This window comes from Pantoea vagans (assembly GCF_004792415.1).
Classification (GTDB): Bacteria; Pseudomonadota; Gammaproteobacteria; order Enterobacterales; family Enterobacteriaceae; genus Pantoea; species Pantoea vagans.
In genome coordinates, this window is sequence record NZ_CP038853.1 from 2,067,463 (window position 1) to 2,180,172 (window position 112,710).

At 56.8% G+C, this 112,710-nt stretch carries 108 protein-coding genes and 2 pseudogenes (2 of these 110 cut by a window edge); 45 read left to right on the top strand and 65 right to left on the bottom strand.

Features of this window, described 5'->3' with window-relative positions; translation table 11 throughout:
- Together EGO56_RS09600 and EGO56_RS09605 are read left to right on the top strand one after the other, a co-directional pair.
- Positions 1-191 carry the end of an ABC transporter ATP-binding protein gene (locus EGO56_RS09600; protein ID WP_135908758.1) on the top strand. It extends 871 nt beyond the left edge of the window, so 191 of the gene's 1,062 nt are visible here — the last part of the coding sequence; the start codon falls outside the window, past its left edge; its stop codon occupies positions 189-191.
- 23 nt (positions 192-214) lie between these two features.
- Positions 215-1,006, top strand: a complete 792-nt coding sequence (locus tag EGO56_RS09605; RefSeq protein WP_135908760.1) for an inositol monophosphatase family protein — start codon at positions 215-217, stop codon at positions 1,004-1,006.
- A 33-nt stretch (positions 1,007-1,039) separates the two neighbouring features.
- Here the strand turns inward: EGO56_RS09605 and EGO56_RS09610 are convergent, their stop codons facing one another.
- Positions 1,040-1,477: a GNAT family N-acetyltransferase gene (locus EGO56_RS09610; RefSeq protein ID WP_135908762.1), complete on the bottom strand. Its 438-nt coding sequence runs from the start codon at positions 1,475-1,477 to the stop codon at positions 1,040-1,042.
- Between the two features lie 180 nt (positions 1,478-1,657).
- Between EGO56_RS09610 and hipB the strand changes: the two genes are divergently transcribed.
- The 6 genes from hipB to EGO56_RS09640 all read left to right on the top strand — a co-directional run bounded on the left by hipB (position 1,658) and on the right by EGO56_RS09640 (position 8,060).
- Entirely contained in the window at positions 1,658-1,906 is a 249-nt protein-coding gene (gene hipB, locus EGO56_RS09615) for a type II toxin-antitoxin system antitoxin HipB (protein WP_135908764.1), read from the top strand.
- Positions 1,906-3,219 (top strand): type II toxin-antitoxin system HipA family toxin, encoded by a 1,314-nt coding sequence (locus EGO56_RS09620; protein ID WP_135908766.1) that lies wholly within the window; start codon positions 1,906-1,908, stop codon positions 3,217-3,219. The genes hipB and EGO56_RS09620 overlap by 1 nt, the downstream gene beginning before the upstream one ends.
- 104 nt (positions 3,220-3,323) lie before the next feature.
- Complete coding sequence (locus EGO56_RS09625) at positions 3,324-3,530, top strand: type II toxin-antitoxin system MqsA family antitoxin (protein WP_013357880.1); 207 nt, start codon at positions 3,324-3,326, stop codon at positions 3,528-3,530.
- Between the two features lie 227 nt (positions 3,531-3,757).
- On the top strand, positions 3,758-5,140 hold the full coding sequence (locus tag EGO56_RS09630; protein ID WP_135908768.1) for a M24 family metallopeptidase: 1,383 nt from the start codon (positions 3,758-3,760) through the stop codon (positions 5,138-5,140).
- 80 nt (positions 5,141-5,220) lie between these two features.
- Positions 5,221-5,865: a LysE family translocator gene (locus EGO56_RS09635; RefSeq protein ID WP_135908770.1), complete on the top strand. Its 645-nt coding sequence runs from the start codon at positions 5,221-5,223 to the stop codon at positions 5,863-5,865.
- 149 nt (positions 5,866-6,014) lie between these two features.
- Positions 6,015-8,060, top strand: a complete 2,046-nt coding sequence (locus tag EGO56_RS09640; protein WP_135908772.1) for an FUSC family protein — start codon at positions 6,015-6,017, stop codon at positions 8,058-8,060.
- Positions 8,061-8,394: 334 nt separating this feature from the next.
- Here the strand turns inward: EGO56_RS09640 and EGO56_RS09645 are convergent, their stop codons facing one another.
- The 9 genes from EGO56_RS09645 to EGO56_RS09685 form a co-directional block, all read right to left on the bottom strand.
- Positions 8,395-8,730, bottom strand: a complete 336-nt coding sequence (locus EGO56_RS09645; protein WP_135908773.1) for a gamma-glutamylcyclotransferase family protein — start codon at positions 8,728-8,730, stop codon at positions 8,395-8,397.
- Between the two features lie 974 nt (positions 8,731-9,704).
- Positions 9,705-10,265 (bottom strand): fimbrial protein, encoded by a 561-nt coding sequence (locus EGO56_RS09650; RefSeq protein ID WP_167493428.1) that lies wholly within the window; start codon positions 10,263-10,265, stop codon positions 9,705-9,707.
- A gap of 18 nt (positions 10,266-10,283) precedes the next feature.
- Entirely contained in the window at positions 10,284-11,348 is a 1,065-nt protein-coding gene (locus EGO56_RS09655) for a fimbrial protein (RefSeq protein ID WP_135908777.1), read from the bottom strand.
- Positions 11,345-13,957: an outer membrane usher protein FimD gene (gene fimD, locus EGO56_RS09660; protein WP_167493429.1), complete on the bottom strand. Its 2,613-nt coding sequence runs from the start codon at positions 13,955-13,957 to the stop codon at positions 11,345-11,347. The genes EGO56_RS09655 and fimD overlap by 4 nt, the downstream gene beginning before the upstream one ends.
- Positions 13,958-14,041: 84 nt before the next feature.
- Positions 14,042-14,728: a fimbria/pilus periplasmic chaperone gene (locus EGO56_RS09665; protein WP_135908781.1), complete on the bottom strand. Its 687-nt coding sequence runs from the start codon at positions 14,726-14,728 to the stop codon at positions 14,042-14,044.
- Positions 14,729-14,757: 29 nt separating this feature from the next.
- Positions 14,758-15,444: a fimbrial protein gene (locus EGO56_RS09670; protein ID WP_135908783.1), complete on the bottom strand. Its 687-nt coding sequence runs from the start codon at positions 15,442-15,444 to the stop codon at positions 14,758-14,760.
- Positions 15,404-15,964, bottom strand: a complete 561-nt coding sequence (gene fimA / locus EGO56_RS09675) for a type 1 fimbrial major subunit FimA (protein WP_135908785.1) — start codon at positions 15,962-15,964, stop codon at positions 15,404-15,406. Before fimA ends, EGO56_RS09670 begins: the two co-directional genes overlap by 41 nt.
- 759 nt (positions 15,965-16,723) lie before the next feature.
- Complete coding sequence (locus EGO56_RS09680; protein ID WP_238348959.1) at positions 16,724-18,082, bottom strand: thioredoxin domain-containing protein; 1,359 nt, start codon at positions 18,080-18,082, stop codon at positions 16,724-16,726.
- Complete coding sequence (locus EGO56_RS09685; protein ID WP_135908786.1) at positions 18,069-18,272, bottom strand: hypothetical protein; 204 nt, start codon at positions 18,270-18,272, stop codon at positions 18,069-18,071. The genes EGO56_RS09680 and EGO56_RS09685 overlap by 14 nt, the downstream gene beginning before the upstream one ends.
- Positions 18,273-18,574: 302 nt before the next feature.
- Here EGO56_RS09685 and uraH point away from each other — a divergent pair, with 302 nt between their 5' ends.
- Entirely contained in the window at positions 18,575-18,997 is a 423-nt protein-coding gene (gene uraH, locus EGO56_RS09690; RefSeq protein WP_033732693.1) for a hydroxyisourate hydrolase, read from the top strand.
- Here the strand turns inward: uraH and EGO56_RS09695 are convergent.
- On the bottom strand, positions 18,915-19,934 hold the full coding sequence (locus EGO56_RS09695; protein ID WP_238348960.1) for a LysR family transcriptional regulator: 1,020 nt from the start codon (positions 19,932-19,934) through the stop codon (positions 18,915-18,917). The two genes, uraH and EGO56_RS09695, sit on opposite strands and share 83 nt — an antisense overlap.
- A 151-nt stretch (positions 19,935-20,085) precedes the next feature.
- Here EGO56_RS09695 and EGO56_RS09700 point away from each other — a divergent pair, with 151 nt between their 5' ends.
- A complete protein-coding gene (locus EGO56_RS09700; RefSeq protein ID WP_135908789.1) occupies positions 20,086-20,835 on the top strand; it encodes an SDR family oxidoreductase in 750 nt (249 codons plus the stop codon).
- Between the two features lie 180 nt (positions 20,836-21,015).
- A complete protein-coding gene (locus EGO56_RS09705; protein ID WP_135908791.1) occupies positions 21,016-22,116 on the top strand; it encodes an NADH:flavin oxidoreductase/NADH oxidase in 1,101 nt (366 codons plus the stop codon).
- 42 nt (positions 22,117-22,158) lie between these two features.
- Here the strand turns inward: EGO56_RS09705 and EGO56_RS09710 are convergent, their stop codons facing one another.
- Positions 22,159-22,743: an NUDIX domain-containing protein gene (locus EGO56_RS09710; protein ID WP_135908793.1), complete on the bottom strand. Its 585-nt coding sequence runs from the start codon at positions 22,741-22,743 to the stop codon at positions 22,159-22,161.
- Between the two features lie 83 nt (positions 22,744-22,826).
- Here EGO56_RS09710 and EGO56_RS09715 point away from each other — a divergent pair, with 83 nt between their 5' ends.
- Complete coding sequence (locus EGO56_RS09715; RefSeq protein ID WP_135908795.1) at positions 22,827-23,576, top strand: DeoR/GlpR family DNA-binding transcription regulator; 750 nt, start codon at positions 22,827-22,829, stop codon at positions 23,574-23,576.
- Here EGO56_RS09715 and EGO56_RS09720 read toward each other — a convergent pair.
- Positions 23,569-24,237, bottom strand: coding sequence for a glutamate racemase (locus EGO56_RS09720; RefSeq protein WP_238348961.1), 669 nt, complete (start codon positions 24,235-24,237; stop codon positions 23,569-23,571). The genes EGO56_RS09715 and EGO56_RS09720 overlap by 8 nt on opposite strands.
- On the bottom strand, positions 24,219-24,617 hold the full coding sequence (locus EGO56_RS09725) for a VOC family protein (protein WP_135908797.1): 399 nt from the start codon (positions 24,615-24,617) through the stop codon (positions 24,219-24,221). The genes EGO56_RS09720 and EGO56_RS09725 overlap by 19 nt, the downstream gene beginning before the upstream one ends.
- A 231-nt stretch (positions 24,618-24,848) precedes the next feature.
- On the opposite strand from EGO56_RS09725, the gene EGO56_RS09730 reads away from it, so the two are divergent.
- On the top strand, positions 24,849-25,880 hold the full coding sequence (locus tag EGO56_RS09730) for an NADP-dependent oxidoreductase (RefSeq protein WP_135908799.1): 1,032 nt from the start codon (positions 24,849-24,851) through the stop codon (positions 25,878-25,880).
- A 39-nt stretch (positions 25,881-25,919) separates the two neighbouring features.
- On the opposite strand, the gene EGO56_RS09735 is transcribed toward EGO56_RS09730, so the two are convergent.
- The 7 genes from EGO56_RS09735 to EGO56_RS09765 form a co-directional block, all read right to left on the bottom strand.
- A complete protein-coding gene (locus tag EGO56_RS09735) occupies positions 25,920-26,780 on the bottom strand; it encodes a PfkB family carbohydrate kinase (protein ID WP_135908801.1) in 861 nt (286 codons plus the stop codon).
- A 2-nt stretch (positions 26,781-26,782) separates the two neighbouring features.
- The gene (locus tag EGO56_RS09740) at positions 26,783-27,640 is read right to left on the bottom strand and encodes a MurR/RpiR family transcriptional regulator (protein WP_135908803.1); all 858 of its coding nucleotides are present in this window, start codon (positions 27,638-27,640) and stop codon (positions 26,783-26,785) included.
- Positions 27,640-28,611, bottom strand: a complete 972-nt coding sequence (locus tag EGO56_RS09745) for an ABC transporter permease (protein WP_135908805.1) — start codon at positions 28,609-28,611, stop codon at positions 27,640-27,642. Before EGO56_RS09745 ends, EGO56_RS09740 begins: the two co-directional genes overlap by 1 nt.
- Positions 28,612-28,642: 31 nt before the next feature.
- Positions 28,643-30,145, bottom strand: a complete 1,503-nt coding sequence (locus tag EGO56_RS09750) for a sugar ABC transporter ATP-binding protein (RefSeq protein WP_135908807.1) — start codon at positions 30,143-30,145, stop codon at positions 28,643-28,645.
- Positions 30,146-30,161: 16 nt separating this feature from the next.
- Positions 30,162-31,202 (bottom strand): sugar ABC transporter substrate-binding protein, encoded by a 1,041-nt coding sequence (locus tag EGO56_RS09755; protein ID WP_135908809.1) that lies wholly within the window; start codon positions 31,200-31,202, stop codon positions 30,162-30,164.
- A gap of 51 nt (positions 31,203-31,253) precedes the next feature.
- Positions 31,254-32,234 (bottom strand): TIM barrel protein, encoded by a 981-nt coding sequence (locus tag EGO56_RS09760; protein WP_135908811.1) that lies wholly within the window; start codon positions 32,232-32,234, stop codon positions 31,254-31,256.
- Positions 32,235-32,534: 300 nt separating this feature from the next.
- Entirely contained in the window at positions 32,535-34,892 is a 2,358-nt protein-coding gene (locus EGO56_RS09765; protein WP_135908813.1) for a membrane-bound PQQ-dependent dehydrogenase, glucose/quinate/shikimate family, read from the bottom strand.
- A 665-nt stretch (positions 34,893-35,557) separates the two neighbouring features.
- Between EGO56_RS09765 and EGO56_RS09770 the strand changes: the two genes are divergently transcribed.
- Entirely contained in the window at positions 35,558-36,562 is a 1,005-nt protein-coding gene (locus EGO56_RS09770) for a GT-D fold domain-containing glycosyltransferase (protein ID WP_135908815.1), read from the top strand.
- Between the two features lie 190 nt (positions 36,563-36,752).
- Entirely contained in the window at positions 36,753-38,075 is a 1,323-nt protein-coding gene (locus EGO56_RS09775) for an MFS transporter (protein ID WP_135908817.1), read from the top strand.
- Positions 38,076-38,186: 111 nt separating this feature from the next.
- Here the strand turns inward: EGO56_RS09775 and EGO56_RS09780 are convergent, their stop codons facing one another.
- Together EGO56_RS09780 and EGO56_RS09785 are read right to left on the bottom strand one after the other, a co-directional pair.
- The gene (locus EGO56_RS09780) at positions 38,187-39,617 is read right to left on the bottom strand and encodes a purine-cytosine permease family protein (RefSeq protein WP_135908819.1); all 1,431 of its coding nucleotides are present in this window, start codon (positions 39,615-39,617) and stop codon (positions 38,187-38,189) included.
- Between the two features lie 236 nt (positions 39,618-39,853).
- Positions 39,854-40,309: a winged helix-turn-helix transcriptional regulator gene (locus tag EGO56_RS09785; protein ID WP_135908821.1), complete on the bottom strand. Its 456-nt coding sequence runs from the start codon at positions 40,307-40,309 to the stop codon at positions 39,854-39,856.
- A gap of 126 nt (positions 40,310-40,435) precedes the next feature.
- On the opposite strand from EGO56_RS09785, the gene EGO56_RS09790 reads away from it, so the two are divergent.
- Together EGO56_RS09790 and EGO56_RS09795 are read left to right on the top strand one after the other, a co-directional pair.
- The gene (locus EGO56_RS09790) at positions 40,436-41,647 is read left to right on the top strand and encodes an MFS transporter (RefSeq protein WP_135908823.1); all 1,212 of its coding nucleotides are present in this window, start codon (positions 40,436-40,438) and stop codon (positions 41,645-41,647) included.
- A complete protein-coding gene (locus EGO56_RS09795) occupies positions 41,644-42,528 on the top strand; it encodes an EamA family transporter (protein WP_135908825.1) in 885 nt (294 codons plus the stop codon). Before EGO56_RS09790 ends, EGO56_RS09795 begins: the two co-directional genes overlap by 4 nt.
- Before the next feature lie 11 nt (positions 42,529-42,539).
- On the opposite strand, the gene EGO56_RS09800 is transcribed toward EGO56_RS09795, so the two are convergent.
- The 4 genes from EGO56_RS09800 to EGO56_RS09820 all read right to left on the bottom strand — a co-directional run bounded on the left by EGO56_RS09800 (position 42,540) and on the right by EGO56_RS09820 (position 46,807).
- Complete coding sequence (locus tag EGO56_RS09800; RefSeq protein ID WP_135908827.1) at positions 42,540-43,172, bottom strand: DapH/DapD/GlmU-related protein; 633 nt, start codon at positions 43,170-43,172, stop codon at positions 42,540-42,542.
- A 632-nt stretch (positions 43,173-43,804) separates the two neighbouring features.
- Positions 43,805-45,106 (bottom strand): PQQ-dependent sugar dehydrogenase, encoded by a 1,302-nt coding sequence (locus EGO56_RS09810; RefSeq protein ID WP_135908829.1) that lies wholly within the window; start codon positions 45,104-45,106, stop codon positions 43,805-43,807.
- A gap of 12 nt (positions 45,107-45,118) precedes the next feature.
- A complete protein-coding gene (locus tag EGO56_RS09815) occupies positions 45,119-45,526 on the bottom strand; it encodes a DUF2231 domain-containing protein (protein ID WP_013357848.1) in 408 nt (135 codons plus the stop codon).
- A 165-nt stretch (positions 45,527-45,691) separates the two neighbouring features.
- The gene (locus EGO56_RS09820) at positions 45,692-46,807 is read right to left on the bottom strand and encodes an ABC transporter substrate-binding protein (RefSeq protein WP_135908831.1); all 1,116 of its coding nucleotides are present in this window, start codon (positions 46,805-46,807) and stop codon (positions 45,692-45,694) included.
- A gap of 347 nt (positions 46,808-47,154) precedes the next feature.
- Here EGO56_RS09820 and EGO56_RS09825 point away from each other — a divergent pair, with 347 nt between their 5' ends.
- The 6 genes from EGO56_RS09825 (at position 47,155) to EGO56_RS09850 (ending at position 53,559) form a co-directional block, all read left to right on the top strand.
- Positions 47,155-48,309: a mandelate racemase family protein gene (locus EGO56_RS09825; protein WP_135908833.1), complete on the top strand. Its 1,155-nt coding sequence runs from the start codon at positions 47,155-47,157 to the stop codon at positions 48,307-48,309.
- A gap of 90 nt (positions 48,310-48,399) precedes the next feature.
- Positions 48,400-50,028, top strand: a complete 1,629-nt coding sequence (locus EGO56_RS09830; RefSeq protein WP_135908835.1) for an ABC transporter substrate-binding protein — start codon at positions 48,400-48,402, stop codon at positions 50,026-50,028.
- Positions 50,025-51,056: an ABC transporter permease gene (locus tag EGO56_RS09835; protein ID WP_185948856.1), complete on the top strand. Its 1,032-nt coding sequence runs from the start codon at positions 50,025-50,027 to the stop codon at positions 51,054-51,056. The genes EGO56_RS09830 and EGO56_RS09835 overlap by 4 nt, the downstream gene beginning before the upstream one ends.
- Positions 51,053-51,958 carry an ABC transporter permease gene (locus tag EGO56_RS09840; RefSeq protein WP_135908837.1) on the top strand — a complete coding sequence of 302 codons (906 nt, stop codon included), beginning with the start codon at positions 51,053-51,055 and terminating at the stop codon, positions 51,956-51,958. The genes EGO56_RS09835 and EGO56_RS09840 overlap by 4 nt, the downstream gene beginning before the upstream one ends.
- Complete coding sequence (locus tag EGO56_RS09845; RefSeq protein WP_135910555.1) at positions 51,930-52,796, top strand: ABC transporter ATP-binding protein; 867 nt, start codon at positions 51,930-51,932, stop codon at positions 52,794-52,796. The genes EGO56_RS09840 and EGO56_RS09845 overlap by 29 nt, the downstream gene beginning before the upstream one ends.
- A 10-nt stretch (positions 52,797-52,806) precedes the next feature.
- Positions 52,807-53,559 carry an ABC transporter ATP-binding protein gene (locus EGO56_RS09850; RefSeq protein WP_135908839.1) on the top strand — a complete coding sequence of 251 codons (753 nt, stop codon included), beginning with the start codon at positions 52,807-52,809 and terminating at the stop codon, positions 53,557-53,559.
- 68 nt (positions 53,560-53,627) lie between these two features.
- Here the strand turns inward: EGO56_RS09850 and EGO56_RS09855 are convergent, their stop codons facing one another.
- On the bottom strand, positions 53,628-54,266 hold the full coding sequence (locus EGO56_RS09855) for an RpiB/LacA/LacB family sugar-phosphate isomerase (RefSeq protein WP_135908841.1): 639 nt from the start codon (positions 54,264-54,266) through the stop codon (positions 53,628-53,630).
- 139 nt (positions 54,267-54,405) lie between these two features.
- On the opposite strand from EGO56_RS09855, the gene EGO56_RS09860 reads away from it, so the two are divergent.
- The 3 genes from EGO56_RS09860 (at position 54,406) to EGO56_RS09870 (ending at position 56,044) form a co-directional block, all read left to right on the top strand.
- Complete coding sequence (locus EGO56_RS09860; protein WP_135908843.1) at positions 54,406-54,735, top strand: cupin domain-containing protein; 330 nt, start codon at positions 54,406-54,408, stop codon at positions 54,733-54,735.
- 265 nt (positions 54,736-55,000) lie between these two features.
- Complete coding sequence (locus EGO56_RS09865) at positions 55,001-55,240, top strand: hypothetical protein (protein WP_013357838.1); 240 nt, start codon at positions 55,001-55,003, stop codon at positions 55,238-55,240.
- A gap of 315 nt (positions 55,241-55,555) precedes the next feature.
- Positions 55,556-56,044: a P-loop nucleotide/nucleoside kinase family protein gene (locus EGO56_RS09870; RefSeq protein WP_135908845.1), complete on the top strand. Its 489-nt coding sequence runs from the start codon at positions 55,556-55,558 to the stop codon at positions 56,042-56,044.
- A gap of 12 nt (positions 56,045-56,056) precedes the next feature.
- Here the strand turns inward: EGO56_RS09870 and EGO56_RS09875 are convergent, their stop codons facing one another.
- Complete coding sequence (locus EGO56_RS09875; protein WP_135910556.1) at positions 56,057-56,950, bottom strand: dihydrodipicolinate synthase family protein; 894 nt, start codon at positions 56,948-56,950, stop codon at positions 56,057-56,059.
- Positions 56,951-57,094: 144 nt separating this feature from the next.
- Here EGO56_RS09875 and EGO56_RS09880 point away from each other — a divergent pair, with 144 nt between their 5' ends.
- From EGO56_RS09880 to EGO56_RS09900, 5 genes are all read left to right on the top strand, one after another.
- Positions 57,095-57,409, top strand: a complete 315-nt coding sequence (locus tag EGO56_RS09880) for an antibiotic biosynthesis monooxygenase family protein (RefSeq protein WP_135908847.1) — start codon at positions 57,095-57,097, stop codon at positions 57,407-57,409.
- 1 nt (position 57,410) lies between these two features.
- Complete coding sequence (locus EGO56_RS09885; RefSeq protein ID WP_135908849.1) at positions 57,411-57,794, top strand: amino acid-binding protein; 384 nt, start codon at positions 57,411-57,413, stop codon at positions 57,792-57,794.
- Between the two features lie 4 nt (positions 57,795-57,798).
- Positions 57,799-58,509 (top strand): ArsR/SmtB family transcription factor, encoded by a 711-nt coding sequence (locus EGO56_RS09890; RefSeq protein ID WP_135908851.1) that lies wholly within the window; start codon positions 57,799-57,801, stop codon positions 58,507-58,509.
- A 321-nt stretch (positions 58,510-58,830) separates the two neighbouring features.
- Positions 58,831-60,138, top strand: a complete 1,308-nt coding sequence (gene tcuC / locus EGO56_RS09895; protein WP_135910557.1) for an MFS transporter — start codon at positions 58,831-58,833, stop codon at positions 60,136-60,138.
- A 10-nt stretch (positions 60,139-60,148) separates the two neighbouring features.
- Positions 60,149-60,958: a substrate-binding domain-containing protein gene (locus EGO56_RS09900; RefSeq protein ID WP_135908852.1), complete on the top strand. Its 810-nt coding sequence runs from the start codon at positions 60,149-60,151 to the stop codon at positions 60,956-60,958.
- Here the strand turns inward: EGO56_RS09900 and psrA are convergent.
- Entirely contained in the window at positions 60,933-61,832 is a 900-nt protein-coding gene (gene psrA / locus EGO56_RS09905) for an L-proline-binding transcription factor PsrA (RefSeq protein ID WP_135908854.1), read from the bottom strand. The two genes, EGO56_RS09900 and psrA, sit on opposite strands and share 26 nt — an antisense overlap.
- Positions 61,833-61,846: 14 nt before the next feature.
- A complete protein-coding gene (locus EGO56_RS09910) occupies positions 61,847-62,341 on the bottom strand; it encodes a MarR family winged helix-turn-helix transcriptional regulator (protein WP_135908856.1) in 495 nt (164 codons plus the stop codon).
- A 73-nt stretch (positions 62,342-62,414) separates the two neighbouring features.
- Here EGO56_RS09910 and EGO56_RS09915 point away from each other — a divergent pair, with 73 nt between their 5' ends.
- On the top strand, positions 62,415-63,356 hold the full coding sequence (locus EGO56_RS09915) for a quinone oxidoreductase family protein (protein ID WP_135908858.1): 942 nt from the start codon (positions 62,415-62,417) through the stop codon (positions 63,354-63,356).
- Here the strand turns inward: EGO56_RS09915 and EGO56_RS09920 are convergent.
- The 8 genes from EGO56_RS09920 to EGO56_RS09955 all read right to left on the bottom strand — a co-directional run bounded on the left by EGO56_RS09920 (position 63,340) and on the right by EGO56_RS09955 (position 68,686).
- Positions 63,340-63,792, bottom strand: a complete 453-nt coding sequence (locus EGO56_RS09920) for a thiol-disulfide oxidoreductase DCC family protein (protein WP_135908860.1) — start codon at positions 63,790-63,792, stop codon at positions 63,340-63,342. The two genes, EGO56_RS09915 and EGO56_RS09920, sit on opposite strands and share 17 nt — an antisense overlap.
- Positions 63,761-64,384: a P-loop nucleotide/nucleoside kinase family protein gene (locus EGO56_RS09925; RefSeq protein ID WP_135908863.1), complete on the bottom strand. Its 624-nt coding sequence runs from the start codon at positions 64,382-64,384 to the stop codon at positions 63,761-63,763. The genes EGO56_RS09920 and EGO56_RS09925 overlap by 32 nt, the downstream gene beginning before the upstream one ends.
- Positions 64,381-64,818, bottom strand: a complete 438-nt coding sequence (locus EGO56_RS09930; protein ID WP_033783053.1) for a PTS sugar transporter subunit IIA — start codon at positions 64,816-64,818, stop codon at positions 64,381-64,383. The genes EGO56_RS09925 and EGO56_RS09930 overlap by 4 nt, the downstream gene beginning before the upstream one ends.
- Positions 64,819-64,827: 9 nt before the next feature.
- Entirely contained in the window at positions 64,828-65,097 is a 270-nt protein-coding gene (locus EGO56_RS09935; RefSeq protein WP_098050551.1) for a hypothetical protein, read from the bottom strand.
- A gap of 94 nt (positions 65,098-65,191) precedes the next feature.
- Complete coding sequence (locus EGO56_RS09940; RefSeq protein WP_013357822.1) at positions 65,192-66,034, bottom strand: class II fructose-bisphosphate aldolase; 843 nt, start codon at positions 66,032-66,034, stop codon at positions 65,192-65,194.
- A complete protein-coding gene (locus tag EGO56_RS09945) occupies positions 66,021-67,388 on the bottom strand; it encodes a PTS sugar transporter subunit IIC (protein WP_033732644.1) in 1,368 nt (455 codons plus the stop codon). Before EGO56_RS09945 ends, EGO56_RS09940 begins: the two co-directional genes overlap by 14 nt.
- Positions 67,381-67,695: a PTS sugar transporter subunit IIB gene (locus EGO56_RS09950; protein ID WP_013357820.1), complete on the bottom strand. Its 315-nt coding sequence runs from the start codon at positions 67,693-67,695 to the stop codon at positions 67,381-67,383. Before EGO56_RS09950 ends, EGO56_RS09945 begins: the two co-directional genes overlap by 8 nt.
- Before the next feature lie 10 nt (positions 67,696-67,705).
- On the bottom strand, positions 67,706-68,686 hold the full coding sequence (locus EGO56_RS09955; RefSeq protein ID WP_135908865.1) for a 6-phosphofructokinase: 981 nt from the start codon (positions 68,684-68,686) through the stop codon (positions 67,706-67,708).
- A gap of 588 nt (positions 68,687-69,274) precedes the next feature.
- Between EGO56_RS09955 and EGO56_RS09960 the strand changes: the two genes are divergently transcribed.
- Positions 69,275-70,177, top strand: a complete 903-nt coding sequence (locus tag EGO56_RS09960; protein ID WP_135908867.1) for a pyridoxal-phosphate dependent enzyme — start codon at positions 69,275-69,277, stop codon at positions 70,175-70,177.
- Between the two features lie 53 nt (positions 70,178-70,230).
- On the opposite strand, the gene EGO56_RS09965 is transcribed toward EGO56_RS09960, so the two are convergent.
- The 8 genes from EGO56_RS09965 to EGO56_RS10000 all read right to left on the bottom strand — a co-directional run bounded on the left by EGO56_RS09965 (position 70,231) and on the right by EGO56_RS10000 (position 77,575).
- Entirely contained in the window at positions 70,231-70,815 is a 585-nt protein-coding gene (locus EGO56_RS09965; RefSeq protein WP_013357817.1) for a YceI family protein, read from the bottom strand.
- 116 nt (positions 70,816-70,931) lie between these two features.
- The gene (gene pqqF / locus EGO56_RS09970; RefSeq protein WP_135908869.1) at positions 70,932-73,202 is read right to left on the bottom strand and encodes a pyrroloquinoline quinone biosynthesis protein PqqF; all 2,271 of its coding nucleotides are present in this window, start codon (positions 73,200-73,202) and stop codon (positions 70,932-70,934) included.
- Positions 73,202-74,368, bottom strand: coding sequence for a pyrroloquinoline quinone biosynthesis protein PqqE (pqqE, locus tag EGO56_RS09975; RefSeq protein ID WP_167493430.1), 1,167 nt, complete (start codon positions 74,366-74,368; stop codon positions 73,202-73,204). Before pqqE ends, pqqF begins: the two co-directional genes overlap by 1 nt.
- Positions 74,331-74,609, bottom strand: coding sequence for a pyrroloquinoline quinone biosynthesis peptide chaperone PqqD (pqqD, locus tag EGO56_RS09980; protein WP_013357814.1), 279 nt, complete (start codon positions 74,607-74,609; stop codon positions 74,331-74,333). The genes pqqE and pqqD overlap by 38 nt, the downstream gene beginning before the upstream one ends.
- A 3-nt stretch (positions 74,610-74,612) precedes the next feature.
- Positions 74,613-75,368 carry a pyrroloquinoline-quinone synthase PqqC gene (gene pqqC, locus EGO56_RS09985; protein WP_010245074.1) on the bottom strand — a complete coding sequence of 252 codons (756 nt, stop codon included), beginning with the start codon at positions 75,366-75,368 and terminating at the stop codon, positions 74,613-74,615.
- 3 nt (positions 75,369-75,371) lie between these two features.
- Entirely contained in the window at positions 75,372-76,289 is a 918-nt protein-coding gene (gene pqqB / locus EGO56_RS09990; RefSeq protein WP_013357812.1) for a pyrroloquinoline quinone biosynthesis protein PqqB, read from the bottom strand.
- Between the two features lie 54 nt (positions 76,290-76,343).
- Positions 76,344-76,415: a pyrroloquinoline quinone precursor peptide PqqA gene (gene pqqA, locus EGO56_RS09995; protein ID WP_010245082.1), complete on the bottom strand. Its 72-nt coding sequence runs from the start codon at positions 76,413-76,415 to the stop codon at positions 76,344-76,346.
- Between the two features lie 143 nt (positions 76,416-76,558).
- A complete protein-coding gene (locus tag EGO56_RS10000) occupies positions 76,559-77,575 on the bottom strand; it encodes a dipeptidase (RefSeq protein ID WP_135908873.1) in 1,017 nt (338 codons plus the stop codon).
- Positions 77,576-77,742: 167 nt separating this feature from the next.
- Here EGO56_RS10000 and leuA point away from each other — a divergent pair, with 167 nt between their 5' ends.
- Complete coding sequence (gene leuA, locus EGO56_RS10005; RefSeq protein WP_135908875.1) at positions 77,743-79,458, top strand: 2-isopropylmalate synthase; 1,716 nt, start codon at positions 77,743-77,745, stop codon at positions 79,456-79,458.
- Here leuA and EGO56_RS10010 read toward each other — a convergent pair.
- Together EGO56_RS10010 and EGO56_RS10015 are read right to left on the bottom strand one after the other, a co-directional pair.
- Positions 79,379-80,158: pseudogene (locus tag EGO56_RS10010) on the bottom strand (AraC family transcriptional regulator). The gene leuA and the pseudogene EGO56_RS10010 sit on opposite strands and share 80 nt — an antisense overlap.
- Entirely contained in the window at positions 80,155-81,015 is an 861-nt protein-coding gene (locus EGO56_RS10015) for an NAD(P)-dependent oxidoreductase (RefSeq protein WP_238348962.1), read from the bottom strand. Before EGO56_RS10015 ends, EGO56_RS10010 begins: the two are co-directional and overlap by 4 nt.
- Positions 81,016-81,209: 194 nt before the next feature.
- Here EGO56_RS10015 and pqqU point away from each other — a divergent pair, with 194 nt between their 5' ends.
- Positions 81,210-83,330, top strand: coding sequence for a TonB-dependent receptor PqqU (gene pqqU / locus EGO56_RS10020; protein ID WP_185948857.1), 2,121 nt, complete (start codon positions 81,210-81,212; stop codon positions 83,328-83,330).
- A 51-nt stretch (positions 83,331-83,381) separates the two neighbouring features.
- Here the strand turns inward: pqqU and EGO56_RS10025 are convergent, their stop codons facing one another.
- From EGO56_RS10025 to EGO56_RS10035, 3 genes are all read right to left on the bottom strand, one after another.
- The gene (locus EGO56_RS10025; RefSeq protein WP_135908878.1) at positions 83,382-83,942 is read right to left on the bottom strand and encodes an isochorismatase family protein; all 561 of its coding nucleotides are present in this window, start codon (positions 83,940-83,942) and stop codon (positions 83,382-83,384) included.
- A gap of 15 nt (positions 83,943-83,957) precedes the next feature.
- Complete coding sequence (locus tag EGO56_RS10030) at positions 83,958-84,383, bottom strand: MarR family winged helix-turn-helix transcriptional regulator (protein WP_135908880.1); 426 nt, start codon at positions 84,381-84,383, stop codon at positions 83,958-83,960.
- Positions 84,384-84,449: 66 nt separating this feature from the next.
- The gene (locus EGO56_RS10035; RefSeq protein ID WP_135908882.1) at positions 84,450-85,007 is read right to left on the bottom strand and encodes a helix-turn-helix domain-containing protein; all 558 of its coding nucleotides are present in this window, start codon (positions 85,005-85,007) and stop codon (positions 84,450-84,452) included.
- A 123-nt stretch (positions 85,008-85,130) separates the two neighbouring features.
- Here EGO56_RS10035 and EGO56_RS10040 point away from each other — a divergent pair, with 123 nt between their 5' ends.
- From EGO56_RS10040 to EGO56_RS10055, 4 genes are all read left to right on the top strand, one after another.
- Positions 85,131-86,303, top strand: coding sequence for a benzoate/H(+) symporter BenE family transporter (locus EGO56_RS10040; RefSeq protein ID WP_135908884.1), 1,173 nt, complete (start codon positions 85,131-85,133; stop codon positions 86,301-86,303).
- Positions 86,304-86,474: 171 nt separating this feature from the next.
- Positions 86,475-87,875 (top strand): SrfA family protein, encoded by a 1,401-nt coding sequence (locus EGO56_RS10045; protein ID WP_135908886.1) that lies wholly within the window; start codon positions 86,475-86,477, stop codon positions 87,873-87,875.
- 2 nt (positions 87,876-87,877) lie between these two features.
- Positions 87,878-90,841, top strand: coding sequence for a virulence factor SrfB (locus EGO56_RS10050; protein WP_013357800.1), 2,964 nt, complete (start codon positions 87,878-87,880; stop codon positions 90,839-90,841).
- Entirely contained in the window at positions 90,838-93,204 is a 2,367-nt protein-coding gene (locus EGO56_RS10055) for a virulence factor SrfC family protein (RefSeq protein WP_135908888.1), read from the top strand. The genes EGO56_RS10050 and EGO56_RS10055 overlap by 4 nt, the downstream gene beginning before the upstream one ends.
- Here the strand turns inward: EGO56_RS10055 and EGO56_RS10060 are convergent.
- The 3 genes from EGO56_RS10060 to EGO56_RS10070 all read right to left on the bottom strand — a co-directional run bounded on the left by EGO56_RS10060 (position 93,201) and on the right by EGO56_RS10070 (position 94,329).
- Positions 93,201-93,464 (bottom strand): barstar family protein, encoded by a 264-nt coding sequence (locus tag EGO56_RS10060; RefSeq protein ID WP_013357798.1) that lies wholly within the window; start codon positions 93,462-93,464, stop codon positions 93,201-93,203. The two genes, EGO56_RS10055 and EGO56_RS10060, sit on opposite strands and share 4 nt — an antisense overlap.
- A gap of 2 nt (positions 93,465-93,466) precedes the next feature.
- Complete coding sequence (locus EGO56_RS10065) at positions 93,467-93,901, bottom strand: ribonuclease domain-containing protein (RefSeq protein WP_135908890.1); 435 nt, start codon at positions 93,899-93,901, stop codon at positions 93,467-93,469.
- Positions 93,902-93,987: 86 nt separating this feature from the next.
- Complete coding sequence (locus EGO56_RS10070; protein ID WP_013357796.1) at positions 93,988-94,329, bottom strand: helix-turn-helix domain-containing protein; 342 nt, start codon at positions 94,327-94,329, stop codon at positions 93,988-93,990.
- Positions 94,330-94,630: 301 nt separating this feature from the next.
- On the opposite strand from EGO56_RS10070, the gene EGO56_RS10075 reads away from it, so the two are divergent.
- Entirely contained in the window at positions 94,631-95,785 is a 1,155-nt protein-coding gene (locus EGO56_RS10075) for an efflux RND transporter periplasmic adaptor subunit (protein ID WP_033732608.1), read from the top strand.
- Between the two features lie 12 nt (positions 95,786-95,797).
- Positions 95,798-98,950, top strand: a complete 3,153-nt coding sequence (oqxB, locus tag EGO56_RS10080; protein WP_135908892.1) for a multidrug efflux RND transporter permease subunit OqxB — start codon at positions 95,798-95,800, stop codon at positions 98,948-98,950.
- A 69-nt stretch (positions 98,951-99,019) separates the two neighbouring features.
- Here oqxB and EGO56_RS10085 read toward each other — a convergent pair.
- The 5 genes and pseudogenes from EGO56_RS10085 to EGO56_RS10105 form a co-directional block, all read right to left on the bottom strand.
- Positions 99,020-99,374: pseudogene (locus tag EGO56_RS10085) on the bottom strand (type II toxin-antitoxin system HicB family antitoxin).
- Between the two features lie 34 nt (positions 99,375-99,408).
- Positions 99,409-99,834 carry a type II toxin-antitoxin system HicB family antitoxin gene (locus EGO56_RS10090; protein ID WP_135908894.1) on the bottom strand — a complete coding sequence of 142 codons (426 nt, stop codon included), beginning with the start codon at positions 99,832-99,834 and terminating at the stop codon, positions 99,409-99,411.
- A gap of 22 nt (positions 99,835-99,856) precedes the next feature.
- Positions 99,857-100,039 carry a type II toxin-antitoxin system HicA family toxin gene (locus EGO56_RS10095; RefSeq protein WP_135908896.1) on the bottom strand — a complete coding sequence of 61 codons (183 nt, stop codon included), beginning with the start codon at positions 100,037-100,039 and terminating at the stop codon, positions 99,857-99,859.
- Positions 100,040-100,233: 194 nt separating this feature from the next.
- Complete coding sequence (locus EGO56_RS10100) at positions 100,234-100,728, bottom strand: RrF2 family transcriptional regulator (protein ID WP_013357792.1); 495 nt, start codon at positions 100,726-100,728, stop codon at positions 100,234-100,236.
- Positions 100,729-100,941: 213 nt separating this feature from the next.
- Positions 100,942-102,141: an MFS transporter gene (locus EGO56_RS10105; RefSeq protein WP_167493431.1), complete on the bottom strand. Its 1,200-nt coding sequence runs from the start codon at positions 102,139-102,141 to the stop codon at positions 100,942-100,944.
- A 186-nt stretch (positions 102,142-102,327) separates the two neighbouring features.
- Between EGO56_RS10105 and tus the strand changes: the two genes are divergently transcribed.
- Positions 102,328-103,257, top strand: coding sequence for a DNA replication terminus site-binding protein (gene tus / locus EGO56_RS10110; RefSeq protein ID WP_135908900.1), 930 nt, complete (start codon positions 102,328-102,330; stop codon positions 103,255-103,257).
- Between the two features lie 41 nt (positions 103,258-103,298).
- Here tus and fumC read toward each other — a convergent pair whose 3' ends face one another.
- Positions 103,299-104,696, bottom strand: a complete 1,398-nt coding sequence (gene fumC / locus EGO56_RS10115) for a class II fumarate hydratase (RefSeq protein WP_033783020.1) — start codon at positions 104,694-104,696, stop codon at positions 103,299-103,301.
- A 195-nt stretch (positions 104,697-104,891) separates the two neighbouring features.
- Between fumC and manA the strand changes: the two genes are divergently transcribed.
- From manA to add, 3 genes are all read left to right on the top strand, one after another.
- The gene (manA, locus tag EGO56_RS10120; RefSeq protein WP_135908902.1) at positions 104,892-106,067 is read left to right on the top strand and encodes a mannose-6-phosphate isomerase; all 1,176 of its coding nucleotides are present in this window, start codon (positions 104,892-104,894) and stop codon (positions 106,065-106,067) included.
- 132 nt (positions 106,068-106,199) lie between these two features.
- Complete coding sequence (locus EGO56_RS10125; RefSeq protein WP_135908904.1) at positions 106,200-107,699, top strand: YdgA family protein; 1,500 nt, start codon at positions 106,200-106,202, stop codon at positions 107,697-107,699.
- A gap of 180 nt (positions 107,700-107,879) precedes the next feature.
- Positions 107,880-108,875, top strand: coding sequence for an adenosine deaminase (gene add, locus EGO56_RS10130; protein ID WP_135908906.1), 996 nt, complete (start codon positions 107,880-107,882; stop codon positions 108,873-108,875).
- A gap of 255 nt (positions 108,876-109,130) precedes the next feature.
- Here the strand turns inward: add and EGO56_RS10135 are convergent, their stop codons facing one another.
- The 4 genes from EGO56_RS10135 to araG all read right to left on the bottom strand — a co-directional run.
- Complete coding sequence (locus EGO56_RS10135; protein ID WP_033783014.1) at positions 109,131-110,177, bottom strand: oxidoreductase; 1,047 nt, start codon at positions 110,175-110,177, stop codon at positions 109,131-109,133.
- 101 nt (positions 110,178-110,278) lie between these two features.
- On the bottom strand, positions 110,279-111,196 hold the full coding sequence (gene araC / locus EGO56_RS10140; RefSeq protein ID WP_003853440.1) for an arabinose operon transcriptional regulator AraC: 918 nt from the start codon (positions 111,194-111,196) through the stop codon (positions 110,279-110,281).
- A 76-nt stretch (positions 111,197-111,272) separates the two neighbouring features.
- Complete coding sequence (gene araH, locus EGO56_RS10145; RefSeq protein WP_135908908.1) at positions 111,273-112,256, bottom strand: L-arabinose ABC transporter permease AraH; 984 nt, start codon at positions 112,254-112,256, stop codon at positions 111,273-111,275.
- Between the two features lie 12 nt (positions 112,257-112,268).
- Positions 112,269-112,710: the 3' portion of an L-arabinose ABC transporter ATP-binding protein AraG gene (gene araG, locus EGO56_RS10150; RefSeq protein ID WP_033783010.1), read on the bottom strand. Its footprint extends 1,079 nt past the window's final position; 442 of the gene's 1,521 nt are visible here — the last part of the coding sequence; its start codon lies off the right edge, out of view — the gene reads right to left on this strand; its stop codon occupies positions 112,269-112,271.

Genomic DNA, 112,710 nt, shown 5'->3' on the forward strand with positions numbered 1-112,710 from the left:
GCGACGGTCAGGGCGCGTTGCAGGGTGAAGTGATCCACAGCACCTGGCTGGGCGATCATATCGAATATGAAGTCGCTACCGAGGTGGGCGCGCTGTTCATTATCGATCCACAAATGGAACAGCGTCTGCCGCTCGCCGCCACGGTTGGCGTCAACTTTAAGCCGCAGGGTTTAGCCCTGATTGCCCGTTAATCTGATTAATCCGAGGAGTTCGCATGGAATCGCAGGAAATATTGGCGCGACTGGCGTTAGCGGAAGCCGTGGCACGCGAAGGTGGCGCGACCGCGCTATCTTACTTCAACCGCCGCGACACGCTGGTGGTAGAGACTAAGTACGATTTGCAGGATGTGGTGTCGATAGCCGACCGTGACGTCGAGCAGCTGATCGCCAGCCGCATCCGGCATGCGTTTCCCGATGATGGCTTTCTTGGCGAGGAGACGGGACTGCAGGCGGGAACCTCTGATTACACCTGGGTGGTCGATCCCATCGATGGCACCAGCCCGTTTCTCAATGGAATGCCAAACTGGTGTGTTTCTGTTGCGGTGCTGCGTGACGATGTGCCGGTCATCGGGGTGATTTTTGCGCCCACCTATGAGGAGTGCTATGTGGCGGCACTGGGGCAGGGCGCGACGCTGAACGGGCGTCGTCTGCAGGTCGATCCTGCGCGCACGCTGCAAAACCACGTCACGGGTTTTGGTGCTAACAGCTATGTCAGTCCGCAGCAGGTGGGCGAGATTGTGGCGGCGCTGCTGTCGGCGGGTGGTAACTTCATCCGCATCGGCTCCGGCGCGCTGATGCTTGCCTGGGTGGCGGCTGGTCGGGTCGTGGGTTACTACGAACCCTATATGCACGCCTGGGATTGCCTGGCGGGTTACTGCCTGGTGAAAGAGGCAGGCGGCTGGTACCACCCGTTTAACATTGAAGGCGACCGCATCACTAAAGGGGCGCAGGTGCTTGCTGTGGCACCCGGCGCCGAAGCGGACCTCCGGCGCATTGCTGGTTTGTAGCTCAGTGACCCTGTCACGTTGACTGTTCCAGGGTCAGCGTGATTCCGCAGGTCGTAGCGTTTTCGTCAGATAGTGGCGCTGCATTCCGTCCTGCGGAAAATCGGGCAGGGACATCTGCTGCTGATAACCCTGTTTCTGATAAAACGGCAGCGCCTGAAAACTGAAGGTATCCACCAGCGCAAACAGACAGCCCAGTTTAACTGCTTCCTGTTCCGCCGCTTCCGACAGCGCACGACCCAGACCACTGCCACGCAGCGTTTCATCCACCCAGAGATAATCAATGCAGAGCCAGTTTCCTTTGCGCGAGGCGATCAATCCACCCCGTAATATACCTTCTGCATCCCGGTGAGAAACCGACAGCGGGCCCCAGTTCTCCCGACTGATAAATTGCCGGTTGTAAGCCCCTAATCCTGCCAGTAACTCTTCCCAATCGTCGTCGTTTTGCTGATGGGTAAGGGTAAATGTGCTCATCCTGTTCCTCTGCTAGCCATGTATTGTCTTTATCCCTTATAAAGGATAATTACGGCATTATCCTCTATGGGGTATAATTTGCATATTATCCTCTGTAGGGTATAGAATGCGCTTTATACCCTGCCGAGGATAACCCCTCTGCGCTATGCTTACAGCCTGTGATCCTGAAGGAGTCACCCCATGATATACAGCCCGCTACAGCTGGCAAACCGGCTAAAGCTTATCCGCCAGCGCAATGGCTGGACCCAGAGTGAACTGGCAAAAAAGGTGGGCCTGAAACAGGCCACCATCTCTCACTTTGAAAATTCGCCTGACAGTACTTCGCTGGCCACGCTGTTTAAGCTTTTACAGGCGCTGGAAGTGAGTCTGGACGTAGTGGAAAAAGAGGAGGCCAGTGCGTCTCAGTTGCATGATGAGGATGAATGGTAATGCAAAGGCTGAATGCGTGGATGAACGGTGAGCGGGTAGGCGTGCTTACCCGGCAGCGGAATGGCGCTCATGAGTTTCAGTATGACACCGGCTGGCTGAGTAACCCGCTCTCCAGGCCGCTGTCACTTTCTCTGCCGTTGCAGGTTAAGGCGATTACCTCACACGCCGTAATTAACTTCTTCGATAACCTGCTGCCGGATAGCCCGTTGATTCGTGACAGGATCGTGGCGCGTTACCAGATTAAATCCCGTCAGCCGTTTGACCTGTTGCAGGAAGTGGGACGTGACAGCGTCGGGGCGACCATGCTGTTGCCGCCCGATATGCCGCTGCCCGCACTGCAGGCTCGCTATGAGGTGCTGGATGAAGCCCGGCTCGAGAGCGTGCTGTCAGCCTATCAGTCCGATATCCCGCTGGGGATGCTGCGTGAAGAGACCGACTTCCGCATTTCGGTGGCGGGCGCACAGGAGAAAACGGCGCTGCTGCTGACCGAAGAGGGCTGGAGCATTCCTGCCGGCGCCACGCCCACCTCGCACATTATCAAGCTGCCAATCGGTGAGATTAAACAACCAGCCGCGACGCTGGATATGCGTGAAAGCGTAGAGAACGAATATCTTTGTCTGGCGCTGGCCCGCGCACTGGGTATTGATGTGCCGCAGGCGACGATTATCCGGGCCGGTAAGATGCGCGCCCTGGCCGTTGAGCGCTTTGACCGCCGCTGGTCGCGCGACCGGACCCGGCTGATTCGTCTGCCACAGGAGGATTTCTGTCAGGCGCTGGGGCTGCCATCCTCGACTAAATATGAGTCGGACGGCGGGCCGGGCATCGCAGAAATAATGCAGATACTGATGGGATCGAGCAATGCCATCGAGGATCGCTATCGCTTTATGATGTTCCAGGTGTTTCAGTGGCTGACGGGCGCAACCGATGGTCACGCTAAAAACTTCTCGCTGTTTATCGAGCGCGGCGGCAGTTATCGACTGACACCCTTTTATGATGTGATCTCCGCTTATCCGGTGCTGGGTGGTACCGGCCTGAACAGGCGTGCACTCAAACTGGCGATGGGGCTGCGTGCCACTAAGGGAAAGAAGACAGAAATCGACAAAATCTTTCCGCGCCATTTTATCGCCACGGCGAAGCAGGTGAATTTTGATCGTGACAGCCTGCAGCAGATCTTTGACTTCTTCGTCCGTGAGTTTCCAAAGGCGGTAGTCTCAGTGCGCGAGGCCTTACCGGCCGATTTCCCGCAGCACATCGCGGATGCAATCTTCAGCCATTCACTGATTATGCTGGAACGGTTACGGCATAACGATTGATGGCGGGTATGAGCTGGCACTATCCTGAAAAGCCCTTTGACCACTCTCTGGCAAACCGCCTGTCAGCTATGATTATCTGACAGGCTTATCAAGGGAGTAAGGGTATGAAGTGTCCGGGATGTGAAGGAGAGGCGTTTGTTTACGCCACGCGTGACGTCAGTCTTAATACGGGTAATCCCGATGACGTCGTGCCGGATGTGAAGGGCGATCACTGTATTCGCTGTGGCGCGGTGATTATGAACGCCGGAACGTCGGAGTTGTACCCCGAAAAGGCGGAAGCGCTGGAGAATGCAGGCGTGCCTGTTAAATGATACAAAGAGCCCGCTTAATGCGGGCTTTCGTTATGTTGTTCCACGCAGCGGCACGTCACCAATAAAAAAGCCTGCACAAGGCAGGCAAAATCGTTACAAGGGAATGTCCATCTTTTGATAACACGCAACGAGTAAGTTGTGTGATGGTTGCACCGTACAGGAGAAACATTAGGTTTACCCTGGGAACGGAAATCACAATCACATCAATCTGGCTGCTGGAGTGCGTTATGGATGCCAATCGCTATGCCCTGAAAATAATCCCTTCACCGCCGACTTTTCCCGGTGCCGCCAGCCCGATAATGTCTGATGACACACTGCATCGCCGTCTGGCTGCCATTATTCAGCGGATGCAGCAGCAGCAGATTACGCAGCTGATTATCTATGCCGACAAAGAGCACGGCAGTAACTTTGAGTATCTGGCGGGATTTATTCCGCGTTTTGAGGAGGCGCTGCTGGTGGTGAATCAGCAGGGCGGGCTTACCTATATCATGGGCAATGAGAACCTCAAGCTGGTGCCTTTTGCCCGCAATCCGGGACGCTGTCTGCATGCGCCGGTGTTTTCGTTGCCCAATCAGCCAATGCATGGGGATCAGCCGCTGGATCAGCTGTTGACAGAAGCAGGCATTAAGGCGGGTGAACGCACCGGACTGGTGGGCTGGAAGCTGTTTACCGGCAGTCAGCATGAGTTGTTTGATCTCCCGCAGTTCGTTTATACCGCAGCGGCTCAGGCGACGGGTGGCGATGTGCATCTGGTTAACGCCACCGGATTGTTTATCTCGCCAGATCACGGTGCGCGTTGTGTTAACTGCGCCGATGAAGTCGCCTTTTATGAGGCTGGCGCCAATCTGGCGTCAACCGCGATGCTGGCTGCGCTGGATAGCGTTGCGCCGGGCGTCACAGAGAAGGCGTTGGGCGCACGGCTGAATGCAGAAGGGCAGTCAAACAGCGTCGTCACTATCGCCGCAACGGGCGATCGTTTCGCCCATGCCCGGCTCTATCCGTCAGACAAACAGATTTCAACTGGCGACAAACTCTCACTGACGGTCGGCTACAAAGGCGGCCTGACCAGCCGCTCTGCGTATGTCGTCAGCGAGGCCTCTGAGTTACAGTGTAACGTTTCTGACTGGTTAACCCGGCTGGCCATTCCTTATTATCACGCGGTCGTCAGCTGGCTGGAGCAGTTGCGGATCGGGATCACCGGCGGCGAACTCTATACGCTTATCGAAACGGTATTGCCCAAAGCGCAGTATGGCTGGCATCTCAATCCGGGGCATCTGGTGGCTGACGAAGAGTGGCTGAGCTCGCCCATCTATCCCGATTCTGCGGTGACCCTGAAGAGCGGAATGCTGCTGCAGATTGATATCATCCCATCGGTACCGGGTTATGGTGGCTGCAGTATCGAAGATACGGTCGGACTGGCAGATGCGGCATTGCGTAATGAGCTGGCGAGCCGTTTTCCGGAAGTCTGGCAGCGTATGACCCGCCGCAGAGACTATCTGACCGACGTACTGAAAATCCGGTTGCCGGAGGAGGTGATTTTGCTCTCGAACACGGTAGGGTATCTGCGCCCTTTCTTGCTGGATAAGCAGCGTGCGCTGGTGCGGCAGTAAGGTATTGATTCGCTCTGGACAATGCTGTCTGGCCTGATAAGTTAATTAAATCGTAAATCTGCCTGTTCTCAGGAGTATTGATGCTGGATATTGTGCATTTTCCGCTGTTCGTCGCGTCGGTCGTGCTGCTTTGTGTTACGCCTGGTCCTGATCTCGCCTATATCATCGGTCAGAGTATGGTCAGGGGACGACGCGCCGGGATCCTTTCGGCGACCGGCGTGGCATTGGGCAGTTGTACGCATGCTATTGCCAGTGCACTGGGTTTAATAGCGCTCATTGCGGCTTCACCGCTGCTGTTCACGGTCATTAAATATATCGGCGCGGCCTACCTTATCTATCTTGGCGCTAAAATGATGCTATCAACCTTTGGCGTCAGTAACGAGCGCCCGCTGGACGTTCAGAGCAATATGGCTGAGGTCGAAACCCGACGGTTGATGCTGCGCGGTTTCATTACTTCAATAACCAATCCCAAAGTATTGCTGTTTTTCATCGCGTTCTTTCCTCAGTTTGTGGTGATTGAGGGCGACCATCATGTGATCTCATTTCTGGTGCTGGGAATGGTCTATGCGTTGATTGGCGTCATGATTGATGTGTTGTTTGCCATTCTGGCCGGCGGTGCTGCAGGTGCTGTGGCAAAAAATCAAACGCTGCGAAAAATGCTGGATCGCGTCGTGGGTGCCACCTTTATCGGGTTGGGAATTCGCCTTGCATTGACACGGCGCTAAGGCAGTTGCGTGCTTAACAGAATCGCACACTCATCTCTTGTTACCGGCCGCCTCAGGCCGGTAATAATTTGTAAAATTTAACTGAGAGTAAAACGCAGGCGCTTCTGTCAGGATACGCGCCTAAGAAAGTTCCTGGTTGCTCTCATTCGATGAAATGGTTTACCAAAAACGCGGTTTTGTTTGCCTGCAAAACCTCCCTTGCCGCGTTTATCGCACTCTCTGTGGCGCTGTTACTTAACTTCGAAAAACCGGCCTGGGCGCTGACCACCGTGTTTGTCACTTCACAACTCTATGCCGCCTCGACCGTCTCGAAATCGCTGTTTCGTCTGATGGGCACGCTGCTCGGCGGCATCTTTATTCTGCTGATCTATCCTGAAACCGTGCAGTCGCCAGTGCTGTTCAGCCTCTGTGTGTCGCTATGGGTGACGGTCTGCCTGTATCTTTCTCTGCATGACCGCACGCCGAAGAGTTACGTCTTTATGCTGGCGGGTTACAGCGCGGCGATTATGGGCTTTCCTGACGTGGATACGCCGTCGGCGATCATCAATACCGTGATTTCACGTATTGAGGAGATCACGCTGGGGATCCTCTGCAGCACGCTGGTTCACCGGCTGGTGTTCCCGGTGTCGATGCACCATCTGCTGGGGCAGAGCGTCAATCTCTGGTTTCAGAACGCGCGCAAACTCTGTGATGAATTGATCAGCGGGATGGCAAAGAACAAATCGCTGGAGCGGGAAGATATCCTGATTCAGATGGCGGGCTATCCGCTGAACGTTGAAACGCTGCTGACCCACTGCGTCTATGAAGGCGAAGCGGCGCGTAATGTCATTCGTCTGGTCAGCGTGCAGTATCAGCATCTGACCTATCTGCTGCCGACCCTGACCGCGATTGAGTCACGGCTGGGCGTGCTGGCCGAACTGAATATCCGTTTTCCACAGTGCGTCACCGACGTGTTTCAGGAATTTCTGCTGTGGCTGCATCATGACCGGATAAACGATATCGCCGGACTGCGTGAGGCGATTGCCGCCAGTCAGACTACCCTGGAAAATCAATGGCGGGCAGGGCAGCTGGCCACCGAAGAGAGCCTGCTGCTGATTGGCCTGCTCGAGCGGCTGGCCAACTTTGTCCGTATTGCCGATGCCTTTGAGAATGTCAGTGCGCGCGCCGGGGATCTCTATAGCCACGGGGATGGGGCTGCGATCCGCAATATCCGGGAACACCGGCACATCGACAAGGGGCTGCTCAGGCTCTCTGCGCTGACCGCTTTTCTGGCGACCTTTCTCTCCAGTCTGTTCTGGATTGGCAGCGGCTGGGCTGACGGTGCAAATGCGCCTCTGATGGCGGCGATCATCAGTTCATTCTTTGCCGGTGTTGATTCCCCGGTAACCCCCATGAAACTGTTCGTAAAAGGGGTGATGGTTGCGCTGGTGGTCAGTCTGTTCTATATCGCTTTCCTGATCCCGCAGGCCAATACTTTGCAGGCGCTGATGATCTGTCTGCTGCCGGGTCTGATGCTGCTGAGTCTGATCATCGCTAATCCGGCGACCAATATGGTGGGGCTGAGTGTCGCCATTCAGATCCCTGGCTTTATCGGCCTGAGCCATCACTATGTCCCGAATCTGATCGTCACTCTGAATGCAGCCATCTCATCGATGGTGGGGATTATGTTTGCGGTGGTGCTGACGGCGCTGATCCGTAACAAACGACCGTCCTGGATTGCCAGAAGAGCGGTGCAGCGCGGACTGCGCGATCTGTTAGGGTTTATCAAAATGGTGGAGCGCAATTCCGCCACGCTGCTGTCACGCCAGCAGTTTATTGCGCGGATGCTCGACAGGGTGAACGTGATTCTGCCGCGCAAACGGCTCGATCCGGTGCCGGATATTGTGGTGGGGGGCTATCTGATTACTGAAACCTGGCTGGGTGCGAACTGTTATGATTTTTACGCACGTCATCGAGAGGTGCTGGAAGGGCATCGGATTGAGAGTGGACAGATGTTTCACGAGCTGGCGCTCTATCTGAAACGCAAGATGAAGTCGCTACAGCTAACGCCACATCAGGATTTGCTGGATGAACTGGACCTGTTACTGCTGCGGCTGGAGCCGATTGCGCGACAGGAGAGTGTTGCAGTCGCACCGTTAATCCATCTGTTTAATATTCGGGTTTCACTGTTTCCACATCAGCGCTGGCCGGAATGAAGCGTAGAAGAGTCGCTGGTGGCGTAGAGAGAGACGTGAACAGCGACCGGAAGATATAAAGGAAGTGTATTTTAGTTACATCATACAATAGCTCTTTATTTAAAAAAGAGCAGGCATAGTGCCTGTTTATCTGGTCTGTCAGTAGAAAAGGCAGGGCTGAGGGGAAAAGCAGAGATAACGGAGCGGTGAGTTAACCTGGCATTATACCGATTTAAAATCAGTGTGTTGCATACTATTTACTGTCAGACAGCGACAGACACACCCCAGCTCAGACGCGCATCCCGCTGCGCCTGAAGCCAGTAATAAGAACAGGGCGCACGCATCTTTGAGCGGGCTAACTGTTTCCCTGTGGCTGGAGCTGATAAATCCACGCGGTGTAATGCTGATTATCCCCGGCAGAGACGCGAACTTCGACGCGATCATAGCCATCTTCAAACGCATCCAGCATCGGCCAGTGCGCATCCAACTGGTCAGAGACAAACAGATAGCCCGGCACATCGGGGCCATGCTCATCCAGAACGATGCCCGGGAAATCCGCCGCCGCACCCCAGCCACGCTCGTAAAAGGTTCCGTTCACCGAACCGGCCAGCCATTGTCCGCCAATGTTTTCCAGGATATGGGCATTCTCGCGGCCCGGACAGAGCGTGCCGTAAACAAATAAGCGTTTCATTTTCTTTCATCATGGAATCCGTCGAAGCCCGCAACTTTAACGTGCCTGAAATCAGATGTCATGTAGCTGTAGGGATTTCCTGAAATCAGGCGAGAGGCTATGGTTAAGATGATGGGCTGTCGTTAATTCTGCGGTCCATGAGCCACGCGGGCGTCTCAGAATTCACGTAGCGTTGCCATTTTGCGGGCAGTAATCTGTTGATGTGTCCTGAAAGCCAGAGTGCGTAAAAGAAAGGGATGGCGATTGTCGGGGAGCGAGGCTGGAACCAGAAGCGACAGGATAACAACGTTTTCTTTGCCAGACGTTAACGCCAGCAAAGTGCAGCGAGCTGTGAAGATCGTTTTGCCTGGGAATGTGAAGCCATAACTTCATTGTAATAACACAAAGCTCAGGGATGACGTCATCATGGAAACCTGGGGCGCAGACTCAGCAGTGAAATGATCGCCGTATTGACGTTGCGACCGGATAGAGTGGCGATAGTGCTGCGGAGTGATCAGGTGTAGCCCTGAAATAGTCATAATACAAAAAGGGACGTATTGCTTTCAGGACATGAAGGGAAACCTGATAATGACAGCGGCCCATAAACAATCCAGAATGTCAGCCGTGTTTGATGAAAGAGATAAGTTGGGTGGTAAAGCGGATCCAGCCGTCAGAATCCAGCCATTTTCGGGATGTCCGGGCATCATAATCAGGTACGCACTAAAGATCGCATAATGTATATTATGTTAAATAAGGTATTAGGTTATCCGTTTTATCCTCGTTCTTCTGTGTTCTTCTGTTCCCTGCCGGATGTTATTACGATCGTTATAAACCTGAGTGCGTCCACTGATAGCGATGCTCATCACTATCACACTGTTCTGATCAATCACTCTGACTAACATCCGTTACCCTTTTTAATCAGGCCCGACATAAGCGTGTATATCGTCGAGTCAGAACCCGAGCAAACGCCATCCCTGCGGTCTGAAAATTCCGCATCAATAATAAGTCAGCGTAAATTGCGTCGCGGCATTCGCCTCACCCGGCTTTGCGTTATTTTCACCAGTCGAGACATAATCAGCCCAGAAATCCAGCGTGCCATTACCGTTGGTATCAATTACCGCTGACGGTGTATCCGCGCCCATCGGTATACGATTATGCTGGCTGTCCAGAATCTCAATCGCGACACCAGAAGCGGCATTCTCATCTTTGCCATCAACTGCAAGCAGCGTTGAGTCAGTCGTGTCTTTAGTACCGGTGAACGTCAGTTTTGCAGAGTCAGCTGTACATCCGGTCAGATGAATAGTAAACGGCACGGCTTTGGTTGTCTGCCCCGCTTTGACCAGCTGCTTTGTCTGCCATTCGCCAAGGTAAACCGGTTTATTGACGTCAACCGGATCGACCGTACAACCAACCGCGACTACGGTTGCCGAAAGATGAATATTAATCTGTGCCAGCGCATCTGCGGCGACCGTCTGAGAGGGTTGAAAAAAGAACAGTGCAAATGCACTGGCCAGCAGTGTCGCTTTTGGCACTACGCGATGACCTGACTGATTCATGATCATTCCCTTCCCGCCTTAGTCAAAATCGACCCGAAGATAGCCTTCGGAGGTAAACTTTCCTTCAGCCGGTTTATTACCCGTTATGCTGATGGGCCAGGCCGTTATTGGAACGGTTGCTGAGGCATTGCCATCAAGCTGAAAAGGAATTTTACTCTCCGCGTTATTAGGTATTAACGGCTTTTTATCTTTGTCGGCCAGAACGAAACCGAGATCCGGGTTATCTGAAACAATGGCGTTGCTGGCGACATTGCTCGCTTCAAGTCTTAAGGAAAGCATCGCCTGGGCATCAATATTTTTGCACGTAATACCAATATTGCGGGTCTGCGGATTCACTCCTGCAGGCTTATTACCCGCACCTGCAGCAGCAAAAGCAGAGGCACCAATATTACCGAATTCAATGGTAATAATCTTATCTGGGGTGAATTCGCAATTCTGCGGAATGATAATCTGCCCACCAAGGGTTACGCTGGCAATAGCCTCACCGCTCACCTGAATGCCTGGTTGCGTATTTAAATAGGTCTGCAATGCAAGAACGCTGAACTGCGAAAATCCGATAAAAGGTTTACGGATCCGTAACGAGATTTTACCGCTGTTGCCGGTTCCCCAGCCACTGCTCATCTGACTGCGGTTCATCGCAAGCTTATTTGACGCATCGTAAAAGGGTACCTGAGGATAGGTCTGACTGTTTCCTCCGACAAAAACCTGAAAGGAAGCATCAAGATAGTCATTCAGTTTGTACCACTGAGTGTCGCCGATCTTTTCTGAGGGCTGAAGCGGACTCACTGCGGTTGCATAGGCTTCTGCTGTAAAAGGATAAGGTGGCTCGTCGCAATGACCAGTATAGGAGCCCTGCCCCTGAAAATCGGTCGCATCCATAATAATGGTGCCCGCTTTATCCTTATCTTTATCCGAAATATCCTGCTGGATATTGTTGATTACAAAATTGTGCGTTCCACCCTGTGCCGTACAATGGTAACTGTAACCAAAGGCAGGTGCGCTGCCTGCCAGTAACGATAAAGTTAAAAGCGTTAATGCAGAATGGCCTGGCTTTCTGTGCATTATTAACGGGGATGTATTCATTTACTGTTTTTCACCATGGCAATGCAGTTAAGTGTCATGCGTGCGACAGGTAATGTTTCACTTTCTGCGGGTAGCTGATAAGGAATAGTACAGTTATCCGCTGAACCGCTGCCCCATACCACTGAGAGCGTGCCTTTCTGTTTCACGCCAGTCAGATAGGCTTCGCCGCTGTCACCCACAATGCTGGATGCACCTGTTGTTTTCTCTGTCACTGAGGCTCCAAAAGGCACGGGATGGCCGTCGTGTATCAGGCTGAAAATAGCCCTGAGTCCGACATGCGTATTATATTCTGCCCGCACAATGGCCCCTTCAGTCGGCACCACATCACGAACGGTGTCGTCGAGTTCGGTATGCATATCCAGGCTTTTCACATCCAGAGCAACACGATTGCTACGATAAACGGAGGCATAAGGCATCACTGCATAACCACGCCAGTCGGTGGTGACGCCGGTTTCGTTCTCTACCCGCACACCTTTCGCACCCGGTGCTTTGATAAGCACATTGGTATCGCCAAGCGGCTGGCTGAGTGTAATACCGTTGGCATGGGCAATGACGCCGCCTGAAATGTCCCAGTTCATTGCGTGGTCACCATTACTGTAGCTGTAGCCACCGCTTGCCCTGGCATCTGATCCATCCCAGCTGACATTCAAATTGCCACTGTTGCCGTTCCGGTTACTGTGGCCTTGCATGACGCTGTAGCTGAGGTTATTTCCCTGCAGCAGAGTACCGGTTACACCGGTCTGCATTTGAGTAACCCCATTCTGATCGCGGTTAGCCTGGGCTGTCGCATACATACTGTTAAGCGCTTCATGCTCGGCCATGTCATGGCCCAGCCAGCGCCCAAATGGAATTGAAATGTTCAGTGAGATAAGCCGATCTGTTTCTGGCATACCCTTACTGCGGCTGAGCGAATAGGCCAGATTATAATTAATTCCGTGCCAGCCACTGGAGAAGCCAGCCTGATACCATTCATCACTGCCATTACTGTTCCAGTAATCCTGATGTGTGGCGCTCAGGTTTAACGATCCCCAATCACTGATCTGCTGCGAAACACTAAGCTGGAAGCGCCCTTTCTTGCTATTCAGAAGATTGTGGTAACTGACAGGTTCAAACTGCGGACCGCGCCCGTCACCATTATCTTTCCATTCATTCTGATAGCCGTTCATCGCTTCCCATGCGGTTTCACCCAGCGTGTAGAAGCCGCGCGTTGAATAGCGATACCCCAGCAGTTGAAACGTGGTGCCGGTATGATTAAGCGATTTGGCATAAAGGAAACGAACAGACTGGCCGTTGTGTGTGCTTCCATCTGTTAGCTGACTGCGGGCTGCGGTGACATCAACCGATACCGCGCCCCAGTCGCCGAGGTTGCGTCCAATTCCGGTCAGTATTGAGAAATAATTTCTGGCAATCTGGCTGCCGCCATAAAGCGTGGTGCCATTTGTCAGTCCTCTGGCCAGCGTTCCCTGTGCAAATAATGGCGCCTCTTTACCCGCCAGGCCGCTGCGATAGCGACCGGCAACGACATCATATTTAGTGCGTCCCTCACGCTGAAGTAGTGGCACCGTGGAGTATGGCACAACAAATTTCTGTACCGATCCAGCATCATTTTTTATCGTAACTTCAAGATCGCCACTTGAAGACGTTGCATTCAGATCGTTAATCTCAAATGCGCCAGACTGCACCACATTCTGATAAATGACGTAGCCATTTTGCCGCACCGTAATCTGCGATCGTCCGGAAGCGATACCGCGAATCGCTGGCGCATAGCCTTGTTGGCTGTTGGGGTACATCGCATCTGAGGAGTAGAGCCGGACGCCACGAAAACCCAGACTCTCGTAGATATCACCTGAGCTATTACTGTCGCCCAGAACCAGTTCGCTTTTAAATGGAATGATGGTGCGTTCAACAAAGGTAGAGATATTCTGCCACTGACTTTGATGGTAGCCATCAGCATAATCGGCGTAATTCCAGGCACCGTTGTTTCTGAGCCGCCATGCTCCGATATTTAAACCGCTGGTCAGGTTCAGATAATAACTGCTGTTTCTGTCACCTTTGCTGCCGGTCAGCGTGTAATTCAGCAACGCTGCATTGATACCCTCATCCCAATCCTCTGGCGGAATATAACCTTCTGCACTGTTTCTTAGTGCAGCCTGAGGGAACGTCAGCGTCAGGCGCTGCGATGAAAAATCATAATATGAGGTAGCACCCGGAAAGCTTTTAGCGAAATCTATGCACTGATCCTGGTTATCTGTTGCCGTTAACGCCATCAGATTTTCAGTATGAATGCCCAGCCGTTTCAGCCATGCCACTGTCAGGCAAGGCTGCAGCCCTGTACCGTCCGATTTTACGACTGCAGGCGCGGTGCCGGTCTGAGGCTGAGAAGCAATGGCGACAAAGCGCAGTGGACTGGTAGTGACAAATTCGTCGTTGCGCCAGATATCAACGCGATAAACGCCGGGAAGCTGCCCTGAGCCATTTTCGAAGCGAGAAAGATCGGCAACTTCATTGCCTTCTTTCGTCAGAAAGGCCGGGTTAAACCAGTCCTGAGCATGAGCAGAACCAGAGAGCGCGACAAACAGGGCAAGAGCTGAATACCGAAAAAATGGCATTTTCCCCTGAGCCGATCTGCTGAATACCGGGTGGCGCATTATCGTGTCCCTGAGCGTTTAAAAAGAGGAAATCGTGGCAATGGATTAATGGATACCGCTGCTTTGTGGCGCAGTGATAGCACCATAATCATTTATGGTCTGGTAACGAACGTTTCCGGAAACACCCTTTGGCAATGAAAGGGTGAGATGTCCGAAGGGAGAAACCATTGTGTTTTCAAATTTCTTATTCCCCACGCTGATATTCACAAGCGATTGATAATATGGCGTCGGGTTATCAATGGTCAGCTGCCCTGCTCTTTCCTGAAACCCAATCTTTTTGGCCGACTCCATTTCGCTAATCGGTAAGCCATCCGGTCGCATAAAAAGCTTCATTCTGGACAACACAGCCAGCTGCAGAGTATTCCCCTCATTCACTGCGTCTTTATTAACCGCCGGGATCGCTTTCACATTCATCCAGTACACTTTTTCCCGGTCTTTGGGCAGAGCCGCACCGGTATAAACGATACGCAGATTGTTTTCACTTTTAGGTGCAGCGGCAAACAGCGGCGGCGTAACAATGAAATCTTTTACACGTTGTCCATTTTCATCCTCTACCCACGCCTGAATAAGATAGCGTTCATGTCCATCACTATTGGTGACAGATAACGATGCCTGGCTGTCATTTTCCGGGTAAATAATTCGGGTAGCACCTGGCGCAATACCGCCCGCATGAGCCGGGTTAAATACACAGGCTGCCAGCATGGCCGCACAGATTAATGATTTTTTCAGCATGATGTTTTGACCTGTTTAAGGGGTTCAGATTAGGGGTACGCGATATTCAGACGAACTTCACTATGCAGTTCTTCAGGATGAACACGTAAAGATGAGGCAAGATAACGTGCGATATAATGAATTTCCGTATCCTTTCCACTCGCCTGACGCACCATCACGGGTGCCCCATCGGGTCTAATCTGTTTCCCTTGTGTATCGGAGATTAATAATCCGACATGACTATCTTCACTTTCCTGCCTGATGTTTTCCGCACTCTCATCATCAGAGGCCACCTGAAAAAGGGTCGGCATTAGCGGGTTCGCCGCTCCTGAAAAGGAAATATTTACGCCACCACTGATTTCACTTTTACAGTCGGCTAAGTAAACCGTAAAAGGCCGCGCTGCTGTGGTGATATCACCCGAATGCCTGAAGGCGTGTAACGTAAAGTTCCCCATATCAACATGCATATCCGCATGGTCTGAGGTGACAATACATGCTCCGGCAATAACCTTTCCGTGGATGTGTAATTTCCCGCTTGTTATTTCAGCATCGTAATTTTTCACAGCGCCATATCCGGCGAAGGAAGTCAGAAATAATCCGACGAGCAAGGTGGTAAAATCAGGACGCATCATATATTCAGTCTCTAAGAAATGCCCATTCTGCCCAATAAGGCATCGAACAAAATGGGCGAAAAACTTAGTTGTACTGCATGATGAAGTTCGCGTCAGCGTTTGCATCACCTGCTGTTGCTACGCCAGTTGATTTATATTGCGCCGCAAATTTCAGGATATTTTCACCATTGATCAGTGTGGTTTTATCCGTAAAGGTAGAACCATCCATCTTAACGACGGCAGAGGTATTATCCAGAACCTGAATACCAATATTTGTTGCGGTGCCGCTGTTTGAGGATGAGAGATCCTCATCTACAGCCAGTAAGGTTGGATCCTGAGCATCAGTACGACCTGAGAAAGCCACTGCAGCGGTTTTAGCAACAGAGATGTCACAATCTTCCAGTTTGATCTGGAAAGGAACAATCGAGCCAAGTACACCGGCAGTTTTGAAATGATGGGTGGTGTATTCGCCCAGCTTAACTTCCTGATTGTCAGTGTCTGTGCTGACTGAGCACGGTGCTGCAACCAGTTTCCCTTTAAAATGGACCGTACCGCCGTTAACTGTGATTGGAGTATCAGCATGCGCCACACCTGCAAAAAATGCCACAGCGGTGCTCATGATTACAGCCAGTTTTTTCATTTTCATTATATATCCCTTGATTAAAGTTTCTGTAACTACACAACACAACTTCACGTTTCTCCCGGTTTTCCGCCCCGTGAGAATTATGACGTGCCCTGTCCCTGCCACTTATTAAAGGTGCAGGGAAAGATTGAAAAACACTAAAATTCGATACAGGTAAACTGATTGAGATGTTTTTTTAAAATCGCCAGCCTGAAGTTTTTTCCGTTACGTATACGTTTATTTCATTTATCTGGCTTTGATAAAGCGCCAGGGCCAGAAGGAATGTCGACGAGTATAAAACCTGGTTGGACAGATGACAAACCCTGCATCGCTGACTTAATAAGCCAGCAAAGATTAACTTTCATCAAAAATAAGGAATATGTGTATTTAATAACCAGCGCAACACCAATAAATATCAAACACTTAAATGGAAAGGTAATTCATCTGAATATACATATTGCGAGAATATCAGTTAAAATAAACACCATTGACCCTCCGGCTTAACCTGAATTTTACCGGGTTCGTTTTTGTTTCGTTTATTTTTAATAAGCATGAACAGGTTTTCAGACCAGTGCGACTGAAAGAATGAGCATAAATAAAATTTAAACGCGTCAGCGTCATGCATAAAAAATGAATACTAAAGGCTGATGATATAAGGGGTGATAATTTAATAAAGACAATGTCAGACGTATACAGCAAGAAAAACCGGAAGAGCTGCTGCAGCCCTTCCGGTAGGTTCAGGAGGATAAAATTTAAATCAGCAAACGTCAGAACAAGACACAATCACTTTTTCTGCTGACCGGATGCTTTACTGATAGCATCCTGCAGCGCTTTTTCATCCGTGCCGCCAGGGAAAATTGTCACGTTATCCATTGATGCACCTGATGCTGGCATCACGATCATGCCAGGCGTTCCCTGGAATCCCAGGTTTTGCGCCAGTGCATCGGTGCGCGCCAGGATACTAAGCATCTCCTGTTCATCTTTGGCTTTTAACTTACTGGCACCGGCTGCTGAAGCCGCTTTGTTAATATCGCTCTGGGTCAACTGGCCTTCAGTGTGATTAGTGGCAAATAGCGCATCATGATAATTCATGTAAGCATCGCCGCCCTTCTGCTGCCAGATTTTAAGACCCGTTTCGGCTGCTTTCAGAGAGGGTTTCCAGCGATAACCAAAAATAGGCCATTCTTTGAAAACAAAACGTACCTGAGGATTGTTCTTCATTAACGACTTAATCACCGGGGCCTGGTGCGAACAGACGCTACACTGGTAATCGAAGAACTCTGTAAACACCACTTTTGCGTCGGCGGGGCCGATTGAAGGCACGGATTTGTCATTCAGTAATGCATCCTGATGCTGCAAAACGGCGCTGGTCATGACTTTACGCTGCTCTTCATGCTGCAACTGCTGAAGTTTTTGATCGACTTCAATCAGTAACTCCGGATGTTTAAGTAAATATGCTTTAGCCACCTCTCCAATTCGTGCTTCCTGTTCAGGTGTAAACAGCGCTTCAGAGCCTGCAGCGTTACCTGTCGTGGATTTGTCCGCTTTGTTGGCATCAGTTGTTTTCTTGTCGGGTGCGACCAGTGGCTGCGATGAGGTGTCAGTGGCGCCTGAAGCGCTCTCAGCCGGCTGTTTTGCTGCTGCCGGTTGTTCAGCATCAGAGGTTACTTTTTCTGGCTGAGGCTGTGCTGCCTCTTTGACATCGGGCTTCTGTGGTACAGCAGCAGGCGTGGCGGTTGATGCTTCCGGGGCTGCGGTAGCCGGCGCTTCATTGTTCTGTGATGATGACGCAGAGTCAGATGTCAGCGCTGCTGTTGCATTGTCTTTTTTACTGCTTTGCGGTGTTGAATCCGCGTCAGATTGAGCGGTAACCGGTGCTGATGGTGCCGGACTGGCCGGAGATGACGATTCTGGCTGCGGCGCAGATTGAGGCGCTGTCGACGTTTTGGTTGCTGACACGTTGCCTGCCTGTGATTCAGATTGTACAGCCGATACTGGCGAAGTATCGCTGACAGCCTGCTCGCTGGCGCTGGCATGATTCTCTGCATTATCAGAGACAACGGCCTCATTCGCCATTGCAGTTGAAACGCCGGTAGCCCCTGCCAGCAACATAATGGCCAGTGCCAGATTATTCATTCTCATTGCTTGTTTTGTCCTGAAAGTTGGGTCGTTCACGTGTTATAGCGATAGCCATCGCTCTGGTGCCCGGATTGATGATGTGGATCCCCGGCAGCGCCTGTAAGCGTTGATCTGCGCTGCTATGCCTGAGCAAAACAGCAACGATGACAAAAGAAGAGCGGCGCTGCAGTAGCAGCGCTCTGGCTATTTTCATTAGTGCTCTCTGTAACTTATTGATGCGCGTCATATAAAACGGCGTTAAGTGATTACCCGCCCCGCTTTCAGTACTGAATTGAGCCGGTGTTTAAGCTGTTGACCTGATTACGCTGAAAGGCCGTTAACGCACGACAGCTGAATGATTGATTGGAAGATCTTTTGTATGATGTAACTAATTTACCGATATTTATCCTCTCTCGGAAATTTCACATTTCTTTCGGGTAAATACCGCTTTCGGCACAGGCACATTACTCTCTCAGCACTGTCACCCGACCTCAACAGTCAATAAAGGAAACATTGATGAAAACTTCATATGCTTTGATTGCTACATTACTGATGACCTCTGGCGCATCCGCTATCGCAGCCCAGCCGGCTGCCGCGAAAAACCCGCTGAGCGTGCACGTTCTTAATCTGCAGACGGGCCAGCCAACAGCCGGTATTGAAGTTGAACTGGATCAGAAACAGCAGGATAACTGGGTGAAGCTGGCGTCAGGCGTCACCGATAACAACGGTCGTATCAGCGCCCTGTTCCCGCAGGATAAAACGGCCAGCGCAGGCAGCTACCGCGTCGTATTTAAAACCGGTGACTTCTATAAAAAGAGCAACCAGAAGACCTTCTTCCCGGAGATCCCGGTTGAGTTCAACATGGAAGCGAACGGTGAGCATTACCATATTCCATTACTGCTGAGCCCGTTTGGTTACTCAACCTATCGCGGCAACTGATGACCGTCCGGCACTCAGGTGCCGGATTCCCCTCTCCCGCGACACGAGCCGGAAAACTGGACACCAGCCAGTCAATGAAGACCCGTAATCGTTGCGTCACGTGCCGGTTTTGCGGATAGACCAGATGAAACGGATAACCCGCGGGACGCCAGTCGCGCAGGATCTCCACCATCTCACCCCGCCGCAGAATCGACGACAGCGAATAGCTGAACGTCTGAATAATCCCCAGCCCTGCCAGCCCCGCGGCCAGATGCCCGTTACTCTCATTGACGCCAATACGATGCGCACTGATGATCTCAACTTTCTCTCCCTGCCGTTCGAACCGTAGCGGAAACGGTTTACCGGTTAGCGGCGAAAGGTAACTCACCAGCCGGTGCCCGTTATGCAGTTCATCAGGATAGGCAGGCACGCCAGACGCTTTCAGATAGGCGGGTGTCGCGCAGGTGATCAGCGTAGCGTGACCAATCAGTCGGGCGACCAGTGAAGAGTCAGCCAGGGGACCGCCACGGATCACGCAGTCAACGTTATCGCTAATCAGGTTAACCGGGCGATCGGAGACGCCAAGATCGAGCGTAATGTCCGGATAGCGGGCAAAGAAGTCAGGCAACATCGGGATCAGAATATCCCGCGCGGTTGATCCGCCGATATCGACACGTAAATGCCCGCGCGGCTTACTGCGCAGCGCATTGAAACAGGCATCGATATCCTCCAGATCGTGCAGGATACGCAGTGCCTTCTCATAGTATTCCCGCCCCTCCGCGGTAACGGTCACGCGTCGGGTCGTGCGCTGCAGGAGCCTGACGGAGAGATGCGCTTCCAGCTGCTGAACCAGCTTGCTCAGCGTGGCTTTCGGCATGTTCAGCGAGTCCGCCGCGCGGGTAAAACTGCCGCTTTCCACTACCCGTGAAAAAGCTTTAATCGCCAGCAGCTGATCCATTCGCGTCCCCTATTATCCACCAGCATGGATAGTCATTTTCATTTTAGCGGATTTATCCGTCAATCCTCCTCTCTTACATTAGCCATCAGTCCGGCAGCCCCGCTGACCGGAAGAGATAAATCAGTCAATGCAACCATTCGGAGAAACGCTAATGAACGCATCACTTGCAGGAAAAATTGCGCTGGTAACAGGCGGAACCAGCGGAATTGGCCTGGCCACCGCACGGGAACTGGCGGCACAGGGCGCGCAGGTATTTATTACCGGCCGGCGTCAGGCGGAACTGGATGCTGCGGTCGCTGAAATCGGCGGAACCGTCAGCGGTATCCGGGCCGATGCCTCTCAGCTGCACGATCTCGACAACGTTTACTCCCGCATTGCAGCGCAGGCCGGACGGCTGGATGTTCTGTTCGCCAACGCCGGAGGCGGCGACATGCTGCCGCTGGGCGCGATTACTGAAGAACATGTTGATCGGATCTTTGGCACCAACGTGCGCGGCGTGCTCTTTACGGTACAAAAAGCCCTGCCTCTGCTGGTTGATGGCGCGTCCGTGATTCTGACCGGGTCAACCACTGCTTCACAGGGTACAGCGGCCTTTAGCGTCTACAGTGCCAGTAAAGCGGCGGTGCGTAACTTTGCCCGTTCGTGGGCGCTGGATCTGAAAGATCGCGGCATCCGGGTTAATGTCGTCAGTCCAGGCCCGATCCGCACGCCGGGGCTGGGTGGTCTGGTCAGTGAAGATCAGCGTCAGGGCCTGTTTGATGCGCTGGCCGCGCAGATACCGCTTGGCCGACTGGGAAAACCGCAGGAAGTGGCCAGAACCGTTGCTTTTCTCGCGTCAGATGCCGCCAGCTTTATCAATGCGACAGAGCTGTTTGTCGATGGCGGAATGGCGCAGGTCTGAGTGCTGATAACAGACCCTGTTGCGACGGCAGCGGGGTCTGCATCCCGCTGGCTAAGCGCAGCGGTGTACTCAGCTAAGCCCAGCCGCAGTCATAAAAAGTCACGTTGCAATCATCCCGCCCGGCCAATCCCCCGCTATAGTTATTGCCTGTCACGTCCGTCATAACACCATGGAGATAACATGAGCCAACTTTTTTCTTCTGTCTCACTGGGCGAACTTACGCTGGATAACCGCATAGTGATTGCGCCGATGTGCCAGTACTCCGCTGAGGCAGGCAATGCCACTGCCTGGCACCGTATCCATCTTGGTCAGCTCTCGTTTTCCGGCGCGGGTCTGATGATTATCGAAGCCACTGCCGTCGAGGACATTGGTCGTATCTCTCCCGGCGATTTGGGCTTATGGAATGATGACAATGAAGCCGCGCTGAAAACGGTGCTGGAAGATGTGCGCCGCTACTCCTCTATTCCGGTGGGTATTCAGCTTGGCCATGCGGGCCGCAAAGCGTCGTGCGCCGTGCCTTGGGAAGGCGGTAAGCAGATTGCGCCAGATGCCGGCGGCTGGCAGACCGTGGCGCCGTCAGCTGTGAGCTACAGCGAGGGTGAAGTGAAACCGCTGGCTATGAGCATTGACGATCTGCAGCGGGTAAAACAGGCCTTTGTCGACACCGCCCATCGCGCGGTACGCCTGGGCATTGAGCTGATCGAAGTCCATGCCGCACACGGCTATCTGCTGCATCAGTTCCTGTCGCCGCTGTCGAATCAGCGTAGCGACGAATATGGCGGTTCGCTGGAAAACCGTATGCGCTTCCCGCTGGAGGTGTTCAAAGCCGTCCGTGAAGCCGTACCCGCGTCCGTGCCGGTAGGCGTGCGCATTTCCGCTACGGACTGGGTCGAAGGCGGCTGGGAAATTAAGCAGTCGATCGCTTTCTCACGCGAGCTGGAAGCGCTGAACTGCGCTTATATCCACGTCTCAAGTGGGGGTCTGTCGGAAGATCAGAAAATCAGCGTCGGGCCAAACTATCAGGTGCCATTCTCTCGCGATATCCGCGAACAGGTGTCGATTCCGGTGATTGCGGTTGGCCTGATTACGGAACCGCAGCAGGCGGAAGGTGTGCTTCAGCAGGGAGATGCCGATCTGGTCGCTCTGGCGCGCGGTATTCTCTACGATCCACGCTGGCCATGGCACGCCGCGGCTGTACTGGAAGGTAAAGTTCAGGTTCCGCCGCAGTATCTGCGTTCTGAACCGCACGATGTTAAAGGCATTCTGACGCAGGACCAGTAAGCTTTAAGGGCAGAGCGAATAGACGGCGCTCTGCCCGCTTTCTTATAAAATGCCTTTGAGTCGCAGATGCTGTAGCAGCATGATGGTTTTCGCATCCACAATCTCACCCTGGTCAATCGCCTGCAACGCCTGGTCGAAACCGATCTCCAGCACCTCGATATCCTCACCCTCTTCCGCTATCCCGCCGCCTTCACCGCTGCGCTGCTGGTCGTCATACTCAGCAATAAAGAAGTAGAGCTTCTCCGTCACCGAACCGGGGCTCATAAAGGCTTCAAACACCTTCTCAACGCGGCTGACGCGAAAACCCGTCTCCTCTTCCGCTTCAGCAACAATGCGCGCTTCCGGCGAGGCGTTATCCAGCAGGCCCGCGGCCGCTTCAATCAAAAAGCCATCATGCCCGTTGAGGAAAACCGGAAAGCGAAACTGACGTGTCAGCACCACCGTGCGTTTGTCACGGTTGTAGAGCAGGATGACCGCGCCGTTGCCCCGGTCATATGCTTCACGGCTCTGCTCCTGCCACTGGCCATCACGGCGCAGCAGCGAGAAGGTATATTTCTTCAGGGTATACCAGTTATCTGACAGCAACTGCTCACTGATGATGCGCACATGGGATTGGTTCTGCTGCATGGTGCTCTCCAGGATAAGTAGACAGCCCACACGCTATCATGCACAATCGTGCACATTCAAGAAAAAACACGCAAAGGAAAGAGATGCTATCCAGCCAGCGTAAACAGAAAATCCTTGCCCTGCTCGCTCAGGAAAAACAGGTGCAGTCGCGCGACCTCAGCCAGCGCTTCAACCTCTCTGAGGATTCTATCCGCCGTGACCTGCGTGAGCTGGCAGCGGAAGGTTTATTGCAGCGGGTGCATGGCGGTGCGCTGCCGGTTTCCGCTGCGCTGGGCACCTTTGAAACACGCAAAAGCGTGCAGACTGCGTCAAAACAGGTCATTGCCCAAAAGGCGGTTTCGCTGATTCAGCCGGGACAGATCGTACTCATTGATGGCGGGACCACCAGCGCGGAACTGGTGCGACAGTTACCTGCAACGCTGAGCTTTACCGCCGTCACCCACAGTCCCAGCGTGGCGCTGGCATTAGCCGATCATCCACTGGTGGAGATCATACTGGTTGGCGGACAGCTCTATAAGCATTCAGTGGTGACCGTAGGTGCATCGATGCTGGAGTCGATCAATCGCATTAATGCCGATCTCTTTTTTATGGGCGTTACCGGTGTGCATCCGGCTGCCGGGCTGACCACCGGCAATTTCGAAGAGGCGACGGTGAAGCGTGCGCTGGCAGGACGTGCAGCAGAAACCGTGGTACTGGCGTCAGCCGAAAAGCTGAATTCCGCCTCAGCTTTTGCCATCGGCGACTTGTCGCTGGCCAGCACGATGGTTGTAGAAACGCAGCCGGACGACGCACTGCAACAGGCGCTGAGCAAGCATAACGTAACGATCATCTGAGATCGTAGCACGCCTGCAAAGCCAGATGCGGACCGGTCAGCGGTCGCCGGGGCGCGGGAAACTTTTGGGCAACCGGCGTCATTGAGCTTTGCGCCAAAGCCACCGCAACGGCGCCCTGCTGATACGCCTGCTCTGCGGCTGCCGCGATCAGGTCAAAATAGCGTGTTGTGTCCCCCGCTTTAAACGCCGCCCATGCGTCCTCCACCAGCGCAACCTCTGTCTGGCTGCCGGGCTGGCAGAAAAGCGCCCGCGTCGCCGCCAGCGTAGATTCTGCCGCACAGAGCGCCACGGTCGGCCCCGTATGACGCTGCAATGCCGCCGCTAACATGCCGTCGGTGCGCATGACCCGATCCTGCACGGAGAAATCATCGGCAACCGGTCCCAGCGTGGAACAGGTAATCAGTACCGCATCGAACTGCGGCAGCATTGCTTTAATCAGTTGCGCGATACGGCAGCGTAACTCCGCCATCATCCCGCCGCTGCGTTCCGCCTCGGCCAGCAGCGAAGGCATCACCAGGTGATTTAGCGGCGAGTTGTCACGCCCTAATGTTGTGGCGGCATCATCAAAGATCGCGATATTGCTGGCAGCGGTGTGGAAGCAAAGAATATTCAGGGTGAGTTCCTTTTCTGATGGGTGCAGGATCAGCGTGTGGGTTGCCACAAGCCATGCTGGATAACGACACGATAACCATCCTTGTCGATAAATGTCACGCCCCGCTGATCCCAGAAAGGATTAAAGGATGGCACCCGCTGGAAGCCTGCGTCATCCATAGAAGTACAACGAAACAGCCAGTCTGGCTGGTGGGGAATGTAAAGCACCAGCAGATCGTCTTCCGTTGGCGCTGGCCGGACGGGATGGGTATGGCAGAGCGTGAATTCGAGATGCCAGCCCAATCCCTCCGCGCCCAGCATCACACCACTAAAACCCTGATGATCGGTAAACTCACCGATTTCCTGCAACCCCAGCCCGTGGCAATAGATCTGACTGCTTTGCGTCAGGTCAGTCACAGGTCGGGCAATTCGCAAATGCTGAGTAGTCATGGTTATCTCCCTGTTCAGTTCACTGATATTTATCACACTCTTCAGCGCTTCCTGTGATCCTGGATGCTAACAACCGCCCAGGCAGTTCCATCAAACGACCGTATTTGCAAATGACGCAAAATCCGCTTACCGCTCACAGCGCTAAATGCATTCCCGCTGCAGTCATCTACACTTTCCCGGTATTCATACGGCAATGCCCAGTGCATCGCCCGGCGATAAAAGGAAGACAATATGACTGAACAAGCAACCCAGAACCATGCCTGGTTACTGGCTTCACGCCCTCACGGTGAGCCGACCAAAGAGAATTTCCGCCATGTGGCGCAGCCCATCACGGAAATCAAAGAAGGCGAAGTACTGCTGAAGACCATCTACCTCTCACTCGATCCCTACATGCGTGGCCGGATGGACGACGGTAAATCTTACGCCGCGCCGGCAGAGTTGGATCAGCCAATGGTCGGTGGCACCGTCTGTCAGGTCGTCGAATCGAAAAACAGCGATTTTAAAACCGGTGACTGGGTCCTGGCGCAGAGTGGCTGGCAGGAGTATGCCGTCTCCGATGGCAAAGAAATTGCGAAGCTGGGCAACGATCTGCCGCATCCGTCATGGGCGCTGGGCATTCTCGGAATGCCAGGCTTTACCGCCTATATGGGTCTGATGGATATCGGTCAGCCGAAAGCGGGTGAAACACTGGTCGTCGCCGCGGCAACCGGTCCGGTAGGCGCAACAGTGGGTCAGTTAGGTAAGCAGAAAGGCTGTCGTGTCGTCGGTGTCGCGGGCGGTGAAGAGAAATGCCGCTACGCGGTCGATACGCTGGGCTTTGATGCCTGCCTCGATCACCACAGTGCCGACTTTGAAGAGCAGCTGAAAAACGTCTGCCCGGATGGCATCGATATCTATTTCGAAAATGTGGGTGGCAAAGTGTTTGATGCGGTATTCCCGCTGCTTAACACTGCCGCGCGTGTACCGGTCTGTGGCCTGGTTTCCGCTTACAGCCAGCGCGAACTGCCTGAAGGCCCGGACAGAACCTCACTGATCATGGCGGGCATTCTGAAGCGCCGTATCCGTATGCAGGGCTTTATCATCTTCCAGGATTACGGTGACCGTTATCCTGAGTTCCTGGAGGCGATGCGTCCTATGGTGGAGAGCAAAAAAATCCACTATCGCGAGCACATGATTGAAGGGTTAGAGAACGCACCACAGGCGTTTATCGATATGCTGAATGGCAAAAACTTCGGTAAAACCGTGGTGAACGTCGGCGCATAATGGTTAGCGTGCCACGTCACTGACGTGGCACGCGAGCAATCAGTGCGGCTGCCGGGAAACGTGTTCGGCAGCTGCCCGGTTAGCGTCGCTCACTGCCTCTGCCAGCGTTGCGCCAACACTTAACCGCTGACACAACACCCCGACAAAACAATCCCCGGCACCATGGGTGCTGACCAGCGTCACCTTCTGCGCGGCCAGCGTGTGCGTCTCTCCCGCCTCGCTGTAAGCCACACCCTGTTCACCCGCTGTTACGACCACTCTGGCAAACCGGCTGGCCAGCGATTCTGCGGCCTCGCGCGCGGACGTCAGATCCTGCACGCTAATTCCGCACATATCGCGCGCCTCAATGGCGTTCACCACCAGCAGATCGATACAGCCTTCAAACGCTGCCGACAACGGCCGGGCGGGCGCGGCATTAACGCAGACCATAATATCCCGCTGCTGTGCCGCCTGGGCCGCGCTGAGATTCACTGCTTCCGGAACTTCGTTTTGCAGCACCAGCAGCGAGATATCCTGCCAGAAGTCGGGCTGTTCAAAGGACTCCAGCGGGATCTGCTGATTAGCATTAGAGACCACCACCGCACCGTAATCCCCTTCGGCATCGCTAATCGCCACGCTCATACCGGAGGGAAGCGCATCGCTAACACTCACATAAGCGCAATCGACTCCGGCCTGCTTAAGATGATCCAGCAGGAACTCTCCCTGCTGATCGCGCCCCACCGCCCCGGCAAAACGTACCGCTGCACCTGCACGGGCCGCCGCCACCGCCTGATTACCCCCTTTGCCACCAAACTTATAGTGACAGGCGCTGCCCATGACCGTTTCGCCTTTCTCCGGACGATGATGCGCGTCCAGCATAATGTCGTAATGAAGACTGCCGGTAACTGCAATTTTGCTCATAGCTAGAATTCCCGCAGGTCCTGAACCGCATGCTGGGTTTTCATCAGGTTCTTCTCCGCCCGCTTCAGATCTTTCTTGGCGATAGCGACAAACAGCGCATCCAGAATATTCAGCTGGGCGATGCGTGACGCGGCGTTTTCACCCAGCAGATGCGATCCCTGAGAGGTTGAATTGAGGACAACATGCGCACTCTGCGCGATCGGGGATTCAGCGTAGTTGGTAATGGCGATCACCTTCGCGCCATTTTTTCCCGCCAGTCTGACCGGATCGTTCACAGCACGTGTCGCACCCGAATGGCTGATGGCGATAACCACATCGTCATCAGATAACACGGCGGCTGACATCAGCATAATATGGGCGTCGTCATAAGCGGTCGATTTGATGCCAATCTTCAGCATCTTGTGCGACAGGTCGCGCGCCACAGCGGCAGAACCGCCTACGGCATAGAGATCGATATGACGTGCTTTAAAGATGATGTCCGCCGCACGGTTAAATTCAGAGACATCCAGAATCGATAGTGTTTCTTCGATTGCCTGGATAGAGGTTCTGAATACTTTAGCCAGCAACTGCTCCGATGAATCATCCGGCTCAATTTCCGCATGCAGCCCCGCCACTTCAGACTGGTTGTAATAGATCAGGCCACTTCTGAAATGCCTGAAGCCGGTGAAGTTAAGTTTTTTGGTAATCTTAACGATCATCGCTTCAGAGACATTATTCTCCTGTGCAATCTCCTTTAAAGATGACTGCTCGGTAATATCGGTTCGGGCAATTATCGCCTCCGCCACACGACGTTCTAACGGCGTCAGCTGGGGCAAACGCATACGAATCTGAGCGCCAATGGCTCGCGGATCTTGCTTCATTACTTGCCTCGGGTCGCCCGGTCAATCAACATCGCTATGATAATAATAAGGCCGGTAGCGAGCAATTGATAAAAGGCCTGAATGTTCAGCAAGGTCAGGCCATTACGTAACACCCCGAGGATCACCACGCCAATCAGCGTGCCAAAGATACTTCCCTTACCGCCCATGAGTGATGCGCCACCAATGGCCGCCGCCGCGATAGCGTCCAGCTCCCACAGGTTGCCGATAGTCGGTTCGGCGGCACCCAGACGACCAATCAGAATCAGCGAGGCGAGTGAGGCGAGCAGACCGGAGAAGATGTAAACCGTGACTTTGGTGCGCTTCACCGGCACACCCGCCACCCGCGCTGCCTCTTCATTGCCGCCAATCGCCAGAATATATTCCCCCAGCGGCGTCTTGTTCATCACCGTCCATAGCACCAGCGCAATCACCGCCACAATCACAATCGGCGCCGGAATACCAAAAAGCGTGCTGTTAATCAGACTGCGGAACGCCAGCGGAATACCGAAAACCGGATTGCCACCGGTGTAGATCAGCGCGATCGCCCGGAACAGCGACAGCCCACCCAGCGTGACGATGAACGGCTGCAGTCCCGCATAGGCAATCAGCGATCCGCTGAACAGGCCGCATAACGCGCCGACACCCAGCGTCGCAAGGATCGCCAGCGGCACCGGCACACCCGCCACCATCAGGGTCGCGCCCAGCACCGCCGAGAGCGCTGCCGTGGGGCCGACCGAGAGATCAATACCACCGGAGATAATGACCAGCGTCATACCCAGGGCAATCAGGGCGTTGATCGAGGACTGCTGCAGAATATTCAGCAGATTTGGCAGCGTAAAAAAAACCGGCGACAGAAACGAAAATGTCACCACGATAATCAACAGGCCGATCAGGGTTCCGGCATCGCGCACGTTAAATTTAAGCCGCAGCGCAGGTCGGATACCCGGGCCGGTTGAGGTTTGAGTCGTCATAGTTATCACCTTAAATAGTGTCGGTAAGCGGTCAGGCGGGCTGATCGATATCTTTAATGGCATAACGGGCAATGTTCTCTTCGGTGATTGCGCTGCCGGTGAGCTCTTTGGTTATCCGTCCCTCGCGCATCACCAGTACCCGGTCAGAAACGCGCATGATCTCGGTCATCTCTGACGACACCACCACAATGGCTTTGCCCGCCTGGGCCAGTTTTTCAATCAGGTGATAGATCTCCGACTTGGCACCAATGTCGATGCCCCGGGTCGGCTCATCAAACAAGAACACATTGGCATCTGCCGCCACCCAGCGGCCGATGATCACTTTTTGCTGATTGCCGCCGCTTAGCGTGCCGATGGTTTTTTCGATATCGAGCGGGCGCAGTTTCAGCTCGCCCATCACTCTCAACGCCTCACGGTCAAGGCGGGCCTTGTTCATCAGCCCCCCCGAGGTAAAACGGTGCATCGACGGCAGCGCCATGTTCATCTTCACTGCCCGCTCTTTGATAATGCCCTCTTTCTTACGATCCTCCGGTACCAGGCCTATGCCCGCTTTGATCGCCGCGCGCACGTTGTGGTTCTGCACTGCGTTGCCGTTGACGCTGACCGTGCCACCGGTGCGCCTGTCGATACCGGCAATCAGCTTCAGCAGTTCGGTGCGCCCTGCACCCACCAGCCCGGCAATCCCCAGCACTTCGCCGGCACGCACGCTGAAACTGGCCGCGACCACCTCATTGCCACGCGTCAGATCCTCTACCCGCAGCACTTCGCGATCGGTCACAAATGCCTGATGGTCGGGCTTGTCGATCTTCCGCCCGACCATTCTGGCGACGATACTCTCCTCATCCTCATCACTGATGTTGAACACGCCGACCTGCTTTCCGTCACGCATAATGGTGGCGCGATCGCAGACCCGGAAAATTTCATTCATCTTGTGCGACACGTAGATCAGCGAGACGCCGGTCGACTTCAGATCGCTAATCAGCTCTGCCAGTCTGTCGAACTCGCGGGGCGTCAGGCTGGAGGTAGGCTCATCCATGGCGATGATTTTCGCGTCATCCAGCAGCGCCCGGGCAATCTCAACAATCTGCTGCTGCGACACCTTAAGGTTTCTGATCGGCGTATCGGGATCGATGGTGGGATCCAGAGTCTTCAGAATCAGCATCGCCCTTGCCAGCTGGGCTTTTTTATCCACCCACCAGCCGCCAGCTCGGGTCAGCGGGCGTCCCAGGAACATGTTCTGCGCCACGGAAAGCTCAGGGACATGCTGCAACTCCTGATGGATCATGGCGATCCCGGCCTGACGAGCGCTGAGGGGGCTGCGGATCTGCACCCGGTTTCCATTAACGCTAATCTCTCCGCTGTCCGCGCCGCGTACGCCAGAAAGGATATTCAGCAGCGTCGATTTACCCGCGCCGTTTTCCCCGATCAGCGCATGCACCTCGCCGGGCCGTACTGAAAAATCGACATCCTGCAGCGCAGCGGCGTTACCGTAACTTTTGCTGATGCTGCGCATCATTAAGCGAACCTGTTCCATATCTGCTCCCGCCGACTTATTGCTGGGCCAGCAGCTGGCGCAACCGGTTGTTGTCTTTAGTTGAGAACGCGTCAGCATTTTCTTTGGTGATCAGCGCCTGAGGCGTTGAGATGACGCGCGACAGCTTCTGTCCATTGATGAGACGGATCATGACGTCCATCGCCACTTCACCGGTGAGTACCGGGAAACTGTCCACCGTGCCGGTAAGTTCACCGCGCTTGATCGACGCATAGGCGTCGGAGATACCGTCAGTACCGAAGATCGCTACCTGTGATGCTTTGTTCTGCGCCCGCACCGCTTCCACCACGCCCAGCGCCATAGTGTCGTTGTTGGCATAGAAGCCGATCAGATCGGGATGCTGCTGCAGTATGGTTGAGGCGGCATTAAAGGCCTGCTCACGACTCCAGTTAGCTGGCACGCTGGCAACGATGGTGAACTTACCGTTACTGTCCAGCGTCTCTCTGAAGCCCCGGGTACGCTGTCCGGCGGCATAGACCCCCGGCTGCCCTTCAATCACTGCCACCTTGCCGCCCTGCGGATGATGCTGAATAAACCACTTCGCCACGCGCACGCCGTTATCCTTCTGAACATTGCCGACGTAGTAGCGCACATTCGGCATCACCGCATCGTTGACGTTCACCACCGGGATATTTTTACTGCTGGCACTCTCCAGCGCAGGCTCCAGATTAATGTCGGTCTGGGGCGACACCAGCAGACCGTTAAAACCCTGCGAGATCAGAGTTTCCGCAATCGACAGCTGACCGAGCTGATCGTCCTCATTGGCCGCTGCCTGATACGCGACGGTAATGCCATATTTCTTTGCGGCGTTCTGGTAGCCCTGGCCGAGCAGGCGCCAGTACTCATTGGTCAGGGTTTTCGATACCCCGCCAATCTTCAGAGACGCGTCGACTTTCGGCAGCGTGCCATATTTCGTGTCAAGCTGGCTCCAGTCGGTGCGATCCGGTTCAGTGTCTGACTGCAGCGGGGCCAGTTTTGCCGCATAGACGGTGCTGCAGAGCAGTGAGGAGGCGATAAAGGCAAGCAGGCGTTTTTTCATTTTTTATTCTCAGCGTATTGGTAGAGTTTTTTGTTATGCAGGGTGCCGTTGTTATCGCGCCAGCATGATGTCATTGACGATTTGCTGGGAGGCCACCGCATCCTGGCGCTCGATGGCCGCCAGTAACGCCGCGTTGCCGTGCAGCTGGTCACACAGCCTCAGCAGCCGGGTCACGGTCGCGATATTGCTTTCTGCTTCCCGGATCGGGTCAAGCCCGCTGGCATCCGGGAAGGTATCGAAGTAGTAGGCACCGTTGTAGCCATCGCGCTGCATCTGCCAGAGAAACTCCAGCGTGGCGCGCGGGTTAACCGAGCCAACCATCAAACCGTCGTCACGTTTGCCCCAGCCATCATTCAGGTCCAGCCCCAGCAGCCGTGAGCGGCGCGCCACCATTGCAGCGGCACAGGCCGGAATTTCATTGGCAAACAGCACGTGCGCAAAATCCAGCGTGATCCCCAGATTGGCGCAGCCCGCCTCTTCTACCGCCAGCAGACAGGTGGTTGCGTTGGGGAAGATGCTGTAGGCGCGCGGCTCATTGGGTTTATATTCAATGCTCACGTCAACGTCCGGTGCATACTCCGCTACTTCACGAACGGCGCTGACCGCATCCTCCCAGATCTTCTTATAGTCCGCCTGGAAGCAGTAATCGAAGCCGTCCTGCCCCATCCACAGCGTCATCAGCCGCGAACCAAACTCACGGCCGGCGTCGATGCCGCGTTTAGTCAGCTCAATCGCTTCACGCCGCACTCTGGCATCAGGATGGGTAAACGCGCCGATTTTGAACTGCGGCGCATCCCAGCGCATCTGCATGCCGTTGACGGCCAGACCCGCATCTTCGATCGCCTGCCGCAGTGTGGAAATATCACTGGTGAGATGCTGGGGAAAGTTAAGGTCGAGATGCGTTAAGCCTTTTACCTTGCCTGCGCGGGCAATCATCTGCAGCACAGAGGGCTTGCCCTGCTGATCGGGCCAGTAAAGGTGCGCCCCCGAGGCGAATGAGTTGAGACGAGTGGCAAATTTCAGTTCCGACATGAGCATCAATCCTTCAGAGTTCGCTTGTGAAGTACTTTTCATATTCACGATTAGTTGTGAAGTCATATATTAATCTACGCCTCGCAATGCAATGCGCAAGTCTGTCAGGACGGGGAAATCCTTAAACCGGGAGCGTGGTCACGAAATAGTTTCAGTGTGGTAATAGATAACGCTGGTGCTATGAGGGAGGAATTTAAAATAAATACAATAAGTTGCAGTACGAAGCCGGGTGTGAGATGAGGCGTGCAAAAAAGTTAAAAAGCTGAGCGCCAGGGCGGCGCTCAGCAGGTCAGGATGATTTTACTTCAGACGGAACGCGACAACGCTGTCGCCCGCCGTGGTGCCAAGCGAGCCATGGCCGCCTGCGGCAATCACCACATACTGCTTACCATCTTTGCCCATAAAGGTTGATGGCGTGGCCTGTGCACCCGCGCTCAGTTCCGTCTGCCACAGCAGCTCACCGGTGGTGCTGTCGTAAGCACGGAAGAAGTTATCTGCCGTTGCGCCGTGGAACACCAGATCACCCGCCGTCAGCAGCGGTCCACCGTGCGCCACCATCCCCATCGGGAAACCGAGCGGGAAGCGGCCAGGCAGGAAGCTGGTTTTGAGGTTTTTGGTGGTGCCAACGCGACGCAGCCATTCGGTTTTGCCGGTGGTGAGATCCACTCCCACCATCCGTCCCCACGGTGGCGCGATACAGGGAATACCCAGACCCGACGCCATCTGCTGGATGTGGATAGCGTAATCTCCGTGGAAGTTCTCATTCCAGTACGGTGTGCCATCTTTGGTGAAGGTACGCTGGGTTTCGGTTTCCGGCGTGCGCTTGATCAGGTTGTACTTGTAGGCCAGGCGCACCGGTGCCGCAATCAGCATCTGACGCTGTGGATCAACCGCCACGGAACCCCAGTTAAACACCCCGATATTGCCCGGGAAGATCAGCGAGCCTTTTTCGGTTGGCGGCGTCCACGGGTTACCGTCATAACGCAGTTCACGGAAGGTGGTACGGCAGGCCATCTGGTCAAACGGCGTGATGCCCCACATCGACTTCTCAGTCAGCGGCTGCGGAATGAAGTTCAGGCTGGAGACCGGCTGGGTCGCCGCGTACTGCTCGCCCTTGATGCCATCCGTGGAGACCTTAACCTGCTCTACCGGGTAAACCGGTTCGCCGGTCAGGCGGTTCAGCACAAACAGGTTGCCGGTTTTGGTCGGCAGGATCACCGCCGGTTGCGGTTTGCCCTGATAGTTGATGTCTACCAGCGACGGCTGTGACGGGTTATCGCGATCCCACAGGTCGTGGTTCGAACTCTGATAACGCCATTTGAACGCACCGGTTTTCAGATCCAGTGCCACCAGCGCATCACGGAATTTTTCGGTATTGCTGGCAGGATCGCGTTCAATGCCGACTTCATCCGGCGAGGCGTTACCAAACGGCACATAGACCAGACCGTTTTTCAGGTCGGCGCTCAGCGTAGCCCAGGCGACCGGGGTATCCTGCGGATAGGTTGCGTCTGCGGCGACCGGTGCGGTGTTATCCGGATTAGCCGGATCGAAGTTCCACATCAGACGACCCGTAACGGCATCATAGGCACGGATCACACCCGATGGGTTGCCGCTGTTGAAGCCGTTATCCATCACAGAACCGCCAACAATCACCAGATTGCCTGCCACCAGTGGTGCGGCAGTCTGCATCAGCGCATGCGGACGCACCTCGCCCATGTTGGCGCGCAGGTTTACCACGCCGTTGTCACCAAAGTCAGCACACGGCTTACCGGTGTCAGCATCCAGCGCCAGCAGGCGGGCATCGGTGGTCGCATTGAAGATACGTTTGCGGCAGATAGCCGGGGATGCGCCTGTCTGCTGCTCTGCCTGCTGACCGGCATCGAAGTAGCTCACGCCACGGCAGGTCTGGTGCTGCTGCAGATAAGAGCGGTTTTTATCCGGCGCTGTTTTCCACTTCACCGCACCGGTTTCCGGGTCAAGAGCATGAACCTCGTTGTGCGGCGTACAGAGGTAGAGCATGCCGTTGGCTTTCAGCGGCGTCGCTTCAAAGGTGTATTCGGTTGCATCATCACCCTGACGCAGATCGCCGGTGTGATAGGTCCAGGCCACTTCCAGATCTTTGACGTTATCTTTAGTGATCTGCTTCAGTGCCGAGAAACGCTGGCCATCTGTGGTCCCGCCATAGGCGTTCCACTCTTCAGCAGCACCGCCGGTCGCGGAACTGTTACGCTGGGTATTGATGGTGCCCTGTTGCGGCAGCGGATCGTAGAAGCAGAGGCCAGTCACCAGCAGCACCATCAGCACCACGGAGCCGCCAAGGAAAGGATGGAAGCGACGCTGTCCCTGATAGAGAGGACGCACCACCCACGGCATAGCCAGCCAGACACCCAGCACACCAAACAGGTCGCCGCGCGGGATCCACTGCCACTTATCGAAGCCCACTTCCCAGATCGTCCAGAACAGCGTGATCCACATCAGCAGCGCATACAGCGTCAGTGCACTGCGTTTGTTCATCATCAGCAGAATCGCGCTGAGCAGAACGCCTACCCCCATCAACGCATAGAACGCGCTGCCTCCTGCAAGCAGAAGTTGTCCTCCCATGTAAATCAGGGCGATAGCAAATATCACCATGATTACACTGGTTATTTTATTTATCATGATCCATCCTCGGGTCATTAGCGGTCATCAGAAAATTAAGCTGGAAACATAAATTCAACGAGATCTTAACTTACGTGAGAAATATGTAAAAACGTGTATAAGCGTAACCCATTAAAAATATTTATTAATAATGTCGACTGCAGGGGCGCTGAGACCGCTTTATTTACTTTCCTAAGGGGTGAATACGCGATATTCATCACAAAAAATTAACGATAGGCCGTGAGTTATCGCACCTTTTGTTCAAAGGCGAATAATTAACAGACCAGCCGCGCTTCATGAACGCCAGCTTAAGTGTGATCAGACAGGGATAACGAGTGTCAAATAAGCATAATGGTTTATTCACTCAGTTCTGCAACAACTCTTAATGCTAAAATCAGAAAACTTAGTGCGCTGCTGTTTTAAACCGTCTGGTTATCAGTGCTCATGCGGTTTCAATGATTTTCAGATTATTAATTCTGGCAATTGACTTTGCTCTGCCATTATTTTTTAACGCTGCCTTCAGCAAGGAATAGATTAATAATGAAAGGGATTCTGGTGAGTAAAACGTTTTAAGATATTCCGTAGCCCGACCCGACTTTTATCTGTGATATATATCGTCACTCTTATAAAAATTTATCCGGCCAGCAGGCGGGATTTTCACTGACAGCAATAACCCAAGGATAATTATGTCCGCACTTAACGCTATTTATCGTAAGTTTCGTTTCCCGTTTAAATTTATTAATGCGGCCATTCGCTATCCTGCCGCGCAGGCACGGGTAAAGCGTTATTCCGTCATGTCGATAGAAGAAACTATTGATCTGCTATTACGTAAACCGCAATTATCACTGGCCCGTTACGGCGACGGGGAACTGGAGATGACCTGGTATAAAAACATTGGCTTTCAGCCATTTGACCCAAAACTGTCGGCAAGACTCAAGGCGCTGCTGCAGCAGACGCCTCAGGACAACCCGAACTGTCTGATTTGCCTGCCAGATGCTTTTCGCACCACCCGCAATATGAAAAATGGATCGGCCCTGTTCTGGTTCTTCCATAAATCATTTTACTTTAAACATTATGATGCTCTGCTGAATCATCAGTACCAGTATGGCAACACCTCTGTTACCCGCCCTTATCACGATTATAAAAGCAAACAATTATCCAGAACGATATTCGATAAATTTAAGCAGCTCTACCAGGGTCGCCGGGTATTAATTGTTGAAGGCAGTGGCACACGTCTGGGATTAGGCAATAATTTACTGGAGGGGGCCAGTGAAATTAAACGCATTACGACGCTGAACCGTAATGCTTTTTCCGTTTATGATCGTCTCTTCGATACGGTATTAGCGAATGCAGTCAACTTTGACCTGGTCTTAATTTCTTTAGGCCCGACGGCAACCGTGCTGGCGTATGATTTAAGTCAGCGCGGAATTCGCTGTATTGATAGCGGCCATGTCGACATTGAATATGAGTGGATGCTGGCCAGTGCCACCAGCAAAGTAAAAGTGGCAGGAAAAAATGTTAATGAAGCGGGCGTGCTGCTGAGTGAACAGACAACAGTCGCTGATGCGACGTATCAGCGGCAGATTTTGCAGCACGTTGGCGAAACGCCACAGGATAAAACCACGGCTGCAACGGAAGTGGTGGTTATCCCGCTGCCCCACGTCAGCAGCACCCATCATAACGCAGCCTGAGGTTCACCACCGACAGGCAATGACTGCACCGCATTGATGCGCAGGCGAATAATTAGCGGGATCAGTTAACCCGTTAAGCGCAGGCTCAGCAGCCCGCAGCCTCTGTCAGCCCGGGTTTTGCCGGATGAACCTCTTTTCCGGCATTACTCTTGCTTCGGCTCTCCTGAGACATTTAATCAGGAGACGTGAGATGACATCCAGCCGTTACCGTTACACCATATTTTCACTGCTGTTCCTGATCGCCCTGATCAACTACATCGATCGCGGCGCCCTGTCGTTTGCGGCCAACGCCATTGCGGCGGAGTACCACTTCAGCAAAGTCCAGCTCGGTGCCGTGCTGGGTTACTTTGGCTTTGGCTATCTGTTTGGTTCGCTGTGTGGCGGCTTCCTTGCCGACCGTATCGGCACGAAGAAAGTCTGGCTGCTGGCTGGTGTGCTCTGGTCTTTGCTGGAGATCGCCACCGCCTGGGCCGGTGAACTGGGCATGGCGCTGTTTGGCGGCTCCGCCATTATGGGCTTTGCGGCCCTGCGCATCCTGTTTGGTTTTTCTGAAGGCCCGGCCTATGCGCTGATGAACAAGGCGATTGCCCACTGGGCACCCGACAACGAGCGCGGCTTTGCGCTGGGCATCGGCCTGCTCTCTACCCAGGTTGGCGCGCTGCTGACCGCCCCGATCGCGGTTGGCCTGCTGCTGCTGACCCATGACTGGCGCATGATGTTTATCCTGCTCGGCGTGTTCTCCCTGCTGGCGATGGCACTGTTTGCCCGCACCTTCAGCGACAGCCCGGAAAAGAGCCCTCACACCAATGCCGCTGAACGCACACTGATCCAGCGCGGTCAGCGCCGCAGCGCAGGCGACAGCGTCTCCCTGCCCTGGTGGCGCTTCTTTACCAGCCGCACGCTGGTCTGCAACGCGCTGGGCTACTTCTCATTTCTCTACATCACCTTTACCCTGGTGACCTGGATGCCGAAGTATCTGCAGGATAATTTCCATTACGACCTGCACTCGCTGTGGTACGTGGCGATGATCCCCTGGAGTGGTGCCTGCATCACCGTGCTGCTGGGCGGCCGTATTGCTGATGCCCTGCTGGCCCGCTTCGGCAACCTGCGGCTGGCGCGCAATCTGTTTGCGGCGGTCACGCTGTGCGGCACCGCCTGCTGCTTTATGGCGATCCCCTACGTACAGTCGGCTGCCGGGATTATCGCACTAATGACGCTGGGCAATGCGCTGAATGCGCTGGTGAATAATGTCTACTGGTCGGTAGTGATTGATGTTACCCCAAAAGCGTCGGTCGGCACCTACAGCGGCATGACACTGGCCATAGCCAACCTGGCGGCAATTATCTCTCCGATGCTCTGCGGCTGGCTGGCGGAATATTACGGTTACAACGCGATGTTTACCGTCACTGCAGTCATCGCCTTCGGTAGCATGCTGGCGATGACGCTGCTGCAGCCAGAAAAGCCGCTGGTGGCCGAAGCGCAGACTGGCGCGGCAGATGTTTCAGCGGCCTAATCTCAGGCAGGAAGATTCCCTGGCATGACGGCTTGCGCCTTAGCCTGACACCCTGCCGATCACACATTCAGCCCGGAACAAAAGCCGCCTTTCATGGCGGCTTTTACCTTTTCACATAGCGGTATAGATTGACTGTTCAGGTCTGCCACGACGATCCCAGCGGCTGGCAAATAGCCATAACAGCGCCGTCGCAAACCAGCCGATGATCCACGAGACATCATTGCCGGCAAAAATCCAGGTCAGCGAGCCATGGTGCAGCGGATTATCAATAAACGGCAGTTGCACCACCACCCCCAGGAAATAGACGGTGATACCGGCCAGATTCCAGCGTCCATAGCGTCCATCCGGCTGCGACAGTGCCGGGACATCGACCCTGCCTTTGGTAATCAGATAGAAATCGGTCAGGCTGATCGCGCTCCAGGGCACAAAGAAAGCCAGCAGGAAGAGCAGGAAGTGGGTGAAGGATTTCAGGAAGGCCGGTTCACTGAGCAGAGCAATGACGCAGGCCAGCGCCACCATCAGCACCACAAACAGAATGCGTGCGCCCCGACTCAGCGTGGTTTGCTGACGGAAGCCAGATACGATGGTCGTCAGTGACATAAAGCTGCCGTACGCATTCAGCGTGGTAAAGGTGATTTTCCCAAAGCAAATTGCGAAATAAATCACCATTGCCATGGTCGCCGTGCTGCCCATGCTCACGATGTAACCCACCTCATTACCTGCAAACGCACTACCGGCAATAGCCGCGACGATCACCCCCAGCGTCATTGACGCCTGCGTGCCAAGCACGGTGCCGAAAAAGACCGCGCTGAACAGTTTCTTTGCAGAGACATCAGCTGGCAGATAGCGCGAATAGTCCGAGACGTAGGGACAGAAGGCAATCTGCCATGACGAAGAAAGAGAGACCGCCAGCAGGAAATTCGCCACGGTAAAGTGCTGATTCTGCCAGACGGCGGATAAGTCATGCGCAGAGAACAGCGTGATGAACAGATAAGCAAAGGCTAAAACGCCGATAACGCTCGCCACTTTCCCCAGCTGATGGATGACACGATAGCCCAGCACCGCAATGATCACGATAAGGATGCTGAACAGAATCATTCCGGCTGAATTGCTGACATGGATAAGTTTAGCCAGCGCCTGTCCCGCTAACACTGTCCCGCTGGCTGAAAACCCCACATACATCATGCAGACCAGCACCAGCGGAATAACGGCACCAAATACGCCAAACTGCATACGGCTGGTGATCATCTGCGGTAAACCCAGGCGCGGTCCCTGGATCGCATGCAACGACATGATCGCTGCACCCAGAATCTGACCCACCAGTAAGCCAATGAGCGACCATACAACGTCGCCACCCAGCACCACGGCCAGCGCACCCGTGACAATGGCCGTGATTTGCAGGTTGCCCCCAAACCAGAGCGTAAACTGGCTAAAGGGATGACCATGGCGTTCGCGCAACGGGATGTAATCAATGGAACGGGTTTCTGACAGGCGCTGTTTCTCTGCGCCTGAATAGTCTGCTGCAGATGTTTTGACCGACATAGATTCCTCGCTGAAACAGTGAGAGACGCGTTAACTGAAAAGGTGAAGTACCCGGATCAGGGTTGAAAATACATGTCTATACAATCAGCGAGAATGTCATGCGCATCGGCAAGTTACAAGGCAACCTGTCATTGGAAAATGTGATGATATCGACAGGCTGACAATCATGATCGGGATTGCGTGGAATGTCAGGCCTGCCAGATTCAGAGAGTGCAAAGGCGTTAATCCTCTGACAGTTAACCTTCAGCCACCACCCGCTGGCGATGACAGTCTGCCGGGTCCAGTTTTTGCCCCGTTGAGGAACAGACCTCCAGGCGCGGCAGCGGCTTGCCTTCTGCATTATCCAGCAGCACCGAGTGCGTCTCGCCCTTCTCAAACAGATAGCGCTCGCCCCACTGACGCATAGCCACTACCACCGGAAACAGCGCACGGCCTCTCTCAGTCAGGACATATTCGTTGTAGGCGCTGCCATCGGAGGCTGGCGCAATCTCAAATACCCCCATCTCCACCAGCTGCTTCAGGCGCGACGCCAGGATGTTTTTCGCCAGCCCCAGATTGCGCTGAAAATCACTGAACCGGCGGACGTCATCAAAGGCTTCACGGACGATCATCATGCACCAGCGTTCCCCGATTGATTCCAGGGTTCTGGCAACCGGACACTCACTGGTTCTCAGGGATTCCTGCTTAGCCATGTTTTCTCTCACTTTGCCTGTCTGATGAAGCCAGCTTAGCCAGCCGGAAAAGAAGTTGCAAAAAAAAACCTCTCCTGATAATTATGTTGCAACCTGGTTTCAAATAAAAACCACTCAGGCGCTGTTATGACTACAACAACTGGCAAGACTTGTCCTTCTGAAGCAGATTCGCCGGCCGCTGCGACGCCGATGCTTACGCCCCGGATGATCTTTTTGTTCTCACTTACCTCTGCGCTGGCGGTCGCCAATGTTTACTCGGCGCAGCCATTGCTGAAATCGATAGCCGCCAGCCTGAATGTTTCCCCTGGCACCATTGGCGCGGTGGTGACGGCCACGCAGGTCGGTTACGCCATCGGGCTGATCGTTCTGGTGCCGCTGGGCGACTGCGTGAATCGCAAAAAACTGGTGGTTATCCAGCTACTGCTTTCCGTGCTGGCATTAACCGCCGCGGCTTTCGCGCCCGATCTGATGACGCTGCTGGGCGCGATGCTGCTGGTGGGGTTAATGGCGGTGGTCACACAGCTGATGGTGGCCTGGGCCGCCATGCTGGCATCGCCCGCGCAGCGCGGGCGGGTGGTCGGCAGCGTGACCAGCGGCATCGTGATCGGCATCCTGCTGGCGCGCTTTGTTTCGGGGATGATTGCCGATCTGGCGGGCTGGCGGACGGTCTTTCTGACAGCCGCCTGCCTGTTGCTGCTGATCTCGCTGGTACTCGTAAAAGTGCTGCCCACCTCAACCGGTCAGGCGCAGCGCACCGCTTACCCGCTGCTGTTACTGTCAGTTTTGCGGCTATTCCGTACAGAACCCCAACTGCGCAAACGTGGCATCCTGGCGCTGCTGATTTTCGCGGCCTTCAGTATGCTCTGGTCCTCGATGGTGCTGCCGCTGACCGCCCTGTCGCTGTCACACACTCAGACCGGGATGTTCGGACTGGCGGGCCTGGCCGGTGCGCTGGCGGCCACCAGAGCAGGCGCATGGGCTGACCGTGGACGGGGCCAGCGTGCCACCGGCTTAGCCCTGGTGCTGCTGACCCTCTCCTGGCTGCCGATAGCCGCGCTTCAAAGTTCGCTACTGCTGCTGGTTTTCGGGGTGATCCTGCTCGATTTTGCTGTTCAGACAGTGCACGTGATTAATCAGAGCCTGCTCGTCACTGCCCGCCCCGAAGCGGCCAGTCGTCTGGTCGGTGCGTACATGTGCTTTTACTCGCTGGGCAGTGCGCTGGGTGCCATCGCGGCAACTCAGCTTTACGCTCACTGGGGATGGCAGGCTGTCTGTTATGCTGGGGCAGCCGTCAGCGCCTCAGCCTTTCTTTACTGGTATGGAGCACGTCAATCATGAAATTATCGCATCTGCTACTCGCCGTGCTGATCACCGCCATCTGGGGCGTTAACTTTTCCGTTATCAAACTCGGGCTGCATGCGGTCGATCCCTTTATCCTGGCGGGCATCCGCTTTACGCTCTGCGCCCTGCCCGCGCTGTTCTTTATCCGGAAACCGGACGTGCCGTGGCGCTACCTGATCAGCTACGGCCTGGTCTTCGGCATCGGTCTGTGGGGACTGGTGAATCTGGGGATTAAAACCGGGCTGTCGGCGGGCATCGCCTCGCTGCTGTTGCAGTTCAGCGCCTTTTTCACCCTGCTGCTGGGTGGCTGGGTATTCAGAGAGCGTCTCAGCCGCTATCAGGTCGCCGGATGTCTGCTGGCCTGCGCCGGTCTGCTGAGCATTTTCTTTATTACCGATGGCTCGGTGACCTTCTCCGGCATGCTGCTGGTGCTGGCAGGCGCGATCGCCTGGAGCATTGCTAACATCATCAACAAAAAAGCGGCGACCCGGCAGGTATTTGCGTTTCTGGTCTGGTCGAGCGCCTTTGCACCCATCCCGCTCTTCCTGCTGGACGGTCTGGTCAATGGCAGCGCGGGCTACCATGCGCTGTTCACGCAGCTGGATATGAAAGCGGTGTTATCAATACTGTTTCAGGTCTATCCCAACACCCTGCTGGGCTACTGGGTATGGAACTGGCTGCTGAAACAGTACCCGGTCTCCACGGTGGCGCCACTGTCGCTGCTGGTGCCGGTGTTCGGCATTCTGGGCTCAGTGGCGATATTTGGCGAAACGGTTTCAGCTCAGAAAATCGTCGCGCTGATGCTGATCGTCGCAGGGCTGGCAGTGGGACTTTATGGGCAGCGGATCGTGCGCTTTATCGGCGTGCGAACCGGCTGACGTTGAGATAATTATTCCCCGTGCCGCTGGCAGAACGCGTCGATGTCGCCGTGCTGAAAATCGGGCAGATTCGCGAGCAGTTTCTCCAGTGGCCAGTTCCACCAGGCAATGCGCTGCAGGCGGGCGGCAATCGCAGGCGTAAACCGGACCCGCAATGGCCGGGCCGGAACACCGCCCACCACGCTGTAGGGCGCAACGTTTTTGGTTACGACTGCGCCCGCGGCCAGCACCGCACCATCGCCAATAGTCACGCCGGGCAGCACAATCACGCCGTGCCCGATCCACACATCATTGCCTATCACCACCCGATCGGCACGACGGGCAGCAAAGAAGCCCTGATCGCGCCGCGCGTCGGGATGGTAATACTCCGGGCAGTAGGTAAAGCGATGCTGCGAAGCGCGGTCCATCGGATGATTCGGCGCACCAATCCGCACCTGATTGGCAATGGCGCAGAAACGTCCCACCTGGGTGTCGGCCAGACAGCAGTGCTCACCCACATAGGAGAAGTCACCCAGCTCGCTGTATTCCAGCACGCTGTGCGCCAGGATCTCGCACTGCTGACCCACGGTGGTTTCCCGCATCCGTACACTGTCATCAATCCAGGTATCGGCTAATCGGGCGGGCATAACGGCGGCAATGGACATATTACTCCCTGTCAGGATAAGCAGCACCCCGGCGGCGTGCTTTTGCCGCACCACCTTACCCGCCTTTAATGACAGAGAATTGACACAGAAAAAAGGCGGAGTGGTTAGCTCCGCCTTGTTTCAAGTTCCGGTTAACCTGCGTGACCGGTCAGTTGCATAAGGGCAACGATGATCTGCAAGATGACCCGGATAAGATCCAGAATCAGCTTAGTCAGTTCCATCACTTTCCTTCTCCTTTTTCAGGAGCGCGCTATTCGGCAACCAGGGCTTTGACTCTACCCGCCGGGTGCCTGAGCACATCTTTGTGGAGAGGGCTGAGCGGCACTCATGGTTAAAGCCACAGGCCAGCACCACCTGATGCCTGCCGGGATTTTTAAAACCGTGCCCCTGGGAGCGGCCAGTCGACAATGAGGCGATGCTCAACACTCAACACATGTATAAACATACAGTATTTTGGCGAAACTTGAAATCCTTAGCCGCACATTTTACAATCTTGTTTGTGGAGAGTGCTGAGCACCTCGTTCGTAGCGCGGTTACCAGCCGGGTAGCGAACAAAAAAATAAAGGATTTGGCGCGATGCCAAATCCTTTTTTTATGCCTGTTTTACGGCGATAACTCAATCCGCGCAGAACTTATTTCGCGGCGCTGATACGCCAGATGGTGTTCCCTGCGTCGTCAGCAATCAGCACGCCGCCCTGTTTGTCGCTGGCGAGACCGACCGGCAAACCACGCACCTGCTTTTCATCGTCCGTCAGGAAGCCCGAAACCACCGTCTGTGGCTGCCCCACCGGCTTGCCGTTCTCGAATTTCACCCACACCACTTTATAGCCATTGAGCGGCGTCCGGTTCCAGCTGCCATGCTCGCTGATAAACGCACCGCCACGGTACTGCGGCATGTTATCACCACCGTAGAACAGCAGGCCCAGCGGCGCGACATGCGAACTCAGGGCATAATCGGGCTTGATTGCCTTCTCAACCAGGTCGGGCCGCTGCGGTTCGGCACGGGTATCCACATGCTGACCAAAGTAGCTATAGGGCCAGCCGTAAAAGCCTTTATCCTGCACCGAGGTCAGGTAGTCTGGCACCAGATCGGAGCCGATTTCATCACGCTCGTTGACGATCGCCCACAGCTTGCCGCTCTGCGGTTCCCACTGCAGGCCGGTCGGATTGCGCAGACCGCTGGCGTAGATACGGCTGGCACCGCTGGCCGCATCCACTTCCAGTACCGCTGCCCGGCGATACTCTGCGCCAATGCCGTTTTCGGTGACGTTACTGTTAGAGCCAACGCCCACATAGAGCTTGCTGCCATCGGGGCTGGCTAACAGCGCCTTGGTCCAGTGGTGGTTAATCGGTCCGCCCGGCAGCTCCGTTACCTCTTCAGGAGCAGTACGGATCTCCGTGTCACCTTCGCGATAGGGGAACTTCACCAGGCTGTCAGCATTCGCCACGTAGAGCGTGTTGCCAATCAGCTGAATACCAAACGGCGAGTGCAGATTCTCAATAAAGCGATGCTGCTCCCATTTGCCATTGACGTTGCGCAGCAGCGTAATCCGGTTGCCGCCTGCGCCGCCCTTGCCTGACGCTTTCTGGACGATGCCCATGATCAGCTGTTTAGGTCGGGTGGTCGGTTTGGGCGGGCCATTGGATTCGGCGACCAGTACATCATTGTTTGGCAGCACGTAAACCTGACGCGGATGCTGCAGATTCTCAGCAATCTTCTCAATCTTCAGGCCATCAGCCACTTTTGGCATTTCACCGGCTTTCCAGGGCGTGCCTTCCGGCACCTGCATCGGCGGCATAAAGAAATTCTGCGCCTGCGGCAGTTCGGGATTGGGTCCGATCTGCTTTTGCGGATCGACCAGCGCACCATCATCACAGCCTGCCAGCAACGTGGTCAGGGTCAGCGCGAGCAGCGTTTTATGCGGTATGTTCATGGTGGCTCCTCCTTAAGCGCTACGCTGACGTAACGCAAGTTGCACATTCGCCAGCAGCAGCAGCGCTACTACCAGCGTCGAGAGCGTTACGCCCAGCGGGATCACAGCGGCGGCATCACGGCTGTGAATAAACGCATTGACGATAGCGATGATGATGGCCACCAGCCAGAGCCAGAAATGGCCCTTTTCCGCGCTGTCACTGCCGCGAAACAGATAAACCAGTGCAATAAGGCGTGGCACGATGGCCAGTATCAGTCCCAGCGCAATCAGCCAGCCTGCGGCATCCGTCCAGAACTGCACAAAGGTCTGCATGTAGAGAATGTCAAACAGCCAGGCCGCCACAAAAAAGCCCAGCGGCACCGGCTCCAGCAGAGCATACAGCGTCACGGCAAACGCCGATCTTCCCAGGGTATTGCGCATGTTTCTCTCCATTTTTAACGTGAATGCGGACCAGGTCAGATGTCGCGCTGCTCAGAGCAACCGACCCCGCGCCTGTAAAAGATTAGTAAATCTGAAGAGAAACAGAGGGTTTATTCGGAGGGAATTGCAAATCAGGCGGATGACGTCCCTGTCATCGCCGGTCAGTCAGGGCTTATCGGCGGGTAAGGTGACCCAGTAGCCTGGCTGGTAAGGCAGCGGCAGGAACTTCTCGTGGAACGCGCGGAAGGTGGCATCCGGATCGACATCGGCAAACAGGTCAGGATGCAGCCATTTCGCCAGCGCCTGAATCGCCACAAACTGATACGGGCTGTCATAGAACTGATGCCAGATGGCGTGGACGTTGCCGTTATGCGCCACCGGCAGGGTTTTAAAGGCATCGCGCATCATCAGTGCCTTAAGACGCGCCGTCGCGTCGGTGACATTCGCACCCGGACCGACGCCGACCCATTTGCCCACGGTGTTGTAGTTCTTCCAGTTTGCGCCGGTCACCACCACCACATCCGGCTGGCTGGCGATAATCTGCTCCGGGTTAACCGTGCCGAAGGTGCCAGGGATCAGGTCTTTCGCGATGTTGCGACCGCCTGCGATCTCCACCATCTGACCAAAGTTCTCATTGCCGAACGACATACAGCATTCGTCGCTGTAGCCGCCTGCGCGGTCGATCATCACTTTCGGGCGATAGCCGGTGAAGTTCTTCAGCCGCGAGGTGACAAGGTCAATCTGCTGCTGGCGGAAAGTGATGATCTCCTGCGCGCGTTCCGGTTTGTTCACCAGTTCGCCCATGATGCGGATACTTTTCTCCGCGTTAACCATCGGCGCTTCACGGAAATCGATAAACACCACCGGCACACCCACGGCCTGCAGTTTTTCAATCAGCTTGCCTTCATCGGTCGCCGCTTTCGACTCCAGATTCATCAGCACCAGATCGGGCTTCAGGGTTAGCGCCTGCTCGACGTTAAAGGTGCCATCTTTTGCGCCGCCGAAGGTCGGTAATTTTTTAATTTCCGGATAACGCTTCTCATAGGCCTGATAACCGTCCCAGTCCGCCTTGTGAAGGTCATCACGCCAGCCAATCACCCGACTGAACGGGGCGTCGGTATCAAATGCGGCCAGCAGATAGATCTGACGGCCCTCACCCAGAATGATGCGCTTTGCCTCCTGCGGCACCTCGACCTGACGGCCTGCAACATCGGTAATCATTTTGGCCGAAGCCGTCCCTGCCAGCGTGAGCAGCCCCAGCGCTAAAAACCATTTTTTCATTATGAAAACCCGCACAAATGATAATGAGAATTATTAATGTAAAGCGGCGTTACTATCACCTAAAACAGCGTTCAGGGGAAGTCATGCGGTTAAATGTTTTTTGCGACGAGGTTAACGCGCTGAGCGGCCATTAACAGCGAGCTTAATCAGGGAAAAAGCGCAGCGTGTTGCTGCTCACAAAACGGATAGCTTTCGTGAATATGCTCACAACACCCTGGGCGGCTGCACACATATTAGCCGTTAATCGTATCAATTTGGCCAGTGCGTTAATGAATTGTGAGCGCTAGATTGAAAATGAAACAGCGTTTTAATAATTCATCAGGACAGCCAGCCACAGGAGCGTAACCGTGAAAATCAGCGCCATAGATGTCACCCTTTTTACCTATCCCACCCGGCGCGTTGCCGACAGCGCCGGCCACTCCCATCCCGGCCCGGAAAATGATGCGCAGATGGCGCTGTTGACCCTGACCAGCGAGGATGGCGATTGCGGCTACGCCTTTGCGCCGCCGGAAGTCGTGCGATCACATGTGGTTGATGCCTTCTTTCGCAAGGTGCTGATCGGTCAGAACGCCTTTGACCGCGAGCGTCTGTGGCAGGATCTGGTGCACTGGCAGCGCGGCAGCGCCCACCAGCTTACCGAGCGTGCCCTCTCCGCTGTTGAGCAGGCGCTGTGGGACCTGATTGGGCGCAGGCTGAAACAGCCGGTGCATAAACTGCTGGGCGGCTATCGCGAGAAGATCCCGGCTTACGGCAGCACCATGTGCGGCGACGAGCTGAGCGGTGGTTTATCGACGCCGGATGAGTATGCACAGTTCGCGGAAAAGCTGGTGGCACGGGGCTATCAGGCGATCAAGCTGCACACCTGGATGCCGCCGGTTGCCTTTGCGCCCAGCCCGGCCATGGACATTAAAGCCTGCGCAGCGGTGCGTGAAGCGGTTGGCCCGGATATCGCACTGATGCTGGATGGCTACCACTGGTACAGCCGCAGTGACGCGCTGACCATCGGCAAGGCGCTGGAGAAGCTTAACTTCACCTGGTTCGAGGAGCCTATGGAGGAGGAGAGCATGGCCTCTTACGCCTGGCTGGCGGACAACCTCTCAATCGACGTGCTCGGCCCGGAGAGCCTGGGCGGCAAACATCACAGCCGCGCCGACTGGGTCCGTGCCGGTGCCTGCGACATTCTGCGTGCCGGGGCCAATGGCGTAGGCGGCATCTCCGCCACGATGAAAGTTGCCAGTCTGGCGGAGGCCTTCGGCATGGATTGCGAAGTCCACGGCAACGGCGCAGCCAGCCTGGCGGTGGTCGGGGCTATTCGTAACTGCCGCTGGTATGAGCGCGGCCTGCTGCATCCCTTCCTGGATTATGAGACGCCGCCTGCGTATCTCAACAGCCTGATTGATCCGATGGACGATCGGGGCTTTGTCACCCTGCCCACCCGCAGCGGGCTGGGAGAGGATATCAACTTCAGCTGGATTGAGACCCACACGCTGAACCGCTGGTAATGAAGTACGGCAAACAATAATAACCCCGTTGCCGCGCAGCCCTGATGACGCGATAAACGGGAAAAACCTCTGACCTGCTGGACTTTACCTATGACCCTGACACAACGATGTGGCGCGTGGCTGATCACGCTGCTGATGCTCACGAGCGCGTCAATCCAGGCAAAGACCCCGGATGACCAGCTGATCGTCGGCATGAATATGAACAACCTGCTCACCTTGGATCCGGCCGCGATGACCGGCAACGAGGTGGTCGGCATTGTGGTGAATCTCTATGACGGCCTGGTGGAGCTGAATCCGCAGCAGCTCACCGAAGTGCGCCCGGCGCTGGCGGAACGCTGGTCAGTCAGTCCGGATAACCGCACCCTGACCTTCCACCTGCGCAACAACGTCAGGTTTCACTCCGGCAATCCGCTCACCAGCGCTGATGCGGTCTGGTCGATGCGCCGGGTGCTGCATCTGAATCTGGCGCAGGCGTCGGTGTGGAAGTCCTACGGTTTCAGCCGCGAGAATGTGGACCAGATGATCACCGCCCCCGACGACCGCACGCTGGTGATCACCCTGCCTAAGCCTAACGATCCGCAACTGGTGATCTACTCGCTGGCGGCGCTGGGCAGCATGGTGGTGCTGGACCGCAAAACCGTGCAGCAGCATGAGGTCGATGGCGACTGGGGCAACCGCTGGCTGACCACGCATGAAGCGGGTTCCGGCCCGTTCCTGCTGGATGTCTGGCAGGCAAAAGATGTGCTGCGGATGAGTCGCTCGGCAGACTACTGGCGGGGTGAGGCGAAGATGTCGCGGGTGGTGTTCCGCCATCTGCAGGAGTCGCAGACCCTGCGGCTGATGATGCAGAAAGGCGATCTCGATATCGCCAGCAACATGGCAATCCCCGATGTGCGCGCCCTGCGTCACGATCCCGATCTCACCATCGATGCCGTCAGAAAAGGGACAATCTACTACCTGGCGATGAGCATGAACGATCCGCGCTTTGACAATATTAAGGTGCGTGAGGCGGTCCGCTATCTGGTCGATTATCAGGGCATCAATAAAAGCCTGATGACCGGCTATGGCGAACTGCACCAGCGCCCGATTCAGGCGGGGATGCCCGCCACGCTGCCCGACCCCGGTTACCGGCTCGATGTGCAGCGCGCCCGTGCGCTGCTGGCTGAAGCGGGTTATCCGGAGGGCTTTGACACTACGCTGCGGGTGCTGGCCGATCAGCCGTTCCTGAATATCGCCATCGCCATTCAGTCAACGCTGCTGCAGGGCGGCATCCGGGCAAAAATCATTACCGGCACCGGCAACCAGATTTATGGTGCGATGCGCGATCGCCAGTTCAGCCTGCTGGTCGGACGCGGCGGCAGCGGCGTGGAGCCGCATCCCCACTCCAGCCTGCGTGCGCTGGTCTACAACCCGAACAATGCCGACAGCGCCCGGCTGACCAATTTCCAGGGCTGGCGTACCGGTTTCTACGACGCGCAGCTCAACCGCATGATCGATCAGGCGCTGGTGGAACGCGACAAAACCCGCCAGCAGCAGGCTTATTTCGCCATCCAGCAGCGCTATGACCAGCTGGTGCCTGCGCTGATGCCGATTTCACAAATGCTTGACTCCGTGGTGGTCAGTAACCGGGTACAGGCGTATCAGCCCCATCCTTCTGCGACCACCTTCCTGCGCGACGTCTGGAAAACGCCTGACAGCCTGGCGGGAGGCACACCATGATGATGACCCTGACACGAAATCAGTGTCGCCGCATCAGCCATCGCGCGGTGCAGGTGCTGATCACGCTCTTCGGCCTGCTGCTGCTGACCTTTTTTATTGGCCGGGTAATGCCGCTGGATCCGGTGCTGGCGATAGTCGGCCCCGACGCCGATCAGGCCACTTATCAGCAGGTCTACCACCAGCTTGGCTTTGATAAACCGCTGTGGGTGCAGTTTGGCCTCTATCTTAATGCCCTGCTGCATGGCGACCTGGGCCACGCGCTGCTCACCGGCCAGCCGGTAGTGCATGACATCCTGCGCGTCTTTCCCGCCACGGTAGAGCTGGCCACGCTGGCAATTGTCATTGGCGCAGGGCTGGGCGTACCGCTGGGTGTGCTGGCGGCGGCGCGGCGTAACAGCGTCATCGACTACGTGGTGCGGATGCTCAGCCTGGCCGGTTACTCCACGCCGATCTTCTGGGTCGGCATGATGGGCCTGCTGCTGTTCTATGCCCATCTCGGCTGGGTCGGCGGTGCTGGCCGGGTGGACTTCAGCCTTGATGGCATCGTGCCGCGTCGCACCGGCTTTATGCTGATTGATGCCCTGCTGGCGGGCAACGGTCAGGTGTTCCGGAATGCGCTGAATCATCTGGTACTGCCCGCCTCGCTGCTCGGCTTTCACTCCATGGCCTACATCAGCCGGATGACGCGCAGCTTTATGCTGGCGCAGCTGTCACAGGAGTTCATTCTGACCGCGCGTGTCAAAGGCCTGACCGAGTGGCAGGTGATCTGGCAGCACGCGTTTCGCAATATCCTGGTTCAGCTGCTGACCGTGGTGGCGCTGGCCTATGGCTCGCTGCTGGAGGGTGCCGTGCTGATTGAAACCGTCTTCTCCTGGCCCGGTTTTGGCTCCTATCTCACCAGCAGCCTGATGCTGGGTGATATGAATGCGGTGATGGGCTGCGTGCTGGTAGTCGGCCTGATCTTTGTGCTGCTTAACCTGATCGCCGACCTGCTCTATCAGGTGTTCGATCCGAGGACCAAAGTATGACGATCTCCTTTGACACCCCTTCTGCCGGTCACACCCGCGAGCGGCTGGCGCGCTGCCGGCGATTCGCTGCCCGCTGCGGCACTTTCCTGTGGCGCATGGCCTGTAATCCCCTGACCGCCATCGGCGGCGGCATTGTGCTGCTGCTCTGCATCGTGGCGCTGTTTGCGCCCTGGATCGCACCGTATCACCCGCTGATTCAGGATCTGGATAACGCCCTGACGCCGCCCGGTACAGCCCACTGGTTCGGCACCGATGAGTTTGGCCGGGATATCTTCAGCCGGCTGGTGTGGGGGGCGCGCATCACGCTCTACATCGTGCTGCTGGTCTCAGTGACCGTCGGGCCGCTGGGCCTGCTGCTGGGCGTTACCGCGGGTTACTTTGGCGGCAAAGTCGATGGCGTGCTGATGCGTGTCACCGATATCTTCATCTCCTTTCCCAGCCTGGTACTGGCGCTGGCATTTGTTGCGGCGCTGGGTCCGGGTCTGGAGCATGTGGTGATTGCCATTACCCTCACTGCCTGGCCGCCGATCGCCCGTCTGGCGCGTGCCGAAACGCTGTCGCTGCGTCAGGCGGACTTCATCTCAGCGGTGCGATTACAGGGCGCGTCGCCGCTGCGGGTGCTGTGGAAGCATATTATTCCGCTCTGCCTGCCCTCGGTGATTATCCGCATCACCATGAACATGGCGGGCATAATCCTCACCGCTGCCGGGCTGGGTTTTCTCGGACTGGGCGCACAGCCGCCGGATCCGGAATGGGGCGCGATGATCGCCAGCGGCCGTACCTACATGCTGGAGTGCTGGTGGGTGGTTACCGTGCCCGGTCTGGCGATCCTGATTAACAGCCTGGCATTTAACTTCTTAGGAGATGGCCTACGTGACCTGCTCGATCCCCGCAGTGAGTAACGCCTCGCCGTTGCTCGACGTGCGCGATTTGCACGTGAACTTTGTTAACGGACGCCAGATCACCCCGGCGGTGCGCGGCGTCTCCTTTCAGCTCGGTCAGGAGAAGCTGGCGATTGTCGGCGAGTCCGGCTCCGGTAAATCGACCGTGGGCCGCGCCCTGCTGCAGCTGCATCCGGCCAGGGCGCGCATCGAGGCGAGCCGGATGCAGTTTGGTGATATCGACCTGCTGCACGCCAGCCCGGCGCAGATGCGCGCCATTCGCGGCAAACGCATCTCCATGATTATGCAGGACCCGAAATATTCCCTGAACCCGGTGATTCGGGTGGGCGAGCAGATCGCCGAAGCCTGGCGCAGTCATCATCGCGGTCAGAAAGCAGCGGCGCGTCAGCGGACGCTGGCGATGCTGGAGGAGGTGCAGATCCGCGATCCCGAACGGGTCTATCAGCTTTATCCGCATGAAATTTCCGGCGGTCAGGGGCAGCGCGTGATGATCGCTATGATGCTGATCACCGAGCCGGAACTGGTAATTGCCGATGAGCCGACTTCTGCGCTGGATGTCTCGGTTCGCCTGCAGGTGCTGGCGCTGCTGGACGATCTGGTGAAGGCGCGCGGGCTGGGACTGATTTTTATCAGCCACGATATCAGTCTGGTACGCAGCTTCTGCGATCGGGTGCTGGTGATGTACGCCGGACGCGTAGTGGAGTCGCTGGCCGCCAGTGAGCTTGACCACGCGCAGCATCCCTATACCCAGGGATTGCTGGCGGCACTGCCCGACCTTGATCACCGTCGTACACGCCTGCCGGTATTACAACGTCATGCCAGCTGGTTGACGGACTAAGGAGTTCGCGATGATTGATGTGAAAAATCTCAGCCTGAGTTTTGGTGACGACGATTGCCGGAATCAGGTGCTGTTCGACGTAAATCTGCAGGTGAAACAGGGTGAAGTTTTCGGGCTGGTGGGCGAGTCGGGCTCGGGTAAAACCACGGTGCTGAAGTGCCTGGCGGGATTATTTACTCACTGGCAGGGAGAGCTGAGCATTGATAACCAGCCGCTGGCGCACCGCATCGATCGGGCGCGCTGTCGTCAGGTACAGATGGTGTTTCAGGACCCTTACGGTTCGCTGCATCCGCGTCACACGCTGGGCGACATCCTGGAAGAGCCGTTGCAGATTCAGGGTATCGGGCAGCGCCAGCAGCGGGTGGTGGCGATGCTGGATAAGGTCGGGCTGAATCGCGCCTGGCAGACGCGCTATCCGCACCAGCTTTCAGGAGGCCAGCGTCAGCGCGTGGCGATTGCCAGGGCGCTGATACTGGAGCCGCGCGTACTGCTGCTGGATGAGCCCACTTCTGCTTTGGATGTTTCGGTTCAGGCGGAGATCCTGAACCTGCTCAGCGATCTGCAGCAGCAGGAGACCCTGACCTATCTGATGGTGACGCACGATCTCGGCGTGGTGGCGCATCTTTGCCATCGTGTGGCGGTGATGCAACAGGGCAAAGTGCTGGAGACGCTGGATGTGCCGACGCTGGTGGCGGATCGCGCTGCGATGCCCTATACGCGGATGCTGGTCGAGGCGAGTCGCCACACTCATGTGGCAGGCTGAAAGTCAGCGGAGGTCAGGAAAGAGAATAAAAAAAGGCCGGTCAGACCGGCCTCGTGAAATCGGAGGACTTAGTGCGTCAGCTGACGCACAAAGGCAACGATCTCCTGATTTTTGCCATGCTCAAACAGGCACTGCTGGAAACGCGGGCCGCTGACAGCGGTACGCACCAGTTCAGGATCAATAGCGCGCAGCGTGTCGAGATAGTTATCTTTGATCACTGCAGCCTTAACCTGGTTCAGCAGACCGGCATTGCGCACCTGCGGCTCTTTACGCTCTGGCGGATAGCCATTGCCCTTCTCGCCGGTGAACGCTTTTTCAAAGATAAAGCGCAGATTCAGTTCTGCACCCCAGCCAAACCCTTTGGCAAATGGCAGGGATAAGGCATTGCCGTTGTTGATCTGCGCAAACAGGTAAGCATCGGCAGGATCGATACAGTAGCCGCAGACCACGCCCGGATGGATGTTCAGCGACATCAGCGCGCCCTGTCCGGTGCCGCAGCCCGCGACCACGAAATCCACCGCCTGGCTGTTGAGCAGTATGCTGGCCTGAATACCGAGGTGAATGTAAGTCAGATGGTGATCCTGCTCATCGCTCATCCCGACGTTGAAGACCTGATGGCCCAGCGGCTGTGCGACGCCTTCCAGTTCTTTCAGCACGGTAACGTTTTTAGCGGCCTGGCTGTTTTCCATCATTAATGCGATTTTCATGATCTACCCTTATAAATTAATTGAAACACTGTTTCATTTTAATGAAAAAGCACTAAAGTGCATGGGCTAATTCACCTGCGCGCTGTGAGAGCCATCACAAAACGGCCATTGCAGTGCCTGTTACCGCATGAGGATTCCGATGTTTATCTATCATAAAGACCAGCCACTGGACGATTTGGGTGATGGCGTGACCCGCCGCGTGCTGGCACATGGCGGCACCATGATGGCGGTTGAAGTCCGTTTTGAAAAAGGGGCGACTGGCCCGCTGCATCACCATCCCCATGAGCAGCTAACCTATGTACTGAGCGGACGCTTTGCCTTCACCATTGACGGTGAAACGCGGGAAGTCGGCGCAGGAGATACACTCTACAAAGCACCTGATGTGGTTCATGGCTGCGTCTGTCTTGAGGCGGGTGTGCTGCTGGATACCTTTACGCCGCAACGCGAAGATTTCCTCGCTGCTAAATAACCGACGCGGCCCGATGGGCCGTTTGTTGAACTGACCTGATGTTGTCTCTTTTCCCTGCCCGCCGGATTTGACTTAAAACCGGTGCAATTTTTCTGAATTTCTCTTCACTGCTAACTGAATGATTAGCCAGCACTTCCTCTGCAGCCGCGCTACGCTTAGCGCCGGCTTAAAAATCATTCAGGCAGATTTCTGTACAAAATAAGGATCGTTGTATAAGTTTAATAGCAACACCAGTGCGTTTTTTAACCCGAAACAGGACAATAATATGCCAATGCAAAACACCCTGACCCTGCCGGTGAACCATACCATCCCGGTCAAAAATGAGTTCACATCATCCTTTGCCGCCTCTGAGCAGGACAAACTTAATTTTCTGATTGAGGAGTTACTGGAAGCAGGCAAAGAAAAAAGCTGCATGGAACTGCTGCGTCATCTGGCCTCTGCGGACAGCGCAGAAGAAGAAGCGTGCTGCCGTGAACTGCTGACGCTGCTGATGGCACAAAAATGAAGCCTGTGGCTGGCGGTTTAGCGCAGATTCACTACGCTTCAGGACCTTTATTACTACTCCGGACATTCGCCTGACCGCACGTCGCCGTTCAGGCGTATTCATTTTCATGTAAACATTGCCTGTTGTTCCCAACGCCAGATTGCCCACAGCAGCGGATGCTGTTTCGGGCGGTTAATCCGGGGTTACTCACCAGCCCTCCCCGCCTCTGATTGCTTATCCCTCCCTGCGTTTGTTAGCCTGAATCGCGCATCGGCGAGACGCGCCTTACACCGGCCGTACGGTTTATTACCCACCTGTTAAAGGAGTGACACGATCATGACTTCTGCACCTGCCACACTGCATCTGCTGTGTGGAAAAATTGCCTCCGGGAAATCGACGCTGGCAGCGGAACTGGGCGCTTTACCGGGTTGCGTGGTCATCAGCGAGGATCAGTGGCTGGCCGCGCTCTGGCAGGACGAGATGCATTCAGTGGCCGACTACGTGCGCGTTGCGGCAAAACTCAGGAAGGCGATAACGCCCCACCTGGTGGCGCTGCTTAACGCGGGTGTCTCGGTGGTACTCGATTTTCCGGCCAACACCCGGGCGAATCGTGACTGGATGCGCTCAGTGATAGAGGCGTCCTCTGCCGATCATCGCCTGCATTATCTGGACGTGCCGGACGCACTGTGTAAATCGCGTCTGCACGCCCGTAATCAGGGCGGCGAACACGCCTTTGCCGCCACGGACGAGCAGTTTGCGCTGATTACCCGCTATTTTGAACCGCCGCAGGAGGAAGAAGGCTTTCACCTGGTGCGCCACGGTTAACGTCTTCTGCTATCAGGAGAGATCGAGAGCGGCAAGCACGTCAGCAATCTCCCGACAATCGGCAGCGGAAAGCGGCAATAGCGGACGCGGCAGGCAGTCGCGTTCGGTCAGCCCCAGCAGCCCTGCCGCAGCGCTGATTACCCGGAAACTTCCGCCGTGCTGGCGGAACAGTGTCCACAACGGCTCAAGACGATCGGACTGTGCTCTGACGCTCGCAAAATCACCTGCGGCTGCCGCCCCGGTCATCGCTTTTGCAACGCGCGGAAACAGCCCGCCGCACACCGAATACCAGCCATCACAGCCTGCAATCAACCCGTTGCCGGCAGAGGCATCACCGCTAACGCCAATCGATACGGAAGCAGGCAGCGTGTTGCGCAGTTGCGCGAGGCGATCATTCGCTGCGGACTGCTCCGCCGGTACACCCGGAATTTTCACTGAACCCACGCCACGCAGTTGAGCGATCCGGCCCAGCAGCGCATCAGAAAACGTAAAATGAGTCGTGCCCGGATTGTCATAGACACAGATTGGCACCGAGGCGTGACGCGTCACGGTCTCATAAAGCGCGAACACTTCCTCCTCTTTCAATGCCTGATAACCCAGCGGCGGCAGCAGTAATGCGGCAGCACCCGCCTGCTGCGCATCTTCAGTCAGCGCCAGCACCTCATCGGTGCTCACCGCACCTACGCAGATCATCACCGGAATCGAATCTGCATGTTCAACCGCCAGCGTTGCGATGCGCCTGCGCTGCGTGCGGGTCAGATACGCATAGCTGCCGGTTGAACCCAGCACGCCAAGGGAGTCAACTTTTGCCTCCGTCAGCCTGCTCAGCAGCCGCAGAAAGGCGGCTTCATCGGGTCTGCCCTCTGCAAAGGGAGTAAGGGGAAAGGCGCTGAGTCCACTGAACATATCGTCTGCTCCATTGTAAGAATGCGTTGCCTGGCTGACGTTCGTCCGTACAGCCATATTTCGGTTCCGGCCGAAGCATCGGTTCGCTCCGCCCGCTATTTTTGTGCCATCACCCTCTTTACTCTCGTTTAAAGGAAGATAGCGATGATTGCCGTACTGTTTGAAGCTGAAGCCCGCCCCGAACACCAGATGCGTTATCTGCAACTGGCCGCCGACCTGAGTCCGCTGTTAAAGGACATTGATGGATTTATCTCTATTGAGCGCTTTCAGAGTTTGGGTGATGAGAAAAAAATCCTCTCGCTCTCCTGGTGGCGCGATGACGCCGCGGTGCAGTCCTGGAAACGTAACCTCTGCCACCAGGCTGCGCAGCGTGAAGGTCGTGAAACCCTCTTTGCCGGTTATCGCATTCGCATCGCCGCGCTGGTCAGAGAATATGCCTCACAACAGGGAGTAAATTAACATGTTCGATATTCATGTGATCCTGCAAAATAGTCCAGGCACCCTTTCCCGACTCACCACGCTGCTGGGCCGTCATGCAATCGGGCTGGAAGGCGGCGGCCTGTTCTCGTCTGGTGCGCAGAGCCATGCCCATTTTCTGGTTGCGGAAGGTGAACGGGCGCGTGCCGTGCTGGAAGCGGAGGGGATCACCGTCGAGGCTGTAAATGTCCCATTAATTCGCAGGCTACCGCAGCAGCGTCCTGGCGAACTGGGGGCGATCACGACACGCCTGGCCGATGCCGGGATCAACATTCTGGTGCAATACAGCGATCACGCTAACCAGCTAATCCTGATCACCGATAACAATCAATCAGCCGCCGGGCTGACCACAGAATGGGCTCCATAATCTGATGACGACACAGCAACACCATCACGCAACGGACGACAGCGACGCGCTTGAGCACGCAATTGTGAGCGTCGCCGCCGCGATGGCCGATTCGTCTCGGGTAAAGATGCTGTCAGCGCTGATGGATGGACGCGCCTGGACGGCTACGGAACTTAGCGCCGTCACCGATGTTGCCCCCTCCACCGCCAGCGCGCATCTGAACCGGTTGATTAACAGCGGCCTGATCGTCTGTCTGGCACAGGGCCGTCACCGCTATTACCGGCTGACCGGCAGTGACATCGCAACGCTGATTGAGAACATGATGGGGGTGTCGTGGCGACGGATCGCCGCGCCGCAGAGCACGACGCCGACATCACTGCGCACTGCCCGCACCTGTTATGACCATCTGGCGGGTGAAGTCGCGGTGCAGATCTACGCCGCAATGGCACAGCAGGGCTGGATCACGCCGGAGGGCAGCGCGCTCACCCTTTATGGACAACAGCAGTTTGCGGCGTTGCAAATTGATCTGTCGCAGCCCGGACGCCGCAAAGCGTGCTGTGGCTGTCTCGACTGGAGTGAGCGCCGGTTTCATCTCGGCAGCTACGCAGGCGCAGCGCTGTTAACCGCCTTTGAGGTGCAGGGCTGGCTCACCCGACAGCCTGGCTACCGTGAAGTGACGTTTACTGCGGTGGGCGCCAGGCATTTACGTCAGGTTTTCGATATCACACTTCGCTGACACATCACGCCTGAGTTCAGAGACCCTTTGCTGCCAGGCTCTGCGCGGGCGGCCTCAGACTGCCTGGAATCCCCTTATCAGCCCGTAACAGGCTTATGAATTCTGTCACATTTCCGCAAACTCACCTCAGAGTCGATAACACGCCGACAAAATCGACAGGTGCATATAACCTTATGAATCATAATGCTTTTAAATGGTAACGCCAGGCAATCATGCAGCGAACACATTAATCATTGTCATTTTTGCACTTATTCAGCGCCGGGCGCTGATCCACTCTTCAGTCACAGGCGCGGCAAAAAGCGTCATACCTTACTGGAGTTACTGATGCAGACAACCTCACCCATGACTCACCGCGCCAGGATTGGCGCTATATTTCGTGTTACCTCGGGCAACTTCCTCGAACAGTTTGATTTCTTCCTGTTCGGTTTTTATGCCACCTATATCGCCCATACCTTTTTCCCGGCCAGCAGTGAGTTTGCCTCACTGATGATGACCTTTGCCGTGTTTGGTGCAGGCTTCCTGATGCGCCCCATCGGCGCAGTGGTGCTGGGGGCGTACATCGATAAGGTCGGCCGTCGCAAGGGGCTGATCGTAACGCTCTCCATCATGGCGGCGGGCACCTTTATGATCGTGCTCATCCCCTCTTACCAGAGCATTGGCCTGTGGGCACCGCTGCTGGTGCTGATCGGCCGGCTGCTGCAGGGCTTCTCCGCCGGTGCAGAGCTGGGCGGCGTGTCGGTTTATCTGGCCGAGATCGCGACGCCGGGCCGCAAAGGCTTCTACACCAGCTGGCAGTCGGGTAGTCAGCAGGTCGCGATTATGGTGGCGGCGGCGATGGGCTTTATTCTCAACGCCGTGCTGGAAGAGAGCGCTATCCGCGAATGGGGCTGGCGTATTCCGTTCCTGTTTGGCTGCCTGATTGTGCCGTTTATCTTCGTGCTGCGTCGCAAGCTGGAAGAGACGCAGGAGTTCAGCAATCGCCGCAGTCATCCTGATGTGAAACAGGTGTTCCGCATCCTGCTCAGTAACTGGCAGGTGGTGATTGCCGGGATGCTGATGGTCGCGATGACCACCACGGCGTTTTACCTGATTACGGTTTATGCCCCGACCTTTGGCAAGAAAGTCCTGCTGCTGAGCGCCTCGGACAGCCTGCTGGTGACGCTGCTGGTGGCGGTGTCGAACTTCATCTGGCTGCCGATTGGCGGCGCGATCTCCGACCGCTTTGGCCGTAAACCTGTCCTGATTGCCATGACCCTGCTGGCGATCGCCACCAGCTATCCGGCCCTGAGCCTGCTGGCAGCGGCACCGGGCTTCTCTATGATGCTGGGCGTGCTGCTATGGCTTTCGATGATTTACGGTCTCTACAACGGCGCGATGATCCCGGCGCTGACCGAAATCATGCCAGGGGAAGTCCGCGTGGCAGGCTTCTCGCTGGCCTACAGCCTGGCAACCGCGGTGTTTGGTGGCTTTACCCCGGTAATGTCGACCGGCCTGATCGAACTGACCGGCGACAAAGCCTCGCCTGGCTACTGGATGAGTTTTGCGGCTGTCTGTGCGCTGGGCGCGACACTTTATCTCTATCGTCGCACCCGTAGTGTCGTATCGCCTGCCCATAAAACCGTTAGCTGAGGAACTGAAGATGAAACTGAAAACGATGTCGCTCTACGCTGCCCTGCTGTTCAGCGTGGCGGGCAGCACCACGGCGCAGGCAAAAGAGCTGACGGTAATGATTTCCGGCGGATTTAAAGCGGCATGGGATACGCTTTCGCCACGCTTTGCCCAGCGTGAAGGGATCACCATAAACACGGTTGCCGGCCCGTCGATGGGCAAGACGCCACAGGCGATTCCGGCGCGGCTGGCGCGTGGTGAACCGGCTGATGTGGTGATTATGGTTGGCGATGCGTTAAGCGATCTGCAAAAAAAGGGCGCAACGCTGCCGGGTTCACGGGTTGAGCTGGCGGACTCGCGCATCGGTGCAGTGATAAAACAGGGTGCCACGCCGGTGAAAATCGGCAGCGAGAGCGAGCTGCGTACTGCCCTGCTGAACGCCTCTTCCATCGCCTACTCCGACAGCGCCAGCGGCAAATATGTCAGCAGCCAGCTGTTCAGCCGACTGGGCATTGAGAATCAGGTGAAGGCGAAAGCGGTGAAGGTTGAGCGCATCCCGGTGGCCTCCGAGGTCGCGGCGGGTAAATACGCTATCGGCTTTCAGCAGGTCAGTGAACTGCTGCCGGTCTCCGGCGTAACGTTCATTGGCGAACTGCCGGACACGCTGCAGTACACCACCCGCTTCGCCGGTGCCGTAGTACGCAGGTCAGCGCAGCCGGACGAGGCGGCGAAGCTGCTGCACTGGCTCGCCTCGCCTGAGGCACAGCAGGCCGTGCACGCCAGCGGCCTGCACAGCGTGAAGGCGTCAAAACCGGCTAAAGTCGCTGATACTGTTCAATAATCAGGTTTTCCAGTTCGCTCGCGATGTGCGAGAGCACCCGGCCATTTTTACGCAGCAGTCCGACGGTGCGTTTCACCTGCGGATCGGTTAACGGCACCGCCATCAGAAGGGCGTGATCGTAGCCGGGCATCGACATAGCGGGGACGGCAGCAATGCCAAGCCCCGCCTCAACCATCCCCAGCATGGTGGTGACGTGTCGGGTTTCACAGACACAGGGCTTCTCCGGCATGATCGCCTGCAACGCCTGGTCCAGCAGGTTGCGATTGCCGGAGGTTTTATCCAGTCCGACCCATTCATACTGATAAAACGCCTGCCAGCTCAGACTCTTTTTGCCTGCTATCGGATGGTCACGCCGACAGGCCGCCACATAAGGGTCGTCCATAAGCGGCTGGAAGTGCACATCCGGCTGCGAGCGGCTGGAAAAGCTGATGCCGAAATCGGCCTGACCGCCAATCACCGCGTCATAGACGTTGGCCGCACTGCTGTCGACCAGTTTGACTCGTACGCGGGGATAGCGCGCCTGAAACAGCCGGATGATGTTGGGCATAAAGTAGTAAGCGGCTGACGGCACGCAGGCGACGGTAATCAGGCCGGTGCGGGCTAAGCTCACTTCACTGAGATCGGCCATCACCTCTTCAAAATCGGCCAGCAGCTTTTCCGAACGCTGCGCAAACGCATGTCCTTTCAGCGTCAGCGTGACACGGCGCGTGGTCCGCTCAAACAGTTTGATCCCCAGCGTGGTTTCCAGCTTATCGATGCGGCGGCTCAGTGCCGACTGTGAAAGGCAGATCGATTCCGCCGCCAGACGAAAATTGCCAAACTCCACCAGCGCGCGAAACGCGTAGAGATCGTTGAGATCGAAATTAACCGGCATACATTCCTCTTCCCCTAAACCGCATCAGGCTTGTCATCATCATTTTCATCGCCTTCCGTCTGGCTGAAATCGCTAACGAATTTACTGAGCAACTGTTCCAGCGTCTCGCGGTCGCTCTCTGGCCAGTGGAGGAAAATGCGCTGATAAACCTGCACCCGTTGCGCATCGATTTTATCGGTCATCGCCCTGCCAGCCGCAGTGATTGCGGCTTCGTTGATCCTTTTGTCCTGCCGGTTTTTCTGCCGCACGACCAGCCCGGTCTCCTCTAATTTCGCTACCTGACGGCTGACCGTGCTGTAATCACGACCCACCCGATCGGCGAGCTCGCCCACGCCGATCGGCCCGAACCGGCTGACCTGAACCAGCAGTGGAAACAGTGCCCGATCCAGCTCAATACCCGCCGCTTTAATCATCGCCATATCGCGCTGAGGCCGGTTAAGCGCGCCCGCAATTGTCAGCAGACAATCATGCAGTGCATCGTATTTATGTGTATTTTGCACGCTTTTCATTGACGCCATCCAGAGGCAGGAATAATGTGTGTACTTTACACCTATTAACTCCTGAACAGAAGGATAATAAACAATGAAAGCAGCAATAATCGGGCAGGCAGGCGCACAACCCTACTACGGCGACATGCCGGAACCCCAGCCCGGTGAGCATCAGCAGCGGGTGACGGTCAACGCTGCGGCACTCAGCCAGCTGGCAAAGGCCCGCGCGGCAGGCACCCACTACAGCTCTGTAGCGCACTATCCGTTTATTCCCGGCATTGACGGTACCGGATATCTCGATACTGGCGAGCCGGTCTATTTTCTGACGTTTAACGCCGCGACAGGCAGCATGGCCGAGCGAACTGTGGTCAACAGTGAACATATTATTCCACTGCCTGCCGGTCTGGATCTGGTACTGGCTGCCGCTCTCGCGAATCCGGGCATGTCCTCCTGGGCGGCGCTGACCCGTCGGGCGGCACTGCGTCCTGGCGAGACCGTGCTGATCAATGGAGCCACCGGCACCTCGGGACGTCTGGCGATCCGCATTGCCCGTGCGCTGGGCGCAGGCAGAATCATTGCCACAGGCCGTAACCGGGAGACTCTGGAACAGCTACAGAGTGAGGGTGCTGATATCACCCTGACGCTGGATGCATTATCGGCAGAGCTTCCTTCTCTGATGGCGGAAGGCGTTGATGTGGTGCTGGATTATCTGTGGGGTGAGAGTGCACTGGCGATCATGACGGCGGCGGTACGCGGTGGTGACAAGGTGGTTCGCTTTGTCCAGATTGGTTCACTGAGCGGACAGGAGATTTCTCTGCACAGTAAACTGCTGCGTTCATCCGGCTTAACGCTGATGGGGAGCGGGCTGGGCAGCGTGCCAGACCGTGAGCTGATCGCCTCAATAGGGGAAATGCTTCAGGCCGCCGCATCACATGGATTTGCCATCCCCTTCCAGTCGCGGCCACTCAGTGAGGTCGCTGAGGCCTGGCAGAGCGACGACAGCCGCTACCGCACGGTCTTTACCCTTCCGATGTAACGGACGGCTCCACCTTATGCAGAAAGCGTCCTGGATAATCGGGTTGGATGGCGTGCTGACTGCTGTAGCGGCCAAACAGTTTGTAGCGGTTTAACGCGATGCGGTCATAAGCAAAATTACCGATGGCATCCGGAAAGTGGCGCAGCACCGCCAGCCCGCGCCACGGGGCTGGCAGATGCTGCATCACGCGGAATACCGCCTGCGCCCGTAGCCAGTGCTGATTGCCAGCGATATAGACAATGGTGCTGACGTTTTCTTCCGGCAGTCCGGCCCAGCGCAGCAGCGCTTTGCCCTGCTCGCTCTGCACCGAGGCAAAACGAACCTGCCGCGCCAGATGGTGACGCAGCAGAAACTGAACCCAGCCGTTGCACAGTTTACAGACGCCGTCATAGAGCACGGCGCTTTCACCGGTTTGCAGATACGGGGGTGATGACATCCTGCAACTCCTCACTCATCTGATGATGAGCTGAAGTGTAGCGGGTTCTGGTCAGTTGCTGGTGCAGCCAGTGGATAACGGCCGCGTGATCCTGGTTGCAGGCATTCACTTCGCACACCGGCCCCAGCGCCATCGGCCGGGCCTGTTGCGCCAGCTGGCGCAGCTCCGGCAGATACTCAGCGCCCGGATGGCCAGGCAGCCGCTGCGACAGCCGCGCCTGATAGCGCGCCACCGCCACCTCCGGCGCGATCTTCAGCCACAGCTCCAGCGCCTCTTCGACGCCCGCCTGTTTCAGACCCTGCTCAAGCAGCGTGCGCGGCTGAAAGCCAAACCAGGCGTCGATCAGCCAGATCTGACTGGCGGGTGCCTGGCCGACAATGTTCCAGATCGCCTGATAAGCCGCGCAGCCCAGTTGCCGGTTACGCTGGCGATCGACGGGCGCAAAAGCGTGCATAAACGGCTCTTTCAGGCTGTCGAGGGTCAGCACCGGCCAGCCAAAGTGCTGTGACAGCGCGTGCGTCAGAGTGCTTTTACCCGATGCCGGAATACCGTTAACCAGTACCACACGTTTGGGGGGGATGTTTTGCGTCATAGAATGTCGATGACCTCCGCCACGCTGCTGGCCTGACGTAACCGGACCAGCGTCTCCTCATCCTCCAGCAGCGACACAATCGCGCGGATCCCCTCTTCGATATGCGCGTTGCTGTCGCGTGCGCCAAACATAATCACGATGTCCGCCTTATCACTGCCTTCAAATGAGATCGGCTCATTCAGCAGGATCAGACTAAAACAGTCGCGGAGCACCCCCGCTTCCGGTCGCGCATGAGGAATGGCGATCCCCTCCTCAAACACATAATAAGCGCCGTGAGCCAGCGTATTGGCGATCACGGCATCAGGATAGGTGGCATCAAGATAACCGCCGCTGACCAGCGGTTCGGCGGCCAGCGCGATAACCTGACGCCAGTCCGTGGCGTCGATGCCAATCTGAATGGCGTTGGCCTCCTGCAATAACTGCTTAATCGTCATCAGCTCTCCTTAAATCGACTGGCGAACCACATTGCGTAATTCATCGATTTTGACAAACAGCGCATCAATTTCATTGCGGTAGCGGCGGCTTTTCGCAAATAAGCTTAATGCCCGGTTATATTCCAGCATTAATTGTTTTTGCGTTTCGCCATCACGCGGATTAATCGCCAGCTGCTGCTCCAGCTGCGTTATTTTCTCGCGACTTAATTCCGCCAGATGATCCTGCTGCTGCTCGCTGGGTGGTTCCACAGCCGGAGACTTTTTGAGGAATCCAAACATAGGCTCTCCTGCCCCGCATAATATTGGGGTGGCTAATATAAACAGAGAATAAAAGATCGTTAACGCATTAACCCGGTGATGGCGGCGCGGGTAATTACCGGAATAACTGCATTTTCTCTACCAGCACATTCGTGACCGCATCATTGGCTGGCACCAGGAAATTACGCACGCTGTCATTGACCTTGCCTTTCTCAAAGGTTGATTTGCACTGCGCTACCCACTGCACATTCATTTCAGTGCCGACATTCACCTTCTCGATACCGCTGCTGACCGCCAGCCGCATATCCTCATCGCTGACGCCGGTGCCGCCGTGCAGCACCAGTGGCGTGTGCGTTGCCGCCGTAATATCCGCCAGGCGCTGATGCTGTATGTGCGCTTTACCGGTGTAAAGCCCATGCACGGTGCCGATGGAGATCGCCAGCATATCGACGCCGGTCTCTTCGACGAAGCGGCGTGCATCTTCCACGGGCGTGAACGCTATCGCCTCCATCTCTACGCATTTGCCATCTTCCGACCCGCCGATGGCACCCAGCTCCGCCTCTACCGAGACATGATGTGGTCGCGCCATATCAATCACCCGACGGGTATTCGCAATATTCTCATCAATGGGCAGATGTGAGCCGTCGTACATGACAGAACTGAATCCTGCATCAATCGCCGTCTGTATCGCCGCTAAATCGGAACAGTGATCGAGATGCAGGCAGGTCGGCACATTCGTACTTTCGGACAGCGATTTAATCGCATCGACCAGCAGTTTATGGCCAAGATATTTCGCCGTGCCGGTGGAAATCTGAATCATTAACGGGCTGTTGGTTTTCTCTGCCGCTTTAAAATAGGCGGGCAGCATCTCCAGACAGTGAAGATTAAACGAACCGACCGCTTTGAAGTCACGCTGTTTAGCCAGCTGTAACAGATCGGCGAAGTTATAAAGTTTCATGGATTTTTTCCTCCTGAGGTTTGGTCGATTTGCCATTAACAAACCAGGCAAGCGCGGTAATAAAGGCGATAAACAGGGCGACAAACAGCCAGTTATTCTGGAAGGCGTGGCCGAGCACCAGGCCGGTACTGATCACGTCGGAATCGCTGAAGGTAACCCCGGTGAAGCCGTAGCTCTCCAGCATCGGTACCAGGATGGCGGGCAGAATGGTGATAAAGAGTCCGTGGACGAAGCCGCCGATCATCGCGCCGCGCCGTCCGCCCATGGCATTACCAAATACGCCGGCGGTGCCACCGGCAAAGAAGTTGGTCAGCAGGCCAGGCAGGATCATCGCCAGACCAAACATCGGGAAGACCAGCATGCCGACGATGGAACCCAGCGTGGTGGCGAGGAAGCCGACAATTACCGCGTTCGGGGCGTACGGAAACATCACCGGGCAGTCCAGCGCCGGTTTCGCATCCGGCACCACACGCATCGCGATACCCCGGAAGGCTGGCACCAGTTCGTTCAGCAGCAGGCGTACGCCGCTGTAGAGCACGAAGACCCCGGCCACGAACTGAATCGACTGCATAAAGGCGTACATCAGGTAGTTCATGCCGTTGCTGTACTGGGCGATAAACGCCGGGCCGGCTGCCACAGCGGGGATCAGGTACATCGGCACCATCACCAGCGCCATCGACAGATAGGTATCCTGCAGAAACTTGAAGTTATCGGGCAGCTTCAGGTCTTCGGTGGAGCGCGAGCCTTTGCCGACGACTTTGGCGACCGCCGCCGTGACCAGATAACCGATGGTGCAGAAGTGACCCAGCGCCACGTCGTCCGAGTCGGTGATCCGCCGCACCACCGGCTGCGCCAGCGCAGGCATGACCACCGCCATGATCCCGCCAAAGATGCCGCCGGTCAGAATCAGCGGCAGGCCGGTCAGCCCTGCTTTGTAGCCGATGACTGCGCCAATGGTCGCCATCCACAGCAACGCCTGGCCGGTCAGGAAGATGTACTTAAATGGCGTCAGTCGCGCGATGATGATGTTGACGATAAAGATCACCAGCAGCGTCAGCGCCACTTCAGACCCCAGTTCACGATTAGCCAGCCCGGCAATGGCAGCCACATCGGTGATATAGCCGCGCATGCCAAAGCCATGGGTAAAAATGGTATTGAGGAACGTCAGTGTGCCCACAATAATATTGATACCCGCCATCATAATTAAAAAGCCAAGCAGGGTTTTAAAGGTGCCTTCCACCACCTTACCTGCCGATTTTTTTTGCAGCAGCAGACCAATCAGGGCAATAAAGGCGATCAGAATCGATGCCTGCCCCAGCAGATCTTTTACCAGGAAGTCGATCACACTATTCATGGGCGGCGACCTTCTGGTTGCGTTCTTTTAAAAAGGCCAGGATCTTCTGCTCTATTTCCGCTTTATCGGTGAGCCGGTTAAGAATAATGACCCGTTTAATCTGTTCCGGACTGGCGTCGGCGTTTAAAACATCGGCGAAGGCTTTTTGCGTCAGGATCATATCTGACTTAAACGCATTCGCTTCTGAAATGGTGGTGTGATCGATGTCGGCCTCAATCTCCAGTTTTTTTAATACCGCTTTTGCGCTCATCTCAATCGCAAAACTGGAACCTAATCCACAACCACAGACACATAATATTTTCAGCATGGTTTTTTCCTCACACTATATTGAGTTGTTTAGCGAGTTTGTAATGGTGCCCGTCAATATCGACCAGGCGTTTTTGCATGCTTATTAAATCAATCGGGATCGGTTTATTGCTGCCATTAATAATGACCGCTTTATTCCGCATGCCTGACTGAATACAACGCACCACTTCACTGGCCATAATGGTGCCCTGAAAGATCTCTTCGCAGGTGGGATCACCATTGCGCAGCCCGTAACCCAGAATGGTTTTACGGATGCGCACGCCAATAAGGGGTTCAAGCTGTTTGATTAAGGTGTCGATCGCCCCCTGAAAACCGGGCGAATATTCACGGGTGTAGCCTTCCGAACAGAGGATGACCACGCTGTTCTGCTCAGCCAGTCGCCCGGTGATGCGCTGCGCCAGTTGTGGCAGCGGGATCTGGCACTCAGGAATTAACGCAATATCTGCGTTAGATTTAATCGCGGACTGCAGCGTTAATTCGCCGCAATAGCCGCCGAGTAATTCCAGCATAAAAACCCGGCCCGGTAAGGCGCGGCCGGTATTACGCAGTTTCGCCACCTCTTTTAATACCTGCTCGCAGGCGGTGGAAAATCCCAGCGTGTAGTCGCTGCCGAAAACATCATTATCAATGGTCATGCCGACGCCGAAACAATTCACGCCATACGCCGACAGGGTATGGAGAAATTGCAGCGACCCGTCTCCGCCCGCCATAATTAATATGTCAATCCGGGCGTTTTTCAGCTGGCGCGCAATTAACTCATATTCGCTGCGCACCAGTTTCTTTTCAGTGCGTCCCGATTGCATAACCGGAATAGAGGCGATGGAAAAATCGAGCAGATCGCGCTGGCCTATCTCACGATGATTATTTTCCAGCAGGCCGGGAATACCGCCGTCAAATATCACCATCTCCGCCTGTGCCATGCGTCCAATCTGGAAGACAAAATTATTAATGCCGGTAACGTCACCGCCACTGATCACCATTCCAATTCGCATCACCCTCACCTCGCTGGCTTATTCTGCTGAAGGGTATTCTTCCGGTTAGCGGGGTTGCTATTTGCAGAGGAGATCACAGTTACGCGCGGTTTTTCTCAGGCGGGAATATTGACAGTGCTCTTAACATCGCTTTATTTGTGATTTACCTCACACTATTCCAACTTATTGCGCTTAAGGCGAATCGATATAAATCATTGGGTTAGCAGATGGCGCGGGTGAACTGGCCAGAAAGCGGGAGGAGGTAAAATCGGCCATCAGAGCGGCGTTGCAGATTTGTGACTTTCACCTCATTTTTCCCGGTTTCGCAGAGCAGAAACCGCAATTAAGGTGCAGAAAGAAAATCCGCAGGCAGATGTTAATCAGATTCAGCATCTCTGTTGCGAACGAGTAGCATTCTTCGGTATAACCTTTCAATGCCCAAAGAAAACACAGCCTGACGATAATGATTTCTAAGGAAAAACCTTCACGCTCTTTGTGAGGGGTGACTTTCTCTTCTGCATCCGACGCCGCTATTCCGCACGGCAAAACCAATGTTCTCCGTGATGACAAACCGGTTCCCTGTGACCACATTTGACCAGGATCATACGCATGGAAATAGCTATCCGTACCCCTCTCGTTCACTCCCTGCCACTGAGTCAGCTCAGCGGCAGCAACGTCTGGCTGAAAATGGAATCGGCGCAGCCAACCGGATCGTTTAAACTCAGAAGCGCAGGCCATATCTGTCAATACTACGCGGCACAAGGCGCTAAGGCGTTTGTCAGCTCCTCTGGCGGTAATGCGGGTATTGCCGTGGCGCACAGCGGCCGCAGACTGGGGCTACCGGTCACGGTGGTGGTGCCTGAAACGACATCGGCGCGCGCCAGACAGCTTATCGAACAGGAAGGTGCGAGACTGATCGTACACGGCAACGTCTGGAGTGAGGCTAATGCGTACGCGTTATCGCTGGCGTCGCACGAACATATCTACATCCATCCCTTTGACAATCCGCTGCTGTGGGACGGCATCAGCACGCTGGTTGATGAAGTGATCAGTGAGGGGTTGCGGCCGGATGCGGTAATCCTCTCCGTGGGCGGCGGCAGTCTGCTCTCCGGCATTGTCCTGGGTCTGGAAAGGCATCAGCTCAGCCATATCCCCATTTATGCGGTTGAAACTGAGGGAACCGCGTCGCTTAACGCCGCGCTGGAAGCCGGTGAGCGGGTCACGCTGGACCGGGTCAGCGGTATCGCCACCACGCTGGCAGCCAGTCAGGTGTGTGAAAATGCGTTTAACGTGGCATGCCGGGCAGATGTCAGGGGAAAGGTTGTGACAGATGAAGAGGCTGTTAATGCCTGCCGCCGCTTCCTGGACGATCATCGTGTTCTGACCGAACCAGCCTGTGGCGTCTCATTATCGATGCTGTATGACGGGAAAATTGGCTTTAAACCGGATGATAACGTGCTGGTTATCGTCTGTGGCGGGGCGTCCGTCACCCTGGCGAGCCTGCAGGGCTGAGGGATTAAAGGGAAAAGCGATGGCGCAGCCAGAGGGGCTGCGCCAGCCGTTTGTTACTTCGCGTAAGCTTCAGTAGACAGCGTCAGCGTAACGTCGTCGCTGACTGCAGGGACATATTTGTCCAGCTTGAAGTCAGAACGCTTGATGGTGCCGGTGGCGTCAAAACCAATCGCCTGCTTCTTGACCATCGGATGCTCGCCCTGCTTGTTCAGCGTCGCGTGCAGCGTCACTGGCTTAGTGATGCCTTTCAGGGTCAGGTTACCTTCAACGTCAAATTTGTTGTCGCCCTTCGCAACGACTTTGGTGCTGTGGAAGGTCGCAGTCGGGTATTTGGCGGTATCGAAGTATTCAGCACCTTTGAACTCTTTGGTCAGCGCGGCAACGTGGCTGTCGATTTTGCTGACTGGCAGGGTCACGTCAACGCGTGAGGCCTCAGGATGATCTTTATCAAACACCAGCGTACCGGTTGCATCCGGGATATCCGCGGTAGGATTGGAGAAGCCAAAGTGGTTCCAGGCAACAATTACCGACGTATGCTCAGGGTTCAGCTGGTAGTGCATCGCCTCGGCCTGAGATAACGGAGCGTAGAGGGTAGCAGCGGCTAACAGGGGCAGTGCAATACGTTTGAAGTTCTTCACGGTCAATTCCTTATGCGGACAAAAGTGAATTGAGTGTGGTCCAGTTTTCCCGGAATAGACAGTGAAGAGATTTGTCGGTAATTTTCAAATAAATTCAGCAACCTTAAAACCGGTCATTACGCATTCGCGCCGGTGAACAGCACCCGCCAGCGGCGGCGATCCTGAATCAGCGTGCGGTGCAATTGCTGTAAATCTGCAAGGGTCAGCGCCGCAATCTGCGCCGCATCCGGTTCTGCCAGGCCATTTTCACGGCGCAACAGGGCCAGTGGCTGCTCAGCCTGCTGGCTCAGCAGTCGCGCTTTCAGGGCCACCAGATCACATCCCGCCAGCGTCTCGTTCAGTGACCGCAGGAAGTTACGGCAGTAGCGCAGCAGTGACAGTGCACTGTAGTCGGGCGACTGCAGCGCAAATAACACCCCATCTTCATCGGCACAGCGCATATAGCGACTGCTGACCACATAACCTATCGGCTGCTCAACGCGGTAGCGCTGGAAAAAGCGTGGCTCGTAGATCAGTGCCAGCGCGCGCAATGCCGCCAGCTGTTCAGGACGCTGCAGCGGAATAAACAGCAGCAGCGCGTTGTCTGCACTAGCGTGCGGCAGGCGCGTCATGCCGGTCTGCGTGGTCATACGCGTGGGCGGCGTAACAGGGTTAACCGGCAGCGACAGCGCGCTCAGCCGCCGGGCAATCACTGAGTGCAGCATCGCATCGCCGCCCTTCAGCGCCGCCCGCCAGCATCCTAGCGTAACGTTGGCTGCCAGCTGATAAGGCAACTGTCGCAGCAGCGCGCGGATAGCGATGCTCTCCACAGGCGCGGGCCGGTTTGCCTCAATGGGTAATGTCAGGGCGGAGACAATCTGGCTCAGCGCCTGGTCAGCGACCGCCTGATCCGATAGCCGGACCGTCAGTTGCCACACACCTTCCACTTCCTGCCAGCTGCCGTGACCGCCCTGATGACGCAGCGCCGCAAACAGCGGACGCAAGCGCCGGCCCAGCGCTTCGCCCGCCTCCGCAGTAAAGGTTGACCAGAACTCCGGTCGCAGGATCAGCGTTGCCTGCGGGTCGTCTGACGGATGATGCGGCAATGCCACCGCCTGAGCGGGCAGCGGCGCAGGCGTCGCAGTGATGTCGAGCGGATAGAAGGTGAAACCGGCAGCGGGCAGCGCCTCCGCCGGGGCGGGCTCACAGGCCGTCAGCGCCACAGTGAAGCCCTGTGTGACGATGTGTTCCATTGCCGGTTGCGACGAACAGAACAGCAGTGTGCCAGGCGCACTGGCGAGGTTTTCCAGCAGCGGCTGCAACGCAGGCAGGTTTTTGTCAGGTGCGAAACCGATAGCACGCTGACGCAACTGCTCCATCGGTGACAACGTCACAAATTGCTGCTGTGCCAGCTGATAATAGTGCTGATGCTGCTGTTCATTCGTCTGGCGCAGCGCAGCGATGTAACCGTTAACCAGTTGATTTACCTTCGCAGGCTCACTGGTTTCGATACCCAGCGCCAGCCAGTACGCATCTTCAGCCTGATAAATCCATTTCAGCTCCAGCGCCTCGGCCAGCCCCTGCTCACGCAGGGTTGCCAGCAACGAGCCGGGCGCTTCATCCAATAAAAACTCACGCCACAACGTGACACCGTCACTGCTATCGAGCAGCCAGCTGCGCCATAGCGCTGCCTGAGCTGTTTCCGCCAGCTGCCAGCAGGTATCGCTATTGAGCTGCGGCGGTGCCAGCTCCTGCCGCCACTGACCGGCAGGCAGTGCGTCAGCAAACTGACGCGCCAGCTGTTCCAGCTCATCCAGCGAATGCGGTCCCTGCAGCCAGAGCCGCATATTGCTGGCAACGTAGTAGCGCTGGTGGAACTGCCGCAATGCCCGTTGCAGCGCAGAGAGCTCGTCGCCAAAGCTCGCCCGGCTGCCAATATGGAAGCGCTGAAATTCAGCGGGGGTGGCAGCTGCGTGCAGTAATGCCGCTTCGATGCGGGATGGCTCATGACGCTGCAACAGCTGATATTCCGCGTCGATGACCGCCACTTCCTGAGCGATCGCCTGATTATCGAGCAGCGGAGAGACCAGCATATCCTGCAGTCTTGCCAGCCCGTCTGCCAGCAGCGACGGCGTGACCTCGAAAAAGTACGCGCTACGCCGGGCCAGCGTGGTGGCGTTAACCTTCCCGCCCTGCGTCTGGATCCAGCTCATTAGCCGGCCCTCATCGGGCCAGCCGCTGCTGCCGGTGAACAACAGATGCTCCAGCAGATGGGCCAGTCCGGGCCAGCGATCCGGCTCGTCGTGACTTCCGGCCCCTACCTGAATCAGGGCGGCGGCCTGGCTGGCATCGGGCTGATGCACCAGTTCAACCGTCAGACCGTTTATCTGCAGGCCGCGCGTGCTCATCAGAGGTTCCGGGTTTTATAAATCAGTTGCGAGTTGCTGCGATTGCGGAACTGCAGCTGACCAATTTTAATGTCGCTGCAATCCGCCTCCCGCCGGGCTTCGAGAATTTTGCCGTGATGAGGTGATTTACTGCACACCGGATCGGTGTTGTCAGCATTGCCGGTCAGCATAAAGGCCTGACAGCGACAGCCGCCAAAATCTTTCTCTTTCTCATCACAGGAGCGGCACGGCTCCGGCATCCAGTCAAAACCGCGATAGCGGTTGAAGCCGAACGAGTTGTACCAGATATCGTCCAGGCGCTGCGTCAGTACCGACGGAAACTCGACCGGCAGCTGGCGCGCACTGTGGCACGGCAGCGCGGTGCCCTCTGGTGTGACGCTCAGGAAGATCGCCCCCCAGCCGCCCATACAGGGCTTAGGTCGCTCTTCGTAATAGTCAGGCGTCACGAACAGCAGGTTGGTGAGATTGCCGCTGTCGCTCATCCGCTCACGATAGCGGCTGACCACCGCTTCCGCCTGAGCGATCTGCTCACGCGTCGGCAGCAGGCCTTCGCGGTTGAGCTGCGCCCAGCCGTAGAACTGACAGGTCGCCAGCTCTACGTCATCCGCTTCCAGCTCAATGCAGAGGTCGATGATCTTATCAATCTGGTCGATGTTATGGCGATGCAGCACAAAGTTCAGCACCATCGGATAGCCGTGCGCTTTTACCGCTTTCGCCATCTCCAGCTTCTGCTGAAACGCTTTCTTTGACCCGGCCAGCGCCGCATTCAGGGTTTCGTCACTCGCCTGGAAACTGATCTGGATATGATCCAGACCCGCCTCGCTGAACGCATCCAGCTTCTTCTCCGTCAGGCCGATGCCCGAAGTGATCAGGTTGGTGTAAAAGCCGAGATCGCGCGCCGCTTTGATCAGCTCCGGCAGATCTTTACGTACCAGCGGCTCGCCGCCGGAGAATCCAAGCTGGACGCTGCCCATGGCGCGCGCCTGACGAAACACCTCAATCCACTGCTCCGTGCTCAGCTCCTTCTCCTGCTGCGCGAAATCCAGCGGGTTGGAGCAGTAGGGACACTGCAGCGGACAGCGATAGGTCAGCTCGGCCAGCAGCCAGAGCGGCGGATTCACGCCAGGTTTAAGCGGGGTCACGGAACTGTATCCACTTCTGTTCATAGGCTGACTGCAGGAACTCCAAAACGTCCGGCCCCACGCCGCCCGCCTCCGGGAAACGGCTATCCAGCGTTGCGATAATCGCGGCGATATCCTGTTTGCCATCCACCAGCTCAAGAATGGCGGCGGCAGTTTCGTTCAGCTTCGCCATGCCTTCGGGATAGAGCACCACATGGGTATCCTGGGCGGCTTCCCACTGCATACGGTAGCCGCGACGAAACGCGGCAATCGAGTTTTCATTCATCTGTTATACCAGTCGGGTGGTGTGCCACGCCGCCTTGTCGGTGACGGTGTGATAAGGCGGACGTTTCAGCTCATAAGCCATGGTCATGGCGTCCAGCATGCTCCATAAAATATCGAGCTTAAACTGCAAAATTTCCAGCATCCGGTTCTGCGTTTCCGCGGTGGTGAAGTACTCCAGCGCCAGCGCCAGGCCATGCTCTACATCGCGGTTTGCCTGACCCAGGCGACTGCGGAAGTAGAAATAGCCCTCTTCTTTGATCCACGGATAGTGCTGCGGCCAGCTGTCGAGCCGCGACTGGTGGATCTGCGGCGCGAACAGCTCGGTGAGTGAGCTGCAGGCCGCCTCCTGCCAGTTGGCACGGCGGGCGAAGTTGATATAGGCATCGACGGCAAAACGCACGCCCGGCAGCACATGCTGCTCTGACAATAATTCTTCGCGCGTCAGCCCGACCGCCTCGCCCAGCCGCAGCCAGGCCTCAATGCCGCCCTCTTCGCCGTTGCTGCCGTCGTGGTCGAGGATGCGCTGCACCCATTTACGTCGGGTGGCGGGATCCGGGCAGTTAGCCATAATCGCCGCATCTTTCAGCGGAATGGTGGTCTGGTAATAGAAGCGGTTCGCCACCCAGCCCTGAATCTGCTCCCGCGTGGCCTGACCGTTATGCATCGCGATGTGATACGGGTGATGAATGTGGTAGTAAGCGCCTTTGTCGCGCAGGGCCTGTTCAAAAGCCTGCGGCGACAGCGTGTCAGTAATCTGCATGATTTAGCCCTGAAGATGAATCGCCATTCCGTCCCAGCTCACCTCTATTCCCTGCTCCGTCAGAAACTGACGCTGGGGTGACTGCTCATTAAGGATCGGATTGGTGTTGTTAATGTGGATCAGAATTTTGCGTTTAGCCGGCAGCGACGCCAGCAGCGCCATCAGCCCCTGCTCTTCCGCCAGCGCCAGATGGCCCATCGCCTTGCCGGTGTTGTGACCCACGCCGGTAGTCAGCAGCTCATCATCCTGCCAGACGGTGCCGTCAATCAGCAGGCAATCCGCTTTTTGCAGCCAGGGCAGGATCACCGCATCCGGCTCGCCCAGACCTGGCGCGTAGAGCAGCGTCTGGCCATTCGCCCGGTTTTCAATAAACAGCGCCACGTTATGGCCCGGCAGCGGCCGGTCGCGATAGGGCGAGTAAGGCGGTGCATTACTGATGATAGGAATCGCGGTGAACTGCAAATCGGTGCAGACATCGACGCTGAACGGCGTCAGGGGCGCAATTGGCCGGTGCTGTAAACCGCCGTTCCAGTGAGTCAGCATTGGAAAGATCGGGAAGCCGGTACTAAGGTCAGCATGCACTTCCGGCGTGCACCAGACCTGATGCGGACAGCCCTCACGCAGGCTCAGCAGCCCGGTGGTGTGATCGATCTGGCTGTCGGTGAGGATAATTCCCCCGATCGCCGTGCCGCGCAGTACGCCCTTGCGGGTCAGTTCTGGCGTGTGCAGGATCTGCTGGCCGATGTCGGGTGATGCGTTACATAACACCCAGTCTTCACCGTTATCGCTGAGGATAATCGACGATTGCGTGCGTGCCTGAGCCTGAATGGTGCCATTACGCACGCCGTGGCAGTTGGCGCAGTTACAGTTCCACTGCGGAAACCCGCCACCCGCGGCTGAGCCGAGGATTTTGATAAACATAGAGGAAAACCAGAAGTTGAAAAAAAATGCCCGCTCAGAGGGCGGGCAGAACGATTAACGGTTGGAGATGTAAAGAGTCACTTCCAGACCGAGACGCATATCAACGAAAGTTGGTTTTTTCCACATGAGTTAATTCCTCTTGGTTAACAGTAAATGTGCTGTCTGAAATCGGCGTGACGGCTGTTAAATGAGAGCACCGTCACAATTTCCAGGCAGATGTTGCGCCAATGGCGCGTCGGGATCAAGCCCGGAACGTAAGGAAATTGTTATCACAGCCCGGTCAGATGTAAAACCCGCTGCCAGTTTCCCCATGCCAGCTTCTCTGTCAGTCTCTGATCATAGCCCGCTTCCTGAAAAGCGGCGAGCAATCGCGGCATTCCGCTGACATCGCCCAGCGCGGCCGGAGGGGTAATCCCGTCGAAATCAGAGCCAAAGGCCACATGGTCGCTGCCCATTATCTTCAACAGGTGATCACAATGCTTAACAATTTCTGTTAATGGCGTGTCAGCGTCGCGTTTTCCATCGGCGCGCAGAAACGCATTGCCGAAATTAATGCCAACCAGACCGCCGCTGTCGCGGATCGCCACCAGCTGGTCGTCGGTCAGATTGCGCGGCTGCGGGCAGAGCGCGTGCGCGTTGGAGTGGCTGGCGACCAGCGGCGCAGGGGAAAGCCGGGCGGTCTCCCGGAACGTCTTACTGTTCATGTGCGACACGTCGATCATCATCTTCAGCTCACCCGCCTGCTGAATCAGTTTTTCACCGGCCGCGGTCAGCCCCGGTCCGGTATCGGGCGTGCCGGGAAAGGAGCCGCTGACGCCTTCACCAAAGCGGCTGCGCAGATTCCAGAATGGCCCGATACTGCGCACCCCCGCCTGCCAGAAGGCGCGCAGTTGTTCGCCCTCTTCGTCCAGCGCGTCGGCACCTTCAATGTGCGCCACCATCGCCAGCACGCCTTCCGCGCGGCAGGCGGCAATCTCGTCACTGCTGCGGCAGAGTCGCGCCCGTCCGCCTGACGCATCGGCCAGCTGCTGCAGGATATCGAGCTGCTGCCACATGATTTGCAGCGGTTCATACGGCTCATCAGCGCGGGCCGGTACAGCGCTGGCGATGTACGCCTGCGGCGGTACAAAGATCGCAAACAGCCCGCCGCCCATTTTGCCCTGCTGAATGCGCGGAAAGTCGAGATGACCCCGTTCAATCCCCTGATAAAATGCCTGCGCGGGCGCATCGCGATGATGCAGCCAGAGGTTGAGCAGCAGGTCGTTGTGGCCGTCAAAAATCAGCATAAGTGTTCACCCGGATAAACAGGCGACCATGCTAACCCTGCCTGGCGGATTCATCAAACAGGAGCGCACGCAGGGTGTTGTCACTTTTGCGCGTCAGGTTGTCAGCATTGCGCGCGCGGCCCACAGAGCGTGTCGGCAGACTGGTAAGAAAACACAAGGAGATTCCTATGCTGACCCAACCTGCTGATAAATATCGTTCCTCCCCGGTCGTCACCCTGCCCGACCGCCAGTGGCCGTCGCGCCAGCTGACGCAGGCTCCGCGCTGGCTCTCGACAGATTTGCGTGATGGCAATCAGGCGCTGGCAGAGCCGATGGATCGGGAGCGGAAGATGGCCTTCTGGGACCTGCTGCTGCGCTGCGGGTTCCGCGAGATTGAGGTCGCCTTTCCCTCGGCGTCACAGACAGATTTCGATTTCGTGCGTGATCTGATTGAGCAGCAGCGCATCCAGGATGAGGTGACGTTACAGGTGCTGACTCAGGCGCGCGAGGATCTGATTGCCCGTACGTTTGTGTCATTACAGGGTGTGCCGCGCGCCATCGTACATCTTTACAACGCCACCGCACCGCTGTTTCGCGAGCGGGTGTTTAAACAGAGCAAAGCGGAAATCGTGGCGCTGGCGACGGCCGGTGCCCGGCAGATCCGCGCGGAATGCGAGGCGCAGCCGGAGACCCACTGGACCTTTGAATATTCGCCTGAGACCTTCTGCTTTACCGAGCCGGAGTTTGTGCTGGAGATCTGCGAGGCGGTGGCCGATGTCTGGCAGCCTGACGCGCAGCGGCCAATGATCATTAACCTGCCCGCCACCGTGGAGGTGAATACCCCCAACGTCTATGCCGATCAGATTGAGTTTTTCTGCCGTCACTTCAGCCGTCGCGACGCCGTCTGCATCAGCGTACATCCGCACAACGATCGCGGCACCGGCGTCGCCTGTGCAGAGCTGGCGCTGCTGGCGGGCGCTGACCGGGTCGAAGGCTGCCTGTTTGGCAACGGCGAACGCACCGGCAATGTGGACCTGATAACGCTGGCGCTCAATCTCTATACCCAGGGCGTTTCGCCGCAGCTCGATTTCAGCCAGATGCATGAGGTGATTGAGGTCGTGACCCGCTGCAACCAGCTGCCGGTTCATCCCCGTCACCCCTATGCAGGCGAACTGGTCTTCACTGCCTTCTCCGGCTCTCATCAGGATGCGATTAAAAAAGGATTCGCCATCCGTGCCGAACAGCAGGAGAAAGAGTGGCAGATGCCCTACCTGCCTTTGGATCCAGCCGACATTGGCTGCAGCTATGAGGCGGTGATCCGCGTGAACAGTCAGTCCGGAAAAAGTGGTGCCGCCTGGCTGCTGGAGCAGAATCACGGGTTGCAGATGCCGCGTGCGCTGCAGCAGGATTTCAGCCGCTGTGTTCAGCTGGAGACGGACCGGCACGGCGGCGAAATGACGCACTATGCACTATGGCAGCTCTTCTGCCGCCAGTATGGCGTGACGCAGCCTGCGGTGGCATTGCAGCGGGCTGACAGTCAGAGTGACAGCGGCGGACAGACGCAGATCATCGCCAGCGTGCTGGTTCAGGACCGCTCGCTGACACTGACCGGCAGCGGCAACGGTTGGTTGTCGGCGGCGGTGAATGCCCTGCGCAGCGCGTTTGACCTGCAACTGACCATTGAGGATTATCATGAGCATGCGCTGGGACGGCGCAGCGACAGCCGTTCTGTGGCCTATATCAGCTGCGTGGATGCCCGGGGTGTACGGGTCTGGGGAGTGAGTATCGACAACGATACGGCCCGCGCCGCGTTGCAGGCGCTGCTCAGCGCGGCAGGCCAGATTCTGCAGGCGGGAAGTAGTCAGTGGGCGCAACGCCCAGCAGACGACGAAACATCGCACTAAATGCGCTGGGGCTTTCATAGCCCAGTTCCAGCGCCACCCGCAACACGGAGTCGCCCTGCGCCAGCCGCGTCAGAGCGATTGCCAGGCGGGCACGTCGCACCCAGTCGCTGAACTGCAGTCCGGTTTCGCGTATGAAATGACGGGCCAGCGTGCGGCCCGAGACATTCATCTGAGCGCTGGCACGCTCCAGCGTCCAGCTTTCACCGGGCGTCTGCTGGATCTGCTCGCACAGCGACTGTAACCGTGGGCTGTCGGGCGTCGGCAGCGCAAACGGCAGCACATCCATGCCCCGAACCTCATCCAGAATCAACTCCATCACCCGCTCGGCCCGGCTCCCGGCGCTGTACTGCTCCGGCAGGCTCAGCGCCGTGACAATCAGCTCACGCAGCAGCGGCTAGATCTGCACCACCTGACAACTGGCGGGCAGATCGGCGCGCGCCAGCGGATCGATAAACAGCGTACGCGCCGCGACGCTGCCGGTAATGTGCAGCGCATGGCGGGTAAACGCGGGCAGCCAGACGCCGCGACTCGGCGGCACTATCCAGCTGCCGAACTCCGTCTCGACCCGCACCACGCCGCTCAGCGTGTGGATCAACTGGGCGCAGGCGTGATGATGCCAGGGTTCACTGGCACCGTGCAGGTAGTCGTGCGCCAGTGGCACCAGCGGGCGCGTGCTGAAGTCAAAATGCTGCTGACTCATTGCGCCTTCAGATAGCGGTAGATGACCGCCAGATCCTCTTCACCGTGGCCGGCGTCCACCGCCTGCTGCCAGAGCTGCGCGATGTTCTCCAGCGCCGGTAAGGGTGTTTCAGCCGCATCCAGCGCCAGGCGGGCATCTTTCAGCGCCCAGATCAGATGCATCTGCGGCGTGTAGTCGTCGCTGGCGATCATCCCAAGCTTCATCTTCGCATACGGCGCGGCCAGCGGACCGCCCTCCAGCACCTGCCAGAGATCGTCGGTTGAAAAGCCGAAATCCTCTGCCAGCCGGGTGCTCTCCGCCAGGCTCTGCATCATGCCGATCAGCCAACTGTTAATGACCAGCTTCATCCGGGTGCTTTTGCCCGCCTCGCCCAGCCACTTTGTCCCTTTGCTGATGGCGGCAAACACCGCCTCTGCCGCCTGGGCACGGCTCTGATCGCCGCTGGCCAGCACCAGAATCTGTGCGTTTTCTGCGGGTGCTTTGGTGCCGGAAACCGGCGCGTCAATGAACAGCAAATCCGGTCGTTCCGCTGCGAAAAAGCCGATCAGCGCATCGGTTTTTTCCACGCCGATGGTGCCCATCTGACACAGCGTTGCACCCTGCTTCAATGCCGCTTTAGCCTGATGCAGCACCTGCTCTGTGGTGTCGCCGTCGGAGAGCATGGCGATGACCACATCGGCTTCACGCACCGCCTCTTCCGGTGAATCAGCCAGCTGCAATCCGGCGTCCAGCAAATCTTCGCCGCGCGCGCGGGTGCGGTTCCAGCCGTGTACGCGAAAGCCTTTTTTCAGCAGGTTGGCGGCAAATGCGTGCCCCATTGCGCCTAATCCCAGAACCGCCACTTCAGGTTGTTTCATGCTGACTCCCATAAGTTTGTGTCTGCATCCGTCAACGCTGGATGCCTTATTACTGCAAAAGATGGATTCCAGCCTGGCGGTAAACAGCGAAAAAATCCAGCGTGAAACGGTGTACCCCGGCACCCCGAAGCCTTACCATATGCGGCAATTGTTCCACCTGGTTCATTTACGCTTCTTTTTTCAGGCCTCTGATAATGAAAATACTCTCTCTGCGTCAGGCGACGCTGCTGATGTTGCCTGCCATTTTGCCGCTGCCGCTGCTGGCGGCAGACAATGACAATACCCTGGTCGTGACGGCTGCCCCGCCGGAAACGGGCCTTAACGAGCTTGATACCCCCGCCGCCCTGAGTGTGGTCAGCGGCGACGATATGCGTCAGGCGGCACCGCGCGTGAACCTGTCGGAAAATCTCAGCAGCGTGCCGGGTCTGCAAATCCAAAACAGACAGAACTACGCACAGGATCTGCAGCTGTCGATGCGCGGCTTTGGCTCCCGCTCAACCTACGGCGTGCGCGGTCTGCGCATCTATGTGGATGGGATCCCGGCCACCATGCCGGACGGTCAGGCACAGACCTCCAACATTGATATCGGCTCGATTGATCATGTCGAGGTACTGCGTGGCCCCTTTTCTGCGCTCTACGGCAACGCCTCGGGCGGCGTGATCAACGTGACCACTCAGCAGGGTCAGCAGCCGACCACGCTGGAAGCAGGCAGCTGGTACGGCAGTTACGGCAGCTGGCGCAACAGCGTCAAAGCCAGTGGCGCGACCGGTGATGGCACGCACGCCGGGGATGTGAACTACACCGTCTCCGCCTCCCGCTTTACCACCCATGGCTATCGCGATCACAGTTCTGCGCAGAAGAACCTCGGCAACGCCCGGCTTGGCGTGCGTATCGATGATGTCAGCACCCTGACGCTGCTGTTTAACAGCGTGCACATCGACGCTCAGGATCCCGGCGGCTTAACCGAGGCACAGTGGCGTGACAATCCGCGCCAGGTGGTCAGCAACGTTACGCTCTACAACACCCGTAAAACGGTGGATCAGACCCAGGGCGGCCTGCGTTATCAGCGCCAGATGAGTGAAAACGATGACCTCAGCGTAATGCTCTATGCGGGAGTGCGCGAAACCACGCAGTTTCAGTCCATTCCCGCCGCCGTTCAGCGTAATCCGTCCCATCCAGGAGGCGTGATCGACCTGACCCGCCACTATCAGGGCGTCGATACCCGCTGGACCCATCGCGACACGCTGCTGTCGATTCCGGTGGCGGTGACCGGTGGACTCGACTACGAAACCATGACCGAGCGCCGCAAAGGCTATGAAAACTTCACGGTCAGCAACGGCGTCACGCAGCTGGGCGAACAGGGCAATCTGCGCCGCAACGAGCGCAACCTGATGTGGACGCTCGATCCTTATGTGCAGACCAACTGGCAGCTCACCGATAAACTGTCGCTGGATGCAGGCGTGCGCTTCAGCACCGTCAACTTTGACTCCAATGACTTCTATATCCGGCCCGGTAACGGCGACGACAGCGGTGAGGCGCGCTATCACAAGTGGCTGCCCGCGGCGGCGCTGAAGTACGCCTTTGATCCCAGCTGGAACGCGTGGATCTCGGCCGGACGCGGCTTTGAAACTCCAACTATTAATGAGCTTTCATACCGTTCAGATGGCGCAACCGGCCTGAATCTGGGGCTGAAACCGGCCACCAGTGACACGCTGGAGATCGGCAGCAAAAAACGCATCGGCAATGGCCTGATCAGCGCGGCGCTGTTCCAGACCGATACCCGCGATGAGATTGTCGCGGATGCCAGCAGTGGCGGACGCACCACCTATAAAAATGCCGGTCAGACCCGCCGTCGCGGTCTGGAGTTAAGCCTGGACCAGCAGTTTGCCTGGGACTGGCGGCTGAAGATGGCCTATACGCTGCTGGATGCGCGCTATCGCAGCAACGCCTGTGGCAGCGACAGCTGTGACGGCAACCGCATTCCTGGCATTGCGCGAAACATGGCGTACGCCGGACTCGGCTATCTGCCGGAACAGGGCTTTTACGCAGGCAGTGAAGTGCGTTATCTGAGCCAGATCGCCGCTGAAGATCAGAACAACGTGAATACGCCGTCCTACACCGTGGCGGCGGTAAATAGTGGCTATAAGTGGCTGGTGGATAACTGGACGCTGGATCTGTTTGGCCGGGTCGATAACCTGTTTGACCGGCACTATGTGGGTTCAGTGATTGTGAATGAGAGCAATGGTCGCTACTTCGAATCGGCACCGGGCCGCAACTACAGCGTCGGCGTGACGCTGGGTTACGCCTTCCGCTAAACCTATCCGGGCCACCCTTGCGGTGGCCCGAATCTTACTGTCACCCGTTTATCAGGCGCGGGATTTCAGCTGCGTCACAATATCCTCACAGCTGCCGGTTTCACCCAGGCGCGGGAAGATCAACTTCACACTATTGTTGTGCGTATCCATATTGAGATCGGTCATCGCATCGGTCGCCAGCGTGACGTTGTAACCCAATTCATACGCCTGGCGCGCAGTAGACTCCACGCCGATGCTGGTCGCGATACCGCAGATCACCACCTGAGTAATGCCGCGCTTTTGCAGTTCCTCATGCAGTGACGTGTTATGAAACGCGCCCCAGGTTTTCTTGGTGACGGTTAGATCATTCTGCTGCGGCGTCATCGCCGGCACCAGCGTGGCCCAGTCGGCAGGCAGGTCGCCGCTGTGACGCGCCTGCTCGTTACGGCCCGGTGCCCCACCGGCCACGTTAACCAGCACCACCGGCAGGTCGTGCGCGCGAAACGCCTCAGCCAGAACGGCACAGCGTTCGATAACCGGCTGCGGTTCATGAACCAGCGGCAGCGCTACGATGCCGTGTTGCAGGTCGATAACAATCAGCGCAGTTTTTGCATCAAGTGTGGTTACAGCCATGTTGGATCCTCGGGTTTAATATTCAGTGAGTCGTTTCAGAAGAGGGAGAACGTCGGTCAGTTGCTGCTGCTCTGCCGGGCTGAGCCGCGCGTCGAGCGTCCGGACCAGCCAGTCATCGCGCATTGCGCGACTCGACGTAATCACCGCCAGACTCGACGCGGTGGGCAGATAGCGGGTTTTACGGCCATCATGGGGATCGGGCTCGCCCGTGATTAATTCTGCCGCCACTAATCCGGCGACGGTTGTCCCCATCGACTGGGTGCGTACGCCCTCGGCGGCGGCCAGTTGCGTCACCGTCATCGCCCCGTCGCGCACCAGATGCCCCAGCACCGCCACCTGCGACCAGGTGAGTTCGCCAGGCGGTGCCGACTCGCGCAGCCGGCGGCCCAGCTTGCCCACCAGCATGCGCAGCGTGGCAGCAGATTCAGTCAGATCGCGCATTTCCCGTCTCCATCGATAAGCAAAAGTATAAAGATACGAAGGTAAACTGTGTAGTTTGCTGCGGTATCAATTTGTAACGTCCGGACGCTGCAGATAGTGAATCAGGCTGTGAAAGCGCAGCGGCGTGCTGAGCGGGTTGCGGTAGCTGTGCGGCACGTCGGCACTGAACTGAAACGCCTCGCCTTTTAGCAGACGCCGCCAGCGATCATTGACCCCCAGCAGCAGTTCACCCTCGATAACCACCACCTGCTCCACGCAGCCCGCTTCATGGGGCGAGGAATGGCTCTGAGCGCCCGGCGCCAGCTCCACTGCCAGCAGATCAAACCGCAGTTGCGGATCGTAAGGCAGCACGGAGCGCACCGACATGTCAGCGTTGGGCTGACTGAATCCGGGTAGGGTGCCGGCAGGTAACGCGCTCCCGTCGATAAAAAAGGAAAAGGGAACGTTGAACCCGGTAGCAATCTTCCACAGCGTCGCCACTGTCGGACTGGATTCACCCCGCTCAATCTGCCCCAGCATCGCTTTACTGACGCCAGTGCGCTCCGCCGTCAGCGTCAGGCTCCAGCCGTTGGCCTGGCGCAACTGTCTGAGCGCACCGCTCAGGTGTTGCTGTAAATCTGCCATTTTTTCTCCTGCGTTCTCGTCACCCTGGCAGGTGACGTTATGCCGACAGTGTAACACTTGTGCGTTATAGCGCACTATGCGAACATGTGCGCTATAACGCACAACCTCATTAAGAGTCTGACCATGACGAGAGCCGAACCGTCCCGTTTTACCCTGCCGATGCTGGTCTCCGGCTTTGTTGCCGTGCTGGTGGGCTACAGCAGCAGCGGCGCGATTATTTATCAGATGTTTCAGGCGGCAGGCGCCTCACCGGCGCAGATTGGCGGCTGGCTGTCAGTGCTGGGTCTGGCGCAGGGGATGGTCTCGCTGGGTCTGTCATTGCGCTACCGCATGCCAGTGCTGGCCGCCTGGTCCACGCCGGGTGCCGCGCTGCTGGCAACCAGCTTTCACGGCGTTTCGCTGAATGAAGCGGTGGGCGTGTTTGTTTTCGCCAACCTGCTGATTGTGGTGTGCGGCGTCACCGGCCTGTTTGCCCGGCTGATGAACCACATTCCCGCCTCGCTGGCGGCGGCGATGCTGGCGGGGATTCTGCTGCGCTTCGGGCTGCAGACCTTTGCCGATTTGCAGAGCAATTTTGTGCTGTGTGGCAGCATGTGCCTCGCCTGGCTGCTGGCCCGTCGCTGGCTGGCACGCTATGCCATTCTGGTGACGCTGATGGTGGGGATTGCCGTGGCAATGGCCCAGCATGCCATCCACTTTCCGCCGCAGTCGATGATGCTGGCGCTGCCGGAACCGGTAATGCCGCACTTTACCCTGACCACGCTGCTGGGGATCGGTGTGCCCTATTTCCTGGTGACCATGGCGTCGCAGAATGCCCCCGGTATCGCGACGTTACAGGCACATGGCTATCGTCCGCCGGTCTCTTCTCTGATGAGCTGGACCGGTGTTACGGCACTGCTGTTGTCGCCGTTTGGCGGCTTTTCGGTCTGCGTGGCGGCGATTACGGCGGCGATCTGCATGAGCGATGAGGTCGACGCAAATCCTCAGCAACGCTGGCGTGCCGCAGCGCTGGCCGGGGTCTTTTATCTGCTGGCGGGCGCGTCCGGTGCGCTGATCGCCGTGCTGTTCAGTGCCCTGCCCGCCGTGCTGATTGAGGCGCTGGCGGGTCTGGCTCTGCTGGCCACGCTGGGCGGCAGCCTGCATCGCGCACTCGATGTGCCTGCCGAACGCGACAGCGCACTGATCACGTTTCTGCTCACCGCATCAGGCGTCTCTTTACTTGGCATTGGCCCTGCCTTCTGGGGACTGATCGGCGGCGTTATCGCTCACCTGCTGCTGGTGCGTAAATCCACCTGATTGCGTGATAGCTGCTGAAATATCGGTTATTTTTCCGCCCGCCGGTGAAAAAAACACTGGATTTACCTCCTTTTCTGCCGTTTGATTTGTCATTGCCCCGCGTAAAATCAACCTAATCGTCGATAACACGCGATTTTCTGCCTCAGACAACGACCGATAAGGGCCCAACAGGTGGCAAAAACTTTTCTGCGCAGCGGTAATTTAGATGCAGTTCTGGCATTAGGTGAAAATGGCCAGCCGGTCTACGCCTCAGCACTGCAAATTCGTGAAACCCTGCGCCTGCGCCGTCAGAGCGGACTGGCAGATTGCCTGGCCATTCCTCAGGCCAATGAACGGGGCGATCGCCTCGACTGGTATGCCCCTTTCAGCGGCCGGGTAAAATCCTGGCTGGGCGCCAGCGATCATGAACGTCGGGTGGCGCTGCAGCAACTCACCGCCTGCCAGCAGGATATGCAGGATCTCAGTACGCGCGCGCGCGCGGCAGAGAACCCATCGATGCGGCTGTTTGGTGCGCTGCTGAGCAAAACCCTGCAATTTCCCGACCAGCAGTATGTTTATCTGGTTGATGGCAAACCGGTCATTACCTTCTGGGGCTTTGTCGATGCCCAGGCACGCAGCCGCGACGATGCGCTGGCCTGCCTGCGTGACACGCTGGAGGAGAATCTGCCGGTGGCGCTGGTTGAACCACTGCCAGAGCTGCCTGCCGCACCTGTTGCCGCCGAGCCGGTCATCGTCGCTGAGCCTGAACCTGCACCTGAACCTGAAGAGGAGCCGCTGCCGGTCGCGGCAGCCGCTGAGCCTGAGCCGGTTGCACCCGTGGCGGCTCGTCGCCGTTTCCGCGTCTGGTATCTGTTACCGCCGGTGGCGATTGCTGCCGCCGTAACGGTGGCCGTGCTGCTGCATCGTCCTGAGCCTGTCGCCACGCCAGTGGCATCAACGAAGCCAGCAGCAGCCCCTGCGACTCTTTCCGCGCCCGCCGCGGTTTCCACCCCAATACCTGCGGCGAGTCAGGCCCCGGCGGCGGCCACACCTGTTGCTACACCGTCAGCGACGACACCGGCGGAGACAGCCACAGCCGAGAAACAACCTGAGTCGCAGCCGCAGAAACCAGCCAGCACTGGCACTCCCGAAGCCGCACCTGCCGCTTCATCTGCTACCCTTGCCAGTGTGGTAACCCCGCCGGTTCCGGCTAAACCTGATGATTTGATTGTCACGCCGGACGCCGTCCGCGAAGGTCAGGTACAGGTAATTGATGGCCGCTGGCGCGTGACTATCGACCAGATGCCGACGCCAACCGGTAAGCCGCCGGTGATGCGCTTCCAGTTCAAAAATGGTAAAGGCAGCGTGCAGGTCGCGCAGGGTAATACCAGCTGTAAAGCGGATGTCAGCGCCGCTATGACCAGCGCCGGTAACCTGGTGATTGAGAGCCGCTACACGGCGAAGTGCCAGAACAATTCGCGCTACCGTATGCCACTGCTGGTCTGCCATGCGAGTATGGGCGCCGCCGTGTGTGAAGCACAGTATGCTGAAGACCGGGTCTTCCCGATGACGATTAAGCGTGAGAGTAAATAACGATGCTGGCTCCCCTGATCGATGACAAACAAAAAATTTCGCTGATTGAAAATAGCGGTGTGCAGTTTCTGGATTTTGGCCTGCAACTCTCAGCTACCCAGGCGCGCCGTCAGTTTGTGCGCCAGACCGCTAACGGCCCGCTGCTGCGCCTGAACGTCGATGGCAACAGCGGTAAATTCATGCTCTACCCGGAAGATGGGGGTGCTGCTGAAGTGGTGCGCCCGGAGTCCGATATCGCCCTGGCAGACTCGCTCACTCTGCTGGCTGCCTGCTGGCTGCCGCTGCCGATGCTGCGCTGCGCCAGCGGCCGTCGTTTTATCGGCGGCCCGGAAAACTGGGCGCGGATGCGTCTGGTGGCCCTGCCCGCGCCCGATGCGGCAGGCAATACCCATCGCGTCACCCTGGCCTTTGATACCCGCTGTGTCGCGGAACAGGATGGCGGTGAACAGCTCGGCCTCAGCGCTGCCGATGCACAGAACGGCGTGACCTTTGCGCTGGCCTGGCACAACTACGAGCTGGGTGATTTTCTTGACCTGACCTGGGTTGACGGCTGGCTGCGTGAATCCTTTACCGACCGCGTTTCCGATCGCCGCGAACAGGCGATTAATCAGGCCCTGCGCGAGTTTGAGTATCAGGCGCACTACCTCAATCTGCTTGAGCTGCTGGGCGAGCAGCTCGACCTCAGCGAGATCCACATCCAGGCCGCCACGCTGCAGACCCCGGCGGTCAACGTCGATATCATTCTGGATGTCGGCAACTCCCATACCTGCGGCATTCTGGTGGAAGATCATCCGGAAGAGAGCAATGGCCTGAAGCAGACCTATGAGCTGCAGCTGCGCGATCTCTCACAGCCGCATCAGGTTTACAACGAGCTGTTTGACAGCCGTCTGGAGTTTGCTGAGACGCGTTTCGGCAAAGCGAACTTCTCGCTGGAGAGCGGGCGTGAGCAGGCCTTTATGTGGCCGTCTCTGACGCGCGTGGGACGCGAAGCAAGCCGTCTGGCCCTGCAGCGTGTGGGTCTGGAAGGCAGCACCGGCCTCTCCAGTCCGCGTCGTTACCTGTGGGATGAAGCCCGTTATCAGCCAGGCTGGCGTTTTAACACGCCTGGCGATCAGGCGGAACCCCTGGCCTATGCCGCCCCCTTTACGACCCTGCTGAACGACGAAGGCCAGCCGCTCTCTTCGCTGGCACCCGACGATCGTCTGCCGGTCTTTTCACCGCACTACAGCCGCAGTTCGCTGATGACCTTTATGCTGTGTGAGCTACTGGCGCAGGCGCTGATGCAGATGAACAGTGCAGCACAGCGTCAGCGTATGCCGCAGAGCCACGCGCCGCGTCAGTTGCGCCATGTGATCCTGACGCTGCCGTCAGCGATGCCGAAGCCGGAGCGCGAAATTTTCCGCCGCCGGATGCAGGAAGCGCTGGCGCTGGTCTGGAAAGCGGAAGGCTGGCTGGCGGACGACGATGATCTGTCACCTTCGCTGCCGCGCCAGAACCCGAAACCGCTGCCGGATGTGCAGATGGAGTGGGATGAAGCGACCTGTGGTCAGATGGTCTGGCTGTTCAATGAAACCCAGGTCAACTTTGCCGGTCGCGCCGAAGACTTTTTCAGCAGCATGGCCCGTCCCGATCGTCCGCGCGAGGCCGACGAACTGCCAGGCAAAAGCCTGCGGATCGCCTCGATTGATATCGGCGGCGGCACCACCGACCTCGCCATCACGCAGTATCGTCTGGATGATGGTCAGGGCAACAACGTCAAAATCACCCCGCGGCTGCTGTTCCGTGAAGGCTTTAAAGTGGCGGGCGACGACATTCTGCTGGATGTGATTCAGCTGTGGATTTTACCGGCGCTGCAACAGCATCTGCAGAAAGCGGGCCTGACCCTGGCGGAACCGCTGATGAACAAGCTGTTTGGTCACGACAGTCGTATGGACGGTCAGGCGACCCTGCGTCAGCAGGTCACCTTACAGCTGTTTATTCCGCTGGCGCAGGCGGTGCTTGAGCGTTATGAAAACTGGGATCCGCTGGAGAGTCACGCCGAGATCAACGCCCTGTTTGGCGAGCTGGTCGATCAGCCACCGGGCGAGGCGGTGCTGGCGTTTGTTAACGGCGAAATTCAGCGCGAACTGGGTGGTAACAGCCGCTTTGACCTGCTGCAGGTGCCGCTGGTGGTGAGCCTGTCGCAGCTGCACGGCGAATTTATGCAGCACCGCATGGCGATTATTCCGGCGCTGCGCTCCATGTGTGAAGTGGTGTCGCTCTATCAGTGCGACGTGCTGCTGCTGACCGGTCGTCCGTCGCGCTTCCCTGGCATTCAGGCGCTGGTGCGCCATCTGCAGCCGCTGCCGGGCAGCCGTATTCTGTCGCTGGAGGGCTATCACACTAGCGACTGGTATCCGTTTAACAAACATGGCCGCATCGATAACCCGAAATCCACTGCGGCGGTCGGCGCGATGCTCTGCCTGCTGGCGCTGGACCTGCGACTCAGCAGCTTCTGGTTCCGTGCCGGGGATTTTGAACCCTATTCGACCATTCGCTACCTTGGCATGCTCGATGAAAACCAGGCGCTGACGGACGAGAATCTTTGCTACAGCGAAATTGACCTCGACGATCCCGGCTATGCGCTGGATAAAAAGAGCAGTTTCCGTATTCGCGGCAACGTCTGTCTCGGTTTCCGTCAGCTGGATAATGAACGCTGGCCCGCCTCGCCGCTCTACAGCCTGACGCTGAACGACGCCACGCTGGCGCGCAAAGTAGCCGGTGAAAGCGTGCTGCGCATCCGTCTGGCCGTCAAAGCCGGTCCCGACGCCGCCGGCCCGGAAAGTCTGGTGCTGAGCGATGCGCGCCTGGACGATGGCACCCGCGTGCCGCTGGAGCAGTTAAGTCTGAAGCTGAATACCCTGTCGGCGACCGGCAATGCCAATGCGCAATACTGGATTGACAGCGGGAGCGTGTGTAAACGATGAAAGCGTTAAAACCCCGTCAGCCGCAAACGCTGGCAAAACGTCTCAGCCTGCTGCAGGACGCACTGAATAACAGCCTGAACTGGATTGAGACCACCCGTGAGCAGTCGCCGCGTCTGGCGCTGGAAGCAGAAACCCTGACGCTGCAACTGCGCCAGGCGCGCGTGCAGACTCAGGCGCTGGCGCAGCAGGTGGCGCGTCCGGTCACGCTGGCGCTGTTTGGTCAGTCCCAGGCGGGTAAAGCCTGGCTGCTGAACGAAATGGTGGCCGATGCCCAGGGCCAGTTAGTGACCCGGATGGGCGATAAACAGCTGAGCTGGTTCCAGCATATCAATCCCGGCAACCTCGATTTTGCGACCGCCACCCGCTTCAGCCATCAGCGCGAGCCGCTGTCAGGCGAATGGCCGGTTGAACTGACGCTGCTGAGCGAAGCGGAACTGGTGCGGCTGATGGTCGCCTGTGCCAGAGCGTCCACGCCCGACACCGCACAGATCGACAGCACACTGCAGCGCCTGCAGCGTCATCGCCTCGCCACGCCGCTGGCCGGTCTGGAAGGCGACGCGCTGGTCACCCTCTGGTCCTGGAGCCGCCGCCGCCCGCACCACGATGCGCGGCTGGATCGCCATTTCTGGCCGCAGGCCGTTGAGCTGGCGCCCTGGCTCAGCGTTGACGATCGGGTGCAGCTCTTTTCATTGCTGTGGCCTGCTCAGCCTGCCCTGAATGAAATGCTGCGTACCCTGCTGCACCTGCGTCATCAGCTGCGTAACAGCAGCCGGGTGCTCGCCCCGCTGAGCCTGCTGACCGACGCATCACTGTTGCCCGCCGAGCAGCTGATTGTGCCAGGCAGTGAACAGGATCAGCAGCAGTCAGTGGAAGTCTGCCCGATGAACGGTAATCGCATCGGCAAGGCGCAGAACGTGCCGCTGGGATTACTGGCGCTGCTGACGCTGGAGGTGCTGGTCCCGCTGAGTTCCACACCGCGAACCGCGCTTTATGATGATGCCGATATGCTGGAGCTGCCCGCGCCGGGCCAGTCCAGTGATGCAGCAACGCAGGAAGATCGCCAGCGCCTGCAGCAGCAGGATCCGCTGCGTGCTCAGCTGCTGGAACAGAAACGCGCCCTGCTGCCTGGCTTCTACGCCGCGCGGCAGGCGATTGATTTGCTGCTGGTCTGCACTGCCGCCAGCCACCGTCAGGATGCCGATCTTGCCAGCGAAACGCTGCGCGAATGGCAGCGTCACCAGCCTGCCCAGGAATCCGCAGAGAAACCGCGTCTGATCTGGGCGATTACCCCTTTTGATGCCCGTCATCAGCAGGTCAACGTAGATGAGGCGGTTCAGCGTCAGATGGGACAGCCCGGTCAGCACTGGGGATCGATGCTGGCGCTGGATCGCGCAGGCGTCGACCGCATGGCGAGCTGGTTGCTGGAGGAGATGCAGCCGGAAGCCCGCCGTGACATGTTGCTGGCTCAGCTGGCGCAGATTCAGCACACCGTGGTGGAGCGGCGCCTGCTGCCCTGGACCGAAGCGGGTGCCAGCCCGGAGCAGGCGGCACGCAAACAGAATATCGCCGATACGCTGCTGAAGTGTTTACAGCATCGCACCGGCCTGCATGGCGAGCTGCTGGAGCGCCTGCAGCCGCCGCGTGAAGCGCTGCGCCAGCTCTGGCTCAATCAGTCAGCCCTGCCAGGCAGCAAGCCGGCCACGATTCAGGCACCGGAAAATCAGTTTGGTATCGGCTTTGAATTTGACCTGTTCAGCGAGAGTCCGGCGGAAGCGCCGGTTCAGCCGCGTCAGAGTCTGCAGAGCACCCAGCAGTATCCGCGTCAGGTGCTGCTGCTGTGGCTGGATCATCTGCGTCAGCTGCCGGAAAACCGCAGCCTGCTGGCGTTGCTGAATGTGGACAAGGCGACGATGGAGTGGCTGGTTGAAGAGTTAATCACAGCCGGTTTCCGCACTGATATCGCGCAGAAACTGCAGCAGGCGCTGCATGAGCCGGATACCCAGAGCGTCAGCCATGAATCCCGCGCCGATCGTCAGGTGACGCGGGCGATGACGGTTCTGGGGGATTTTGTGGCCTGGCTCGGCTTTTTACAGCGGCCTGAATCGGAACGCCCTGCCAGCCGGGTTAACCGGGGTCAGGTGATTTTCTCCCGTCCGCCGGCGCCCAGCGTGAGCTTCAGTGCCGGTCAGCGCCTGACCAAACTCTCTGCTGCGCCGGCCAACCACACCGCCTACTATATCTACGACTGGCTGGTGGGGCTGAATCAGGTGATCATTGAGAATAATGGTTACACCGGCGGCGGCGACCTGCCGCTGGCGGCCCGCGAAGCGCTGATTGCGCTCCTTAAGCCCCTGCGTACTTAATCGATAATCAGGCGCAGTTCGCCCTCCAGCGACTGCGCCGCCTCTTCCAGCAGCGCCAGCACCGGCGCTAAATCGGCCTGATGCGCAGCATAGTGCTGCAGCCACATCGTGGCAGGCAGCGCCATACCGCCCGTCAGCCAGTCCCACAACGCATCCAGATTATGTCCGAAGCTCTGCGGGCAGCCGCTCTGCTCAGCAAACTGCTGATAAAAGGCCGCACGCGTGGTGAGCTGACGCAGGTCAAAGGTCAGGTTAAGCATGTTCAGGGTACCTGTCTGAAGCTGCGGTAGTGATCGGTGGAGAGGAATACCAGCCCGTCAGAGGAGTAAACCAGGCGATCGGCGTCGCGGTGACCGCAGCGATAATTCACATCCGCTTCATACCACTGACGGCCCGCACGCGCGGGCAGCCGCTTTTCACGGTTGCTAAAGCGATCGCCGCCGATAGCTCTGCCCGGCAGCACCTCGCACAGATTGCCTGTGGCCGGATTCCAGCCACGCTTACGCGCATCACTTTTAGTGAGGTAGTAGTCCGGCAATTGCTGATGCTGCAGCACCCAGCGCGCCACGGTATGGGCGTCAGTCAGGGTGGCGATATCCGCCTGCGCAGGGGCTGAAACGGTATTCAGATATGGTTTAAGGCCGTAGAAACAGGCCGCGAGGACAAGAAAAAGTCCAATCCAGAGTTTTTTTGACATGATGGCATCCGTGACGACAGGATGCAGATGATACCAGTTTTGCGCCCGGAGAAAAGCGCGGGCCAGACAAGCTGGCCCTGGCGAGGTTATGCGGCGTGCGATTCCCCGCTATGACGACGCCATGCACCCGGCGCGACACCATACTGACGTTTGAAGCTGCGGTTGAAAGATTGCTGAGAGTCGAAGCCTAACGAGATCGCCACATTGAGAATCGGTTCATCGGTGCTGGTCAGACGATCGGCTGATTTCTTCAGCTTCTTAACCCGGATGTATTCACCCAGTGGGTAGCCGGTATGTTCTTTGAACATACGCTGCAGGTGCCATTTGGAGTAACCGGCGCGTTCTGAAACCGTATCCAGGTCCAGACGTGCTTCAATGTTGTTATCAATCCAGTCGATTAAATCGTGAATAAAAGCGTCACTCATCATTCCAGTCTCTCCCGTCGCTGTAGCGAAAAGTATTAGTATCAGTTGCAGTTACACTTAAGGGTGGCTGACTATGCCATTTAATGCAAGTTTTATTAGTACATTAAATGCCGCACTGTTTGTAGGGTTTTAACGCAACGGGTCAGGCTTTCAACGCTCTGCCCAAAACCGCACATAAAGTGTATCTGTTATTCTTGCAGTTGCCCGCGACGCAAGCCTACACTCCCTGCGATTAATTGCAATATTAAAAGTTGCAAATATTGGCCTGCAGGTCGTCTTTTATATCTATCGCGGAATAACAACAATGATTACGAACCGGGTTCGTCAGGGTTTAACCCTCTTAGGGATGGTACTGCTCATCACGCAACTGAGCGGCTGCGATAAAGGTGTGGCGCAAAACGCCCCGCCGCCACCGCCTGAGGTGAGTGCCGCGCCGGTGCTGATCAAGCCGGTCAGCCAGTGGGACAATTTCAATGGCCGGGTGGAAGCGGTGCAGAGCGTTCAGCTGCGGCCGCGCGTCTCGGGCTATATCGACGCCGTTAACTATCGCGAAGGCGATGAGGTCAGAAAAGGTCAGGTGCTGTTTACCATTGATGACCGGAGCTACCGCGCGGCGCTGGAGCAGGCCAAAGCGGAACTGGCTCGGGCGCGCAGTCAGGCCAGTCTGGCCCGCAGCGAATCGGGCCGCAGCGAGAAACTGATTGGCACCCAGGCGATTTCCCGCGAGGCGTGGGAACAGCGTCGCTCTGCTGCCAGCCAGGCGCAGGCCGATGTGCTGGCTGCCGAAGCCGCGGTCGATATGGCGCAGCTGAACCTCGATTTCACGCGCGTCACTGCGCCGATCGATGGCCGCGCCAGCCGGGCGATGATCACCGCCGGTAACCTGGTGACCGCTGGCGACAGCGCCAGTGTGCTGACCACGCTGGTGTCGCAGCAGCAGATGTATGTCTACTTCGATGTCGATGAAAACACCTTCCTCAACTATCAGGCGATGGCGCGTCAGGGCCAGCAGCGCCATGCCCTGCCCGCTGAGATTGGGCTGGTCGGCGAACAGGGTTTTCCGCATCAGGGCAGGATCGACTTCATGGATAACCAGCTGACCGCCAGTACCGGCACCATTCGTATGCGTGCCCTGCTCGACAATCAGCAGCGTCAGTTCACGCCGGGTCTGTTTGCCCGTGTGCGTCTGCCAGGCAGCGCGCAGTTTGAAGCGGTGCTGATTGACGATAAAGCAGTCCTGACCGATCAGGATCGCAAATATGTCTATGTCGTAGACGGTGAAGGTAAAGCGCAGCGGCGCGATATCCAGCCCGGCGCAATGGTGGATGGCCTGCGTATCGTTAAATCGGGTCTGCAAGCCGGTGACAAGGTCATCATTGCCGGTCTGCAAAAAGTATTTATGCCCGGCATGCCGGTCACTGCTCAGCAGGTCGCCATGCGTGCGGCAGCCGCTCAATAATTCGAGGCCGCTATGGACTTTTCCCGCTTTTTTATCGACCGGCCTATTTTTGCTGCGGTGCTGTCGATTCTGATTTTCGTCACCGGCATGATTGCCATCCCGCTGCTGCCGATCAGTGAATATCCCGACGTTGTGCCACCCAGCGTGCAGGTGCGCGCCGAGTACCCAGGCGCTAACCCGAAAGTGATTGCGGATTCCGTGGCGACGCCGCTGGAAGAGGCGATCAACGGCGTCGAAAACATGATGTACATGAAGTCAGTGGCCGGTTCGGACGGCGTGCTGGTGACGACCGTGACTTTCCGTCCGGGCACCGATCCCGATCAGGCACAGGTGCAGGTGCAGAACCGCGTGGCACAGGCGGAAGCCCGTCTGCCGGAAGATGTGCGTCGGCTGGGTGTTACCACCCAGAAGATGTCGCCCACGCTGACGCTGGTCGTGCACATGTTCTCACCGAACAATACCTACGATTCGCTCTATCTGCGTAACTACGCCACGCTTAAGGTGAAAGATGAGCTGGCGCGCCTGCCGGGTGTCGGTCAGATCCAGATTTTTGGCGCAGGTGAATATGCGATGCGCGTCTGGCTTGATCCCAACAAAGTCGCGGCGCGTGGTCTCACTGCCTCGGACGTGGTGACGGCGATGCAGGAGCAGAACGTGCAGGTCTCTGCCGGTCAGCTGGGCGCGGAGCCGCTGAAAAAGCAGAGCGACTTCCTGCTGTCGATCAACACTCAGGGCCGACTGGAGAGCGAGCAGCAGTTTGGCGATATCATCCTGAAAACCTCTGAAGATGGTTCGCTGGTGCGGTTGCGCGATGTGGCGCGGATTGAGATGGGATCAGGCAGCTATGCCCTGCGCTCTCAGCTGAATAACAAAGATGCGGTCGGTATCGGTATCTTCCAGGCGCCGGGCGCTAACGCCATCGACCTCTCCAATGCGGTGCGCGCCAAAATGGATGAACTGGCAACCCGCTTCCCTAACGATGTGAAATGGGCTGCGCCTTACGACCCGACCGTGTTTGTCCGCGACTCCATTAAAGCGGTAGTACAGACCCTGCTGGAGGCGGTGATTCTGGTGGTGCTGGTGGTGATTCTGTTCCTGCAGACCTGGCGTGCCTCGATTATTCCGCTGCTGGCGGTGCCGGTTTCGGTGGTCGGTACCTTTAGCGTGCTCTATCTGCTTGGCTTCTCGCTTAACACGCTGAGCCTGTTCGGGCTGGTGCTGGCGATCGGTATCGTGGTGGATGACGCCATTGTGGTGGTGGAGAACGTCGAACGTAACATCGAGATGGGGCTGTCGCCGCGCGCCGCCGCGCATCAGGCGATGCGCGAGGTCTCCGGACCGATCATCGCCATTGCGCTGGTGCTGTGCGCGGTGTTTGTGCCGATGGCGTTTCTCTCTGGCGTGACCGGGCAATTCTACAAGCAGTTCGCCACCACGATCGCGATCTCCACGGTGATCTCGGCGATTAACTCGCTGACGCTCTCGCCCGCGCTGGCGGCGATGCTGCTAAAAGGACATGATGCGCCGAAAGATCGTCTGACGCGCATCATTGATGCGCTGTTTGGCTGGCTGTTCCGTCCGTTTAACCGCTTTTTCCAGCGCAGTGCGCACGGCTATGAATCGCTGGTCGGCCGCACGCTGCGTCGCCGTGGCGCGGTATTTGGTGTCTATATACTGCTGCTGGCCGGTGCCGGCTTTATGTTCCACACCGTGCCGGGTGGTTTTATCCCGACCCAGGATAAGCTCTATCTGATTGGCGGCGTGAAGATGCCGGAAGGCTCCTCACTGGCGCGCACCGATGAAGTGATTCGTAAGATGAGCGAAATCGGTATGCAGACCGATGGCGTCGCCTATGCGGTGGCCTTCCCCGGCCTGAATGCGCTGCAGTTCACCAACACCCCGAACAGCGGAACGGTGTTCTTCGGCCTGAAGCCGTTTAATGAGCGCAAGCACACAGCAGCGGAGATTAACGCAGAGATCAACGCGAAAATCGCGCAGATCCAGCAGGGCTTTGGCTTCTCGATTATGCCGCCGCCGATTCTGGGGCTGGGTCAGGGTTCGGGCTATTCGCTCTATGTGCAGGATCGTGCCGGTCTGGGCTATGGCGCATTGCAGACGGCGATTAATACGCTGTCGGGCAGCATCATGCAGACGCCCGGCATGCACTTCCCTATCTCCTCCTATCAGGCCAACGTTCCACAGCTTGATGTGCAGGTTGACCGGGATAAAGCCAAAGCTCAGGGCGTGTCGCTGACCGCGCTGTTCAGCACGCTGCAGACCTATCTCGGCTCGTCGTACGTGAATGATTTTAACCGCTTTGGGCGCACCTGGCGCGTCATGGCGCAGGCGGATGGGGAGTTCCGCGACAGCGTCGAGGATATTGCCAACCTGCGTACCCGCAACGACCGCGGTGAGATGGTGCCGATTGGCAGCATGGTGAACATCACCACTACCTACGGCCCCGATCCGGTGATCCGCTATAACGGCTATCCGGCGGCGGATTTGATTGGCGATGCCGACCCGCGCGTGCTCTCTTCGGCGCAGGCGATGAGTCAGCTGGAAGCGATGTCCGGTCAGCTGTTGCCTAACGGTATGAACATCGAGTGGACCGACCTGAGTTATCAGCAGTCAACCCAGGGTAATACGGCGCTGATTGTCTTCCCGATGGCCGTCCTGCTGGCGTTCCTGGTGCTGGCGGCGCTGTATGAGAGCTGGACGCTGCCGCTGGCGGTGATCCTGATTGTGCCGATGACGATGCTCTCTGCGCTGTTTGGCGTCTGGCTGACTGGCGGAGACAACAACGTCTTCGTGCAGGTCGGACTGGTGGTGCTGATGGGCCTCGCCTGTAAGAACGCGATTCTTATCGTCGAGTTTGCGCGCGAGCTGGAGATCCAGGGCAAAGGGATTATCGAAGCGGCACTGGAAGCGTGTCGCCTGCGTCTGCGTCCGATTGTGATGACCTCCATCGCCTTTATCGCCGGTACCATCCCGTTGATTCTGGGTGAAGGCGCGGGTGCAGAAGTGCGCGGCGTAACCGGTATTACCGTCTTCTCCGGCATGCTTGGCGTAACGCTGTTCGGCCTGTTCCTGACACCGGTGTTCTACGTCGCCCTGCGTAAGCTGGTGACGCGCCGGTCAGGTAACGCGGAATCAGTGACGGCGTAAACCGTAAACGTTAACAGGGGCGATCGGCTGATCGCCCCTTTTTTTTGTCTGAGATTGGCAGCATGTTGATTAACGCTGCCTTAATTTTTCATTGAGCGTTTCAATGATAAACGCATTCAGCGAGGTTTCATTTTGGGCCGCAGCCTGCGACAGCCGCACGCCCAGCGATTCAGGATAGCGCAGCGTAAAGGTCTTGATTTTTTCCTGCTCGGCATAGGGATGAATGCCGGAGGCAGCGCAGTCTTCCAGGTACTCGCGCAGCGAAATCTCCCCCTTCTTTGTGCAGACCCTGCACGCTGTCAGAGACAAAATCACAGTAGCCTGACAGGCCGGTAAAGCGTCCACGGAACAGGTTGATTTCGGGAACGTAAGTGATGACTGCGGGTTGCCCTGCGACATTAGCCAGATCAGAATAATTATCCATCTTAAACTCCTGCATTCTGCTTGCGGGCAGATAATCAGGTGCGAATCTCAATTCGGGCTTTTCGTCCCAGTTGCGCCAGCGCCATCTCCACTTTTTCAACTTTCGATGAGTGCTCAACATCCAGCAGTCGATCAACCTGTGGGCCATTCACGCCCAGCTGGCGTGCCAGATCGACTTTACGAGTGCCGGTTTCAATCATTGCGTTATAAAGTGCCGCTTTCATCGCCACCAACACAGGTACGGAGACAATGTATTCACCTTCCAGCGGTTTACTGGCGACCGGAATCGGACGACGGGTATCCATCTCAAGAGAGATAGCCGTCACCAGTCCATCTTCGGCTTCTGACAGTGCTTCCTCAACGGTGGCGCCGACGGAATGCAGTAACGGCAAATCACGACACGAGACCTCATAGGTATCGGTTCTGGCGTCATGGGTTAAGCTGACGGCATAATTAAACATAGGGTTACCTCTCTGATCGGGCTCACAGGCCCAGATCTTTTAAAATTTTTCTGCGCGTACCTTCAGGCATTTCTTTCGCTCCATGATCCGGAAAAATGGATTGCCTGTCGCCCAGGAAGACCTTGAAATGGCTGCTTCCACTGCGGTGCTTAGTAAAAATAGCGCCCTGCTGAATGAGCCAGCGTCTGAATTCACTGTACTTCATCGCGTTCCCTCGCTGTGTATAGCAACAATGATAACATTATTGATAACTAATAAAACATTAATGTTGTATTTTATTACTGGTTTTCAAGCGCCCATTATGTTCCGTGCGATGACCAAAATCAGAAAGATGGGTATTAATCTAAGGCGGATTTGAGGCAGGACGTCACTGATCAGCACGCATAAAAAAAGCCGCAATCAGCGGCTTTTTTTGCAGAGTTCTTCACTCTCTTCGGGTTCAGGTTCCGGTACGGCGGTGCAGTTGCTGGTGTCGCGTTTCTTCAGCTCGTTCAGCGCGTCGGCCACGGTGCGTTTTGCCAGCACATCCAGCGACGCCTGCTCGGCTTCGTCGGCTATCGACTTGAAGTACCAGCAGAGGTTGGCACTGACCAGACAGCGCGGCGCGACATCAGGACGCGCGGCCCAGATCTTTTTGTCTTCGATCACGGAGACATAGATATCCCGCAGGGTAATGTCCGCAGCAGGACGGCCGAGATGAATCGAACCGGTACGGCCCAGCGTGGAGACGATAATGCCGTCACGGGTCAGCGGGACCATTAATTTTCGGATGAAACTGGGATTCGCTTCCAGCCCGTAGGCCAGAATCGCGCTGGTAGAGCGTTTACCCATTTGCTCCGCCATCGCTACGCTCAGAACCATTTGCAAAGCTGTCGGGAAGCGGTAATCAAGCATTTCTTTATCCTGAGTTGCGGTGCATCTTATTGTTTTATTGCCGCATAAGTGAACAATCAATGAGCAATAAATATAACAAACACTGTTGCTTTTTTGAAGCAAACCGGCAATGACAAGGCACGTATTCACCAAAGGCGGAGGCCTGATAGCACAAGGTGCTTACCCTGCTCCTCATCCTCATCCTTATCCTGCCGCACACGGTGAGCAGTTCGGTCATACCGTGGTGACCGCTGCCGCCGGTAATCGCTGCTTCAGCGCCATAACCAGCACCACGTTAAAGACTGCTAAAGCGCAAAGCAACCACAGCGTCGCCGATGCCCCCATCTTTTCAAACACATATCCGCCAATCAGCGGCGTCAGTGCCTGTCCCATTAGCGCCGGGCGGGCCATTTTCCCCACCACAATCGCGTAAGACTCTGGTTTGACCATCGCCAGCGGTAAAGTTCCACGCACGATGGCGCGTAAACCATTTCCTGCGCCATACAGCACCATGCTCAGCAGCGCCATCTGCGGAAAGAGAGCCAGCAGTAGCAGGCCCAGCGCCACCAGTCCGACAGAAAAAAAGGTGGTGCGGATCGGATGACTGCGTTTGAAAACAATATCGACGATGCGCGAACCTACCTGACACGGGCCGAGCACAGCGCTGATCGCCAGCGCCGACGTCAGCGTATGGCCACTCGCCTGTAACAGGGCGATAAGCTGCACGGAAATCGCCGTCATGATCACCGACGCCAGGGTAAAAATGGCGCACAGCAGCCAGAACAGCGCAGGTTCAATCTCCGGCGTAGTAGAGTGTTTAACCGCCCTTTTCGCAGGCGGTTTAGCATGAGTTGCCGGTAAGGCAAACAGATAGGCAGGAAGCACGCAGACCACCATCATTGCCGCAATAATCAGTGACGCATCCCGCCAGCCAAATCCATGAATCAGCAACGCCGTTCCCGGCCAGACCAGCGTGGTGCAGAAGCCTGAAATCAGCGTAATACCGGTGATCGCCGAACGCGCCTGACTGCCATAACATGTACCGAGTGTGGCAAACAGGGCATCGTAGAGGCCCATCGCCATCCCTGTGCCGATGATCACCCAGGCAAACAGAAACAGCGGCAGCGAATCGCTGACCGCCATCATCACCAGCCCTACTGCCATTACCAGACCGCTCAGCGCCAGCAGCAGACGACCACCGGTACGGGCGATAATCCTGCCGGCCAGCGGTGACAGCAGGCCTGACACCAGTATCCCCGTCGAGAGCGCGCCGTAGATCCACTGCTGCGACCAGCCCGTCTCAGTTGCAATCGGGTTCGCCATCACCGCCATCAGGTAGAACGACCCTCCCCAGGAGAGGATCTGCACCAGGCCCAGGGTGAAAATGGCGGCGATACCGGGTTTATTGTTCTGACTCACAGGCGATCTCTTCATTAGCAGGCGAACCGTTTTTATAACATGTTCTGTCAGAAGCCAGAATGCGGGACGCTCTTTTCACTGGATAGGCAGGCAGGCCGCACGTTTTTAATGGCATATTTATAGTATGTTGTAACTATAAAGTACTTGCATCCCTGACAGGCATCTGCCACATTGTGGACGTTGTAACTATGGAGGCACAACATGACGCGCTACGATTTAGTGGCTGATATGCATCAGTGTGTAAACGACCTGGAACTGGCGCTGGGCGAGCTGCGTCAGCAGATTGAGGCTCAGCCTTTGCTCATCACCCGCGTCTTCAGCCTGCCGCCGGTAGTGAAAGGCCGCGAACATGAAGCGATTACGCAGATCACCGTCGAGCAGCATCTGGGCGACAGCGCGTTAAAAATGGCGCTGGACCACTACTGCCGTCTGTTTATGCAGCATCAGTCTGAACAGCTGAGCACTAAGGCAGCCGTGCGCCTGCCTGGCGCACTCTGTATCGAATGTGATGAGCAGCGCGAAGCGGAGATCCGTTCGCTGGTCGACCTCATTAATCAGCTTAAGGCCCGGCTGGAGCAGTTGATTACGGTGGACTCCGGCCTGCCGAGCGAAGCGCGTTTTGAGTTCGTCCACCAGCATTTACGCGGCCTGATTACCCTGAATGCCTACCGCACGATCACCCTGCTCAGCGCCCCTGACAGCCTGCGTTTCGGCTGGGCCAACAAGCACATTATTAAGAATCTCAAGCGCGAAGAGGTGATCGCCCAGCTGGAAAAAAGCCTGAAGGCGGGACGCGCGCAGGCACCGTGGTCACGTGAACAGTGGGCGGAAAAAGTGCAGGAGGAGCTGGCAAGCGTGCGCGCCCTGCCCGCCTCGGCACGGCTGAAAATCAAGCGTCCGGTGAAAGTCCAGCCGGTCGCACGCGTCTGGCGCGCGGACGAAAAAAAACAGACCCAGCTGGCCTGCCCGTCACCGATACTGGTGATCTGCCGCGATCGCAGTCAGGTTCCGGTACTGGGCGAGCTGCTTAATTATGACGCGGATAACATTACGCACCGGCATAAGCCCGCTGCTGAACCACTGAATCTGCTGATACCCCGACTGCATCTGTGGGTCGATTGCCCGATATAAAAAAAGGCCAGCGCATGCTGGCCTCTGACGTCTCTCTGACTTTATGACTTCATGCTGCCGACCATCTCTTCCGGACGGACCCAGGCATCAAACTCCTCTTCAGTGAGATAACCCAGTTTCAGCGCTGAGCCCTTCAACGTCAGCCCCTCTTTATGCGCCTTCTTGGCAATTTCAGCCGCTTTGTCATAGCCGATGTGAGTGTTCAGCGCCGTCACCAGCATCAGCGATTCGTTCAGCAGTTGATCGATGCGCTCACGCACCGGCTCAATGCCGACGGCGCAATGATGATTAAAGCTGTCCATGCCATCCGCCAGCAGGCGAATTGATTGCAGGAAGTTATGGATCACCATCGGACGGAAGACATTCAGCTCAAAGTTACCCGACGCGCCGCCCATGTTGATCGCCACGTCGTTACCCATCACCTGACAGCAGAGCATGGTCATCGCTTCGCACTGCGTTGGGTTAACTTTACCCGGCATAATGGAGCTGCCGGGTTCGTTTTCCGGAATGGCGATTTCGCCAATGCCGCAGCGCGGGCCGGAAGAGAGCCAGCGCACGTCGTTGGCGATTTTCATCAGTGAAGCAGCCAGCCCTTTCAGCGCGCCATGCGCATGCACCAGCGCATCACAGGTTGCCAGTGCCTCAAACTTGTTTGGCGCAGTGACAAATGGCTGCTGCGTCAGATCGGCCAGCGCCTTCGCCACGCGCACCGCATATTCCGGATGGGTGTTCAGACCGGTGCCCACTGCGGTTCCTCCCAGCGCCAGCTCCGCCACGTGCGGAATGCTCTGTTCGATATGCTTGAGGTTGTGCTCCAGCATTGCCACCCAGCCGGAAATCTCCTGGCCCAGCGTCAGCGGCGTCGCATCCTGCAGGTGAGTACGGCCAATCTTAACGATGTCTTTAAAAGCGTCAGACTTCTGGCTAAGCGTCTTTTTCAGTACCTGGATCTGAGGGATTAACTGTTCGCGCAGCGCGATAACGGCGGCAACATGCATCGCCGTCGGGAAGACGTCGTTGGAGCTCTGGCTCTTGTTCACATCGTCGTTGGGATGGACCAGGCGCGACATCCCGCGCTCACCGCCAAGAATTTCACTCGCGCGGTTTGCCAGCACCTCATTCATGTTCATATTGGTCTGGGTGCCGGAGCCGGTCTGCCAGATCGCCAGCGGGAACTCATCCGCATGTTTATCCGCCAGCACTTCATCCGCCGCGCTGACAATCGCATCGGCACGATCGGCGGGCAGCAGTCCCAAATCGCGGTTTACGCTGGCCGCGGCGCGCTTGGTCAGTGCCAGCGCATGCACCAGCGCGGTCGGCATTTTTTCGGTTGAGATACGGAAGTGTTCCAGCGAGCGCTGCGTCTGCGCGCCCCACAGTTTGTCTGCCGGTACATCGATGGGGCCCATTGAATCTTTCTCAATGCGGTTGCCTGCCATGAATACGTCTCCTTCACCTTGTTTTTAAAAGAATGACCGCCAGGTCGTTACAATCAACTGTCGGACAGTCAGGATAGTAATACACAATAATTTAACATTATCAGAGCTTAGCGTCCTTTTGCGCTGGATATGTATTTTTACCGGTAGTTTCTGCTTTAATAGCCGCAATAATTTCCCGTGATAAAGGGTTAAACAATGCAAAAAATGAACAATTCGCTGCAAAATTACGCATGGGGCAGCAAAACGGCGTTGACTGAGCTTTATGGTATTGCCAATCCCGAGGGTCTGCCGATGGCAGAGCTGTGGATGGGCGCACATCCGAAAAGTCCCTCAACTGTGATGGAACAAGGCAGCGCGCGTTCTTTACGAGACGTGATTGATGCGGCGCCCGCCGCGATGCTGGGTGACGCGGTAGCACAGCGCTTTGGTGAACTGCCGTTCCTGTTCAAAGTGCTGTGCGCCGATCAGCCGCTGTCGATTCAGGTCCATCCCAGCAAACGTGCGGCCGAAGTGGGCTTTGCCCGTGAGAATGCAGCGGGAATTCCGCTGACAGCCGCCGAGCGCAACTACAAAGATGCAAACCACAAGCCGGAGCTGGTCTATGCGCTGACGCCGTTCCAGGCAATGAATGGCTTTCGCACGCTGACGCAGATGGTCTCCCTGCTGGAGCCGGTTGCGGGTGCACATCCTCAGATTGCCCATTTTTTGCAACATCCCGATCAGGAGACACTTGCTGCGCTGTTCTCCACCCTGCTGTCACTGGAGGGTGAAGCGAAATCGCTGGCGCTGGGCGTGCTGAAATCCGCGCTTGATGCGCAGCAGGGCGAGCCGTGGGAAACCATCCGCATGATTGCGGCTGAATACCCTGACGACAGCGGCCTGTTTTCACCGCTGCTGCTGAATGTCATCACCCTGCAGCCCGGCGAGGCGATGTTCCTCTACGCGGAAACCCCGCACGCGTATCTGAAAGGCGTGGCGCTGGAGGTGATGGCCAACTCTGATAACGTATTGCGGGCCGGTTTAACCCCGAAATATATCGATATCGACGAGCTGATGGCCAACCTGAAGTTTGATGAAAAACCTGCCAGCTCGCTGCTGACGGAGCCAGAGCAACAGGGTCATGCGCAGCGCTTTCCGATTCCGGTGGAAGATTTTGCCTTTGCCATCCATAACCTGAACGCAGAACCGCAATCGCTGGCGCAGCAGAGCGCCGCCCTGCTGTTCTGCATCGAAGGCCAGGCGGTTATCGCCAAAGACGATCAGCAACTGACGCTGAAACCGGGTGAATCCTGCTTCATTGCCGCCAGCGAATCGCCGCTAACAGTCGCCGGTACGGGCCGGCTGGCGCGGGTATTTAACGACTTAGGGTAGAGCGGCTGACGGAATCTCTGTTAACTGCTATTATTTCAACCTATTAGCTTTTAAACGCCTGCGGGCGTTTTTCTTCGGTCGCTGGGGTAAACCTGCGGCATAAGCGGACTCAAGGATAAGGACGAATCAGCAATGAAAAAGACCAATGTTGCCGTAGGTGTCATCATCGCACTGGGCGTAGTCTGGACTGGCGCGGCGTGGTTCACCGGCAAGCAAATTGAAAGCCACAGGGATGAGCTGGTGCAGAACGCCAATGCACAGCTGAACGCTTATGCCCCTAACAGCCGACTGAAGATCAGCTATCAGGACTATCAGCGCGGCGTGTTCAGCAGTAAGGTGAATCTGGTGGTTCAGGCCAATTCGCAGACGGAAGATAACCCGCTGCTGAAGCCGGGTCAGAGCATCATCCTGAATGAAACCATCGGTCATGGCCCTTTCCCGTTTGCGCAGCTGAAGCATTTCAACCTGATCCCGAGCATGGCATCTGTTCATACCGAGCTGGCTAACACCGATGCGGTGAAGAAGCTGTTTGAGCTGACCGGCAATAAATCGCTGATTAACGCAGATACCCGCATTGGTTACAGCGGCGCTACCGATACCGCGCTGCGTGTCCTGCCGGTTGACTATCAGAATGCGCAAACCGGCGAGCGTTTTGCCACCAATGGCGGCACCTTCAACGTCAGCGCCGATAATAAAGGCGATAAAGTGTCGCTGGACAGCGATGTGGATAGCCTCGCGCTGACCAGTAAAAACGAGATGGGCCAGCCGGTACTGTTCACTGTTAATGGTCTGAAACTGAGCGGCAACACGCATCTCAGCCCGGAAGGCGTGCGCATCGGCGATCAGTCGGTGGACATTGAGAAGGTGAATGCCAGCATCAATGGTCAGGACGCCCTGACGCTGCATAAAATGAAAGGCACCTCCTCTTTCGATAACAGCGCCGGTAAAATTGGCGGCGATATTGATTACAAAGTGGAAAGCGTTCAGCTGCAGAAGCAGGACTTCGGTCAGGCTGCGCTGAAGATGAAGCTGTCACAGTTTGATGCGCAGGCGGTCAAAGCCTTCTCCGATCGTTACAACGCGCAGATGCAGGAGCTGCTGACACAGCCTGGCGTTGCGGAAGATCCTATTCGCTATCAGGCAGGCGTGCATCAGATTCTGATGGCCAATCTGCCTTTGCTGCTGAAAGGCTCGCCATCCATCAGCATTGCTCCGCTGAGCTGGAAGAATGACAAAGGTGAAAGCACCTTTAATCTGACGGCCAGCTTCAACGACCCGTCAGCCGTCACCGGTGAAGCCCAGACTCTGAGCGCTATGGTTGACCGGGTACTGAAAAGCCTGGACAGCAAGCTGGTGATCAATATGCCGATGGCAACCGAAACCATGCACAAAGTGGGCCTGGCTGAAGGTTATCAGGCGGATGACGCCCAGAAGCTGGCGGATCAGCAGGTGAAAGGTCTGGCAGCGATGGGTCAGATGTTCCGCCTGACTCAGCAGCAGGATAACAACATCGTGACCAGCCTGCAGTATGCTAATGGTCAGGTGAACATGAACGGCGACAAGATGACGCTGGAACAGTTTATGTCCCGCTATATGCTGGGTATGCCGACCAGCGAAGGCATGCCGCAGTAAGCGCTGTCGTCCATCTATAGCGACCTTCGGGTCGCTTTTTTTATGCCTGAACGCTGATTTGCCCACCGGTTATGGGTAATTAAGCAGCATCCGGCGCGGCTGTTGCGCAAATAGCTGGCGCTGTTGCGCAAGATATTTTTATAATGCTCTGCACTTCACCGACAACTCAGCGAGTGCGCCATGATCGATTCTAAAATTCCTCTGACTGATATTCACCGCCACCTTGATGGCAACATTCGTGCACAAACCATTCTCGATTTAGGCCGCCAGTTTAATCTTGCCCTGCCCGCCTCAACGCTGGAGACGCTGCGTCCGCATGTGCAGGTCGGCCAGAATGAACCTGATCTGGTGAGCTTCTTGCAGAAACTCGACTGGGGCGTGAAAGTGCTGGGCGATCTGGATGCCTGCCGCCGCATTGCGCAGGAAAATGTTGAAGATGCCGCGCGCGCGGGCATTCATTATGCTGAACTGCGTTTTTCGCCCGGTTATATGGCGATGACCCACAACCTGCCGATTGCCGGTGTGGTTGAAGCAGTCATTGACGGGGTACGCGCTGGCCGTCAGCAGCACGATATCGACGTGCGTCTGATTGGGATTATGAGCCGTACCTTTGGCGAAGATGCCTGCCTTGCCGAACTGGAAGGTTTACTGGCCCATCGCGATCACATCACCGCGGTCGATCTGGCGGGTGATGAGCTGGGCTTCCCGGGCAGCGAGTTCCTGAGTCACTTTACCCAGGCGCGCGATGCTGGTTTCCGGGTTACCGTGCATGCGGGCGAAGCGGCCGGTCCGGAGAGCATCTGGCAGGCGATTCGTGAGCTCGGCGCTGAGCGTATCGGTCACGGCGTGAAAGCGATTGAGGATCGCGCGCTGATGGATTTCCTGGCGGAGCACCATATTGGTATTGAATCCTGCCTGACCTCCAATATCCAGACCAGCACCGTGCCTTCACTGGGGCAGCATCCGCTGAAGACCTTCCTGGAGCATGGCATTCTGGCGACCATCAATACTGATGATCCGGCGGTTCAGGGCATTGAACTGGCGCATGAGTATCATCATGCCGCACCGGCTGCCGGCCTGAGTGCCGCGCAGATCCGTCAGGCGCAGGAAAATGGTCTGACCATTGCCTTCCTCAGCGACGCTGAGAAAGCGGCTATTCGCGCCCGCGTGCAGTAATCCGCTCGTTGCAGCCATAAAAAACGGGCCGGATATCCGGCCCGTTTTTATAGTGCGTGTGCGAGGTCTGACACCTTCGCTGCAGGACCGAGACTGCGCAAAGAACACGGTCAGATCGGAAAGACGCAAAAGCCGCCATCCCTGGCAGGCTCGGCCCGCGCCGTCCTGGCGCGGGACGCTTTCCTCTTCTGACCGCGTTCCCTGCGAATTAAACTATTTAATCGCTTTTTGCTTACTGCGGTAAGCTCTCACCCATTAAACGCGCTTCAGCGACAGCGTCTGGCGTTTCTCGGCGGATTGCAGACCCAGTTCGATCAGCTCCATCACCTGAATCGCCTCTTCCGCCGTCACCGGATTATTACCGCGTCCGGCAATGGCATCGCGGATGCCCGCATAGTAAGCAGGATAGTTGCCCGGCTGGGTCAGCTGCGTGGTTTCGGTCAGGGCGTCGCCATCAACCAGCGTCAGCGTGCCGTCGCGCATGTCATAGCCCCAGTCCTCCTGCGGCGGGAAGTCGCCCGACTTCAGGCGATCTTCCTGCGGATCCAGACCATATTTAACGTAGCTGCCGCGCGTGCCGTGGACGGTGTAACGGGCGGATTCTGCCGCCACCAGCATGCTGGCGTGCAGCACTACGCGGCGCTGCGGATAGGTCAGGGTGGCGTGGAAGTAGTCGGTAGTCTGCGCGCCCGGACGCATTTCAGCCAGATCGACATTGATGGCGACCGGCGGGCCAAACAGCTGCAGCGCCTGGTCCAGCAGATGCGGCCCCAGGTCATACCAGATTCCGCTGCCTGCGCCCTTCATTTCACGCCAGCGATTGCGCACTTCCAGACGGAAACGGTCAAAATGCGATTCGAAATAACGCACTTCACCCAGAGAGCCCGCTTCAAGCAGGGATTTCAGCGTCAGGAAATCGCTGTCCCAGCGGCGGTTATGGAATACCGACAGCAGCAGCCCCTTGGCTTTCGCCAGCGCATCCAGCTCGCGCGCCTGTGACAACGTCACGGTAAACGGCTTATCGACCACCACATGTTTACCGGCATTCAGCGCCGCTTTAGCCAGCGGGAAGTGGGTGTCATTAGGGGTAGGAATAACAATCAATTGCAGAGTCGGGTCGTCCAGCAGCGCCTGAGGATCGGCCACCACCTTCACGGCAGGCCAGTCGGCGTGGACTTTGCTGGCATCGCTACTGGAAATGGCGGCCAGTTCGACGTCCGGCGTTCCCGCAATCAGCGGAGCATGAAACGTTTTACTGGCAAAACCGTAGCCGATCAGACCAACACGTAATTTATCGCTCATTTGGATTCCTCTCAGAGCCTGCCTGGCAGGCTCTTAGTTGATAACCTGATTGATTTAAGACTATTAACCAGGTGAGGACAAGGCGGAATCCCCCGAAAAAACTAAGAGATAGCACTTCGCGCCAGGGGCCAGGCCGTCTGCGCCGCCAGGCTGTCGTGCGCGTCCTGATTGCGGCGGCGGAAGTCGCTTGGACTGACGCCAACACGCTTGCGGAATACCCGTGAGAAGTAAAGCTGGTCGTCGTAACCCACTTCACGCCCTACCGAGGCGATCGGTTCCTGAGTGGTCTGCAGCAGCAGTTTCGCGCGGATAACGCGCTGATCTTCACGCCAGCGCAGCAGGTTGACACCCATCTGCTCGCGGAACAGGTGCGCCAGTCGCGACGGTGACAGGCAGACGTGACGCGCCACCTCTTCAATCTTGACCTCGCTGGCGAGATGGTTGGTGACATACTGACAGGCTTCGATGACGCGCGGGTCGCGGATCAACTGATGGCTGCGCGGATCCTCTTCAACGGCACGCAGCAGCAGCCGTTCCAGCAGGTTCATTGCCAGCTCTTCCGCAAAGCGCCGGCCGGAGTTGTGGGTCTGTTCGATACTGGCAAACAGGCGGTCAAATTCACCGCGCAGCGATTCCGGCAGCAGCAGTCGTCCCACGCCCTCCTGCTCATCCTGCCAGCGCAGCCAGTCGTGCCAGTAGGCGCGCGGACGGAAATAGACCCAGCGGTGGAACCACTGCGGGCTGTCCGGCGCGCGGCCATAGTAGTGAGCGGTTTTTGGCTGAAACAGCAGCATTTCGCCCGGTTCGCAGTCAAATGCCCGCTCGCCGTCGAATACCCGCCCTTTGCCTTTAATGGTGAGGTTCAGAATGTAGCCTTTCATGCCGTGCGGGCGATCGATAAAGAAATCGAGCGGGCCATCAGCGGTGATGGGCGTCAGCCCCGCCACCAGCCAGGCATTGAATGAATAGCCCGGCAACAAGGGGTTTTGCTGCTCGGCCGGTAATTCGCGGTGATACATAGTGACCTCACTCAGTCTGTTAGTGTTCGGATAGCCCGCAGAGGCGTTTGCTTCTGCGGGCCAACGGCTCCATCAGTCAGGCTTTTTTCTGTTTGTAACGGTCAAAAATCACCGCAGCTAACAGTATCAGACCGCGCACCACATACTGTGAGAATGGCGAGATATTCAATAAATTCATCGCATTCTCGACGGTGCCAAGAATTAATACCCCTGCCACCACGTAGGAAATCTTGCCGATGCCGCCCTTGAGCGACACGCCGCCCAGTACGCAGGCAGAAATCACCACCAGCTCATAGCCGATGGAGGTCATGGGCTGACCGCTGGTCATACGTGACGCCAGGATGATGCCTGCCGCCGCCGAAACCAGCCCGGAAAGAATGAAGATGATGATGCGGGTTCGCACCACCGGCACACCGGCCAGTCGCGCCGCCTCTTCATTGCCGCCAATCGCCAGGGTATTACGGCCAAAAGTGGTTTTGTTGAGCAGGAAACCGAAGATCAGCATGGTCGCCAGGGTCAGCCAGATGGGTGCTGGCACGCCAAGCCAGTTGGCAAAGCCCAGCTCAAAGAAGCGCTCATCTTCAATTCCGACCGCTTTACCGTCCGAGAAGATATAGGCCAGGCCGCGCACGATCTGCATGGTCGCCAGCGTGGTGATCAGCGCATTGATCTTGAGTCGGGCAATCACAAAGCCGTTGATAAAGCCGGTGATCATGCCGAGCACCAGACCGGCTACCACACCAATCCACAGGCTTTCGGTCATGTTGATCACCACGGCGGTCACCACACCCGCGCAGGCGATAACGGACGCAACCGACAGGTCAAAATCCCCGGAGGCCAGACAGAACAGCATGCCGCAGGCGACCATGCCGGACATCGACATCGCCAGCCCTAAGCCTTTCATATTGATAAATGAACCAAAGTTCGGCACAAAAATCGCACAGACAATAAACAGCAGCGCAAAGACAACCAGCATGCCGAAGTTGTCCCAGATGCGACCTAACTGCAGGCCGCCGCGTGAAGCGGGCTGCGGCGTATTTGAGGTCGTGGATGAAGCCATGATGATCTCCTGTCAGGCCACGGCGGCCGCTTGAGTGGTTTTGGGCATCGCCAGGCTCAGCGTCTGCTGCTCCGTGGCGTCGTCGTGCAGCAGTTCACCGGCTATGGCACCTTCACGCATCACCACGATGCGATCGGCCAGGCCCATGACTTCCGGTAAATCGCTGGAGGCGAACAGCACCGCAATGCCCCGGTTCGCCAGCTGATAAATCAGGTTATAAATTTCATGTTTGGCACCGACATCGATGCCGCGCGTAGGCTCATCCAGCAGGATCACTTTCATATCCTCGGAGAGCCAGCGTCCCAGAATCGCCTTCTGCTGGTTACCGCCGGAGAGGTTCATGATCAGCTGGTCGGCGCTGGGCGTTTTGATGTTCAGTGAGCGGATATGGCTGTCTGCGTTTTTGTTTTCCCAGCCATTTTTAATCAGGCAACCGGCGGTAAGATTGTGACGA

Excerpts from the sequence above, each read along its gene's own strand:
- EGO56_RS09605 (WP_135908760.1), top strand. The coding sequence starts at position 215 with ATGGAATCGCAGGAAATATTGGCGCGACTGGCGTTAGCGGAAGCCGTG.
- EGO56_RS09610 (WP_135908762.1), bottom strand. The coding sequence starts at position 1,477 with ATGAGCACATTTACCCTTACCCATCAGCAAAACGACGACGATTGGGAA.
- hipB (WP_135908764.1), top strand. The coding sequence starts at position 1,658 with ATGATATACAGCCCGCTACAGCTGGCAAACCGGCTAAAGCTTATCCGC.
- EGO56_RS09620 (WP_135908766.1), top strand. The coding sequence starts at position 1,906 with ATGCAAAGGCTGAATGCGTGGATGAACGGTGAGCGGGTAGGCGTGCTT.
- EGO56_RS09625 (WP_013357880.1), top strand. The coding sequence starts at position 3,324 with ATGAAGTGTCCGGGATGTGAAGGAGAGGCGTTTGTTTACGCCACGCGT.
- EGO56_RS09630 (WP_135908768.1), top strand. The coding sequence starts at position 3,758 with ATGGATGCCAATCGCTATGCCCTGAAAATAATCCCTTCACCGCCGACT.
- EGO56_RS09635 (WP_135908770.1), top strand. The coding sequence starts at position 5,221 with ATGCTGGATATTGTGCATTTTCCGCTGTTCGTCGCGTCGGTCGTGCTG.
- EGO56_RS09640 (WP_135908772.1), top strand. The coding sequence starts at position 6,015 with ATGAAATGGTTTACCAAAAACGCGGTTTTGTTTGCCTGCAAAACCTCC.
- EGO56_RS09645 (WP_135908773.1), bottom strand. The coding sequence starts at position 8,730 with ATGAAACGCTTATTTGTTTACGGCACGCTCTGTCCGGGCCGCGAGAAT.
- EGO56_RS09650 (WP_167493428.1), bottom strand. The coding sequence starts at position 10,265 with ATGAATCAGTCAGGTCATCGCGTAGTGCCAAAAGCGACACTGCTGGCC.
- EGO56_RS09655 (WP_135908777.1), bottom strand. The coding sequence starts at position 11,348 with ATGAATACATCCCCGTTAATAATGCACAGAAAGCCAGGCCATTCTGCA.
- fimD (WP_167493429.1), bottom strand. The coding sequence starts at position 13,957 with ATGCCATTTTTTCGGTATTCAGCTCTTGCCCTGTTTGTCGCGCTCTCT.
- EGO56_RS09665 (WP_135908781.1), bottom strand. The coding sequence starts at position 14,728 with ATGCTGAAAAAATCATTAATCTGTGCGGCCATGCTGGCAGCCTGTGTA.
- EGO56_RS09670 (WP_135908783.1), bottom strand. The coding sequence starts at position 15,444 with ATGCAAACGCTGACGCGAACTTCATCATGCAGTACAACTAAGTTTTTC.
- fimA (WP_135908785.1), bottom strand. The coding sequence starts at position 15,964 with ATGAAAATGAAAAAACTGGCTGTAATCATGAGCACCGCTGTGGCATTT.
- EGO56_RS09680 (WP_238348959.1), bottom strand. The coding sequence starts at position 18,082 with ATGAGAATGAATAATCTGGCACTGGCCATTATGTTGCTGGCAGGGGCT.
- EGO56_RS09685 (WP_135908786.1), bottom strand. The coding sequence starts at position 18,272 with ATGAAAATAGCCAGAGCGCTGCTACTGCAGCGCCGCTCTTCTTTTGTC.
- uraH (WP_033732693.1), top strand. The coding sequence starts at position 18,575 with ATGAAAACTTCATATGCTTTGATTGCTACATTACTGATGACCTCTGGC.
- EGO56_RS09695 (WP_238348960.1), bottom strand. The coding sequence starts at position 19,934 with ATGGATCAGCTGCTGGCGATTAAAGCTTTTTCACGGGTAGTGGAAAGC.
- EGO56_RS09700 (WP_135908789.1), top strand. The coding sequence starts at position 20,086 with ATGAACGCATCACTTGCAGGAAAAATTGCGCTGGTAACAGGCGGAACC.
- EGO56_RS09705 (WP_135908791.1), top strand. The coding sequence starts at position 21,016 with ATGAGCCAACTTTTTTCTTCTGTCTCACTGGGCGAACTTACGCTGGAT.
- EGO56_RS09710 (WP_135908793.1), bottom strand. The coding sequence starts at position 22,743 with ATGCAGCAGAACCAATCCCATGTGCGCATCATCAGTGAGCAGTTGCTG.
- EGO56_RS09715 (WP_135908795.1), top strand. The coding sequence starts at position 22,827 with ATGCTATCCAGCCAGCGTAAACAGAAAATCCTTGCCCTGCTCGCTCAG.
- EGO56_RS09725 (WP_135908797.1), bottom strand. The coding sequence starts at position 24,617 with ATGACTACTCAGCATTTGCGAATTGCCCGACCTGTGACTGACCTGACG.
- EGO56_RS09730 (WP_135908799.1), top strand. The coding sequence starts at position 24,849 with ATGACTGAACAAGCAACCCAGAACCATGCCTGGTTACTGGCTTCACGC.
- EGO56_RS09735 (WP_135908801.1), bottom strand. The coding sequence starts at position 26,780 with ATGAGCAAAATTGCAGTTACCGGCAGTCTTCATTACGACATTATGCTG.
- EGO56_RS09740 (WP_135908803.1), bottom strand. The coding sequence starts at position 27,640 with ATGAAGCAAGATCCGCGAGCCATTGGCGCTCAGATTCGTATGCGTTTG.
- EGO56_RS09745 (WP_135908805.1), bottom strand. The coding sequence starts at position 28,611 with ATGACGACTCAAACCTCAACCGGCCCGGGTATCCGACCTGCGCTGCGG.
- EGO56_RS09750 (WP_135908807.1), bottom strand. The coding sequence starts at position 30,145 with ATGGAACAGGTTCGCTTAATGATGCGCAGCATCAGCAAAAGTTACGGT.
- EGO56_RS09755 (WP_135908809.1), bottom strand. The coding sequence starts at position 31,202 with ATGAAAAAACGCCTGCTTGCCTTTATCGCCTCCTCACTGCTCTGCAGC.
- EGO56_RS09760 (WP_135908811.1), bottom strand. The coding sequence starts at position 32,234 with ATGTCGGAACTGAAATTTGCCACTCGTCTCAACTCATTCGCCTCGGGG.
- EGO56_RS09765 (WP_135908813.1), bottom strand. The coding sequence starts at position 34,892 with ATGATAAATAAAATAACCAGTGTAATCATGGTGATATTTGCTATCGCC.
- EGO56_RS09770 (WP_135908815.1), top strand. The coding sequence starts at position 35,558 with ATGTCCGCACTTAACGCTATTTATCGTAAGTTTCGTTTCCCGTTTAAA.
- EGO56_RS09775 (WP_135908817.1), top strand. The coding sequence starts at position 36,753 with ATGACATCCAGCCGTTACCGTTACACCATATTTTCACTGCTGTTCCTG.
- EGO56_RS09780 (WP_135908819.1), bottom strand. The coding sequence starts at position 39,617 with ATGTCGGTCAAAACATCTGCAGCAGACTATTCAGGCGCAGAGAAACAG.
- EGO56_RS09785 (WP_135908821.1), bottom strand. The coding sequence starts at position 40,309 with ATGGCTAAGCAGGAATCCCTGAGAACCAGTGAGTGTCCGGTTGCCAGA.
- EGO56_RS09790 (WP_135908823.1), top strand. The coding sequence starts at position 40,436 with ATGACTACAACAACTGGCAAGACTTGTCCTTCTGAAGCAGATTCGCCG.
- EGO56_RS09795 (WP_135908825.1), top strand. The coding sequence starts at position 41,644 with ATGAAATTATCGCATCTGCTACTCGCCGTGCTGATCACCGCCATCTGG.
- EGO56_RS09800 (WP_135908827.1), bottom strand. The coding sequence starts at position 43,172 with ATGTCCATTGCCGCCGTTATGCCCGCCCGATTAGCCGATACCTGGATT.
- EGO56_RS09810 (WP_135908829.1), bottom strand. The coding sequence starts at position 45,106 with ATGAACATACCGCATAAAACGCTGCTCGCGCTGACCCTGACCACGTTG.
- EGO56_RS09815 (WP_013357848.1), bottom strand. The coding sequence starts at position 45,526 with ATGCGCAATACCCTGGGAAGATCGGCGTTTGCCGTGACGCTGTATGCT.
- EGO56_RS09820 (WP_135908831.1), bottom strand. The coding sequence starts at position 46,807 with ATGAAAAAATGGTTTTTAGCGCTGGGGCTGCTCACGCTGGCAGGGACG.
- EGO56_RS09830 (WP_135908835.1), top strand. The coding sequence starts at position 48,400 with ATGACCCTGACACAACGATGTGGCGCGTGGCTGATCACGCTGCTGATG.
- EGO56_RS09835 (WP_185948856.1), top strand. The coding sequence starts at position 50,025 with ATGATGATGACCCTGACACGAAATCAGTGTCGCCGCATCAGCCATCGC.
- EGO56_RS09840 (WP_135908837.1), top strand. The coding sequence starts at position 51,053 with ATGACGATCTCCTTTGACACCCCTTCTGCCGGTCACACCCGCGAGCGG.
- EGO56_RS09850 (WP_135908839.1), top strand. The coding sequence starts at position 52,807 with ATGATTGATGTGAAAAATCTCAGCCTGAGTTTTGGTGACGACGATTGC.
- EGO56_RS09855 (WP_135908841.1), bottom strand. The coding sequence starts at position 54,266 with ATGAAAATCGCATTAATGATGGAAAACAGCCAGGCCGCTAAAAACGTT.
- EGO56_RS09860 (WP_135908843.1), top strand. The coding sequence starts at position 54,406 with ATGTTTATCTATCATAAAGACCAGCCACTGGACGATTTGGGTGATGGC.
- EGO56_RS09865 (WP_013357838.1), top strand. The coding sequence starts at position 55,001 with ATGCCAATGCAAAACACCCTGACCCTGCCGGTGAACCATACCATCCCG.
- EGO56_RS09870 (WP_135908845.1), top strand. The coding sequence starts at position 55,556 with ATGACTTCTGCACCTGCCACACTGCATCTGCTGTGTGGAAAAATTGCC.
- EGO56_RS09875 (WP_135910556.1), bottom strand. The coding sequence starts at position 56,950 with ATGTTCAGTGGACTCAGCGCCTTTCCCCTTACTCCCTTTGCAGAGGGC.
- EGO56_RS09880 (WP_135908847.1), top strand. The coding sequence starts at position 57,095 with ATGATTGCCGTACTGTTTGAAGCTGAAGCCCGCCCCGAACACCAGATG.
- EGO56_RS09885 (WP_135908849.1), top strand. The coding sequence starts at position 57,411 with ATGTTCGATATTCATGTGATCCTGCAAAATAGTCCAGGCACCCTTTCC.
- EGO56_RS09890 (WP_135908851.1), top strand. The coding sequence starts at position 57,799 with ATGACGACACAGCAACACCATCACGCAACGGACGACAGCGACGCGCTT.
- EGO56_RS09900 (WP_135908852.1), top strand. The coding sequence starts at position 60,149 with ATGAAACTGAAAACGATGTCGCTCTACGCTGCCCTGCTGTTCAGCGTG.
- psrA (WP_135908854.1), bottom strand. The coding sequence starts at position 61,832 with ATGCCGGTTAATTTCGATCTCAACGATCTCTACGCGTTTCGCGCGCTG.
- EGO56_RS09910 (WP_135908856.1), bottom strand. The coding sequence starts at position 62,341 with ATGAAAAGCGTGCAAAATACACATAAATACGATGCACTGCATGATTGT.
- EGO56_RS09915 (WP_135908858.1), top strand. The coding sequence starts at position 62,415 with ATGAAAGCAGCAATAATCGGGCAGGCAGGCGCACAACCCTACTACGGC.
- EGO56_RS09920 (WP_135908860.1), bottom strand. The coding sequence starts at position 63,792 with ATGTCATCACCCCCGTATCTGCAAACCGGTGAAAGCGCCGTGCTCTAT.
- EGO56_RS09925 (WP_135908863.1), bottom strand. The coding sequence starts at position 64,384 with ATGACGCAAAACATCCCCCCCAAACGTGTGGTACTGGTTAACGGTATT.
- EGO56_RS09930 (WP_033783053.1), bottom strand. The coding sequence starts at position 64,818 with ATGACGATTAAGCAGTTATTGCAGGAGGCCAACGCCATTCAGATTGGC.
- EGO56_RS09935 (WP_098050551.1), bottom strand. The coding sequence starts at position 65,097 with ATGTTTGGATTCCTCAAAAAGTCTCCGGCTGTGGAACCACCCAGCGAG.
- EGO56_RS09940 (WP_013357822.1), bottom strand. The coding sequence starts at position 66,034 with ATGAAACTTTATAACTTCGCCGATCTGTTACAGCTGGCTAAACAGCGT.
- EGO56_RS09945 (WP_033732644.1), bottom strand. The coding sequence starts at position 67,388 with ATGAATAGTGTGATCGACTTCCTGGTAAAAGATCTGCTGGGGCAGGCA.
- EGO56_RS09950 (WP_013357820.1), bottom strand. The coding sequence starts at position 67,695 with ATGCTGAAAATATTATGTGTCTGTGGTTGTGGATTAGGTTCCAGTTTT.
- EGO56_RS09955 (WP_135908865.1), bottom strand. The coding sequence starts at position 68,686 with ATGCGAATTGGAATGGTGATCAGTGGCGGTGACGTTACCGGCATTAAT.
- EGO56_RS09960 (WP_135908867.1), top strand. The coding sequence starts at position 69,275 with ATGGAAATAGCTATCCGTACCCCTCTCGTTCACTCCCTGCCACTGAGT.
- pqqF (WP_135908869.1), bottom strand. The coding sequence starts at position 73,202 with ATGAGCACGCGCGGCCTGCAGATAAACGGTCTGACGGTTGAACTGGTG.
- pqqE (WP_167493430.1), bottom strand. The coding sequence starts at position 74,368 with ATGAACAGAAGTGGATACAGTTCCGTGACCCCGCTTAAACCTGGCGTG.
- pqqD (WP_013357814.1), bottom strand. The coding sequence starts at position 74,609 with ATGAATGAAAACTCGATTGCCGCGTTTCGTCGCGGCTACCGTATGCAG.
- pqqC (WP_010245074.1), bottom strand. The coding sequence starts at position 75,368 with ATGCAGATTACTGACACGCTGTCGCCGCAGGCTTTTGAACAGGCCCTG.
- pqqB (WP_013357812.1), bottom strand. The coding sequence starts at position 76,289 with ATGTTTATCAAAATCCTCGGCTCAGCCGCGGGTGGCGGGTTTCCGCAG.
- EGO56_RS10000 (WP_135908873.1), bottom strand. The coding sequence starts at position 77,575 with ATGCTGATTTTTGACGGCCACAACGACCTGCTGCTCAACCTCTGGCTG.
- leuA (WP_135908875.1), top strand. The coding sequence starts at position 77,743 with ATGCTGACCCAACCTGCTGATAAATATCGTTCCTCCCCGGTCGTCACC.
- EGO56_RS10015 (WP_238348962.1), bottom strand. The coding sequence starts at position 81,015 with ATGAAACAACCTGAAGTGGCGGTTCTGGGATTAGGCGCAATGGGGCAC.
- pqqU (WP_185948857.1), top strand. The coding sequence starts at position 81,210 with ATGAAAATACTCTCTCTGCGTCAGGCGACGCTGCTGATGTTGCCTGCC.
- EGO56_RS10025 (WP_135908878.1), bottom strand. The coding sequence starts at position 83,942 with ATGGCTGTAACCACACTTGATGCAAAAACTGCGCTGATTGTTATCGAC.
- EGO56_RS10030 (WP_135908880.1), bottom strand. The coding sequence starts at position 84,383 with ATGCGCGATCTGACTGAATCTGCTGCCACGCTGCGCATGCTGGTGGGC.
- EGO56_RS10035 (WP_135908882.1), bottom strand. The coding sequence starts at position 85,007 with ATGGCAGATTTACAGCAACACCTGAGCGGTGCGCTCAGACAGTTGCGC.
- EGO56_RS10040 (WP_135908884.1), top strand. The coding sequence starts at position 85,131 with ATGACGAGAGCCGAACCGTCCCGTTTTACCCTGCCGATGCTGGTCTCC.
- EGO56_RS10050 (WP_013357800.1), top strand. The coding sequence starts at position 87,878 with ATGCTGGCTCCCCTGATCGATGACAAACAAAAAATTTCGCTGATTGAA.
- EGO56_RS10055 (WP_135908888.1), top strand. The coding sequence starts at position 90,838 with ATGAAAGCGTTAAAACCCCGTCAGCCGCAAACGCTGGCAAAACGTCTC.
- EGO56_RS10060 (WP_013357798.1), bottom strand. The coding sequence starts at position 93,464 with ATGCTTAACCTGACCTTTGACCTGCGTCAGCTCACCACGCGTGCGGCC.
- EGO56_RS10065 (WP_135908890.1), bottom strand. The coding sequence starts at position 93,901 with ATGTCAAAAAAACTCTGGATTGGACTTTTTCTTGTCCTCGCGGCCTGT.
- EGO56_RS10070 (WP_013357796.1), bottom strand. The coding sequence starts at position 94,329 with ATGATGAGTGACGCTTTTATTCACGATTTAATCGACTGGATTGATAAC.
- EGO56_RS10075 (WP_033732608.1), top strand. The coding sequence starts at position 94,631 with ATGATTACGAACCGGGTTCGTCAGGGTTTAACCCTCTTAGGGATGGTA.
- oqxB (WP_135908892.1), top strand. The coding sequence starts at position 95,798 with ATGGACTTTTCCCGCTTTTTTATCGACCGGCCTATTTTTGCTGCGGTG.
- EGO56_RS10090 (WP_135908894.1), bottom strand. The coding sequence starts at position 99,834 with ATGTTTAATTATGCCGTCAGCTTAACCCATGACGCCAGAACCGATACC.
- EGO56_RS10095 (WP_135908896.1), bottom strand. The coding sequence starts at position 100,039 with ATGAAGTACAGTGAATTCAGACGCTGGCTCATTCAGCAGGGCGCTATT.
- EGO56_RS10100 (WP_013357792.1), bottom strand. The coding sequence starts at position 100,728 with ATGCTTGATTACCGCTTCCCGACAGCTTTGCAAATGGTTCTGAGCGTA.
- EGO56_RS10105 (WP_167493431.1), bottom strand. The coding sequence starts at position 102,141 with ATGAAGAGATCGCCTGTGAGTCAGAACAATAAACCCGGTATCGCCGCC.
- tus (WP_135908900.1), top strand. The coding sequence starts at position 102,328 with ATGACGCGCTACGATTTAGTGGCTGATATGCATCAGTGTGTAAACGAC.
- fumC (WP_033783020.1), bottom strand. The coding sequence starts at position 104,696 with ATGGCAGGCAACCGCATTGAGAAAGATTCAATGGGCCCCATCGATGTA.
- manA (WP_135908902.1), top strand. The coding sequence starts at position 104,892 with ATGCAAAAAATGAACAATTCGCTGCAAAATTACGCATGGGGCAGCAAA.
- EGO56_RS10125 (WP_135908904.1), top strand. The coding sequence starts at position 106,200 with ATGAAAAAGACCAATGTTGCCGTAGGTGTCATCATCGCACTGGGCGTA.
- add (WP_135908906.1), top strand. The coding sequence starts at position 107,880 with ATGATCGATTCTAAAATTCCTCTGACTGATATTCACCGCCACCTTGAT.
- EGO56_RS10135 (WP_033783014.1), bottom strand. The coding sequence starts at position 110,177 with ATGAGCGATAAATTACGTGTTGGTCTGATCGGCTACGGTTTTGCCAGT.
- araC (WP_003853440.1), bottom strand. The coding sequence starts at position 111,196 with ATGTATCACCGCGAATTACCGGCCGAGCAGCAAAACCCCTTGTTGCCG.
- araH (WP_135908908.1), bottom strand. The coding sequence starts at position 112,256 with ATGGCTTCATCCACGACCTCAAATACGCCGCAGCCCGCTTCACGCGGC.